At 49.6% G+C, this 115,343-nt stretch carries 87 protein-coding genes, 1 CRISPR repeat array and 1 other annotated feature (2 of these 89 cut by a window edge); of the genes, 49 read left to right on the top strand and 38 right to left on the bottom strand.

Annotation, left to right across the window (positions count from 1 at the left end; genetic code table 11):
• From csy3 to L2712_RS07065, 5 genes are all read left to right on the top strand, one after another.
• A protein-coding gene (gene csy3 / locus L2712_RS07085; protein WP_248977330.1) for a type I-F CRISPR-associated protein Csy3 crosses the window boundary here: on the top strand, positions 1-521 show its 3' portion. 508 nt of this gene lie to the left of the window's left edge; 521 of the gene's 1,029 nt are visible here — the last part of the coding sequence; the start codon falls outside the window, past its left edge; it ends in the stop codon at positions 519-521.
• Positions 522-530: 9 nt separating this feature from the next.
• A complete protein-coding gene (cas6f, locus tag L2712_RS07080) occupies positions 531-1,169 on the top strand; it encodes a type I-F CRISPR-associated endoribonuclease Cas6/Csy4 (protein ID WP_248977329.1) in 639 nt (212 codons plus the stop codon).
• A 155-nt stretch (positions 1,170-1,324) separates the two neighbouring features.
• Positions 1,325-5,189: a CRISPR direct-repeat array (repeat unit 28 nt; unit sequence GTTCACTGCCGCACAGGCAGCTTAGAAA).
• 294 nt (positions 5,190-5,483) lie between these two features.
• Positions 5,484-6,350 carry a 23S rRNA pseudouridine(2605) synthase RluB gene (gene rluB / locus L2712_RS07075; protein ID WP_088904441.1) on the top strand — a complete coding sequence of 289 codons (867 nt, stop codon included), beginning with the start codon at positions 5,484-5,486 and terminating at the stop codon, positions 6,348-6,350.
• A gap of 133 nt (positions 6,351-6,483) precedes the next feature.
• Positions 6,484-7,419 (top strand): exo-alpha-sialidase, encoded by a 936-nt coding sequence (locus L2712_RS07070; RefSeq protein ID WP_248977328.1) that lies wholly within the window; start codon positions 6,484-6,486, stop codon positions 7,417-7,419.
• Positions 7,420-8,101: 682 nt separating this feature from the next.
• Positions 8,102-10,720 (top strand): TonB-dependent receptor, encoded by a 2,619-nt coding sequence (locus L2712_RS07065; RefSeq protein ID WP_248977327.1) that lies wholly within the window; start codon positions 8,102-8,104, stop codon positions 10,718-10,720.
• Between the two features lie 116 nt (positions 10,721-10,836).
• Here L2712_RS07065 and L2712_RS07060 read toward each other — a convergent pair whose 3' ends face one another.
• Positions 10,837-11,193 carry a TraR/DksA family transcriptional regulator gene (locus tag L2712_RS07060; protein ID WP_033539217.1) on the bottom strand — a complete coding sequence of 119 codons (357 nt, stop codon included), beginning with the start codon at positions 11,191-11,193 and terminating at the stop codon, positions 10,837-10,839.
• Between the two features lie 174 nt (positions 11,194-11,367).
• A complete protein-coding gene (gene dusC, locus L2712_RS07055; protein WP_248977326.1) occupies positions 11,368-12,297 on the bottom strand; it encodes a tRNA dihydrouridine(16) synthase DusC in 930 nt (309 codons plus the stop codon).
• Between the two features lie 324 nt (positions 12,298-12,621).
• Between dusC and L2712_RS07050 the strand changes: the two genes are divergently transcribed.
• The 13 genes from L2712_RS07050 to L2712_RS06990 all read left to right on the top strand — a co-directional run bounded on the left by L2712_RS07050 (position 12,622) and on the right by L2712_RS06990 (position 27,133).
• Positions 12,622-13,062 (top strand): HvfA family oxazolone/thioamide-modified RiPP metallophore, encoded by a 441-nt coding sequence (locus tag L2712_RS07050; RefSeq protein ID WP_248977325.1) that lies wholly within the window; start codon positions 12,622-12,624, stop codon positions 13,060-13,062.
• A gap of 106 nt (positions 13,063-13,168) precedes the next feature.
• A complete protein-coding gene (locus L2712_RS07045) occupies positions 13,169-14,005 on the top strand; it encodes an HvfB family MNIO-type RiPP peptide maturase (RefSeq protein WP_248977324.1) in 837 nt (278 codons plus the stop codon).
• Complete coding sequence (locus L2712_RS07040) at positions 14,006-14,749, top strand: HvfC family RiPP maturation protein (RefSeq protein WP_248977323.1); 744 nt, start codon at positions 14,006-14,008, stop codon at positions 14,747-14,749.
• 287 nt (positions 14,750-15,036) lie between these two features.
• Positions 15,037-15,405 carry a YbaN family protein gene (locus L2712_RS07035; protein ID WP_033539222.1) on the top strand — a complete coding sequence of 123 codons (369 nt, stop codon included), beginning with the start codon at positions 15,037-15,039 and terminating at the stop codon, positions 15,403-15,405.
• 147 nt (positions 15,406-15,552) lie between these two features.
• Entirely contained in the window at positions 15,553-16,107 is a 555-nt protein-coding gene (apt, locus tag L2712_RS07030) for an adenine phosphoribosyltransferase (RefSeq protein WP_033539223.1), read from the top strand.
• 332 nt (positions 16,108-16,439) lie between these two features.
• The gene (dnaX, locus tag L2712_RS07025; protein ID WP_248977322.1) at positions 16,440-19,490 is read left to right on the top strand and encodes a DNA polymerase III subunit gamma/tau; all 3,051 of its coding nucleotides are present in this window, start codon (positions 16,440-16,442) and stop codon (positions 19,488-19,490) included.
• A 128-nt stretch (positions 19,491-19,618) separates the two neighbouring features.
• On the top strand, positions 19,619-19,948 hold the full coding sequence (locus L2712_RS07020; RefSeq protein WP_033539225.1) for a YbaB/EbfC family nucleoid-associated protein: 330 nt from the start codon (positions 19,619-19,621) through the stop codon (positions 19,946-19,948).
• 2 nt (positions 19,949-19,950) lie between these two features.
• A complete protein-coding gene (gene recR / locus L2712_RS07015; protein ID WP_248977321.1) occupies positions 19,951-20,550 on the top strand; it encodes a recombination mediator RecR in 600 nt (199 codons plus the stop codon).
• A 155-nt stretch (positions 20,551-20,705) separates the two neighbouring features.
• Positions 20,706-22,625 carry a molecular chaperone HtpG gene (gene htpG, locus L2712_RS07010; RefSeq protein ID WP_248977320.1) on the top strand — a complete coding sequence of 640 codons (1,920 nt, stop codon included), beginning with the start codon at positions 20,706-20,708 and terminating at the stop codon, positions 22,623-22,625.
• Between the two features lie 171 nt (positions 22,626-22,796).
• Positions 22,797-23,636: a co-chaperone YbbN gene (locus tag L2712_RS07005; RefSeq protein WP_248977319.1), complete on the top strand. Its 840-nt coding sequence runs from the start codon at positions 22,797-22,799 to the stop codon at positions 23,634-23,636.
• Positions 23,637-23,832: 196 nt separating this feature from the next.
• On the top strand, positions 23,833-24,477 hold the full coding sequence (adk, locus tag L2712_RS07000; protein ID WP_033539229.1) for an adenylate kinase: 645 nt from the start codon (positions 23,833-23,835) through the stop codon (positions 24,475-24,477).
• A gap of 137 nt (positions 24,478-24,614) precedes the next feature.
• Complete coding sequence (gene hemH / locus L2712_RS06995; RefSeq protein ID WP_248977318.1) at positions 24,615-25,628, top strand: ferrochelatase; 1,014 nt, start codon at positions 24,615-24,617, stop codon at positions 25,626-25,628.
• A 200-nt stretch (positions 25,629-25,828) separates the two neighbouring features.
• On the top strand, positions 25,829-27,133 hold the full coding sequence (locus tag L2712_RS06990; protein WP_248977317.1) for an inosine/guanosine kinase: 1,305 nt from the start codon (positions 25,829-25,831) through the stop codon (positions 27,131-27,133).
• Positions 27,134-27,210: 77 nt separating this feature from the next.
• On the opposite strand, the gene L2712_RS06985 is transcribed toward L2712_RS06990, so the two are convergent.
• Positions 27,211-28,530: a dicarboxylate/amino acid:cation symporter gene (locus L2712_RS06985; RefSeq protein ID WP_248977316.1), complete on the bottom strand. Its 1,320-nt coding sequence runs from the start codon at positions 28,528-28,530 to the stop codon at positions 27,211-27,213.
• A 216-nt stretch (positions 28,531-28,746) separates the two neighbouring features.
• Between L2712_RS06985 and L2712_RS06980 the strand changes: the two genes are divergently transcribed.
• On the top strand, positions 28,747-31,203 hold the full coding sequence (locus L2712_RS06980; protein ID WP_248977315.1) for an Ig-like domain-containing protein: 2,457 nt from the start codon (positions 28,747-28,749) through the stop codon (positions 31,201-31,203).
• A 156-nt stretch (positions 31,204-31,359) separates the two neighbouring features.
• Here L2712_RS06980 and astB read toward each other — a convergent pair whose 3' ends face one another.
• On the bottom strand, positions 31,360-32,697 hold the full coding sequence (gene astB / locus L2712_RS06975) for an N-succinylarginine dihydrolase (RefSeq protein WP_033539234.1): 1,338 nt from the start codon (positions 32,695-32,697) through the stop codon (positions 31,360-31,362).
• A 359-nt stretch (positions 32,698-33,056) separates the two neighbouring features.
• Between astB and topA the strand changes: the two genes are divergently transcribed.
• The 5 genes from topA (at position 33,057) to L2712_RS06950 (ending at position 38,652) form a co-directional block, all read left to right on the top strand.
• The gene (topA, locus tag L2712_RS06970; protein WP_248977314.1) at positions 33,057-35,711 is read left to right on the top strand and encodes a type I DNA topoisomerase; all 2,655 of its coding nucleotides are present in this window, start codon (positions 33,057-33,059) and stop codon (positions 35,709-35,711) included.
• A 178-nt stretch (positions 35,712-35,889) separates the two neighbouring features.
• Positions 35,890-36,465, top strand: a complete 576-nt coding sequence (locus tag L2712_RS06965) for a YceI family protein (protein ID WP_248977313.1) — start codon at positions 35,890-35,892, stop codon at positions 36,463-36,465.
• Positions 36,466-36,582: 117 nt separating this feature from the next.
• Positions 36,583-36,936, top strand: coding sequence for a DUF3802 family protein (locus L2712_RS06960; RefSeq protein ID WP_033539237.1), 354 nt, complete (start codon positions 36,583-36,585; stop codon positions 36,934-36,936).
• Positions 36,937-37,345: 409 nt separating this feature from the next.
• Positions 37,346-37,708, top strand: a complete 363-nt coding sequence (locus L2712_RS06955; protein ID WP_033539239.1) for a SpoIIAA family protein — start codon at positions 37,346-37,348, stop codon at positions 37,706-37,708.
• Positions 37,709-37,791: 83 nt separating this feature from the next.
• Positions 37,792-38,652: a putative ATP-dependent zinc protease gene (locus tag L2712_RS06950; RefSeq protein WP_418075706.1), complete on the top strand. Its 861-nt coding sequence runs from the start codon at positions 37,792-37,794 to the stop codon at positions 38,650-38,652.
• A 64-nt stretch (positions 38,653-38,716) separates the two neighbouring features.
• Here L2712_RS06950 and L2712_RS06945 read toward each other — a convergent pair whose 3' ends face one another.
• Both L2712_RS06945 and L2712_RS06940 read right to left on the bottom strand, forming a co-directional pair.
• The gene (locus tag L2712_RS06945; protein ID WP_248977311.1) at positions 38,717-41,314 is read right to left on the bottom strand and encodes a PAS domain-containing protein; all 2,598 of its coding nucleotides are present in this window, start codon (positions 41,312-41,314) and stop codon (positions 38,717-38,719) included.
• A gap of 121 nt (positions 41,315-41,435) precedes the next feature.
• Positions 41,436-42,938 carry a methyl-accepting chemotaxis protein gene (locus L2712_RS06940; protein ID WP_248977310.1) on the bottom strand — a complete coding sequence of 501 codons (1,503 nt, stop codon included), beginning with the start codon at positions 42,936-42,938 and terminating at the stop codon, positions 41,436-41,438.
• Positions 42,939-43,333: 395 nt separating this feature from the next.
• Here L2712_RS06940 and pheS point away from each other — a divergent pair, with 395 nt between their 5' ends.
• The 4 genes from pheS to lpxM all read left to right on the top strand — a co-directional run bounded on the left by pheS (position 43,334) and on the right by lpxM (position 48,109).
• On the top strand, positions 43,334-44,317 hold the full coding sequence (pheS, locus tag L2712_RS06935) for a phenylalanine--tRNA ligase subunit alpha (protein ID WP_033539243.1): 984 nt from the start codon (positions 43,334-43,336) through the stop codon (positions 44,315-44,317).
• A gap of 14 nt (positions 44,318-44,331) precedes the next feature.
• Positions 44,332-46,719, top strand: coding sequence for a phenylalanine--tRNA ligase subunit beta (gene pheT, locus L2712_RS06930; RefSeq protein ID WP_248977309.1), 2,388 nt, complete (start codon positions 44,332-44,334; stop codon positions 46,717-46,719).
• A gap of 4 nt (positions 46,720-46,723) precedes the next feature.
• Positions 46,724-47,020 (top strand): integration host factor subunit alpha, encoded by a 297-nt coding sequence (gene ihfA, locus L2712_RS06925; RefSeq protein ID WP_011866012.1) that lies wholly within the window; start codon positions 46,724-46,726, stop codon positions 47,018-47,020.
• 153 nt (positions 47,021-47,173) lie between these two features.
• Entirely contained in the window at positions 47,174-48,109 is a 936-nt protein-coding gene (gene lpxM, locus L2712_RS06920; protein WP_088904464.1) for a lauroyl-Kdo(2)-lipid IV(A) myristoyltransferase, read from the top strand.
• A 106-nt stretch (positions 48,110-48,215) separates the two neighbouring features.
• On the opposite strand, the gene L2712_RS06915 is transcribed toward lpxM, so the two are convergent.
• The 9 genes from L2712_RS06915 to hisG all read right to left on the bottom strand — a co-directional run bounded on the left by L2712_RS06915 (position 48,216) and on the right by hisG (position 56,808).
• Positions 48,216-49,322 (bottom strand): phosphoribosylaminoimidazolesuccinocarboxamide synthase, encoded by a 1,107-nt coding sequence (locus L2712_RS06915; protein WP_033539246.1) that lies wholly within the window; start codon positions 49,320-49,322, stop codon positions 48,216-48,218.
• A 253-nt stretch (positions 49,323-49,575) separates the two neighbouring features.
• Complete coding sequence (hisIE, locus tag L2712_RS06910) at positions 49,576-50,196, bottom strand: bifunctional phosphoribosyl-AMP cyclohydrolase/phosphoribosyl-ATP diphosphatase HisIE (RefSeq protein ID WP_248977308.1); 621 nt, start codon at positions 50,194-50,196, stop codon at positions 49,576-49,578.
• 27 nt (positions 50,197-50,223) lie between these two features.
• Positions 50,224-50,997 carry an imidazole glycerol phosphate synthase subunit HisF gene (hisF, locus tag L2712_RS06905; RefSeq protein WP_248977307.1) on the bottom strand — a complete coding sequence of 258 codons (774 nt, stop codon included), beginning with the start codon at positions 50,995-50,997 and terminating at the stop codon, positions 50,224-50,226.
• Positions 50,979-51,716 (bottom strand): 1-(5-phosphoribosyl)-5-[(5-phosphoribosylamino)methylideneamino]imidazole-4-carboxamide isomerase, encoded by a 738-nt coding sequence (hisA, locus tag L2712_RS06900; RefSeq protein WP_248977306.1) that lies wholly within the window; start codon positions 51,714-51,716, stop codon positions 50,979-50,981. The genes hisF and hisA overlap by 19 nt, the downstream gene beginning before the upstream one ends.
• Entirely contained in the window at positions 51,713-52,393 is a 681-nt protein-coding gene (gene hisH, locus L2712_RS06895; protein ID WP_248977305.1) for an imidazole glycerol phosphate synthase subunit HisH, read from the bottom strand. Before hisH ends, hisA begins: the two co-directional genes overlap by 4 nt.
• A 2-nt stretch (positions 52,394-52,395) precedes the next feature.
• Positions 52,396-53,463, bottom strand: a complete 1,068-nt coding sequence (gene hisB, locus L2712_RS06890) for a bifunctional histidinol-phosphatase/imidazoleglycerol-phosphate dehydratase HisB (RefSeq protein ID WP_248977304.1) — start codon at positions 53,461-53,463, stop codon at positions 52,396-52,398.
• 37 nt (positions 53,464-53,500) lie between these two features.
• A complete protein-coding gene (gene hisC / locus L2712_RS06885; protein WP_248977303.1) occupies positions 53,501-54,583 on the bottom strand; it encodes a histidinol-phosphate transaminase in 1,083 nt (360 codons plus the stop codon).
• A 1-nt stretch (position 54,584) separates the two neighbouring features.
• Complete coding sequence (hisD, locus tag L2712_RS06880; RefSeq protein ID WP_248977403.1) at positions 54,585-55,886, bottom strand: histidinol dehydrogenase; 1,302 nt, start codon at positions 55,884-55,886, stop codon at positions 54,585-54,587.
• A 22-nt stretch (positions 55,887-55,908) separates the two neighbouring features.
• Complete coding sequence (gene hisG / locus L2712_RS06875) at positions 55,909-56,808, bottom strand: ATP phosphoribosyltransferase (RefSeq protein WP_033539254.1); 900 nt, start codon at positions 56,806-56,808, stop codon at positions 55,909-55,911.
• 68 nt (positions 56,809-56,876) lie between these two features.
• Positions 56,877-56,997, bottom strand: a sequence feature (His leader region).
• Positions 56,998-57,258: 261 nt separating this feature from the next.
• Here hisG and yoaA point away from each other — a divergent pair.
• Entirely contained in the window at positions 57,259-59,184 is a 1,926-nt protein-coding gene (gene yoaA / locus L2712_RS06870; protein ID WP_248977302.1) for a DNA repair helicase YoaA, read from the top strand.
• Positions 59,185-59,218: 34 nt separating this feature from the next.
• On the opposite strand, the gene L2712_RS06865 is transcribed toward yoaA, so the two are convergent.
• Complete coding sequence (locus L2712_RS06865; RefSeq protein WP_248977301.1) at positions 59,219-60,520, bottom strand: NAD(P)/FAD-dependent oxidoreductase; 1,302 nt, start codon at positions 60,518-60,520, stop codon at positions 59,219-59,221.
• Positions 60,517-61,509, bottom strand: coding sequence for a DMT family transporter (locus L2712_RS06860; RefSeq protein ID WP_248977300.1), 993 nt, complete (start codon positions 61,507-61,509; stop codon positions 60,517-60,519). Before L2712_RS06860 ends, L2712_RS06865 begins: the two co-directional genes overlap by 4 nt.
• Before the next feature lie 437 nt (positions 61,510-61,946).
• On the opposite strand from L2712_RS06860, the gene tsaB reads away from it, so the two are divergent.
• From tsaB to rnd, 7 genes are all read left to right on the top strand, one after another.
• Positions 61,947-62,660, top strand: a complete 714-nt coding sequence (gene tsaB, locus L2712_RS06855) for a tRNA (adenosine(37)-N6)-threonylcarbamoyltransferase complex dimerization subunit type 1 TsaB (RefSeq protein ID WP_248977299.1) — start codon at positions 61,947-61,949, stop codon at positions 62,658-62,660.
• Positions 62,661-62,723: 63 nt separating this feature from the next.
• A complete protein-coding gene (locus L2712_RS06850; RefSeq protein WP_248977298.1) occupies positions 62,724-63,095 on the top strand; it encodes a hypothetical protein in 372 nt (123 codons plus the stop codon).
• Between the two features lie 93 nt (positions 63,096-63,188).
• Positions 63,189-63,890, top strand: a complete 702-nt coding sequence (locus L2712_RS06845; RefSeq protein ID WP_248977297.1) for a M50 family metallopeptidase — start codon at positions 63,189-63,191, stop codon at positions 63,888-63,890.
• 82 nt (positions 63,891-63,972) lie between these two features.
• Entirely contained in the window at positions 63,973-64,833 is an 861-nt protein-coding gene (locus L2712_RS06840) for a class I SAM-dependent methyltransferase (protein ID WP_248977296.1), read from the top strand.
• On the top strand, positions 64,833-65,720 hold the full coding sequence (locus L2712_RS06835; protein ID WP_248977295.1) for an alpha/beta fold hydrolase: 888 nt from the start codon (positions 64,833-64,835) through the stop codon (positions 65,718-65,720). The genes L2712_RS06840 and L2712_RS06835 overlap by 1 nt, the downstream gene beginning before the upstream one ends.
• A gap of 198 nt (positions 65,721-65,918) precedes the next feature.
• Positions 65,919-67,592, top strand: coding sequence for a long-chain-fatty-acid--CoA ligase FadD (gene fadD, locus L2712_RS06830; RefSeq protein ID WP_248977294.1), 1,674 nt, complete (start codon positions 65,919-65,921; stop codon positions 67,590-67,592).
• A gap of 89 nt (positions 67,593-67,681) precedes the next feature.
• On the top strand, positions 67,682-68,788 hold the full coding sequence (rnd, locus tag L2712_RS06825; RefSeq protein ID WP_248977293.1) for a ribonuclease D: 1,107 nt from the start codon (positions 67,682-67,684) through the stop codon (positions 68,786-68,788).
• Positions 68,789-68,897: 109 nt separating this feature from the next.
• Here rnd and minE read toward each other — a convergent pair whose 3' ends face one another.
• The 3 genes from minE to minC are packed head-to-tail and all read right to left on the bottom strand — an operon-like array spanning position 68,898 to position 70,657.
• Positions 68,898-69,155, bottom strand: a complete 258-nt coding sequence (gene minE, locus L2712_RS06820; protein WP_033539261.1) for a cell division topological specificity factor MinE — start codon at positions 69,153-69,155, stop codon at positions 68,898-68,900.
• Positions 69,156-69,157: 2 nt separating this feature from the next.
• Positions 69,158-69,967: a septum site-determining protein MinD gene (gene minD / locus L2712_RS06815; protein ID WP_088904487.1), complete on the bottom strand. Its 810-nt coding sequence runs from the start codon at positions 69,965-69,967 to the stop codon at positions 69,158-69,160.
• A gap of 24 nt (positions 69,968-69,991) precedes the next feature.
• Positions 69,992-70,657 carry a septum site-determining protein MinC gene (minC, locus tag L2712_RS06810; RefSeq protein ID WP_033539263.1) on the bottom strand — a complete coding sequence of 222 codons (666 nt, stop codon included), beginning with the start codon at positions 70,655-70,657 and terminating at the stop codon, positions 69,992-69,994.
• A 126-nt stretch (positions 70,658-70,783) separates the two neighbouring features.
• Here minC and L2712_RS06805 point away from each other — a divergent pair, with 126 nt between their 5' ends.
• From L2712_RS06805 to L2712_RS06785, 5 genes are all read left to right on the top strand, one after another.
• Positions 70,784-71,065, top strand: coding sequence for a YcgL domain-containing protein (locus L2712_RS06805; protein WP_033539264.1), 282 nt, complete (start codon positions 70,784-70,786; stop codon positions 71,063-71,065).
• A gap of 18 nt (positions 71,066-71,083) precedes the next feature.
• Entirely contained in the window at positions 71,084-72,067 is a 984-nt protein-coding gene (locus L2712_RS06800) for a lytic murein transglycosylase (RefSeq protein ID WP_248977292.1), read from the top strand.
• 74 nt (positions 72,068-72,141) lie between these two features.
• Positions 72,142-72,582, top strand: coding sequence for a YcgN family cysteine cluster protein (locus tag L2712_RS06795; RefSeq protein ID WP_088904489.1), 441 nt, complete (start codon positions 72,142-72,144; stop codon positions 72,580-72,582).
• A gap of 1,291 nt (positions 72,583-73,873) precedes the next feature.
• Positions 73,874-74,566: a hypothetical protein gene (locus L2712_RS06790; RefSeq protein ID WP_220061078.1), complete on the top strand. Its 693-nt coding sequence runs from the start codon at positions 73,874-73,876 to the stop codon at positions 74,564-74,566.
• 105 nt (positions 74,567-74,671) lie between these two features.
• Entirely contained in the window at positions 74,672-75,181 is a 510-nt protein-coding gene (locus L2712_RS06785; RefSeq protein ID WP_220061077.1) for a hypothetical protein, read from the top strand.
• 401 nt (positions 75,182-75,582) lie between these two features.
• On the opposite strand, the gene dsbB is transcribed toward L2712_RS06785, so the two are convergent.
• Positions 75,583-76,098: a disulfide bond formation protein DsbB gene (dsbB, locus tag L2712_RS06780; protein ID WP_248977291.1), complete on the bottom strand. Its 516-nt coding sequence runs from the start codon at positions 76,096-76,098 to the stop codon at positions 75,583-75,585.
• A gap of 87 nt (positions 76,099-76,185) precedes the next feature.
• On the bottom strand, positions 76,186-77,781 hold the full coding sequence (nhaB, locus tag L2712_RS06775) for a sodium/proton antiporter NhaB (protein WP_248977290.1): 1,596 nt from the start codon (positions 77,779-77,781) through the stop codon (positions 76,186-76,188).
• A gap of 298 nt (positions 77,782-78,079) precedes the next feature.
• Between nhaB and fadR the strand changes: the two genes are divergently transcribed.
• The gene (gene fadR, locus L2712_RS06770; RefSeq protein WP_052125478.1) at positions 78,080-78,838 is read left to right on the top strand and encodes a fatty acid metabolism transcriptional regulator FadR; all 759 of its coding nucleotides are present in this window, start codon (positions 78,080-78,082) and stop codon (positions 78,836-78,838) included.
• 110 nt (positions 78,839-78,948) lie between these two features.
• Here fadR and tamB read toward each other — a convergent pair whose 3' ends face one another.
• Both tamB and L2712_RS06760 read right to left on the bottom strand, forming a co-directional pair.
• Entirely contained in the window at positions 78,949-82,848 is a 3,900-nt protein-coding gene (gene tamB, locus L2712_RS06765) for an autotransporter assembly complex protein TamB (protein ID WP_248977289.1), read from the bottom strand.
• A complete protein-coding gene (locus L2712_RS06760) occupies positions 82,845-84,692 on the bottom strand; it encodes an autotransporter assembly complex protein TamA (protein WP_428848612.1) in 1,848 nt (615 codons plus the stop codon). Before L2712_RS06760 ends, tamB begins: the two co-directional genes overlap by 4 nt.
• Positions 84,693-84,849: 157 nt before the next feature.
• On the opposite strand from L2712_RS06760, the gene L2712_RS06755 reads away from it, so the two are divergent.
• From L2712_RS06755 to L2712_RS06745, 3 genes are all read left to right on the top strand, one after another.
• Positions 84,850-85,872: an isoaspartyl peptidase/L-asparaginase family protein gene (locus tag L2712_RS06755; RefSeq protein WP_248977401.1), complete on the top strand. Its 1,023-nt coding sequence runs from the start codon at positions 84,850-84,852 to the stop codon at positions 85,870-85,872.
• 377 nt (positions 85,873-86,249) lie between these two features.
• Positions 86,250-89,078 carry an ExeM/NucH family extracellular endonuclease gene (locus tag L2712_RS06750; protein WP_248977288.1) on the top strand — a complete coding sequence of 943 codons (2,829 nt, stop codon included), beginning with the start codon at positions 86,250-86,252 and terminating at the stop codon, positions 89,076-89,078.
• A 269-nt stretch (positions 89,079-89,347) separates the two neighbouring features.
• Positions 89,348-90,277 carry a universal stress protein gene (locus L2712_RS06745; protein ID WP_140946885.1) on the top strand — a complete coding sequence of 310 codons (930 nt, stop codon included), beginning with the start codon at positions 89,348-89,350 and terminating at the stop codon, positions 90,275-90,277.
• 35 nt (positions 90,278-90,312) lie between these two features.
• Here the strand turns inward: L2712_RS06745 and L2712_RS06740 are convergent, their stop codons facing one another.
• The 4 genes from L2712_RS06740 to L2712_RS06725 all read right to left on the bottom strand — a co-directional run bounded on the left by L2712_RS06740 (position 90,313) and on the right by L2712_RS06725 (position 95,350).
• Positions 90,313-90,633, bottom strand: coding sequence for a YdbL family probable chaperone protein (locus tag L2712_RS06740; protein WP_248977287.1), 321 nt, complete (start codon positions 90,631-90,633; stop codon positions 90,313-90,315).
• A 21-nt stretch (positions 90,634-90,654) separates the two neighbouring features.
• Complete coding sequence (locus tag L2712_RS06735) at positions 90,655-90,828, bottom strand: YnbE family lipoprotein (RefSeq protein WP_081953769.1); 174 nt, start codon at positions 90,826-90,828, stop codon at positions 90,655-90,657.
• Positions 90,829-90,947: 119 nt separating this feature from the next.
• A complete protein-coding gene (locus L2712_RS06730; RefSeq protein ID WP_248977286.1) occupies positions 90,948-94,388 on the bottom strand; it encodes an intermembrane phospholipid transport YdbH family protein in 3,441 nt (1,146 codons plus the stop codon).
• Positions 94,389-94,495: 107 nt separating this feature from the next.
• On the bottom strand, positions 94,496-95,350 hold the full coding sequence (locus tag L2712_RS06725; RefSeq protein WP_248977285.1) for a D-hexose-6-phosphate mutarotase: 855 nt from the start codon (positions 95,348-95,350) through the stop codon (positions 94,496-94,498).
• A gap of 255 nt (positions 95,351-95,605) precedes the next feature.
• Here L2712_RS06725 and L2712_RS06720 point away from each other — a divergent pair, with 255 nt between their 5' ends.
• A complete protein-coding gene (locus L2712_RS06720; protein ID WP_248977284.1) occupies positions 95,606-97,396 on the top strand; it encodes an acyl-CoA dehydrogenase C-terminal domain-containing protein in 1,791 nt (596 codons plus the stop codon).
• 170 nt (positions 97,397-97,566) lie between these two features.
• Here the strand turns inward: L2712_RS06720 and L2712_RS06715 are convergent, their stop codons facing one another.
• From L2712_RS06715 to L2712_RS06685, 7 genes are all read right to left on the bottom strand, one after another.
• Positions 97,567-98,169 carry a DUF938 domain-containing protein gene (locus L2712_RS06715; protein WP_248977283.1) on the bottom strand — a complete coding sequence of 201 codons (603 nt, stop codon included), beginning with the start codon at positions 98,167-98,169 and terminating at the stop codon, positions 97,567-97,569.
• A gap of 106 nt (positions 98,170-98,275) precedes the next feature.
• Positions 98,276-100,354 carry a bifunctional 2',3'-cyclic-nucleotide 2'-phosphodiesterase/3'-nucleotidase gene (locus L2712_RS06710; protein ID WP_248977282.1) on the bottom strand — a complete coding sequence of 693 codons (2,079 nt, stop codon included), beginning with the start codon at positions 100,352-100,354 and terminating at the stop codon, positions 98,276-98,278.
• A gap of 288 nt (positions 100,355-100,642) precedes the next feature.
• The gene (locus tag L2712_RS06705) at positions 100,643-101,104 is read right to left on the bottom strand and encodes a group I truncated hemoglobin (protein WP_248977281.1); all 462 of its coding nucleotides are present in this window, start codon (positions 101,102-101,104) and stop codon (positions 100,643-100,645) included.
• Complete coding sequence (locus tag L2712_RS06700; RefSeq protein WP_248977280.1) at positions 101,104-101,946, bottom strand: DUF3034 family protein; 843 nt, start codon at positions 101,944-101,946, stop codon at positions 101,104-101,106. Before L2712_RS06700 ends, L2712_RS06705 begins: the two co-directional genes overlap by 1 nt.
• A gap of 9 nt (positions 101,947-101,955) precedes the next feature.
• Positions 101,956-104,289, bottom strand: coding sequence for a putative bifunctional diguanylate cyclase/phosphodiesterase (locus L2712_RS06695; protein ID WP_248977400.1), 2,334 nt, complete (start codon positions 104,287-104,289; stop codon positions 101,956-101,958).
• Positions 104,290-104,299: 10 nt separating this feature from the next.
• Entirely contained in the window at positions 104,300-104,956 is a 657-nt protein-coding gene (locus L2712_RS06690; protein ID WP_248977279.1) for a methylamine utilization protein, read from the bottom strand.
• A gap of 417 nt (positions 104,957-105,373) precedes the next feature.
• Complete coding sequence (locus tag L2712_RS06685; protein ID WP_248977278.1) at positions 105,374-107,554, bottom strand: M3 family metallopeptidase; 2,181 nt, start codon at positions 107,552-107,554, stop codon at positions 105,374-105,376.
• A 266-nt stretch (positions 107,555-107,820) separates the two neighbouring features.
• Here L2712_RS06685 and L2712_RS06680 point away from each other — a divergent pair, with 266 nt between their 5' ends.
• Together L2712_RS06680 and L2712_RS06675 are read left to right on the top strand one after the other, a co-directional pair.
• On the top strand, positions 107,821-109,407 hold the full coding sequence (locus L2712_RS06680; protein ID WP_428848611.1) for a dipeptidase: 1,587 nt from the start codon (positions 107,821-107,823) through the stop codon (positions 109,405-109,407).
• Positions 109,408-109,527: 120 nt separating this feature from the next.
• The gene (locus L2712_RS06675; RefSeq protein ID WP_248977277.1) at positions 109,528-111,102 is read left to right on the top strand and encodes a methyl-accepting chemotaxis protein; all 1,575 of its coding nucleotides are present in this window, start codon (positions 109,528-109,530) and stop codon (positions 111,100-111,102) included.
• A 67-nt stretch (positions 111,103-111,169) separates the two neighbouring features.
• Here L2712_RS06675 and ggt read toward each other — a convergent pair whose 3' ends face one another.
• Positions 111,170-112,900 (bottom strand): gamma-glutamyltransferase, encoded by a 1,731-nt coding sequence (ggt, locus tag L2712_RS06670; protein ID WP_248977276.1) that lies wholly within the window; start codon positions 112,898-112,900, stop codon positions 111,170-111,172.
• A gap of 186 nt (positions 112,901-113,086) precedes the next feature.
• Between ggt and L2712_RS06665 the strand changes: the two genes are divergently transcribed.
• A complete protein-coding gene (locus L2712_RS06665) occupies positions 113,087-114,337 on the top strand; it encodes a GNAT family N-acetyltransferase (RefSeq protein WP_248977275.1) in 1,251 nt (416 codons plus the stop codon).
• A 61-nt stretch (positions 114,338-114,398) separates the two neighbouring features.
• On the opposite strand, the gene L2712_RS06660 is transcribed toward L2712_RS06665, so the two are convergent.
• Together L2712_RS06660 and hppD are read right to left on the bottom strand one after the other, a co-directional pair.
• Positions 114,399-115,016, bottom strand: a complete 618-nt coding sequence (locus L2712_RS06660; protein WP_033538038.1) for a LysE family translocator — start codon at positions 115,014-115,016, stop codon at positions 114,399-114,401.
• Between the two features lie 127 nt (positions 115,017-115,143).
• A protein-coding gene (gene hppD / locus L2712_RS06655) for a 4-hydroxyphenylpyruvate dioxygenase (protein WP_033538039.1) crosses the window boundary here: on the bottom strand, positions 115,144-115,343 show its end. It continues 841 nt past the right edge of the window; only the last 200 of its 1,041 coding nucleotides appear in the window; its start codon lies off the right edge, out of view; the stop codon is at positions 115,144-115,146.

Here is a 115,343-nt window from a genome sequence, read left to right as displayed (position 1 = left end):
GGACTTTTAATGCCAAACAATTCAGCACTCGGCACTTTGATCATATCGATTCACAGGTCAATAGTTTGGCTGACAGAATTGCTCAGGCACTAGCCAGTGAAACGGATAATTTGATGCTGCAAATTGATTGCTACGCCAAGGTCGGTAAAGCCCAAGAAGTTTACCCAAGTGAAGAGTTAGTAATGGATAAAAGCAATAGCAAATCCAAGAAAAGTAAAATCCTATATGCGGTTAATGAGCATGCTGCGATGCACTCACAAAAAATTGGTAACGCACTGCGTTCCATTGATACTTGGTACCCAGATTACGCATCTGAGGAGCAAAGTGCGGGTGCTATTGCAATAGAGGTTTATGGTGCAGTTACCAATTTAGGTAAGGCATTCCGAACACCTAAAAAAAATGACTTTTACACCTTTTTTGATAAATGGGCGCGTGGTGAAAGCTTGCCCCGTGAAGAAGATGAGCATTACGTCATGGCAGTATTGGTGCGTGGTGGTGTATTTGGCGAAAGTGACAAATAGGTGGCAGTGATGAACTACTACCAAGAGATCACTTTATTGCCAGATGCCGACATTGCCTTGGGCTTTCTTTGGCAAAACGTCTTTCAACAAGTGCACATTGCTTTGGTGGAGCACAAAGTGGCTAGCAATCAATCGCTCGTTGCGGTTGGTTTTCCTGGTTATCGTCAAGCGAAGTTTCCGCTCGGCAGTAAGTTGCGTCTCTTTGCAAAAGAGCAAGCGACACTGGAAAAGTTGGATATCCACAGTTGGCTAACTCGGCTAGAAGACTATGTGCACATCAAAGGGATCAAACCCGTACCAAACGATGTGACTTATGTAAGCTTTGTGCGCAAGCAGGTTAAATCTCCTGAACGTATAGAGCGGGATATGAAGCAAAAAGCCGCACTATGGGCAGAAAAATCCGGTAAACCGTTGGTTGAGTGCTTGGCGGATTTGCAACAAAGCAAGCCGACTGCATTGTGCTCTTTGCCGTTTATTTACTTGCATAGCCAGCAAACGAAGCAGCGATCCCCAGAAAAAAGCAGCAAGTTTCCACTGTTTATTCAGATGGAGCAACAAAGCGCTTCACAAGATGAGGGCTTCGATTGTTATGGTTTGAGTGCCAAAGCGAATGGACAGTCAACATTGGCTACCGTACCGCACTTTTAAATTAAACGAAAAAGGGTAATTTTTACCCTTTATTTTTGCTCTTTTAAAATTTATATAAAATTCAAATGGTTGCAGAAAGCGGTTTTTGACAAGGTAAAAAGACTGTTTTCATCCTAACAGCCTGTTGCAGCTTATTTTTATTGGTTTATTCTATGGTTCACTGCCGCACAGGCAGCTTAGAAAAAGCATGCTCCAGTTGTGGGTAATGCGTTTGCGTTCACTGCCGCACAGGCAGCTTAGAAAATTGCAGGGTAACGCCTTTAACTGCTCCATCTGTTCACTGCCGCACAGGCAGCTTAGAAAGTCGCATGTTGATCTCGATGACCTTAAGACCTGTTCACTGCCGCACAGGCAGCTTAGAAAGATGCGCAAACCGTAGGCCAGGATCAGGAACGGTTCACTGCCGCACAGGCAGCTTAGAAAAGACTATTACGCGAAGCAAGAACGTGCCCGATGTTCACTGCCGCACAGGCAGCTTAGAAAGGCACAGGGTTTACTTTGACCGTCCCAATCGCGTTCACTGCCGCACAGGCAGCTTAGAAATCTCGGAGGTCTTCTACATGGGTTTTGTTTTCGTTCACTGCCGCACAGGCAGCTTAGAAATTGTAAAAATTCCATGTGTAAGTTTGCTTTATGTTCACTGCCGCACAGGCAGCTTAGAAATTGAGTCCGCTAACCTCGATCACCGTGGTTGAGTTCACTGCCGCACAGGCAGCTTAGAAAACAATCACCTGGACGGTACCGTCTGATCTATCGTTCACTGCCGCACAGGCAGCTTAGAAAATGCACAAGTGCAAGTGGCAGCTGTAATTGCTGTTCACTGCCGCACAGGCAGCTTAGAAAAGATAATCGCCGATGATGACGGCAGCTTTATCGTTCACTGCCGCACAGGCAGCTTAGAAAATCACTCGGCAAGCGAAATGCAAACGAACTTTGTTCACTGCCGCACAGGCAGCTTAGAAATCAAAGCTTACCAATAGCAATACGATGCACATGTTCACTGCCGCACAGGCAGCTTAGAAAAGACAGGGGGCCGATAAACGTGTTTGCCGCCAGTTCACTGCCGCACAGGCAGCTTAGAAAGCCAAGGAACAAAGCGCCTATGGTGAGTGTTTGTTCACTGCCGCACAGGCAGCTTAGAAAGCTACGCTGATCCATCTTGCAGTTAGGGCAGTGTTCACTGCCGCACAGGCAGCTTAGAAAGCCATAAAATCACCATAAAGGGTTGACACATTGTTCACTGCCGCACAGGCAGCTTAGAAATTCAAAGGCATCGCGGCCAGCATCACCAAATTGTTCACTGCCGCACAGGCAGCTTAGAAATATGTTTATGGCTGCTCTTGTGTCACCACCATGTTCACTGCCGCACAGGCAGCTTAGAAACTCACGAGGCAGACCCACCGCCGCCGCTAAACGTTCACTGCCGCACAGGCAGCTTAGAAAATGACAAATGCCATCACAAGAGCATAAAAGCTGTTCACTGCCGCACAGGCAGCTTAGAAAATAAAACATCTATTCCTTGGCATACAACTACTGTTCACTGCCGCACAGGCAGCTTAGAAAGCCTGAGAGCTGCTGAGGATGAGCTATCCAATGTTCACTGCCGCACAGGCAGCTTAGAAATACTAGCGTGGTTATTGAATCAATCGGTCTTAGTTCACTGCCGCACAGGCAGCTTAGAAATACATAGTTGTATTTAGCCAGGGCCGCTGTAAGTTCACTGCCGCACAGGCAGCTTAGAAATTTACGTGATCGATTGCGCTCTCGACAACCTTGTTCACTGCCGCACAGGCAGCTTAGAAAGCAAGCATCCAAAGGCAGTCCCCAAGCTCTTTGTTCACTGCCGCACAGGCAGCTTAGAAAGCTTCGCGATTAAGCGTAAGTAACTTCCTCCCGTTCACTGCCGCACAGGCAGCTTAGAAAGCCCGCCCACGCGCTAACATCTGACCATGCTTGTTCACTGCCGCACAGGCAGCTTAGAAAATGAACCGTTCGCGCAACTTCAAACACCCTGTGTTCACTGCCGCACAGGCAGCTTAGAAACGTTGCAGTTGCCGAGGCTGCACTTGCGGTTTGTTCACTGCCGCACAGGCAGCTTAGAAAATCCTCAACATAGGCAATCGCCTCGGATAGTTGTTCACTGCCGCACAGGCAGCTTAGAAACGAACTCTCGGCGTGGCCACCCGCACACTGTCGTTCACTGCCGCACAGGCAGCTTAGAAATTGCACCACATGGCGCCGTTGTAGTTCAACTGGTTCACTGCCGCACAGGCAGCTTAGAAAATTCGTGAAGAGATTGATTTCATGATTGACGCGTTCACTGCCGCACAGGCAGCTTAGAAAATGTAGTAGCTACCACCCATGGCCACGCCGATGTTCACTGCCGCACAGGCAGCTTAGAAAACTTCGGCGCATCTTCCCAGGACGGCTGATCTGTTCACTGCCGCACAGGCAGCTTAGAAATCCTTAGCGTGTTCTACGTTGACACAGAAGGTGTTCACTGCCGCACAGGCAGCTTAGAAAAAATATTGGTTGATGCCTCGGTTACGTAATTCGTTCACTGCCGCACAGGCAGCTTAGAAATGGTGCGGGGCGTGTCGGCAGTTCAGATTTCAGTTCACTGCCGCACAGGCAGCTTAGAAAAAAAGCCATCGCTCCATACGTTGCCGATAATTGTTCACTGCCGCACAGGCAGCTTAGAAATCGACCTTCTAGCTTCTTATCACCCATTGTTGGTTCACTGCCGCACAGGCAGCTTAGAAAATTTACCTGAAGAGCAAGTTTTAGTTATATTTGTTCACTGCCGCACAGGCAGCTTAGAAATAACGATAGTTAGCGACAAAGGGCGCACATACGTTCACTGCCGCACGGGCAGCTTAGAAATAGCTAAGAAGGAACAGTAATATGTCAGCTATGTTCACTGCCGCACAGGCAGCTTAGAAATATCTCTTAGTAACGGCAGAAGGTCACTTATCGTTCACTGCCGCACAGGCAGCTTAGAAAAGCTTCAACGGCACTGCAAACATAACCACTTCGTTCACTGCCGCACAGGCAGCTTAGAAAAAACGGCCACTCATTAATTAGCTTGTCGTTGCGTTCACTGCCGCACAGGCAGCTTAGAAACTAAAGGCTGAGTTGGACGCGCTGATCGAAAAGTTCACTGCCGCACAGGCAGCTTAGAAATGACGAACCCAGCACCTAAAAAAGAGGGTGACGTTCACTGCCGCACAGGCAGCTTAGAAAATGCTGAGTATGTAGATACTGTTATCAGCACTGTTCACTGCCGCACAGGCAGCTTAGAAACACATGGCCAACAAAAACCTTGTTAACACGTTCACTGCCACACAGGCAGCTTAGAAAGTCTGGCGGGGTTGGCTTACCGATACCTTTGTGTTCACTGCCACACAGGCAGCTTAGAAAAGCAGCGTTGAACGCAGCAGCAACCTCCTTAGGTTCACTGCCACACAGGCAGCTTAGAAATTACGGGACGGGGTAGCAATCCTCAGAGAAGAGTTCACTGCCACACAGGCAGCTTAGAAATTCAAGAAACGATGCCAGAGGTGTTCAAAAAAGTTCACTGCCACACAGGCAGCTTAGAAAATCAAAGCTTCACATCTTACCGAAGAGCAGATGTTTACTGCCACACAGGCAGCTTAGAAATTATTGAGGCGAAAAAGGCTACAATACGGATTGTTCACTGCCACACAGGCAGCTTAGAAAGCCAAGGCCGCCGAGAAAAGCCACGCTTTAATGTTCACTGCCGCACAGGCAGCTTAGAAATTTCTCAGACAGCTTTTGCAGCTGCACCACGTGTTCACTGCCGCACAGGCAGCTTAGAAAAATAGAATGCAGCTCTTTTGCTACACTGCTTAGTTCACTGCCGCACAGGCAGCTTAGAAAACATACAGAAGAAAAGCTTGATACACTTAGTTGTTAACTGCCGCACAGGCAGCTTAGAAAATTTACGCATGATCCGAACAAGCCAAGGAACCGTTCACTGCCGCACAGGCAGCTTAGAAATTTCATCAGATAGCCCAGCGCCTTAAGCATGTGTTCACTGCTGCTGAGGCTGCTAGAAAAGGCATAGAGGGAAGCTTCGTTGGCAATAGTTGTTCACTGCCGAGTAGGCACTTTAATTTTTAAGAAGTTTATTGAAGTGTATTTTGTTGTCTCTTTGCTTGTACGCAACTTACCACGTATAATTAGGTCACTTTTGAAATTGTGTACATAGTCGTGTACACGAACACAGAATATGCAGAAATAAGACTCTTTAAGGTCTTGTTTTAAAATGCGAATCCTTTAAAGAGTCTACTAATGAGTGAAAAATTGCAGAAAGTCTTGGCCCGTGCAGGCCATGGCTCCCGTCGTGAGATGGAGGCATGGATTGCTGCAGGTCGAGTTAGTATAGACGGTGAAATTGCCAAGCTTGGCGATCGTATCGAGGCCGATGCCAAGGTGCGTATCGACGGCCGTGCTGTATCGATTAAGTCTGAGGATGATTTGGTTTGCCGTGTGATCGCCTACCATAAGCCCGAAGGGGAGATCTGTAGTCGTAAAGATCCTGAAGGGCGTCCAACAGTGTTCGATCGCTTACCTAAGACCCGTGATTCGCGCTGGGTGGCGGTTGGACGATTGGATATCAACACCTCAGGCTTGTTGCTGTTCACCTCTGATGGTGAGCTGGCGAACCGTTTGATGCACCCTTCCCATGAGGTTGAGCGTGAATATGCGGTGCGTACCTTTGGTGAGGTGACCGACGCCTGTATTCAGCGTTTACGTACCGGCGTGACCTTAGAAGATGGCCCAGCCCATTTTGATAAGGTGAAGCCTGCCGGCGGCGAGGGGATGAACAAGTGGTGGCATGTGTCGCTAGCCGAAGGGCGTAATCGTGAGGTTCGCCGCTTGTGGGAATCCCAGGAAGTGCAGGTGAGTCGTCTTATTCGTATTCGCTACGGCATGATCGATCTGCCTAAGTCACTGCCTCGTGGCGGTTGGGTAGAGCTGCCAATTGAGCAGGTGAACTATCTGCGTAAATTGGCTGGTCTAGAAGAAGAAACCCGTACTTTGCTAGGTACCGACAAGCACAGTGTGGCCCGTGCCAAGGTGAAGAGCGCTAAGATCCGCCGCGCCGTTCGTAAGCACAAGACCACGGCGGGCAAAACGCCCCGTCAACGTAGCTAAAACACTATTTAGTTCTAAAAGCCGCCTTGTGCGGCTTTTTTTATGCCTTGTTCTTAGTGTTGCTTAGGCCACAAGCTTGAGTCATCTGTCACAGTCAGCCATGATGAAGCTTATTACCTACAGGGAGAGCAAGATGAAATTATGCTCAGTCACCAAGATATGGGATAAGTCGGCTCACAATGCCTTTACCGATCTTGTGCTCTATCGCGATAAGCTCTATTGCGTATTCAGGGAAGCCAGTGCCCACGTTTCGCCTGATGGCGCATTACGTATTCTCTGTTCTGAGGATGGTGGGACACAATGGCACAGTGTGGCGCTTATTCAATTAGATTTTGCCGATCTCAGGGATGGTAAATTACTCGCTGCGCCGGATGGCCTTTATCTATTTAGCGGCGCAGCGCTCCATCCAGAGCAAGGTTCAGGTATGCGCTCATATTGTTGGCAATCGCTCGACGCCGTAGATTGGTCTGCACCTACCATGGTGGCTAAAGAGAAAGAATGGTTATGGCGGGTAACCTCTCATGAGGGGAAATTTTATGGCATTTGCTACTATCCCCACGAACATGATGGTTATGTGGCCTTGTACACGAGCCAAGGCGATACCGAGTTTCGTCCTCTCGTGCCACGTTTAAGCCAAGCTGGCTATGTGAATGAGTCTGGACTGGTTTTTGATGCCCAAAACAGAGCAATTTGCCTGCTGAGACGAGACCCATTATGGCAGACCGATGAGCGGGCTTTGCTGGGTATCTCGCATCCTCCCTATACTCAATGGCAGTGGCAAGTTACCAATTGCCGAATCGGTGGGCCGGTAAGCTTTATCTATCAGGGTCAGCATTATGCGGTCGTTCGGCTATACGATGGACGGGTACGTACTTCTGTAGTGAGTATTGATCTACAGACTGGACAGATCACTGAAAAGTTAGTCTTGCCGTCTGGCGGAGACACGAGTTATGCCGGTATTGTCTTAGTACAGGAACAACTCTGGCTCAGTTATTATTCTTCCCATGAGGGAAAATGTGCCATCTATTTTGCTAAAGTAACTTTGCAAAAAGTAACTCTGGATAAGTAACTCTGTAAAAATAGCTCTGGAAAAGTGACTCTGAAAAAGTAGCTCTGTAAAAGTGACTCTAGAAAATTAGCCGTAGAAATTAGCCCTGTAATAAACATAAATCTTTAGCCAAGTTAAACGAAACTTGGCCAAAGATTATTCACATGACCTTCTTATTTTTCCCTTTTTTTTAATCGTTCATCAGTCTATTAATTCGTCTTTTTTTGGAATTTTTCTGGCTACTGAAAGACGATCTTTAATGCGTTTTGATAAATCAGGTTGTTAAAGATGTTACCGCTTACGACTTTGTTATTCATTGCACAGATTTACATTGTTGCATTTGTGTTTTGTTTTTATATTTATTTGATCTCTTGTTAATATTTAAAACGTTTAATAAACAGGTGTATTAACTTGTAACATGTATATCAATTTGGTGGTTTATATTTTTTTACATAGGTGTCATTTATAGAAATTACATAAAATACAGATACTTGTATTTTGATTTTGCTGGTTTTTGTTTGCGGTTAAACCTGTGTTTTGTATCAATTATTATCATTGTCGTTGTTTTAATGTTAATGCCGTTGACTTGTTTCATGTTTTTTCACAATATCTTTACCGAAGGACGTACTTCTTATTTTAAAAATAAAAAATGATTCGATAATTGGGATTTAATTTCTAAGTTTCATTATTGTGAGGGAAACATATGAACTCTTTGACCTTAACAGCAAAAGCGGTTCGCGTAGGCTTATTAGCCGCCGCGACATCGAGCATTGCTTTTACCGGCGTTACTATTGCTGAAGAGCAAAGCGATAAAGTTGAACGCATCGAAGTAACTGGCTCACGTATTAAAAGAACCGACATGGAAGGTTCTTCTCCAGTTACAACAATTAGCGCGGCAGATATTGAGAAAACTGGCGAAATGTCAGTTGCTGACGTATTGCGTCGTAGTAACCTAAACACTTTTGGTTCTTTCTCTGAGTCATCAGGAAGTACTTGGCAGAGTCAGGCTAATATCTCACTTCGTGGTGCTGGTGCCGACCGTACCCTAGTGTTGCTAAACGGTAAGCGTATGCCTGGTTCACCTACCATGGGTGGTACCGCAGTAAACCTGAATACTATTCCTACTGCAGCAATTGAGCGTATCGAAGTACTTACAGATGGTGCTTCTGCCGTTTACGGTTCAGACGCTGTTGCTGGTGTGGTAAACATCATCTTGAAAAAAGGTTTTGAAGGATTAGAAGTTTCTGCCACAGGCACGAATCCTTCACAGCCGGGTGGTGATGAATGGAAAGCTCATGTTGTTGGTGGTACCACGAGCGACAAAGGTAGTTTGACATTCTCATTTGAACACCAAAATCGTGAGATTATTTATCAACGTGATCGTTGGTTCTCAAGCTCTACTAACGTGTTAGCCGATAAGTATTCGGACACCACAGGTGTTTCTGCTTATGCACGTAACTTCCTGGATATGACCACATTCCAGTTTAAGCCTATGGCTGCTTGTGATAACGAAAAGATGGTTGGTGGCGGTCATGTTTATGACTATGGTGATGGTGACTTTATCTGTGGTTATGACTATACGTCTGAAGCTGCTGACCACGCTGCTCGTAAATATACAGCCGGTTATGTTACTGCTGACTATGAGATCTCTGATGAAATTCGCTTCGAAGGTCAAGGTCTCTTCAGCCGTAACGAAACCTTTGGTCGTTACGCGCCAGCTGCAGGTTGGTTCAACGTTGATGCGGGTCAGCTAGACGTTCAGAACTATGATGCAGATGGTAACTATATCGATACCACTAAGAATGAAAACGCGGGCCGTGTCTACTACCGTTTCACCGATGTGGGTACTCGTGACTCTACCACAATCGATTACAGCACTGATATTCAAGTCGGCCTAGTGGGTGAGCACGACCAATTTGGTTGGGATTTCACTTATCACTATAACCTAGCTGAAAACAGCAACTATGGTACTGGCTATGTTCACCGTCCAACGGTAGAAGCCTTAGTGAAGAGCGGTGAGTTTAACTTCGGTCCTGAAGGTAACAGCGCTGATGTTGTAGCCTCTATTTCGCACGACACGCTAGCTCAAGATATCATGGAGTTCCATAGCGTTAACGCTGGTGTTAACTTCGAAGCCTTAGAGTTATCAGGTGGACTGATTGGTTGGTACTTTGGTACTGAATTTATGCAGTACAAGTACAACTCAAAGGTTGATGCTGAGTCTGCTGCTGGTGAAGTGATTGGTTCTTCAGGTAATGGTTCAGGCGGCGAGCGTGATGTGTTCGCGGTATTTGGTGAGTCTATTTTGCCTGTTACCGATGATTTAGAACTGAATCTTGCTTTCCGTTACGATGACTATTCTGACTTTGGTACAGCGACAACGCCTAAAGTTGCGTTACGTTACCAAGCGTTAGATAACCTAGTTGTTCGTGCTTCTTGGGGCCAGGGTTTCAGAGCACCTGCACTATCGGATCTGTACGCGGCAGACTCATTCAGTGCTGATTACGCCACAGATTACCGTTACTGTGAACTGCAAGGCACTGCGCCATCAGATTGTCGTTCGACCCAGTATGACGTGACTCGTACTGCAAACGATGATCTTGGTGCTGAGACTTCAGATTTCTACAACGTAGGTCTTATCTGGAATATCACAGACAGCTTAAGTACTAAAGTTGAGTATTACAGCTTGTCAATTGACGATGTCATCACCTTCGTATCCTTGGATTCATTGCTAAGAGAAGAAGCCAAAGTGGGTTACGGCAATCTGTCTCGAGGTGAAATCATCCGTGCAGGTGATAGCCCAGACGGTAAGATCCTTGAGGCAACGACACCACTTGTGAATGGTAACGGTTTCGATACTTCAGGTATTGATTTCAACTTGACCTTAGCGCCAATGGAAACTGCAGTCGGTGATTTTGGTACAAGCTTCGACCTTACTTATGTACTGGCTTATGAAGATGAAGAGTACTTTGACGGTCCTGTGAACAACATGGTGGGTCGCAACGGCTTACCTGACTATCGTTTCACTTGGGTGATCGATTGGAGCTATGGCGATCATGGTGTATCACTGCTGACTCAACATATTGCTGGTCAAGCTGAAACCACAGATCCTACTACGTTCGAAGAGATTGGTAGCCTACCTTCTCAAACGACCTTTGACCTGAGCTATAACTATTCTGCGCCGTGGAATGGTAAGTTCGCGGTAGGTGTTCGTAACTTAACTGACGAAGATCCAGTACTGGATTCTAACTTAGCTTATGATTCTGCGCTGTATAACCTCTACGGTCGTACTTACACAGCATCTTACACTCAGAAGTTCTAATCGTTAATCATCTCTCCCTGTGACTTAACGACAAAAGCCTCCTGAATCAGGAGGCTTTTTTTATGTCTATGAAGTTAAAAAAAACCGAAGTTTGCGGCTGCTGATGAGTTAAGTGACTAGTGGGTCAGTCTTAGCTCGTGCCTGTGCTCGTGGGCGTAATCGGCGGCGCACTGGGTACAGCGCTGCTCGAGTGGATTCGCGTTGAGTCTATCGCTTTCGATATCTGCCTCACAGTCGGCGCATAGACCGTACAGGCCAAGATCCAGCTGGCACAAGGCCGCATCGAGTTGGGTAAGTTTGATAAATAACGGTTCATCGGCCAATTTGGACGCCGTCATCTCATCGATTAGCGCGGTCAGCGAAAGATGCTGGGTGTCGACTGTTATTTGATGTAATGCCAGCAGTGCACCTAACTCTTTCCTGAGACTCGCTTCAAGCATCGACAGTTCATGTCTGATATGGGATCTGCTCACAAATCATTGCCTAGTTGATATTCTTAGTAATCAGTCTAAACCGCTTGGGCGTCTTGGCTATGACTGAGATCAAAAGTCAGTGATATTTATGCTGATTCCGATCCGGCACTTAAATGATCAGACCAGTCTCTATGCAATTTATGACAGCAATTGGCTCAGCGTTATGCTAGGTGACTAAGCCTGCTTGAGTAACGACAGTATACTGGCGGTGTCTTTAAGCACCCTAAGTTCACGAAATAGGGTTTCGCCCTCTGGGTAATGGCGGGCAATAAACCTAAGCCATTGCTTGATACGAGCGGGATAATATTTCTCTTTCTCGCTGACGATTTCAAAATCCGAGTATTGCAACAGCAGGGTTTTAACCTCTGACCAGGCCATGGGGGTTTGATTGCCTTTTACCACATGGGCCAAGTTGGGCACGGTGAGGGCACCACGTCCCAGCATTACATCATCACAACCACTGGCGCTTTGACAGTTGAGGTAATCTTCCCGTCCCCAGATCTCGCCATTGGCGATGATAGGGAGCTTAGTTGCCGCTTTGATCTGGGCGATATACTCCCAGTGGGCGGGAGGCCGGTAAGCTTCCTCTTTAGTGCGGGCATGCACCGTGAGCTCTGTGGCGCCGGCGGCTTCGATGGCCTGGGCAATCTCTGTGCAGCGGCTCTTATCGGTCCAACCAAGGCGGATCTTGGCAGAAACCGGCTTATCACTGGGTACTGCTTGTCTGACGGCTTGGGTGACACGGTAGATGGTTTCAGGCTCCTTCAGCAGGGCGGCGCCGCCTTTACTGCGATTAACCATAGGTGCGGGGCAGCCATAGTTAAGATCGACGCCGCGAGAGCCAAGCTCGACGGCGCGAACTGCATTTTCTGCCATCCAGTTGGGTTCTTGTCCAAGTAGTTGCAATCTGACCGGGGTGCCTGAGGCCGTTTGGCATTGATTTTTCAACTCGGCGCAGAGTCGGTAAAAGACCTTCTCGGGTAGCAATTGATCGACGACCCGTATAAATTCGCTGATCACCATATCATAGCCGCCAACGCTGGTTAGCAGGGCTCGCATAGGGGCGTCGGCAACGCCTTCCATTGGGGCTAGTATGACACGCATGGTTATCGGCTTCTCATCAAAAAGGGGCTAGTGCCCGTGGGTTAGGGCGGTAGGAAAGTCCAGGCCCCAAGTAAAAGGGCGCTTATTCTACGTCATGGCCTGACGAGTTACAAAATTTGTGTATGAGCGCCACTCTATAAGCCCCAGATCACGCGATGATCACTTTCTAGATGCTTGCGCTATCATATATTTTGAGTCATAAATGTGATGCCTGATAAGTTTTTTGAAATAAAAGTTCAAGGTGACGGGTCATATTATCCGAGCCAGCAGCAGATAGGTGTTGGCAAACCATTGCATATAAATAGATCAACAAAGGAAGAGATTATGAAATTTGTTAAGAATACTGCTGTTGCTGTAGCGTTAGGAACGGTTTTCGTTGGCAGCGCCTTTGCAGCGCAGGCTCAGGCTAATCCGTTTGGCTATAGTGAAATGCAAGCTGGTTACCAGATCGTCGACGGTGAAGGTAAATGCGGTGAAGGCAAGTGTGGCGAGAACATGAAGAAGAGCGCTAAAGAGGGTAAATGTGGTGCTCAGAAAAAGGCGATGAAAGAGGGCAAATGTGGCGAAGGTAAGTGTGGTGAAGGCAAATGCGGCGAAGCCATGAAGAAAGGCGCCAAAGAAGGTAAATGTGGTGAAGGTAAATGTGGCGCGCAGATGAAAGCCCAAAAAGAGGGTAAGTGTGGCGAAGAGATGAAAGCCAAAGAAGGTAAGTGTGGTGAGGGCATGAAGAAGGCCAAAGAAGGCAAATGTGGTGGTAACAAGTAATAGGTCTTGAGGCTATTATCACCAAATCAGATTAGGCCAGTGCAGACTGGCCTAATTAGTTTATCCCCCCGGGAAACGAGCGAATTTAATCACTAGAGGTGAAGTGATGATGACACAAGCTAAGGTAGGTCTTGGCCTGCGCCGCGAGATGCTAAATGAGTTTTGCCACAAGGTACCGAGTGAGATTGATTTTTTTGAGGTAGCGCCGGAAAACTGGATGACACTTGGGGGAAAGTTTGGCCGCCAGTTTAGGCAGCTAACCGAAAGGCACAATTTTTTCTGTCACGGGCTCTCTTTATCTATTGGCGGTCCTGAGCCGCTGGATATCAGTTTCGTCAAGCAAGTGAAGGCGTTTCTCGATCTTCACGGTATTGATATCTATTCGGAGCATTTAAGTTACTGTTCGGGTAAGGGTCACCTTTACGACTTGATGCCAATTCCTTTTACCTATGAGGCCGCCCTTCATGTGGCCAGGCGAGTTAAACAGGTCGAGGCGATCCTGGAGCGTCCCCTTATTCTTGAAAATGTCTCCTTTTATGCGGCGCCAGGCAGCGAGATGAGCGAGTGTGAGTTTGTTAATGCCGTGCTCGAAGAGGCCGACTGTAAGTTGCTGCTGGATGTGAATAACATCTATGTGAATTCGATTAACCATCGCTATGATGCCGAAGCTTTCTTAAAAGCCATGCCCACAGAGCGTATCGCTTATCTGCATATCGCTGGTCATTTCGATGAGGCAGAAGATCTGAAAGTGGATACCCATGGTAGTGAGGTGATCGATCCTGTGTGGCACCTATTGCAGCTCTGCTATCAAACCCATGGTGTGTTTCCGACTTTGCTTGAGCGAGATTTTAATATTCCTCCCACCTCTGAGTTGCTCGAAGAGATCAACAAGATACATGAGTATCAGACCGATATTTTGCAGCCCAGCCATCGGAGTGCCTAGATGAGTTTTACCCGTATACAAGAGTCGTTTATCGACTATATCAAGCAGCCGACCTCATCTTTGCCACCCGGGACAGACGCGAGACGCATGGGGATCTATCGAGAGCTGTTTTTTAATAATATTAAAGGCTTTGTGACCAATGGTTTTCCCGTGCTGAGCTCCTTGTATGATGAGGAGGATTGGCGAGAGCTGGTGCAGCAGTTTTTTGTTCGTCATGATTGCCAGACACCGATTTTTATCGAGATAGCCCAGGAGTTTCTGCTGTTTCTACAAGATGAATATCAGCCGGGTGATCAAGACCCGCCATTTATGCTGGAGTTGGCCCATTATGAATGGCTGGAGCTGGTGGTCGCGACGGCGCCCGATGATTTAACCCGTCAAAGTCTCAGCGCTGAACAGCTGTCAATCTCGCCTCTGGGACTAAGCCTTTCTGCCAGAGTGGCTCAATATCATTTCGAGGTGCAGCGCATTAGCGCTGAGTATCAACCCACAGCGCCAAGCGAGCAGCCTAACTTTTTTTGCCTTTATCGTGATAAACAAGATGAGGTGAGTTTTCTGCAGCTTAATCCGTTGACGGCTCAGGTACTTGCCTATATCGATCAACAGGATGGGATAAAGTTTGATGCCTTGTGTGACTGGTTGTCACAGCTTTATGCTCAAATGCCAAAGGCACAGATCATCGAAGGTTGCAGGCAACTGCTTGTCGATATGGCGCAGCGGGGCATAGTGGTTGCTGCTAGGTAAATTTTGTGCAATTAGGGCTTTCTATCATACAGGCTTGTCACTATAATGGCCGCGAAAATTGATCTAGATCAATAAAAGTTGTCAATCATGAGTGAGGAAAGTATGAGTCAGCCGTTTAAAGACCCGTTTAATTTTGTTTATTTTCTTGGTTTCTTGCTGGTACTGATGTTGCCTACGCTGCCAGCCACCCTATCATGGTTGAAGCACCTGAACCTGCTATAGCCTAAAACGCTAACTCAGGTATACTAACCACTCATTTTTGAGTGGTTTTTTTATGCGAGGAATTAATGGTTATCAAACGGGGCTTTTACTTAATCGTCGGTCTTAGCAGCCTGTTACTCGGTCTGCTGGGTATCGCCGTTCCCCTATTACCAACGGTTCCCTTTATCTTGTTGGCGGCCTTTTGTTTTGCCCGTTCCAGCGAACGTCTACATAATTGGTTGATGACCCATCCCTGGTTTGCCGATGCGCTGCAAAACTGGCATACAGAGCGCGCCATTCGCCGAGGGTTAAAACGTAAGGCCTATATCGCCACCTGTTTGAGTTTTAGTCTGAGTATATTTCTGGTGCCACTGCTATGGGTAAAGGTGATGCTGCTGGCGATGTTGAGTGGCCTGTTACTTTACCTTCGTCAAATCCCTGAATTAGATGATTGATCCGGTTCGTGCGTGGTGAGTTTGGTTAAGCTTTGTGACATTCGCTGTTGCAACCCATACCAAAGGAGCTTAAGCTTTAGCCGAAAATTCTAGTCAAAACTGGCCTTATGGCCAGTTTGTCCTTTTATAAGGGCTTAATCGAAAAAGATGGTAGTAATGAATACAGACAAGTTAGCCTTGATCAAGCAGAGCATTAAGACAATTCCAGATTATCCGAAGCCAGGGATCATGTTTCGCGATGTGACCAGTTTAATGGAAAACCCTGAAGCCTATCAGGCGACGATTGCCCTGTTTGTTGAGCGATACAAGGATCTTGGCTTTACTAAGGTGGTGGGTACCGAAGCTCGAGGCTTCCTCTTTGGTGCGCCTTTGGCGTTAGAGCTTGGGGTTGGATTTGTGCCGGTACGTAAGCCGGGCAAGTTACCGCGCGAGACTATCTCTGAAAGCTATGAGCTTGAATATGGTCATGACATGCTCGAGATCCATATCGACGCGATTAAGCCGGGTGATAAGGTGCTGGTGGTCGATGATCTGCTGGCAACGGGTGGTACCATTGAGGCGACCGTTAAACTGATCCGTCAGTTAGGTGGCGAGGTAAACCATGCAGCGTTTGTGATCTCTTTGCCAGAGCTTGGCGGTGAGCAGCGCTTAGCCGAGATGGATCTTGCCCTAATGACATTGTGCGAGTTTGAAGGCGAGTAACGCGCTTATCTTACCTTTGCCTAATAATGCCGTGGCTTAGCCGTGGCATTTTACTATCTGGGCCACGCCTATGAGCCGCGCACAAACCAATTTTTGCCTTGGTATTAAATGCCTGTGAAGATGGTAAACGATGACAAGGTTAGCCGATTTTTTAACGAAAATGACGGGTGAAAAGCCAGGATAGGTTAAAGATGCTGCAAGCTAGCATCACAAAGATAAATTTAGTCCCGCTAAGCGCTTAGCTTGCTAGCGAGATGGTCTGCACCGTGTTATTGTTTGCTGATTAATGAAGCGCGCTTCGTCATTGTTAGATGCCAACCTTGGGGAGTTCCATGTCATATCAGGTGTTAGCCAGAAAGTGGCGCCCTGCAACATTTGAGCAAGTCGTCGGCCAGTCACATGTGCTGCATGCCTTGACCAATGCCTTAACTCAAAACCGTTTACATCATGCCTATCTGTTTACCGGTACCCGAGGGGTAGGTAAAACCAGTTTGGCCAGGTTGTTTGCCAAGGGACTCAATTGTGAGCAAGGGATCACCGCATCCCCCTGTGGTCAATGCGCTAGTTGCGTTGAGATCGCTCAGGGACGTTTTGTGGATCTTATCGAGGTGGACGCGGCGTCGCGCACTAAAGTTGATGATACCCGCGAGTTACTGGACAACGTGCAGTATCGCCCCAGTCGTGGCCGCTTTAAGGTCTATCTGATCGACGAAGTGCATATGCTGTCTCGCAGCAGTTTCAATGCCCTGTTAAAGACGCTCGAAGAGCCGCCAGAGCATGTGAAATTCTTACTGGCGACTACTGATCCCCAGCGTCTGCCTGTAACGGTTCTCTCCCGCTGCCTGCAGTTTAACCTTAAGAGTCTGACGCTAGATGAGATCTGTCTGCAACTTGGTCACATCTTGGGCCAGGAGCAGGTCGCCTATGACGATGGCGCAGTGAAATTGCTCGCCAAGGCGGCAAACGGCAGTATGCGTGATGCCCTGAGTTTGACGGATCAGGCGATAGCCTTTGGCGCAGGCCAGGTGCAGCTAGGGCAGGTGCAAACCATGCTTGGCACCATAGATGAGCATCATGTGATCGTTCTGCTTAAGGCCCTTTGTGATGGCGATGTCGATAATCTGCTTAATGTGACCGCAGAAGTACTGTCTTATGGCGCCGACCCTTTCGAGGTGCTGCGTAGCCTGCTTGAGCTACTACATCAGATCACCTTGACCCAGTTCGCCCCAAGTGCTGCTCAGTTGTCTCAATATGCCGAGCAGATCAAGGCCTTTGCCAAGCAGCTAAGGCCAGAGCAGGTGCAGCTCTACTATCAGTTGCTACTCAGCGGGCGTAAAGATCTGCCCCATGCGCCGGATCCAAAATCGGGTCTTGAGATGGCGCTGCTACGTGCCGTGGCCTTTGTGCCCGAGGCGCCGGTGCAGCGTTGGCAAAATGATGCGGGTAGCGAGATCCTGCTGCCAGAGGTGAGCACTAAGGCCGTTGATAAGCCTAATCAGGCTGCACCTGCAGCGTCTGTGCCAAAACAGGTGGCGGTTAGTGGCATTGACAGTGAAAAAAAAACCGATGCAGAGAGCCTAAGCCCGACTACAGCGTCGCCCGCGACGTCAGCTCCCAACACCACACTTGAACTAACGCCTGAACTTACGCCAGAACAAGCGTCTGAACCAGCACCTGAATCAGATGTGATTCCAGCCCCTGATGTCATGCCAGTTGCTGATGCCGAATCAGCGCATGAGAGTATTGATGATGAAGAGCAGACTCAGGCCTTATTTGCTGAGCAAAATCTGATTTTAAGCCAGGCTCAGAGTCAGGGTATGGCGCTAGAGCGCGAAGCTAAGAGTAAAGCGCAGACTGAGGAACAGGCCGCTATTAAGCCTGAAGTCAGCGATGTCGATCCGGTTTCATCACCGAGCTCCCCGGTTGCAAGCGATGTTAACGCAGGCGCTATGCCCGAAGAGATGGCGGCAAGTTTCGAACCAGACTTCTTTATCGACAGCGATGATGAAGATGCGAGCGACCCTAGCGATTATGAAGCTTACCTTGCCTATCAACAGGGGGAGGTGAATGCGGCTAAGACGCCTGCTGAACATCAAGTGCAAAGCCAAGCTGGCGCACACAACCCAGAAAGCGGCCAAAGCCAAGGCGAGCGTCAGCAGCCTCAAGCAGAAAAGGCGGCGTCTTCTGAGCCAAGTGTGCTTGAAGATGATCTGCTCGATGCGGTCTTAAATGCGCGTCAGCATCTGCTAAGCGACTTAGAAGCAGAAGCGGAGGCAGATTTGGCCAAGGAGAGTGCCTCAAAAAAGCCGCTACTAGGTTCTAAAAGCCAAGCTGGCGCTCAGCCTTATGTGCCGCCAAAACGACCTAGCCAGGCTGATGCATGCGATGAAAATGCAAGCACTGATAATTCAAGCACTGAGAATGCAAGCGATGATAATGCACAGGGTGATGATCACTTGCCTGGTGATGTCGAGGGCCAAGTTGATGCGCAAGCTAGGAATAACGCCCTGGCGCAGAGCGAGGTAAATGCTCAGACCTCTGCTTCAAACGCTGCGGATATGGCACAGGCCCGAGCGCAGGGCAGTGACGCTTCAGTTCAAGATGCGCAGGTGCCAGATGAAGACAGGCCTCCCTGGGAATCGCCTGCCCAGCCAAGTCACACTGCTAATGAGCTGAGTGACTCTCATACTGGCCCTCATAGTGACTCTCATACTGGTCTTCATATTGATAAGAATGCGCCAAGCATAAAGCCGAGTCCTGAACTTAGTGCTGAGGCGCCGACTGTCGTTGAGAATGAAACTGCCGTTGAGAATGAAACCGCCGCTGAGCCGCTCAATACAGCGACGAGTGCCACAGCCTCTTCGTCTTTGAGCGCAACAGCCTCACCGCATTTGAGCGCCACTGTGCAGGGGGAGATCCAAGGGCATGACACGGATCTTAAATGGTATCGTTTGATGTCGGCGCTGGATATCGGTGGCCGGGTCAGGCAATTGGCTGTCAATGCCGTGTGTTTGCAATTTAGTGAACCACTGCCGCTGGTACTTAAACCTAACCAGAAACATCTGGCCGCCCCTGGTGCCATCGCGCAGTTGGAAGAGGCGCTGGCTAAAGCGCTGGGTGACAGTTGTCAGATTGAGTTTAGTGTTGGGGTAGAGGCAAATCGTGAGACGCCGCTTGAGATCCGTCAGCGTTTTCATCAGGAACTGTTGCAACAGGCCCAGCAGGGGTTATTGCAGGATGAAAATATTCAGTGGCTGACTCAGATGATGCAAGCGGAACTCGATCCCGATAGCCTGAGCTACCTGCCAGAGCTTTTGGGTAAAAGGGGCCAGACGATAGCCCTTATCAATAAATCGAACTTTGTGTCGTCAGATGAGTCATAACACTGAGTCGTATGGGCTGACAGGGCTAGCTAAGTCATAAGTTTTGAGATTGGTGATCAGCTTTGATTGCTTATTGGTGCTAATTCAGTAAGATTAGCCAGTTTTTTTAATATTGAAGAGAACTCGATATGTTTGGAAAAGGCGGTATGGGCAACCTGATGAAACAGGCCCAGATGATGCAAGACAAGATGGCCAAGGTGCAAGAAGAGATTGCGCGCATGGAAGTGACTGGTGAAGCCGGTGCTGGTCTTGTTAAAGTCACTATGACAGGCTCTCACAGCGTACGTAAGGTCGATATTGACCCAAGCCTGCTCGAAGATGATAAAGAGATGCTGGAAGATTTGATTGCAGCGGCCTGTAACGATGCGGCGAGACGTGTCGAAGAGAGTCAAAAAGAGAAAATGGCAGAAGTGACTGGCGGCATGCAACTGCCACCAGGCATGAAGATGCCTTTCTAACGATGAAATTCAGTCCCCTGGTTGATGAGTTGATCCAGTCGCTGCGCTGTCTGCCTGGGGTTGGCCCCAAGTCGGCACAGCGCATGGCGTTTCAGCTGTTAGAACGTGATCGTAAGGCGGGGCACAAGCTTGCCCAGTCGCTGTCGAGTGCCATGAGTGATGTGGGACACTGCAGCAGCTGCCGTACTTTCACCGAAGAGGCTCTTTGTCCCATCTGCGCCAGCAGTCGTCGTGGCAATTCAGATCTTATCTGTGTGGTGGAGACGCCTGCGGACGTACTGGCTATCGAAGCCGGTGGCCACTTTTCTGGCCGTTATTTTGTGCTGCTTGGGCATCTGTCGCCACTCGATGGTGTAGGGCCTGATGAGCTGGGGCTGAGTCTGCTTGAAACTCATTTGGCCACAGGTGAGGTAAGTGAGCTTATTTTGGCGACTAACCCAACGGTCGAAGGGGACGCCACGGCGCACTTTATCGCCGATATGGCGAAACAACATGAGATCAAAGTGAGCCGTATTGCTCATGGCGTACCGGTTGGGGGTGAGCTGGAATATGTCGACAGCACCACGCTGGCGCTCTCCTTTAATGGCCGCATTCCGTTATAAGGGTCGTTAAGCTCAGCAATAGAAATCCAGTTCCTTGTGAACTGGATTTTTTTTGAGCAAATAAACCTGATTGTCAATTTTTGGCTTGAAAAGCAAAAATACAGCCCCATCTCTTAAGCCATAAGCGTTTTTGTGAAATAGAGAAGGAAACATCCATGTCACACCAAGAAACCCATGGCTTTCAAACAGAAGTCAAACAACTACTAAATTTGATGATCCACTCTTTATACTCCAATAAAGAGATTTTCTTGCGTGAATTGGTCTCTAACGCCGCCGATGCGGCCGATAAACTTCGCTATGAGGCTCTTACCAAAGATGAGCTTTATGAAGGCGACGGCGAGCTGAGAGTCCGTGTCAGTGCCGACAGTGAAAAAGGCACTGTGACCATTGAAGATAATGGTATCGGTATGACCCGTGATGGCGTGATCGAGCATCTGGGTACCATCGCCAAGTCGGGTACGGCGGAATTTTTCAAGAACCTCTCTGGCGATGAGTCTAAAGACTCACAGCTGATTGGTCAGTTTGGTGTGGGCTTCTACTCGGCCTTCATCGTGGCTGATAAGGTTACCGTACGCACTCGCGCCGCCGGACATGCTGCCGATGAGGCTGTGCAGTGGGAGTCGGCGGGTGAAGGCGAATTCACTGTCGAAAACATTGTTAAAGAGAGCCGCGGCACAGAGATCATCTTGCATCTTCGTGAAGAAGAGAAAGAGTTTGCCAACGATTACCGTCTGCGCTCTATCATCACTAAATACTCAGATCATATCTCGGTACCGGTAGAGATGTGGCAAGAAGGTACACCTGCCCAGGAAGCGACAGAGGAGGGCGGTGAAGCCATTCCTGCTACCGAAGGTCACTGGCAGGCGATGAACAAAGCTACCGCCCTGTGGACTCGCAACAAGAGCGACATTACAGACGAAGAGTATCAGGAGTTTTATAAGCATATCTCCCATGATTTTGCTGATCCTCTGCTGTGGAGTCACAACCGCGTCGAGGGTAAGCAGGAATACACTAGCCTGTTATACATTCCTTCAAAGGCGCCTTGGGATCTGTGGAACCGTGACCGTAAACATGGGTTGAAGTTGTTCGTGCAGCGCGTATTCGTGATGGATGATGCTGAGCAGTTCATGCCGAGTTACCTGCGTTTCGTGCAGGGACTTATCGACTCAAACGATCTGCCACTTAACGTGTCACGTGAGATCTTACAAGATAACAAGATCACTACTGCGCTGCGCACCGCTGTAACTAAGCGTGTACTGGGCATGCTGGAAAAACTGGCCAAGAACGACCCTGAGAAGTATCAAAGCTTCTGGGCAGAGTTTGGTCAGGTATTAAAAGAAGGCCCGGCAGAAGATTTTGCCAACAAGGAGAAGATTGCCGGCCTGCTGCGCTTCGCCTCGACTCACACCAATGAGGCGGCTCATACAGTGTCACTAAGTGACTATGTTGAGCGTATGAAGGAAGGGCAGAGCAAGATCTACTATATCGTAGCCGACAGCCATGAGGCGGCGGTGAACAGCCCTCACCTTGAACTGCTGCGTAAGAAAGGCATCGAAGTGCTCTTAATGTCTGAGCGTATCGACGAGTGGTTAATTAACCACCTCACCGAATTCGATGGCAAGCAGTTGCACTCAGTGACCCGTGGTGACCTTGAACTTGGCGACCTCGAAGATGCTGCCGAGAAAGAGGCACAAGAGAAGTTGGAAAGCGAGTCTGAAGGCTTAGTGAAGCGCGTTAAAGAGGTGCTGGGTGATAAGGTAGCCGAGGTTAAGGTCACCAGTCGTTTGACCGATACACCAGCCTGTGTGGTTGCCGGCGCCGGTGAAATGTCATCTCAGATGATCAAGCTGATGCAGGCCGCAGGGCAAGCCGTGCCAGAAAGTAAGCCAGTATTTGAACTTAACCCTGAGCATCCTCTGGTGAAGCGTTTAGACAGTGAGCAGGATGAAGAGGTGTTTGGTCAGTGGGCCGAGTTGCTTCTACAGCAGGCGCAATTGTCTGAAAAGGGTAGCCTGGCCGATCCGTCAGCCTTCATTAAATTGATGAACAAGATGTTGTTATCGGGTGTAAAATAATCCTAAGCTAGAGTGTGTAAGAGGCAGTTTGACTGCCTCTTATGCTATCTACTTATCTATATTCACCACCAGAGACACTGTTCTCTGAGATAAAGAGTCTCTCAGATAAAGAGTCTCTTTCGGATAAAGAGATGCTCTCACATAGAGAGACACTCGCAAAAAAGAGACATTATGGATTCAGTATTGGATTTAACCAAAGAAAACATTCAGCAAGTGGTCGATGCGTCGATGCAGCAAGTCGTTGTGTTGACTTTCTGGAGTCAGCAGAGTCCTGAAAGTCAGCAACTTGTGCAAATGCTAACTCAAATCGCTGCGCAGGGGCGTTTCGTATTAGCTAAGGTGAATTGCGACCAGGAGATGGAGATTGCTAACTATTTCCAGATCCAGAGCCTACCGACAACCCTGGTATTAAAAGAGGGGAAACCTGTAGATGGATTTGCCGGCATGCAAGAGGCGCCGCAAGTTGAGGCGCTGCTTGACCAGCATCTACCAAAAGCCTGGCAAATCGCTTTAAATCAGGCCAAGGTGCAACTGGCCGAGGGCGATGCTGAAGGAGCCTTACCGCTAATAAAGCAAGCTTATCAGGAGTGCCAGACGGCTGAGGTGTCGCTGGTGTATGCCGATGCATTACTGTCGACCTCTGAAATTAACCAGGCTAAGGTGCTGCTCGATGGTATAGGCCTTGCAGATCAAGACGCTTACTATCAGAGCCTTAAGGCGAAACTCTCTTTGGCGCTGGACGCCGCCGATACTCCAGAGATCAGAAACCTGTTGGAAGACGTTGAGCAAAACCCTGCCGATTATACCAAGCTCTTGTTACTTGCTAAGGCACTGCATGGGGCGAAACGGGACGAGGAGGCGCTCGAGAAGCTCTATCAGGTATTGAAAACCGATCTGCAGGCGGAGCAAGGCGAGATCAAGCAACTTTATATGGAGATCCTTACCGCTTTAGGTCAAGGACATACGCTGGCTAATCAATATCGTCGCAAATTATACACCTTGCTCTATTAAGCAGGGATGTCATTAGGCTGATGGCGCAGTTGTTCATGCTGGCATTTAAATTTGCCGCAGTGGATTGTGTGGTATCAGCCTAAAGTCGAATTAAAACTGGCGCTACAGCCCTTCAAATGGGCGGTCTTTTATGCGAAGATCGCCGCCCAATGATAAAACTAATAATCAAATCTATGCGAAATAAGAGGACTCTCAGATGCGCATTATGCTATTAGGTGCCCCTGGTGCCGGTAAAGGTACTCAAGCCCAATTCATCATGGAAAAATACGGTGTGCCACAAATTTCTACGGGCGATATGCTCCGTGCAGCCGTTAAAGCGGGTACGCCTCTTGGATTAGAAGCAAAGAAAGTGATGGATGCAGGACAGCTGGTTTCTGATGAGCTGATTATTGGCTTGGTCAAAGAGCGCGTCGCACAAGATGATTGTGCTAAAGGTTTCCTACTCGATGGTTTCCCCCGTACTATTCCACAGGCCGATGCGATGGCGGCTAGCGGCATCGAGATCGATCATGTCATTGAAATCGATGTGCCTGACGAAGAGATCGTTAAGCGCATGAGCGGACGTCGTGTACATCCTGGTTCAGGTCGTGTTTATCATATCGTTTACAACCCACCAAAAGTGGAAGGTAAAGATGATGTGACGGGTGAAGATCTGGCTATTCGTCCTGATGACGAAGAGAGCACAGTGCGTAAGCGTCTGGGGATCTACCATGAGCAGACTAAGCCGCTGGTTGAGTATTACGGTAAAGTGGCTGCCCAGGGCAAGCTGACCTACAACAAGTTCGACGGTACTCAAAGTGTTGGTGATGTAAGTGCTGCAATCGTTAAGACGATTGGGTAATTTAAGCGCTTTAAACTTAAGCACTTTATGAACTGCTTCTCATATTTAAAAAAGCCCACCTAGGTGGGCTTTTTTTATGGTAGGCCCGATGCTAGCCTATCGCTATCCTTGCCAGACGAATATGAGCAGAGTCACTCTTGAACAACGTCGACAACTTATCTCCCGCTAAGCTTGGTGTCTTGTTGGTTAACCTCGGCACGCCCGATACACCAACCCCTAAAGATGTTAAGCAGTTCTTAAAACAGTTTCTTAGCGACCCTCGTGTGGTCGATCTGAATCCCTGGATCTGGAAACCGATACTCAATGGCATTATTCTCAATACCCGTCCCAAGGCGGTAGCTAAGCTATATGAGTCTATCTGGTGGCCTGAAGGCTCACCCTTGATGGTGATCAGCGAGCGTCAGCGTAGCGCCTTGAGTGAGCTGCTAAGCGTAAGACACGGGGTTGATATCCCAGTTGAGTTGGGCATGAGTTATGGCAATCCTTCGCTGTCAGCTGGTATTGATAACTTGCTGGCCAAGGGGGTTGAACGCCTTGTGGTATTGCCCCTGTATCCCCAATATTCCTGCTCGACGGTAGCGCCTGTGTTTGATGCGATTGCCAGCGACTACAAGGGTAGACGTAACTATCCAGAAACCCGTTTTAGTAAAGAATACTATCAACATCCCGCTTATATAACGGCGCTGGCCGATTCGGTGCGTCGTCATTGGCAAGCTAACGGGCAGGGTGATTGTCTGTTAATGTCCTTTCATGGGGTTCCGCTGCGCTACGTGACTGAGGGCGATCCCTATCAGGCGCAATGCCAGCAAACCGCCGAACTGCTAGCCGAGGCATTAGGTTTATCTGCATCCCAGTGGCGCCTCTGTTTTCAGTCTAAGTTTGGCAAGGAGGAGTGGTTGACGCCTGCCACCGATACATTGCTGGAAAGCTTGCCTGAGCAAGGTGTGAAGCGGGTTGATATTCTCTGCCCCGCGTTTGCAGTGGATTGTCTCGAAACCCTGGAAGAGATATCGATAGGGGGTAAAGAGAGCTTTATGGAGGCAGGCGGCAAGGCTTATCATTTTATCCCCTGTTTGAACGATGATAAGGCTCATATTCACCTGCTTGCGGAGTTGGTTGCCGAACAGGTGGCTGGTTGGCTTAAATCTTAAGCAGTGATGCGGAATAGAAAGGCATAAATCACTGCCCAATGCTATTTTATATGGTACGATCTGCCGCCGATTTTTAAAGGCGATGGTGCCCGCGTCAATTTGTTCAATCAACGCGGCATGGTAAGCAGTGCGCTAAGGGGGTCTAGCGTGCTGTTTATGCGAATTTGATTTTGCATGGATGCGATAAGAGTGAGTTCTGTATGAAATTTCCTGGTCAGCGTAAGTCGAAACATTACTTTCCAGTTAAGAATCGTGATCCATTAATGGCTCAGTTAACGCTGCAGCCACAGCATGTTTCCACTCACATCAGTGGGATAGACCAGACGTTGGTCGATATAGAGGCGAAGGTTGGCGATGAACTACTAAGCCGTTATGCCTTGCCTAAGGGCAATTCCACACTGATCGATGACGAGAAAGCACATCAGCTCTACAACGAGCTTAAAGCCTCTGATCTGATCAGCGATGAATTTGCTGGCGGCACCATAGGTAATACAGTGCACAACTACTCGATATTAGCAGATGACCGCTCAGTGCTGTTTGGCGTGATGAGCAATCATATAGAAGTCGGCAGCTATGCCTATCGTTATCTGTGCAACACCTCTTCTAAGGTGGATCTCAACTATCTACAACCGGTTGATGGGCCTATTGGCCGTTGTTTTACGCTGATTTCAGAGTGCGGCGAGCGCACTTTCGCTATCAGTAAGGGCTCGATGGATAAGCTCACGCCTGAATATATCGATCAAGAGATTGTGCAGTCATCGTCTGCATTGGTTTTAACCGCGTACCTGATGCGCGCCAGCGGTGGCGATAAGATCACCGATGCGGCGATGAAAGCAATTGAGTATGCCAAGGCGGCGGATGTTCCTGTGGTGTTGACCTTAGGCACACGCTTTTTGATCGAGGAAGATCCTAAGTGGTGGATAGAGTTTATCAAAGACAATGTCACCATATTGGCGATGAACGAAGATGAAGGCGAAGCCCTGACAGGTTTTAGAGACCCGCTAAGTGCTAGCAATGCGGCGCTTGAGTGGTGTGATATGGTGCTGAGTACTGCCGGACCACTGGGACTTTATACTGCAGGTTATACCGAAGATTCAGAAAAGCGTGAAACCAGCCATACACTGCTACCAGGTGCGATACCTGAATTCAATCGTTATGAGTTTTCCCGGCCTAAGTTAAAGAGTGATTGTCAGACGCCAATCAAGGTGTTTGCGCATATCTCTCCTTATATGGGCGGGCCAGAGATCATTCGCAACACTAATGGCGCTGGCGATGGTGCCTTGGCTGCCTTATTGCACGATCTTGCCTCTAATACATATCACAAGGCGAATGTACCCGGTTCGAGCAAACATAAACGTGATGGCTTGTGTTACTCCTCTTTCTCGCAAATTTGTAAGTACGCGAATCGCGTGGCTTATGAGGTGTTGGCTCAGCATAGCCCTAGGTTATCTCGCGGTCTGCCTGAGCGTGAAGATAGCCTAGAAGAAGCTTACTGGGAAAGATAAGTTAGCGTTTTAATCAGCACTGATTAAATACAAAAAAGGCGTCCAATGGACGCCTTTTTAATGGGAAATGTTCGGTTTTACTCTTTCAGTTCGGCGTTAACCTGATCGATGAAGCTACCGGCAGTTTTACCTGCTTGAGGGTCATCAAAGGTCTCTTGATTAAAGGCATTTTCCGATTTGGCAATGATAAGCGTTGCAACCGAGTCACCGGTGACGTTGACTGCGGTGCGAACCATATCCAGCAGTCGGTCGACACCCATGATAAGCGCGATACCTTCGACCGGAAGTCCAACCTGGTTAAGTACCATAGCTAGCATGATAAGGCCTACTCCAGGGACACCCGCAGTGCCGATAGAGGCGAGGGTAGCTGTCACCACGACCATAGCATAATCGGTAATAGTCAGATCGATACCAAATACCTGGGCGATAAAGACAGTCGCGACACCCTGCATAATGGCGGTACCGTCCATATTAATGGTGGCGCCCAGAGGCAAGGTGAATGAAGCCACCTTATTGTCGACCCCCAGACGATGCTCAGACGTTTCTAAGGTGACCGGCAGGGTAGCGTTAGAGCTGGCGGTGCTAAAAGCAAACAGCTGCACATCACGCATCTTGCGAATAAAGGTAAATGGGCTTAACCCTGAGAAGAGTTTTAATAGCACTGGATAGCTGATAAAGGCGTGTACTAATAAAACCGCTAGCACCACCATGAAATATTTCACTACGCTTTCAAAAGTCTCAAGACCTAAGGTTAAGGCCAGTTTACCCATAAGGGCAAATATACCGTAAGGCGCCAGTTGCATGATTAGGGTGACCACGCGCATGATCACTTCATTTAAATCGTTAAATAGTGCCGCGACGCGTTTACCGCGCTCACCAATATGGGAGATAGCGAAACCGAAAATCACCGCAAAAATGATGATCTGCAGCATATTCCCTTCAGTCATCGCCTGTATTGGGTTACGGGGAACGAGATTGATCAATACATTCGATAGGCTAGGGGCTTCTTTGACGCTGTATTGCATGTTTTCGGCGGCCAGAGAGGCATTGCCTGGATGAACTAAGAGGGCGACCAAAATGGCCATTGAGAGAGCAATCGCTGTGGTAAATAGATAAAAAGCGATGGTTTTTCCGCCTAGTCTACCTAAGGATGAGGGGTCACTGAGTGAACAGGTACCACATACCAAGGAGATAAAGACCAGAGGGACGACCAACATCTGTAAACTGGAGATAAAAATACTGCCGACCACGTTTAACAGGCCGTTAGTAATATACTCTTCGATAAACTCGCTACCGGGAAAGAAACTGCGAAGAAGCAGCCCGGTTAAAATGCCTCCACCCATACCAATGAGTATTTTTCCGGTGAGGCCAATCTTCTTGTTTTGCGTGCCAGACATAGTGCTTCCTGTATTATTTTTATGCTTTTCAATTTGCCCCTAAAGCCTAGCAAGAAACCTAAGGTGATGAAATGGGAAAATAGTTAAAGTTTTTACCGCTTTTACGTCTTTAATCGCGATTAGTGATGGAAAAGTTATGGGAAAATTGTGTAATGTTAGCCTATAAGTAATAAGCAGATGCTTTTAATGATAATCTGAGTAACAGGGAGTCTGACAATGAAGTCAGCGTTTAAAGTTTTTACCTCATATTTATTTTTACTTTTTATTGTTGCCTGTAGTGGCGGGGGAAATGTCACAGATGATGGTTCAGGAGGAACACCAACTCCACCGACTATCTCTGTAGAACTGTCTATAGACAATACGCAGATCTCAGTTGCTGAGCCAGCAACTATTACCGCAAAGGTGAAGGATTCAACAGGTGCACCGGTGAGTACCTTAGTGTCATTCAGTTTAAACAATGATTCTTACGGTACTTTCTCACCTGGTACGGGTGAGGTTGCTACCGATTCTGAAGGTATTGCACAAGTCCGTTTGGATACAGCGGCGATCAACACAGGGGCAACGGTTACAGCAACCACGACTTCTGGTGAAAGTGCATCGCTTAACGTAACCATGGTTGGTGATGGCGGTGAAGCCGGTGGTGGAGCCCAGGTTTCTGTGGCGCTCACCGATAGCGCAGGTAATCCTATTCAATCTATCAGTATTTTAGAGCCTGGCAAGATTACCGCTACGGTAACCGGTATCTCTAAGCCGACCATAGTGACCTTTGCTACCACTATTGGCGACCTGCCTATTAAGACAGCGGTAACTAATGCTGAAGGTAAGGCGAGCGTTGATATCTACGCTGGAAGCTCGCTCGGTGCGGGTGAGGTGACGGCGAGCCTTTCAACCAATGAAGTGGGTAAGACTATTGTCGTGGTTGGCGCTACCAATGTGGTGATGGGGAGCGGCGATCCTTTTGTTCAAGGACAAGCTGAAATCAGTACCAGCACTTTATCGGCAGGTGGTACCGCAACCATTTCCGTGCTCATTCAAGATGATAAAGGAAATCCTTTTACTCAGCCTGTGGATGTGAACTTCTCCTCAACCTGTGCGACCAAGAGTCCTGCTCAGGCAGAAATTAGCTCACCAGTCTCTTCTAGCAATGGTATCGCAACTTCTACCTACCGTGCGCAGGGGTGTGTTGGCGAAGATCAGATCAATGTTACCGCCAATGCCGGTGGCATCAGCTTATCTGCTACTGGCACTTTGAATATATTGCAAGCCGATGTGGGCAGTATCGTATTCGACTCTGCAACACCTCAGAATATTGCCATTCTTGGGACAGGTGGCGTCGAGTCTTCTGTAGTCAAGTTCAAGGTGCTGGACAAGAACAGCAACCCAGTTCCCAACCAAAATGTGTTGTTTTCACTCAATACTAAGGTTGGCGGTGTCGATATTTCACCTCTACAGGCGACAACCAATAATAATGGTATCGTTCAGACTGTTGTCACGACAGGTACGGTAGCGACTTCGCTGCGTGTTACCGCAACCGTTGATAATGGTGCAGTACCTGCGATTTCGAGTCAGTCGAGCCAGTTAATTGTATCGACAGGTATTCCTGATCAAGACAGTTTCTCACTGTCTGCAGAAGTACTCAACGCAGAAGGTTGGGATCAAGATGGTACTAAGGTAGTGGTGACGGCGCGTATGGCCGATGCCTTTAACAACCCGGTACCTGATGGAACAACCGTTTCATTTACCACCGAAGGTGGTGCTATTGAAGACGCTTGTCAGACGGTTAATGGTGCCTGTTCGGTGACCTGGACCAGTCAACTGCCACGTCCAGAAGGTGAGACTCTTATCTCTGGAGCTGGCGAAATGGTTCGTAATCCGAGTGCCGCTTTGATCTACTATCCGACGCTAGGTGTGTACGGTAACGTTTATGGCCAGAAATATGGCGGCCGCGCGACCATTACTGCGACAGCGATTGGTGAAGAGTCATTCCCTGATCTTAATGGTAATGGCCGCTTCGATGCGTCAGAGATGGCTGAATTTACCAATGGTAAAGATGTTACCGGTCAGTCGTTTGACCTTACCGATGCCTTTAATGACTACAACGAAGATGGTTTGTTTAACCCACAGCAGGCAGGTGGGCAAGAGGGTGGTACCCTTGAGGAGTTAATTGACTTTAACTCTAATGGTGTATTTGAAGCTAAAGATGGCAAATACAATGGGGTATTGTGCTCTGATCCTGTACATGCTGGCTGCGCCGATGGTGTGAACGATTCTAAGTCGCTATACGTACGTCGTAGTTTAGTGCTGGTAATGTCCGGAAGCACCGCGTATGCAACAGCACCTGCAGATATCCTGATCAGTGATAAAGATGGCGATCATTACGGTGGTAGCATCAATATCGTGGGTAAAGGTGCGGCGAGTGTCTCCTTCACAATTTCGGATCTGCATAACCAGCAGATGCCAGCCGGTTCTAAGGTACGCTTTAAGACGAGCGCAGGTTCGGTTGTTAGTAATGCTGAATATGTCTGGCCAAGCTCGAACTACAATGGTGGTCGCGAGTTTACAGTGACCTTGAAAGGTGAAGATGAACCTAATACAGGTGTCTTTATCGTAGAGGTTGAAACCCCGGGTGGACTTATTACGCAAGTGGTTTCAATTGGCGTGAATATCTTATAGATATCCCCAATAAAAAAGACGCCTTAAGGCGTCTTTTTTTGATCATTTTAATCCCCTAGAGTGTTTTAGCTAAGCAATGGTAGGGTAATTATTCTTATAAAGGTGACAAAAAAGCCATCTTAAAGATGGCTTTTGCTTTTGTAACTCGTATACCGTTTACTTCTGGAACTGATAGACGCTGCCTAGCTTCATGATCTGCGTCAGCTCATCCAGTGCCGTGCGTGACTCAATGATGAGCTGTGGATCGGCGAGGTCTTTGATAGCGAGCTCATCACGGTAATGCTTGTCCACCCAAAGGTTGAGCCTGTTAAACAATTCATCATTCATCAGCGTATTAGGGTTAACCGCTGCGAGTTCTGTTTCATTCATGGCGACACGTAGGCGCAGACAGGCTGGTCCGCCACCGTTTTGCATACTCTGCTTCACATCGAAATAGTGTACCTGCTTAATTGGCGTACCAAAGGTCACTAACTCGTTAAGGTAGGCATAGACGGCTTCATTTTCCTGACAGTTAGTTGGTGCAATAATTGCCATCTCACCGTTTGGTAGGGTGACGATCTGGGTGTTGAACAGATAGCTCTTCACCGCATCTTGGATGCCCACTTTGGCGGTAGGCACTTCAATGAAATGCAGCGCTTTACCGTTAAATTTATCTTGGATCTCGGCCAGCTTCTTTTGGGTGTCAACAAATGCTTGCTCATGATAGAAAAGCACATTTTGGTTACCCACGGCGATCACATCGTTATGGAACACACCTTGGTCGATGACATCAGGATTTTGCTGGATAAAGACACTGCTCTCGTCATCGAGTTGATGAAGACGAGCGATAGCTTGTGAGGCTTCTAGCGTCTGTCTTGCCGGGTATTTCTTTGGTTTGGGCGCACTTGGGTTGGTTGCTTCCTGGCCATAGACAAACAGCTCGATACCGGCATGGCCATATTCACTGCATAGACGAGTGTGGTTGGCCGCGCCTTCATCGCCGAAGCTCACGTGCTCTGGCAGGTGCTGGTGATGGTGGAAGTAGCGAGAGTTGTTAAAGGTGGCCGCTAAAATATTGCCAGTGGTAACAGGTTCGATACTGCGATGGAGCTTGTCTACTAGGTTTGCCGGCGTGAAATGAATTTTACCGTCATGGGTATCGGCGCTTGGAGATACCGTTGCGGCATTGGCGGTCCACATGCTCGATGCGCTACAACAGGCTCTAAGGAGCGCAGGCGCCTGCTTAGCGGCTTTATTGAGTACTTCGGCATCTGTGCCTGAAAAACCAATTCGACGCAAGGTGTGGAGGTCTGGGCGCTCCTGAGGCGCAAGCATTCCTTGGGCTAAGCCTAAGTCAGCTAATGCTTTAGCTTTTTTGAGTCCTTGCTTCGCGGCTGCCTTAGGGCTGGAGACAGCGGCAGCATTATTTAAAGAAGCCACATTGCCATAAGACAGTCCCGCATAATTATGTGTCGGTCCGACGAGTCCATCAAAATTTGCTTCGTAATGCTTCATTGCACATCCTTCAAGTTATTATTGCTTTAATTTTCCATCTCAACACAGCTGGAGATGGCGGAGTAATTCGTTGAATTTGTGGACCAGTATACTTGAGCTTTAGGGCTTAACAAGCTAGGGGAAATCTGCCTTATCTGTGATATCGGCTCAGAAATGCATAAGTATTGCTTGCTAGATAGGAAATAATGAAATATTAGTTTTTAATTACGCAATATTATTTTTCACATTTTTTTCAAAAACGGTTAAAAATTGGCTCGCCGTAACAAATAAAGTAGGGATTAGCTTGAAACTATTGATACAACCCTCTATATATGGAGCCAATTTACAGAATTTTGAGACTTTTTGGCGCAGATCATTCTATGGGTAAATCGCTAGTTATTGTCGAATCACCGGCCAAAGCCAAGACTATTAATAAATATCTCGGCAAAGATTACATCGTAAAATCGAGTGTAGGTCACATCCGTGATCTCCCTACATCTTCGAGCAGTGACGCGAGTTCGGCAACGAAAACGCCCGCTGAAGTGCGCAAGATGTCCCCCGAAGAAAAGGCAAAATATAAGGCAGACAAAGCGAAAAAAGCACTGGTCGCGCGCATGGGTGTCGACCCTGAGCGAGGTTGGAAGGCAAAGTATCAAACCTTGCCGGGTAAAGAAAAAGTCGTTAAAGAATTACAGTCACTTGCTGAAAATGCAGATCATATCTTTCTCGCAACCGATTTGGATAGAGAGGGGGAGGCAATTGCATGGCATCTTCAAGAAGTGATTGGTGGGGATCCAGAGCGCTATCAGCGCGTGGTCTTTAACGAGATCACTAAGAGTGCGATTCAAGAAGCCTTTAGTCATCCGTCGCAGCTTAATACCAATATGGTCAATGCGCAGCAGGCGAGGCGTTTTCTCGATCGCGTTGTGGGCTTCATGGTGTCACCGCTGCTGTGGAAAAAGGTGGCACGCGGCCTTTCAGCGGGTCGTGTGCAGTCGGTGGCGACTCGTCTGGTGGTTGAGCGTGAAGGTGAAATTAAGGCCTTTGTGCCCGAAGAGTTTTGGGATATTCATGCCCAGCTAACCACCTTAGGTAATGAACCGCTTAAGATGCAGGTGGCTAAGTTCCAAGGTGAGAGCTTTAATCCGGTTAACCAAGCCCAGGCTATGGTGGCCGTCGAGGCGTTAACTGATAGCCAGTATCAGGTGACCAGCCGTGAGGTCAAAGGGACCTCAAGCAAGCCTTCGGCACCTTTTATTACGTCGACGCTTCAGCAGGCCGCCAGTACACGTCTCGGTTTTGGTGTGAAGAAAACCATGATGATGGCGCAGCGGCTGTATGAAGCGGGTCACATCACCTATATGCGTACCGACTCGACCAACCTAAGTCAGGAAGCGCTCGATAGTGTGCGTGAGATGATAGGTAAAGAGTTTGGTGATAAGTATCTACCCGATGCGCCAATTCGATATGGTAGCAAAGAGGGCGCTCAAGAGGCTCACGAAGCGATTCGTCCTTCTAATGTGAGTGTGACCGCCAGCAGTCTGACCGATATGGAGCGTGATGCTCAGCGCCTTTATGAGCTGATTTGGCGTCAATTCGTGGCCTGTCAGATGACGCCTGCGAAATATGATGCGACACGCCTTACAGTGACGGCTGGAGATTATGAGCTTAAAGCCAGCGGACGAACGCTTAAGTTTGACGGTTGGACGCGCGTACAGACCGCGATTAAGAAGAAAAACGAAGAAGATAGCACTTTACCTCTAGTCGCAGAAGGTGATGTGTTGGCTTTGAATGAGCTTCTGCCTAAACAGCACTTTACTAAGCCGCCAGCACGTTATAGTGAAGCGTCTTTGGTCAAAGAGCTTGAAAAGCGAGGAATTGGTCGACCTTCGACCTATGCCACCATCATCTCAACGATTCAAGATCGTGGTTATGTGAAAGTGGAGAATCGTCGCTTCTATGCCGAGAAGATGGGCGAAATCGTCAGTGAAAGTCTCATTGGTAGCTTTGAAGATCTGATGAGCTACGACTTTACCGCTGGCATGGAGCAAACACTGGATAACGTTGCCCAGGGCCAGCTCGAATGGAAGAAGGTACTCGACAACTTCTATAAAGATCTCACCGCTCAGCTTGAGAAAGCCGAATTGCCGCCGGAAGAAGGTGGCATGCGTCCTAACGAGATGGTACTGACGGATATTGCTTGCCCGACTTGCGGACGTCCTATGGGGATTCGTACCGGTACCACAGGCGTATTCCTTGGGTGTTCGGGTTATGCTTTGCCGCCGAAAGAGCGTTGTAAGACAACCATGAACCTGACGCCGGGTGAAGAAGCGGTCAGTGAAAACAGCGAAGATGCCGAAACCGATGCGCTGCGTGCAAAACACAGATGTGGCGTGTGTGGCACGGCTATGGACAGTTATCTAATCGATGAAAAGCGTAAGCTGCACGTTTGTGGTAACAACCCTATGTGTGGTGGCTATGAGGTTGAGCAGGGGCAGTTTAAGATCAAAGGCTATGAAGGCCCAATTATTGAATGTGATCGTTGCGGCAATGATATGGAGCTGAAGAACGGTCGCTTTGGTAAGTATTTCGGTTGTACCAATAGTGAGTGTAAAAATACTCGCAAGCTGTTAAAAAATGGCGAAGTTGCACCACCGAAGGAAGATCCTATCCATCTACCTGAGCTCAAGTGCACCAAGTCAGACGGTTATTTCGTCTTACGTGATGGAGCGGCTGGCATCTTTATGGCAGCCAGTACTTTCCCTAAATCTCGTGAAACCCGAGCACCTCTGGTAGAGGAGTTGGTCAAATACCGAGATCTGCTTTGGCCGAAATACCAATATTTAGCCGATGCACCAGTGACCGATGATGAAGGTAACAAGGCCTTTGTGCGCTTTAGCCGCAAGACCAAGGAGCAGTATGTTGCCACTGAGGTCGATGGCAAGGCGACGGGTTGGATAGCCAAATATATTGATGGAAAGTGGGTCAGCGAGACGAAAACCAAGGCCAAGCCTAAGGCGAAGAAGAAAGCCTAATCCACAAATAAATAAAAGCCCTAACATTGTTAGGGCTTTTTTGTTGCGACTAATTTAGTGATTCATAATCTGTTGTATTAGGCTAATATAGTTAAGATCATCTTGTTAATCATTAAACTAGGTGATTTTTTATTCACGCGAGTTTCAATGGACACTTGTCAATCAGATGGAGAGAAAAATGAAGACATTAATCATGGCAGTCGGTTTGGGGATGTTAAGCTTAAATGCCTATTCGGCTAGTTGGCAGGTGAGTAATGAGGGATCACGGGTTAATTTTATTTCGATAAAGAAAGGTGATATTGCTGAAGTGCATCATTTTTCCGAAGTCTCGGGTGAGCTGAATGATGCGGGGACTTTTGACTTGTCTATTCCGCTGAGTAGTGTAGTGACCAATGTCGATATCCGCGACCAACGTATGAAAGAGATCTTATTTGAGACGGCGCAGTATCCGGCATTGAAATTGAGTGCAAAAGTTGATGCCAGCCAGATAGAGCAGGCCAGCGTGGGAAGTATAATGTCGATGACCATTGAGGCAAGCATTAGTCTGCATGGACAAAGCCAGACAATACCTGTGATGGTTAGCGTTGCCAAGTTGGCTAAGGATAAGCTGATGGTGGCCAGTGAAGCCCCTCTGGTGGTGAATGCCGCCGACTTTGGTTTTACATCCGGGGTTGAAAAGCTGAGAGAACTGGCAGGCTTATCTTCTATTAGTCTGGCCGTGCCTGTTTCATTTGTATTAACACTAAAGCGTTAAAAACGTGCACTGACAACAAGATTAGCAACAGGATTTATACCATAATGGCGGTATAAACTGGATATTGAGCATGGGCTATACCATGCTCTTAGTTAAGTCGTGTGTTTAGGGCTAAAAATGGTTACTGATAAAGACGGGTACATACATTTAATACAATATCTTACTGAGCATTTAGGACTTTTCGAAGCCTCTGAAGCGGGCGAGATGGGTGGTGAGACTGTGATGGAGTTGTTTGAAGAACAACTTGCGGCGCAGATCATCATGGTGTGTGGTCAAAATCCCTCTTTAACGTTTGCTGAACGTAATATGGTGATCAGAGAGGTCGATGCTATCGTCTATGATTTAGAAGAGATTTTAGCTAAGGTCGCTAACCATAACGCCACGACAGACCAAACTTTGTTTATCACAGAATTTTCTGGCTTGATCAAAAACTTATTCGATCAGGAAATCGCCAAGATGCAGCAAGCGTAAATTTGTAATCAGTAACAGGTGTTTACAACTCATCGCTTGAGAAGATCTCGCTTTATACCTACTGTTAGATTAAATGCCGGGTCCGGAAAATTTTGTTGATGTCAGCAACCTCAATCAGTAAACAACATTTTATTATTTACGCTATTCTCGTGCTGTTTTGGTTCGCGTTTCAACTTTTCAGTGCCAATGCGTTAGCCTTTGGCTGGGGCTTTATTCCTTTTGTTGTTTCATTGCCTTTTGTGCCCTTTATCTTGGTTTGGCTTGGGGTACAATTTATGCGTCATTACAGATATGTCAGATTAGGCCCTAATATTAGCGAGCACCTGACCCATTGCATCTGTACCAGTACTCTATTTTGTCTGTTTGTTTATCATTTTGTCTATTAGCGGCATTGAGTGGGGAGAGGACGATGATCCAATTATTATCAGGATTTGAGGACGATATCGTTGCGGTTAAAGCACAAGGAGTGCTGACTCGCGCCGATTATCAAGATAAATTGGTGCCAGCTATTGAGACTAAGTTACAAGATCACTCAAGCATTAAGCTCTGGTATGAATTTAGTGAAGCATTTGAAGGCTTTTCTGTTGAGACGCTGTGGGATGACGCCAAATTAGGATTCTTTCATTTGACGGATTTTACTCGAGTCGCCATTATCACAGATAAAGAATGGGTTGCTAATACTGCCAAAGTCATGGCCTATATGGCGCCTTGTCCTGTAAAGGTTTTTGCCCGCCAAGATGTCACAGAGGCAATGCAGTGGATAACCGATTGATTTTCAAGCTTTAGGATTACCAATTAAGCCGACGCAGAGTCGGCTTTTGTTTCATCGAATTTAGGAACTTGTATATGTTGAGAATGTTGACCTTAATTGCGCTACTCATGTTGGCGCCGGCTCATGCAGAGCAAAAAGCTGTGATTGGACAAACAGCCAAGATGACGGTTAATGAAGCCGGGCTTGTTTATCAAGCGCGGATCGACACTGGTGCAGGTAACACCTCTTTGCATGCCTATGATCTTGAGATCCAAGGCGGTAGCGCTAAGAAGATGAAAGATAATGTCGGCAAACTGATCTGGTTTACGACTGAAAATGCTGCCGGAGAGCGTAAACGCCTGAGCGCCAAGATAGTGAAAACCTCGACGGTCAGTAATTCGCAAGGCACTGAAACCCGCTATATGGTGGAGATGCATATTGGCTTTGGCGGTGATATTCGCAAGGTTAAGGTTAACCTTAGAGATCGCGGCCACATGGATTATAAACTGCTGATCGGCCGGAACTGGTTAAAAGGTAAATATGTCGTTGATGTGGCGGAGAAGCGCGTAATTGGCGCCATGGCCCCCATTAGTATTCTAGAGACGGGTTTAATCTTTGACACGCGAATCGATACTGGCGCCGTTGAAAACTCACTCCATGCGGTCGACCTTAAGGTAGAGAATGGCGTTGAGGATATGGAGCAGAATGTTGGTAAGATGCTCTATTTTACGACTGCGAATGAGAAAGGCGAGTCTAAACGAGTTCACGCTCGCATCGTTGAAACCTCGCTTATTCGTAATGCTCAAGGTAGCGAGGTGCGTTACATGGTCGAATTAAATGTGGGTGAGCCGGGCCAAGAGTATAAGGTTAAAGTAAACCTCAGGGACCGCTCTAAGATGACGAATAAGCTACTCATTGGCCGTAACTGGTTGCAGGGCCACTACCTGGTTGATGTCGCCTTGTAGGGCAATTTAATTAAGCGAAAATCCCCGATGAGTTTTATTGTCTCATCGGGGATTTTTTATTTTCCTAAAGGTGTAAGCGACAGGTGATCTCTGTGAACTGCTCAGCCTGAGCCTGTATGGTAAGGTCGCCGGAAAAGTGAGCCATCAGCCAGCGATTGATATTCACTAAGGTGCCATGCCCCTGGCCTTGATTGGTAAGGGCATGGGTTAATTTTTCAAGTTCAATGGGGCTGATACCCACACCATTGTCCCTCAAAATGAGAGTGAGCCTTCCCTCTTGGTAGCAGACACGAATAGATAACTGCTTAGGTCTTGGTATCGATTGATGCTCGGGAAAAGCATGCTGAAGGCTGTTATTGATTAATTGATGGCAAAGCACCAAAAAGTGCCAGGGTGAAATGGGCACTGTCAGATGATGGGGGCTATCGATAAGTACCTCTATCTCCAGAGACTGTAGCTGAGGCTGCAGCATGGCGATGAGATCGTGTAAGAAGAGATCGGCCACCGTTGAGCGGATATCGGTAATATCGGCGCTAATCAAAGATTGCCCGTGACGTATGATATCTATTTGGGTTGTTAACACTTCGGCAAATTGTGCTAGATGCGCTTCATCAGCGGCATTGCTATCTAATTGGCGCAGCATGATGAAGATTTGCTCGAGTGCCTGTAGCTCCTGACGCAGTAGTTGATGCAATACTCGAGGTAAGATCTTCTGCTGGGCCAACTCGATCTGTTTTAGCTGCGCTAAGTCTTGGCGCTCCAATCCTTCCGGCACTGCTGTGTGCAGTTTTGCATCTAGCGCCTGTTTCAATTGAGCATTTTGGGATGCTTGCGCCTTAATGGTATCTTCCATCTCCTGTTGTTTGGCTTTTAGGCTGCTGATGTCGACCGCCATGGCGCCCAGCGCAATGACATTACTGTCTTGATCTTTTATCGGATATTTGGTGAGTAGGAAGATGCGTTCACCCTGTACCGTTGGCATAGGTTGTTCAAAGCATTGGGCCTGATCGCTGTCTAAAATAATACGGTCATGGTTGCCGATGATAGCTGCAATATGCTGGGGGTAAAGATCGCTATCGCGGGCACCAATGACCCGGCTGCGCTCTATGCCCATCACTTCACAAAACTTATCATTGACCAGAGAGTAACAGCCGTTGGTGTCCTTGATGCAGATCAGATTTTGTGAGGCGTTGAGCAGGGAGTTGATCAACTCCTTCTTGTTTTCCAGCTCTTGCTGCGCCAGTTGTTGCATGGCCAATTGTTGCTCAAGTGCGAGATTACTGGCATCGAGACTAGCGTATGCGATCTCCAGCTGATTGCTACGGGCAATGAAGGCTTTTGCCAGTTGACTGAGCTCATCGCGACGTTTGTTGGCGTCTAGCTCCAGGCGTCCCAAATCGCCGCTTTTCAGCGCCGAAACGATCTGAAAGATGGGACGGATGAAGAGTTTGTGTTGGAAAATGAAGAGGATTAATAGCGCAAGTAGCTGCGACAGTAATAAAAATGCACCTATCTTAAGCGCGATGGCATTGGCTTGAGAAGAGAGGCTTGATAGTGGGGTGACCAAGATGATCTTCCACTGAGTTTGAGCCATGGTCAGAATAGACACCAGCACTGGCTCGTTAAACAGGGGATCGCTGTCAAGCTCCAAGGTGACGATTGGCTCCTTATTGTGATTAGCCTGTATCGCGCCATTGATCAGGGTACTCAGTCGTGTTCTTTCCTCCCTTGGGGTAAGGGCCAGTAATGTTTCCAGCTGATCGGGTCGGTAGGCCGGATTGTCCTTCATCTGCGTGGCAAAGGCTTGATCCATCTGTTCAATGCTTGTCTGTACAGCCTTTAGCTGAGGATATCGCTGCACGAGTTTGGTGAGGGGCTGTCCCAGCATGTCTCCTTGATTATCCGCACTGTCATCGAATGGATCGGCCAGGAGATTGTTATAACTGTCTAAAGCGAGAATGTAGCCCTTAGAGAGTGGATTCTGATCAGAAAAATGAAAACGTTTGTCTAAACCGCTCAAGGCGATATCCACAGTGGCGACACCGATAAAGCTATGAGCTGCTCGCATTGGCACCGAAGCTGTGAGCATGACTTCTTGGGTATAGGGATCTACGTAGGATTTTGACCAGTGGATATGTTCATCTTGAAAATATTTGGCAGGTAAGTACCAGAAGGCTTGATGGTAGCCAGGATCCTCGTCATTGTTGTAACTGTCCAGAAATTGAAATTCATTGTGTTCATTTCTCGCCCAGAAGAAGCTATTGCGCGCTTGCTCTTTGCCAAACATACCTGGTTCTGGCCAGATCCCTCCACCGGCGATCAGTTGATGACGCTGGCCAATATCCAGCAATGAGGGAACAAGCTGCCTGATGATCTCATCTTGTCCGCGGTAGGTTTCGCCGACAATGGCAATAGAGTTGGCCAGGGTCTCAATTTTCGAGGTAACTTGCTGCAGCTGTTCTATCACTGCCAGGCCATAGTTTTGACTTAAGGAGAGTTGAGTATCCATATGGTGTTTCTTCTCAGTAGAGAAGATTAACCAGATGCTGGATATGATGATCAGCGCCGCGACCACAAATTGGATGATGGTGAATTTAAAGGTAAGGCTATTTTTCCATTGGGTATTTAATGAGCTGGCCTTGTCTTTGTAATTGTCGACCATATGGTGGCGCGATCCGTTCATTAACGAGTGATAGCTCAAGATTAAATCAAAACAAGGCAGGTTTAAACTCTTGTGAGTGCTGCTTAGGGCAGATAACTACTACCCTAAGCAGTTAAGACGACTAGATTTTTAATCCAACGAGCAGTTGGTCGAGCTGTTCCGCCGTGGCGTGCAGTTCATCACAGCCAGAGACTGACTGATTCGCTGACTGCTCGACGTCGTGAGACTGGTTGCGGATCTCCATCAGATTTGTCGCTATCTCGTTGGCGACCGCCGATTGCTCTTCGGCTGAGGTGGCGATGAGTACGCTCATCTCGTAGACCCGTTCGCTGTGATGGGCGATGGCTTTAAGATCTTCTCCTGTCTCAAGTACGTGTTGTTTACCATCTTGCGCCTTTTCAACCGTGCGCTTCATCACTTGGGTAAGGGCTTGAGAACCGCTTTGCAGCGCTTCAATCATGGCTTTAATCTCGACGGTAGCGGCCTGGGTACGACCCGCTAAGGTTCTCACTTCATCGGCGACTACGGCAAAGCCACGGCCTTGCTCGCCCGCGCGGGCTGCCTCGATAGCGGCGTTGAGGGCCAAAAGGTTGGTTTGTTCAGAGATGGCATTGATGGTGGTCACCACCTCATCGATCTTGGCGGCGTTGTCGTTAAGGGTGTTGACCGCTGATGATGCCTCACCAATCTCGTTGGTGAGATCGCCAATCGCTTCTACCGTGGTGGCGATATCCTTCGAGCCCGCCTCAACCTGTTGATTGGCTTCTTGGGTCTCGCTAGAAGATTGTTCGGCGTTGCGGGCCACCTCTTTCACCGCGGCGGTCATCTCTTCCATAGCCGTGGCCAAGGAGTCCAGATGTTGACGTTGTTCGGCTGCCAGACTCTGTCCCTCTTGGGCTGTTTGCCTAAATGCCTGTACAACGGTGCGTATTTGACTGCTGGCCTGAGTCATGCGGGTCACCAGCTGGTGTTGGCGCTCGACTAAGGTATCTATGCTTACCGCTAAAATACTGAACTCGTCTTTAACCTCGAAGAAATTTAGCCGACCGGTGAGATCGCCATCGGCGGCGCGCTTTAATGCCATTACATTGGTGTACAGGGCACCACCAACAAACGTAGAGATATAATAGCTGCTGATGAGGATAACCAAGATCAGGGTTACCAGGCTGATGATTACTATGTTTTGCGCCGAGCTCAGCACCTTGTCGAGCTCGCTGACTTGAGTCTTGGCGACCAAGCCTGTGTTTGACGCTTGGCTAAAAGCTTGTATCGCCTCGCCATTTACCATGGTGCCGCCACCATTATCAACCAGGCGGGCAGCGTCTTGGCGCAGCGATTGTTTGGTTTCGGCAAAACCGGTATTTATGAGTGCCTGTTGGTAGTTGTCAGCCTGGGTTTTGGGGACATACTGCTGACTAAGGTCAATTAATGCCACCATCTTTTGGGCGTCGGCCAGGGCGCTTTGTTGATGGCTCTGTTTAAGCTGGCTGTTGAATTGGCCGTAAAGGATATAGGAAAGCCCCATGAGGGTGATGATGGGGATAATGGCAAGTATGGTGAACTTGGTTTTCAGGGTCATATGGATAAGATATTGATCTATCCATCGAAATTTCACTTCTCTCATAGCTATTCTCTGTCGCCTTAGGGATATGATCACCTTATCGGATGCTGGACAGCATTTCTGAATGACAAAATGTCGTTAAGGCGCTTGTTTGTTGTTTATTTGTACTGAGGTGTTGTCGTTATTGCTAAATAAGTTAACGCTCAAGTTTACATCCTCAACCCTGTGGCGGCGAATCAAAATTACATTTTGGGCTGGCTTTTTAATCGATATTAGATTGCCTAGCCGATGGGTGAGTCTTTTCTCACGGATTTCGTTAGAAAAATACCAAATAAGCCCTAGTCAAATCCCTTGTGGTCACGTAAAATTTGTCTCTTTTTCTATTTTCGTAAAGATAAATAGTCAGCATATAGAAAGTCTTGGCTTCCACCTTGGGAGCAGGCGTACTGGAAGAGATGATGTCAGAGTTAACAGAAATCGTAGAACAGGCCTTGCAGGCGATCGAAGGGACAGATGATCTGAAAACCCTCGATGAGCTTCGTGTCGATTACCTGGGTAAGAAGGGTAAGATCACCGACATGATGAAGATGATGGGTAAGCTTAGCGCAGAAGAGAAGCCTGCTTTTGGCCAGGCGGTTAACCAGGCTAAGCAAGCGGTACAACAAAAGCTGTCAGAGCGTATTGAGGGACTCAAAGCCCTCGAGCTGGAAGCGAAATTGAGCGCGGAAAGCATAGACGTTACTCTGCCGGGACGTCGTATCGACAATGGTGGCCTGCACCCAGTGACCCGCACCATCGAACGTATTGAAACCTTCTTTGGTGAGCTCGGATTTAGCGTAAAGCAGGGGCCAGAGATCGAGGACGATTTCCATAATTTCGATGCGCTGAATATTTCTGAGCATCACCCAGCTCGTGCCGATCACGATACTTTTTATTTTAATCCTAAGTTGATGCTGCGTACCCAGACCTCGGGCGTGCAGATCCGCACCATGGAAACGGAAAAGCCGCCGCTGCGTATCATCTCTCCGGGCCGCGTTTACCGTAATGATTATGATCAGACTCATACACCTATGTTCCACCAGGTGGAAGGGTTGTTTGTCGATGAAAATGTTAACTTCGCCGAGTTAAAAGGGATCTTGCACGATTTCCTGCGTAACTTCTTCGAAGAAGATCTACAAGTTCGCTTCCGTCCCTCTTATTTCCCGTTCACTGAGCCTTCGGCGGAAGTGGATGTGATGGGTAAAAACGGCAAGTGGTTAGAAGTATTGGGTTGCGGCATGGTTCATCCTAATGTGCTGCGCAGCGTCGGTATCGATCCTGAAAAGTATCAAGGCTTTGCCTTCGGTATGGGGGTTGAACGTCTCTCAATGCTGCGTTATGGGGTGAATGACTTGCGTTCATTCTTCGAAAACGACCTACGTTTTCTTAAGCAATTCAAATAACGGAGCGAGTAAAAATGAAATTTAGTGAATCTTGGCTTCGTGAGTGGGTCAATCCAAGTATTAGCCGTGATGAGTTATCGCATCAGATCACCATGGCGGGTTTAGAAGTCGATGGTGTTGATGCTGTCGCAGGTGAATTTTCCGGCGTCATCGTAGGTGAAGTGGTCGAGTGTGGTCAGCACCCAGATGCTGACAAATTACGAGTGACCAAAATCAATGTGGGTCAAGATGAGTTGATCGATATTGTCTGCGGTGCACCAAATTGCCGTCAAGGTCTGAAAGTGGCTGTGGCCATGGTAGGCGCCGTGTTACCGGGCGACTTTAAGATTAAGAAAGCCAAGTTACGTGGTCAGCCCTCATTTGGCATGTTGTGTTCATATGGTGAGCTGGGAATCGATATTGAGAGCGATGGCATCATTGAGCTGCCACTCGATGCACCTATTGGTCAGGATGTGCGTGAATATCTGGATCTTGATGATGCGGTGATTGACGTCGACCTGACGGCCAACCGCGCCGATTGTCTCGGCATGGTGGGCCTGGCCCGTGAAGTGGGTGTACTTAACCGTCAAACGGTTGTTGCGCCGACTTGGGATGCGGTAACGCCTAGCATTGATGCTGCTATCGAGATTGATAACCAGGCGCCAAGTGCTTGTCCACGCTACCTGGGCCGAGTCGTTAAGAATGTTAACGTCAAGGCGCAGTCACCACTTTGGATGCAGGAAAAACTGCGTCGCAGCGGTATCCGCTCAATCGATCCTATTGTCGATATTACTAACTATGTGTTGATTGAGTTTGGCCAGCCGATGCACGCCTTCGACTTGGCTAAAATTGACGGTCAAATCAAGATTCGTCTGGGTGATGGTGAGGAGAAGCTGACACTGCTTGACGGCAATGAAGTAACAGTGCCAGCAGATACCCTAGTGATCGCCGATAACAGCCAGCCATTGGCCTTAGCGGGCGTATTTGGCGGTGAATACTCAGGCGTCACCAGCGAGACACAAGATATCCTGCTAGAGTGTGCTTTCTTTGCACCTTTGGCCATTATGGGTAAATCTCGCCGTTTAGGTCTGCACACAGACTCATCACACCGTTTTGAGCGCGGCGTCGACCCTGAACTACAGCATAAGGTGATGGACAGAGCCACACGTCTTGTGCTGCAGATCTGCGGTGGTGAAGCCGGCCCCGTTGTTGAGTCAAAGTCTGATGAGCATCTGCCAAAGCCTGCTAGTATTCTGCTGCGTCGCAGCAAGCTGGATCGCGTACTTGGTCATCATATTGCTGATGCCGATGTTACCGAGATCCTGGAACGCCTGGGCTTTAGCGTATCTCGCGTCGACGATAACTGGCAGGTGACGACGGCGACTTATCGTTTCGATATGGCGATCGAAGAAGATCTAATCGAAGAAGTTGCCCGCATCTATGGTTACAACAATATTCCTAATGTAGCGCCAGTAGCAGCTCTTAGCATGCCGTTGCACAACGAGGCCGATATCGACCTTAAGCGTGTGCGCGCCATGATGGTCGCTCGCGGTTTCCAAGAGGCTGTTACTTATAGCTTTGTCGATCCTAAGCTGCAACAACTGGTTCATCCAGGCGTTGATGCCATGATATTGCCAAATCCTATCTCGGTTGAGATGTCGGCAATGCGCTTGTCTATGTTCACTGGTCTGTTGACAGCAGTCGGTTACAACCAGAGTCGTCAGCAGGGGCGTGTGCGTCTGTTTGAAACGGGTCTGCGTTTTGTACCTGATGAGAAAGCAGAATCTGGTGTGCGTCAACAAGCCATGCTAGGTGCGGTCATTTCGGGTAACCAAAATGACGAACATTGGTCGATGGAATCAAAAACGGTTGACTTTTTTGACCTTAAGGGCGATCTGGAAGCCATTATCGGCTTGACAGTTTCTGAGGATGAATTTACTTTTAAAAAAGCATCTCATCCGGCGCTTCATCCGGGGCAATGTGCTGAAATCTTAAGAAATGATCGTGTAATTGGTGTCATTGGTGCCGTTCATCCGAGCCTTGAAAAGCCCTTTGGCTTAAATGGTAAAACGATTGTGTTTGAGCTCGAATTAGACGCCTTATTGCACGCAAGTTTGCCGCAAGCCCAGACTGTGTCTAAGTTTCCAGCAAACCGACGTGACATAGCCATCTTAGTTGATGAAGATGTCTCGGCAGGAAAAGTTGTAAATTTGATAAGAAAAGTTGGCGAAAATCAGTTGGTTGGCTTAAACTTGTTCGATGTATACCAAGGTAAAGGTGTTGAACCAGGTAAAAAGAGTCTGGCGATAGCACTTACACTACAAGACAACACTCGTACACTTGAAGAGAAAGAAATTGCTGAGATGGTTGAAAAGGTAGTTTCTGAACTCAAGACCGAGTTCAACGCATTGTTGAGGGATTAAAAGTATGGCACTTACCAAAGCCGAAATGGCAGAACATCTTTTTGAAACGCTTGGTATTAACAAGCGAGTTGCTAAAGAGATGGTTGAGGCGTTTTTCGAAGAAATTCGTCAAGCTCTCGAGAACGGTGAGCAGGTCAAGTTATCTGGCTTTGGCAACTTTGACCTAAGGGACAAAAATCAAAGACCGGGTCGTAACCCTAAAACAGGCGAGGATATCCCAATTTCGGCTCGCCGCGTGGTGACTTTCCGCCCGGGACAAAAGCTAAAGAGTCGTGTTGAAGAGGCTAACGCCGGTAAGTAATCCGACTCGATAAGATTGAGAAGGCCACTCCTTGAGTGGCTTTTTCTGTTTCTTTTGAATTGATTATTTGTTGTTAAGGCCTATGTGTCGTCACAGGCACTGGATGAGTAAGAGGTTGTACTCTTGTCTAGAGAATCCATATCTAAAAAAACCATGTCTAAAAAGCCGAAGTATTTCGATCGCCGCTTTCGCGCGGAACTATTACACCCCAAGTATTGGCTAACCTGGTTTGCCATCGGCATTTTAGTGGTGTTTGGCTTAATGCCAGCTTGGCTTAGAGATCCCATCGCACGTTTGTTGGCGCGTTTGGTTAAAAAGATAGCCAAGAAGCCGTTAAAGGTGGCCAGGGCCAATCTTAACGCCTGTTTTCCGAAGATGTCTGAGGTTGAGGTTAATAAACTGCTCGATGAAAATATCGAGAATTTTGTGATGATCTTGCTCGCTCAGTCGGAACTCCTGCTGCGATCTAACGCCCATCTGCGGCGCCGCGTAGAGCTTGAGGGGTTTGAGCATGTGCAGCGCGCCCGAGATGCGGGGCAACCGGTGATTTTTATTATGCCTCATGTGTGGGGCATAGAGTATGCTGGGCTGCGTTTAAATATTGAACTTCCTATGGTTTCAATGGCCAAGGCGCATCGCAATAAGTTGTTCGATTGGTTTAACAACCGCATGCGCAGCTCTAAGGGTGGCAACATCTACATGCGTGAGGCGGGCATTCGTGCGCTGCTGTCTGAGTTGAAAAACGATAACAGCTTCTTCTACCTACCCGATGAAGACTTAGGGCCAGAAAAAAGCGTCTTCGCGCCGTTTCTCGGAACGGTTAAGGCCACTTTACCTGTCGTGGGGCGTCTAGCCTCGGCGGGAAATGCCCAAGTGATGCCGGTGAAGATTGGCTATGATCAGAATAAACGCAAGTATCTGTTAACCGTATTGCCGCCTATTTCACCCGATGAGATGCAGGGTAAGGAGAATGAGGCGTTAGCTCTTAATCGCGCCGTTGAGCAAGTGATCAACGCCTATCCAGAGCAGTACATGTGGTTCCTGAAACTGCTGCGGACCCGCCCTCCGGGTGAGCCATCTATCTATTGATTGCTATAAAGAAAGGCCACATCCTTTATGGGATGTGGCCTTTTAATCTTTCTGGTAAGTGCTAATCAAACCAAGTCGATTGACCAGCGCTCGTCACTAAATTTTATCAGTCTTGGATCAGCTGATATTCATTGCGCAGAATATCGATGATCTCCTGGCGAGGATTGTCGCTTAAGTTTAGCTTCTTACCAATAATGGTCTCGGCGATACCCACATAGGTGTTAGAGATATCCATCATCACTTCGGTCGGCAGCTTGTTATCTTTGGCCAGGGCAAAACGCTCAGGCATACGCTCTTTGTTCAGCAGGATATCGGGATCCGGGAAGTGGTTTAGCAGCCACTGTCTGAAACCTTCTTTCGATTTTTCGATGATCTTGCCGTTACGACGAGCTTCGCCGTCCCAGATGCGTGATGAGTCAGGGGTACCCACTTCATCCATGTAGATCAGTTTTTCATTGCCATCGGCGCCTTTGACATAACCAAATTCAAACTTGGTGTCGACAAAGATCTGATCTTGCTCGGCCAGAGCCTCGCTAATCACGGCAAAGCCTTCTTTTAACAGCTTTTCGTACAGGTCGATATCGTCTTTGCTGTGGAAGTTAAAGCCTTCGAGGTGACGCTCAAGATCGGCGCGAGAGACGTTCACATCATCTGCTTCGGGTACGCCTTCAAGACCTGTCAGTACGCCCTTAGTGGATGGGGTGATCAGCACTTCTTCAAGCTTCTGATCTTTCTCTAAGCCTTCAGGTAGTGTGATACCGCAAAAATCGCGCTCGCCTTTGCTGTAGGCGCGCCACATAGAGCCAGTAATATATTGTCTGGCGATCGCTTCAACCATTACAGGCTGCGCTTTTTGAACAATCCACACAAATGGATGTGGCACATCCAGGATATGGCTGTCAGCGAGACCTTTTTCCTTAAATAACTTGAACCAATGGTTTGAAATGGCATTAAGCGCCGCGCCTTTACCTGGCACGCCATTGAGGCCATTTTCACCCTGCCAGATGCAGTCAAAGGCTGAGATACGGTCACTGATCACCATGATGGCCAGTGGTGTATCGGCAGGAACATCATAACCCTTCTGCTGGATAAGACGTGCACTGTCTTCTGCGGTTAACCAATATACGCTGCGGACTTTACCTGAATGTACCGGCTTATCGGTACGGATAGGCAGGTCGTCATTAACGGCTAAAACTTTGTTTGATTGATTCATAGGGTATTATTTTTTATGTGTAATGTTAGAGGAAGAAATTACCGCGAAATTGTAGCAGAACTGCCAATGGACAACAGCTATTTCCGTTTAATTCTTTTCGTGAAAACAGAGTGTTCTCAATTATGTTGAATCCTCAAGCAGGAGATTAAGGAAAATGGCAACAAGCCATACTTTAGAACAAGTCTTAGCGTAACGAAGGCGCATTTATTGCGCCTTTTCATGGTTACTAATTAGTTATATTAAAACGCGTTGGTCATTTAACCACTGCGCTGTGGCGCTCTTGTAAATTGGCGGTGATCGCTTCAAGGCTGAGGTCTTGATCTTCCAGCAGTACCAAGAGGTGATAGAGGAGATCTGATGCCTCGTTAACCAATTCCTCTTTGTCATGGGTGGCTGCGGCCAGAGCCGTTTCCAGCCCCTCTTCGCCAACTTTTTGGGCGATGCGTTTAGTGCCGCGCTCGAACAGGTGAGCCGTGTAGCTGCTCTTGGCATCTTGCCCCTTGCGGGATTTGATGAGTTTAGCCAAGTTGTCGATAAAGGGGTGGGCTTCGCCATCTGGCCAGCAGCTTTCCCGTTCGAGGTGACAAGTGGGACCATTGGGGATCACCTGTACCAGCAGGCTGTCGTTGTCGCAGTCGCTGTCGATGGCGACCAAGTCTAAGGTGTTGCCTGAAGTCTCGCCTTTGGTCCACAGGCGCTGTTTACTGCGGCTGAAAAAGGTAACTTTGCCGCTTGCTAGGGTGTGAGCCAGCGCGGCCTTGTCCATATAACCCAGCATCAAGACTTTTCCGCTGAGGTGGTTCTGCACCACGGCGGGCACTAATCCCTGTTGCTTTTCCCAATCTAAACTGTCGAAATCTTCTACGTTTTTCATTTTTAATCCTTGAGCATGATGGCACCCCTACAGGCGCATCTGAATACCCTTATCTTGTAGATAACGCTTAAGCGCCTGAATGTCTATGATGCCTTTATGAAACACACTTGCCGCCAGGGCCGCATCGACCTTTGCCGCCGCAAACACCTCATAAAAGTGTGCCATGGTACCGGCGCCGCCCGAAGCGATAAGCGGTACGTCACAGATAGCGCGCACCATGCTGAGCTGCTTGATGTCGTAGCCTTGTCTCACACCATCTTGGTTCATCACATTGAGCACTATCTCGCCGCAGCCGCGTTTTTGTACTTCTTCCACCCAGTCCTGGGTGTACCATTGGGTATCTTTAGTGGCGGCTTCGTCACCGGTAAACTGTTTCACCTTGTAGCTGTTGGTGTCAGCATCATAGTAAGAGTCTATGCCTATCACGATACATTGGCGGCCAAACTCATCTTGTAGGCGGTCGATCAGGCTGGGATCGCTGAGCGCCGGTGAGTTGATGGAGATCTTATCGGCGCCAAAGGCCAGCTTCTCCCGCGCCTGCTCGATACTCTTGATGCCACCGGCGACGCAGAAAGGGATATCTATCTGCTCGGCGACGCGGCTGACCCAGCTTTTATCGACAACTCTGTCGTGGGCACTGGCAGTGATGTCGTAAAACACCAGCTCATCGGCGCCCTCTAAGGCGTATCTGGCGGCAAGTGGCACGATATCACCGACGACCTCATGGTTACGAAACTGCACGCCCTTAACGACCTTGCCGTCGCGAACATCCAGACAGGGGACTATGCGTTTGGCCAGCATGCGATCGCCTCCTTCACGTTAAAGTTATTGATCAGTAGCGCCTTGCCTATAATGATGCCACTGGCGCCGCTATCGCGCACTGCGGCCACATCTTCTAAGGAGGCAATGCCGCCCGAGGCCTGCCAGGCGATATCGGGGTAACGCTGGGCAATCTCTTGATATAACTCGGTATTGCTGCCCTGAAGTGTGCCGTCACGGCTGATGTCGGTCACCAGAGCATGCTTAAGACCATAGGGGGCAAAGGCAGCCACCAGAGATTCCAGCGTCTTACCGCCGCCGCTTTGCCAACCCGATACGGCCACTATCTTCTCACCGGCCTCGTTGATGTTGACATCCAGCGCCAGACAGATGGCGTCGCTGCCGTAGGTCTTGAGCCAGCCCTGTACTAACTCGGGCTGTTTCACGGCCAGAGATCCAATCACCACCCTTTTGACACCGAGCTCTAACAGCTCTTTGACCTGGACTTCGCTGCGAATACCGCCGCCAACCTGAATGTTGGCCTCCAATCCGTTCACCAGATCACCAATCAGCTGAGTCTGACGCTTATCGGGATCTTTGGCGCCGGTCAGGTCGACAATGTGTAGCCAGGTCGCGCCCTGTGCTTGATAGGATTGCAGCTGCGCCAGGGGACTGTGGTCGAAGGTAGTCTGCTGGGCATAATCGCCCTGATAGAGACGCACCACCTGGCCGTCAATAAGATCGATTGCTGGGATGATCATTGGGCCTTCTCCTTAGCAAAGGTGTTTTTGTCCATCTTCATAAAGTTCTTCAAGATAGTGGCGCCAACGGCAGCACTCTTTTCAGGGTGGAACTGCACCCCCATAAAGTTGTCTTGGGCGATGGCGGCGCTAAAAGACTCACCATAGTCACAGCTGGCGATGGTGAAGTCGCCAAGGGGCGCGCGGTAGCTGTGGACAAAATAGACATAACTACCAGCTGCAACACCCTCAAAAAGCGGGTGCTCGCTCGGGGTTATCTGATTCCAGCCCATATGAGGCAGGGGCAGTCCTTCAGCATCGAGTTGTTCGATATGGGTGTCGATCAGGCCAAGGCATCGGCAGTCTTGACGCTTATTCTCGTTACTCTTGTTGTTTCCATCTTCGGCAATATAGCCGCCGCGCTCCTGTGAGCTTAGCGTCAGCATCTGCATGCCGAGACAGACGCCCAGTACAGGTTGAGTGAGCGACACTAAGGTGTCGATCAGCTGTTTGTCGCTCAGTGCCGCCATCGCCGCCTTGGCAGTGCCGACGCCGGGCAGTACTACTCGAGTCGCCGCCTTGATCTTGTCGATATCGTCACTGACTTCCACCTCGGCGCCAATCCGCTCGAAGGCGTAGCGCACCGAGCTTAAGTTAGCGCAGCCGGTATCGACTATGATGGTCGTGTCTTGTGTCATGGTTATAACACCCCTTTACTGGATGGCAGGGCATCGCCCTCAATCTTCACCGCTTGGCGCAATGTACGCCCCAGGACCTTAAACAGACTTTCCACCTTGTGATGATCATTGTCTCCCTGCGTCGAGAGGTGCAGGGTACAGCGCAGCCCATCGGCGAAGGAGCGGAAGAAGTGTGGCACCATTTCGGTGGCCATCTCGCCTACCATCTCGCGCTCAAGTTGGCCTTCAAATTTAATGAAGGGGCGACCTGAGAGGTCCAGTAAACAACTGGCGCTGGCTTCATCCATAGGGATGCTAAAGCCAAAGCGGGCTATGCCGCACTTGTCGCCCAGCGCCTGTCTGAGGGCGTCACCTATGGCCAGCGCCGTATCTTCGACGCTGTGATGATCGTCTATCTCAAGATCGCCATCGACCTTCACATCCATCTTGAAATTACCGTGGGTAGCAATTTGATCTAACATGTGGTCGAAGAAACCTATGCCGGTATTTATGGCGCTTTTCTGCTGACTGTCGAGATCCACTGTCACCTTGATATCGGTTTCCTTGGTGGTGCGCACGACGGTCGCGATGCGGTTGCCCCCAAGCAGTTGTTCGGCAATGGCATCCCAATTCAAGGATTCGCGATTGTACTGTATACCCGTTATGCCCATGGCTTCGGCGAGGCCAAGGTCTGTCTCTCTGTCACCAATGACTGCCGATTGAGTAAAGTCGACCCGTCCCTCGGTGAGGTAGGATTTGACCAGGCCAAGTTTGGGCTTGCGGCAGCTGCAATTTTCGTCGTCGAAGTGCGGACAGATGAGCACCTCATCAAACTTTACGCCCTGACTGTTGAAGATCTGCATCATCATATTTTGCGGCGCATCGAAATCATCCTTGGGAAAGGAGGGGGTGCCCAGGCCATCTTGATTACTGACCATCACCAGTCGATAGCCTGCAGTTTGCAACTTGAGTAGCGCAGGGATCACCTGAGGTTCAAACACCAACTTGGCCAGGCTGTCTACTTGCTTGTCGGTAACCGGCTCTTCGATCAGTGTGCCATCGCGGTCGATAAAGAGGATTTTCTGTTTCATCGTTGTTCTACCTTAAATGCTATTTATTCTTTTCTGGTTACACTGCAGGCGCGAGTAGGGCGATTAGCGTGTCGGTTTGGGCGTCGCTGGTAAAGCTAAAACGGATCGCATCGGCCAGGGCCGGATCTTTGTAAGCGCGGGCCACCACGCCAGCCTGTTTCAGCCGCGCTTGTACCTCACTGACCAGAGTCTCGTTTCCTTGACCGCTGTCTTGGTCACCAAAGTAGGCCAGCACAAAATTGCCATAGGCGGGCAGGACGCGCGCGCCCGCGGCGGTTAAGGCATTAGCGAGTCGTTGACCATTGGCTTTGAGCTGCGCCACCTGGGTTTGCATCTTGGCGATCCCTTGCTCGCTTAGTGCGTCAATGGCGAGTTTGGCGACCGGCAGCGGCACTGGATAGGGGGCAATTACCCGCATCACCATCTCGATGATCTTAGGGTTTGCCAGCATAAAGCCGCAGCGGGCGCCTGCCAGAGCAAAGGCTTTTGACAGGGTGCGCAGCACCACCAGGTTGTCATACTTATCGAGCAGACTTGCCATGCTGTAGTTGGGACAAAACTCGATATAGGCCTCATCGACGACCACCAGAGTTTCGGGCAGCGCCGCTACAACAGTCTCTATCACTTGCGGGGCTATGACTGTGCCGGTTGGGTTATTGGGATTGCAGATAAACACCAGCTTGGCGTCGCCGACCTGACTGCCAAGCTCTGTTGGCAGCTGATATTCACTGTCTAAGCGCAGCGCCTTGACGCCGACGTTAAAGGTCTGGGCACTGATGGCATACATGCCATAGGTGGGGCCAAAGCAGGCGATACTGTCGCGCCCAGGGATACAAAAGGTGCGGATCAGCAACTCTATCGCTTCATCGGCGCCGCGACTGCTGAGCACCTGTTGATTACTTACGCCCGCATACTCTGCGTAGCGCTGAATAAGCTCAGGTGGCTGGCACTCCGGGTAACGATTCAAGCCCTCTATGTCGCTGTTATTAAAAGGCGACTCGTTGGCATTGATCCAAATTTGTCCCTCTCCGCCGATGCGGCGGGCCGATTGGTAGGGCTCAAGGGTCAACAGCTCGGGTCTCGCGAGGCGCTCGGCAAGAGACAGATTTTTTATACTCATCTTATTTCTCCTCGCTAGCCAGCGTCGCAAGGCGCACGGCAATGGCATTTCTGTGGGCGTCGAGCTGCTCAGCACTGGCCAGTGTCATCACACATTGGCCTAAGCCCAGTAGGCCTTCGGCGCTGAGTTCTTGCACCGTGAAGCGGCGACAAAAATCAGCTAATGACAAACTTGAGACGGCGCGGCTGTAGCCATAGGTCGGCAGCACATGGTTGGTACCGCTGGCGTAATCGCCAACAGACTCTGGCGTGTAGGCGCCGAGAAACACAGAGCCGGCGGCGCGAATATTGTTAAGTATCTGCCGTGGGGCCTGGGTTTGAATGATCAAGTGTTCAGGGCCATAGAGGTTGGAAACCTCGGCGGCCTGGGCCATATCCTTAACCAGCAGAGTGCGACTGGCGCTGAGGGCCTGGGTGGCAATATCAACCCTTGGTAACTTGGCCAGCTGCTCAACAAGGCTTAGGTTGACGGCGTCTGCCAATGCCTGGCTGTCGGTCACCAGCATCACCTGAGAATCTGGGCCGTGCTCGGCCTGGGAGAGTAGATCGGCGGCGATAAAGTCGGGGTTCGCGGCGCTGTCTGTGATCACCAACACCTCTGAGGGGCCGGCGGGCATGTCGATGCTGACCACGGTGCGACTGTCCTGGGCCACCAGGCGTTTAGCTTCGGTGACATAACGATTACCGGGACCGAAGATCTTATCTACGGCAGGCACTGATTCTGTGCCAAGCGCAAGAGCAGCGATCGCCTGTGCACCACCAATTTGATAGATGTCAGTAATGCCACAGGTTTTGGCGGCGTAGACGATGACATCATCGATTGGCGGCGGGCTGACCAATACCCGCTGCTGACAACCAGCTATCTTGGCGGGCAGGGCTAACATGAGCACGGTAGAGATCAGCGGCGCGCTGCCACCAGGAATATAGAGGCCGACCTTTTCAATAGGTTCGCTTCGCAGCTCACAGCGGACCCCGCCTTGGGTCTCAAGATCGATGGCTTTAAACGCCTGGGCCTGGTGAAAGGTTTCTATGTTCGCCTTGGCCTGTTCGATGGCAGCTTTTATCTGCTCATCGACTTTAGCGGCAGCGGCTTCAATCGCCTCATCGCTAAGGCGCAGGGTGTCGAGGGTCACCTTGTCGAACTGCTCAGAGAAAGCTTTTAGCGCAGCGTCGCCCTGACTTGCCACCTGATCGATGATCCCCTTGACCTGCTGCTCTAGATTGGTATCGCCAATCAGTGGCGAGCGGGACAGAGCTTGGCGTTTGGCGTCGTTATCGAGTGCCTGCCAGTCGAGGCACTGCATTACTGTTTGTGTCGTCATAAGATCAACCCATCATCTTTTCGATTGGCATCACCAGAATCGAGCTGGCTCCCAGTTGTGTTAAGGCCTCCATGGTATCCCAGAAGAGGTCTTCACTGCTGACGGCGTGAATCGCTACGCGGTTGGTGTCATCGTTCAGTGGCAGTACGGTTGGGTTCTCGGCGCCGGGCAGTAGGGCGACTATTTGATCCAGTGTTTCGGTCGGGGCGTGTAGCAGGATATATTTGCTCTCCTTGGCACGTACCACACCGTTGATGCGAGAGAGAATTTTGTCGATGAGCGCCTGTTTGGCCTCGCTCTGCTCCTGAGTCGATTGGATGATGCAGGCCATAGAGCGATAGATCACTTCGGTTTCATACAGACCATTGGCTTCCAGTGTTGCGCCGGTGGAGACCAGATCGCAGATGCCGTCAGCCAGACCCGCACGAGGCGCGACTTCGACCGATCCTTTGAGCATACAGTCACGATAGCTGATCCCTTTCTCCTGCATGTAACGGCGCAGCAGGTTAGGGTAGGAGGTGGCGATGCGCAGTCCCTCGAGTGAACCTGCGTCCTGGTAAGCAAATTCGGTCGGTACGGCCAGTGACAGACGGCAGGCACCGAAGTCCAGCTGGCGTAGCTTGAGGCACTCGCTGGGTTTGTTCAGGGTTTGACGCTCGATCTGCTCCTCTTCGAGCACGTTCTCGCCTATGATGCCAAGGTCAACTACGCCGTCCATCACCAGGCCAGGAATGTCGTCGTCACGGACCCTTAAAAGGTCGATAGGCATGTTGTCAGAGTGGGCGATGAGGCGCTGTTCGTTGACGTTAAACTTGATACCGCAGCTCTTGAGTAGCTTCTGCGATTCTTTTGACAGGCGGCCGGATTTTTGAATGGCGATGCGTAATCGGTTTGACTCTGACATTGGATGATTCCTCATTTGTTGATTCAGTAAAATTGTTTAAATCTTTTTAAAACAAAATCTTAAGCTAGAAACTAAAAACCCCCGGAATTCCTTCCAGGGGTTTTAGATCGCTATTGAATCAACCGCCAGAAGGAAATAGTCCTCCGGCAGTAAGCATCCGAAGGCTACCGCATATGATGGTGATGATGGATAGTATTCAAACGCTGTGTCATGTTCTGTCTTCTCTCGCTGTGTGCGTATCTGCTTGGCAGCTTGTCTGCCCTAAGTTGTATTTAAACTAATCAAGTTTGCCTGGGTATGCAAGTGCTAATTTGTGTGGGTTGAAAATTATTCAACTAAGCCTATGCCGTCGCACTGAGAATCTCTGGTAATGGCTAAACATTTTGTGGCTTGTGCTGGTGACGAAAATACGCATAATGCCTGAATGAATTTACAAAGCGTATCCCTTCGTTGAACAAGCAACTGACCCAGGACGTACAGCAGGTATTTGCCCAAGATGGCAGCCTAAGCCGTCATATCGGCGGCTACAGTTGTCGTGCCCAACAGCAAACGATGGCCACTCAGGTCAGCGAGGCGCTGTTAAAGGGAGAGAACCTGGTGGTCGAGGCTGGCACAGGGGTGGGTAAGACCTATGCCTATCTGGTGCCGGCGCTGCTCAGTGGCAAGCAGGTCATCGTCAGTACCGGCAGTAAAAACCTGCAGGAGCAGCTGTTTTTTAAAGATCTGCCCGCATTGCTTAATATCCTGGGGATTCGTCCTAAGGTGGCGCTGCTTAAGGGGCGCAGTAACTATCTTTGTCAGCACTTGATGGAGAAGCAGCTGGGTGGTGTCGAGGTCAACGACGGTAAGATCCTCGACGATCTGTTGCGTATCAATCAGTGGGCCGGGCAAACCGTCGATGGTGATATCGGCAGTCTCTATTCGGTGACCGAAAATTCCCCAGCCATTCCTTTGGTGGTGAGCAGTAAAGAATCATGTATTGGCAAGGCCTGCAGCTATTATGAGGCTTGCTTTACCCGCAAGGCCCGCGCCAAGGCGTTGGATGCCAAGATCATAGTGGTAAACCATCACCTGTTTTTTGCCGACCGTATCTTAAAAGAGACAGGCTTTGCCGAGCTGTTGCCCGACAGCGATGTCGTTGTCTTCGATGAGGCGCATCTCTTACCCGATATTGCGGTGACCTACTTTGGTCAGCAGCTGAGCTGCAAGAGTCTGATGAAGTTGCTGGAGCGCTTTGGCGACTCGTATCGCACCGAGATGGCTGACTCGCCGCAGATCGGCGTTATGAGTAGTCGTTGCCAGGCGATGCTATCGAGTTGGCAGCAGCAGATGTTTGCCAGCGAGCAGAGTGACTGGCGCATGCTACTCGGTGACAAAGCCTTGATGCAGTCCTCCTGGGCCTTAGTGGCTGAGCTAAGCGCCTATCGCACTTTGCTGCTGGGCTATCTTGGCCGTAACGAGGCCTTTGACGATGGCGTCGAAAAATTCGATGCGCTGCTCAACAAGTTAACCGTGTTTATTGAATGCGATAACCCTAATAGTGCCTATAGCGTCGATTATGGCTATCAGCACCTGACGCTGCGGATCTCACCTATTAACGTCGCTAAAGAGTGCCAGTCACTGTTCAGCCCTGATGTCAGCTGGATCTTTACCTCGGCCACCTTGCAGATCAACCGTGATCTATCACTGTTTACAAACTCCCTGGGATTGGGGTCGGCTAAGACCGCGATCCTCGACAGTCCGTTCGATTATGCCCATCAGTCGCTGTTTTGTGTGCCGCGCCATCTGGCGGCGGTGGCCAGCCAGGAGCGGGCGGCTAAGCAGCTGGTAGAGGTAGCCGTTAAGGCGATTAACGCGGCCAAGGGGCGCACCTTTATGCTGTTTACCAGCCACCGTATGCTTAATCTGGTGGCAAGCATGTTAAGTACCAGAGTCGACTATCCCTTGTTGGTGCAAGGGCAGGCGGGCAAGCAAACACTGCTGAAAAAATACCGCCAACTGGGCAATGCAGTGCTACTCGGCACTGGTGCCTTCTGGGAGGGCGTAGATGTGCGCGGTAAGCTATTGAGCTGCGTTATCATCGACAAGCTGCCCTTCGTGTCGCCGGACGACAACCTCTATAAGGCCAGAGCCGATGGGGTGCAGCGTGAAGGTAAAGATCCCTTTATGGCTTTGTCGCTGCCCAAGGCGGTGATTTCGCTCAATCAGGGCGTTGGCCGCCTCATTCGCGATGAGAAAGACAGGGGCGTGTTGATTTTGTGCGACAACCGCATCGTCAATCGCCCCTATGGTCAGGCCTTTATCAACTCCTTGCCGCCCATGCATCGCACCCGGGATCTCGACCGGGCGGTGAACTTTCTTCAAACGATTGACTAGCCGAAGGCTAGCCATAGATTAGCGCCAAGTCTGTTTAGTGCAGCTTCATGCGTGGGCGCACCACCCGCATCATTTTCTCTACCAACCAGAGCGCCATGGTTTTAGGCAGACCGTGAATGGCCTTTTGATGCATGCGATAGAGGGAGATATACATGAAGCGGGCAATTTTACCCTCGACAAACATGCTGTCTTTGGTGAGGTTGCCCATCAGGCTGCCGACGGTACTAAAACGTGACAGATTGACCAGGGAGCCGTGGTCGACATACTCGTAATCGCTAAGGGGGAGCCCTTTGAACCGATTGAGGATATTGCGCTCGACACACTGAGCCATCTGATGGGCGGATTGTGCCCTAGGTGGCACGAAGCTGCCGTCGGCCTGCTCACAGGCGCAGCAATCACCGATAACAAAGAGATCCTCATGCCCTTGGGCCTGCAAGGTCGGGCGGACCAGCACCTGATTGGCGCGGTTGAGGTTAAGTCCATCTATTTGCTTGATAAAATCAGGCGCCTTCACGCCAGCGGCCCACAGCATCAAGTTAGCCTCGATAAGCTCACCCTCTGAGGTGACAAATCCCTTTGCATTGGCCTGTTCGATACGAGTATTTTGCCGCACAGACACACCAAGTTTGGTCAGTTCCCGTGTCGCCGAGGCGGCGATTCGCTCCGGCAGGGCTGGCAAGATACGAGGGCCAGCCTCAATCAAGGTGATGGCCAGCCTATCGGCGGTCATCTTATTCAGACCATAGGTTTTAAGCAGATCCGTGACATGGTAGAGCTCTGCCGAGAGTTCCACGCCGGTTGCGCCGCCGCCAACGATGGCGATATTGAGCTTTTGCTGCTCTTCGGATTGATGCATGCGGGTGAAGCTGTCGAGCAGGGCATTATGAAAACGATTTGCCTGATTGTGGGAGTCGAGAAAGAAGCAGTGCTCTTTGACGCCCGGTGTACCAAAGTCGTTGCTGACGCTGCCCACGGCCAAGACCAGGGTGTCATAACTGAGCTGGCGCGCCGGTAGCAAGGCTTCTCCCTTATCATTAGTGATGGCGCTCAGCATCAACTGTTTGTTGTCGAGATCCAAATCTGTCAGTTCGCCCAGTTGAAATTGGTATCCATGTTTTACCGCATGGGCAGAGTAGACCACACCGTCAAGATCGGCATCGAGTGAACCTGTGGCGACTTCATGGAGCAGCGGCTTCCAGATATGAGTGCGGTTTTTATCGATCAGCAGGATCTCGGCTTTCTGCTTCTTGCCCAGCTTTTGCCCAAGTTGGGTGGCCAGACCGAGTCCGCCGGCGCCGCCGCCGACTATCACTATCCTAGGTATTGGGGTACTCATTTTGCTGTCCTTTTAAATGAAGTGAGTTGGGTTGGCCTCTGCCGAGTCTGGAGCAGACCTGCGATTATGATGAGGCCGCAACCGATTAATTGGCTCATTGATAGATGCTCGGCAAACAGGCTCCAGCCTAATATGACCACAGTGACGGGCTCGATATAAGCCAAGGTGCCAAAAGTGGCTGCCGGCAGAAGTCTGAGCGCCTTGACGGCGAATAAGATGGCGAGAAATCCGGGGAAGATACCGATAAGCGCGAGCCAAAACCACTGGTTAGCGGTCGGCACTACAGCCTGATGCAGGGCGAAGGGCAGTAGACAGAGGGCACCAAAGATCAATTGAATCAGCGTGCTCTGGTAAGGGCTTGCGCTGGCAGGGCGGCGGTTAATCAGCATAAAACCGCTGTAACTCAGCAGGGCCAGCAGGGCAAAACCATATCCCTTGAGCTCTTCTGGCTGACCCGAAAGACTGTCGATACTTGGCAAGATCGCCATCACGCCGATAAGAGCCAGGCCAATAGCCAACAAAGCTTGTTGATGCAGATGTTCGTGAAAGTAAAAGTGGGCGCCGATGGCGCTGACTAAGGGGGCGAGGTAGATCACCATCACCGCATTGGCCATATTGATATAGCCGATTGATTGGACATAGAACACCATGAAACCGGCCAATAGGGCGCCGTTTAAAAGATGTCGCTTGCTTGGTTTGTGCCATATTTGCCCGCCTTTACCTGTAACAAGCATATAAAGCAGCAGGCAGAGGGCGCCAATTAAGAGGCGATAAAAGGTGATGACGCTGGCATCGAGGGCCGTCTGTCTCGCTAGCGCGCCAATGGTGCCCATTAAGATGGCCGAGCCAAGGGCCATCATAATCGCTTGAGATGGTGACTGGCTCGCGGGCTGGCTTGTCGAATGTGTCCGTGCCTGAGTGTGCAAATCAAAGATCCTTGGGTTAGGTGCCATCGCCTGTAGGTTATTAAGTAAAGCGGCCTTAAGCACTAGCACTCCTTAAGCACTAGACCTGTTAAGCACCAGCGCCCGCGAAACATTGCCATCTGTTTGAAAGGCGGCCTAAAAATTGCCTTGAAATTAGGCTCGGCAACTGGCTCAGAATGAGCCCTATGGTATAGGGTTTAGTTAAAAGAGAAAACGGCTTTTTCAGTTAATGGGCGATTGACTGATTGAGGTGTAAGTCGACTGTTTAGAGGCTGGCTTAGTGGCTTGCTTACTGGTTTGCTTAGTGGTTAGAGCAGCCGAGTCACCCCAGAAAAATTCGCTGGAATATCCGCTCATTGGCCGGGAATTAAGGCTATACCTTAGTGGGTTTTACGCTATAATCGGCGCCATTCATCTTATATATTTGTTGGCTTAGCCCGTGATCTTGTTTTTTAACGATCATGCTGGTCTCCTGCCACTATTGATTTGGTTAGATTTGCATGCCTGAAATTAACGATATTTCCGCCCCCATGAGCATACTTGCCCTGGATACCTGCACCGAGTCTTGTTCGGTTGCGCTTGCGTATCAGGGAAGCATCTTTGCCCGTCAGGCCGACGCGCCCCGGGAGCATAGCCAGCGTTTGCTGCCTATGGTGCAAGAGGTGCTGGAAGAAGCGGGTATAGGTTTGAGCGAGGTGGATCTGATCGCCTATGGTTGTGGTCCAGGCAGCTTTACCGGTATTCGTATCTGTACCTCCATGACCCAAGGTTTGGCCCTAGGACAAGACCTGCCAGTGGTGGGGATCTCGACCTTGGCAGCCATGGCTCAAGCTGCTATCGAAGTGAAAGGGGCTACGCAAGTCGCCACCGCTATCGATGCGCGCATGGGGGAGATCTATTGGGGCGAATATCAGGCGGTAGATGGTCTGGCATGCTTGGTGGGTGAAGAGCGCGTTTGCCCGCCAACTGAGCTTGAGAGTCAGTTAGATCTGAGCTTGTCGGTGTCGGCCTGTGGCACAGGTTTTGATGCGTATCCTGAACTGCTTAAGCAAGAGATGACCTTTGTTGAGGAAGCTAAGTTTCCAATCGCACGCTACATGTTGCCACTGGCTGAAGCCGCGGTGAAAGCCGGACAGGCGACAGATGTCGATCAGCTGCAACCTGTTTATCTGCGCGATACCGTAACCTGGAAAAAACTTCCCGGCCGCGAGTGATCTGGTATAGGCTAAATAAGAAGATGTGTGCGCTGATCCTATGAGGCTAAAGGGAGATAATTGATGCAACTGCCGCCAGCTAGTCTGTTACCCGGGCTCTCTTCGAGCGCGTCAGCCATTAGCGATGCCATCGCGGCGCAAACTCGTGTGGGCTCAACCCGACCCAGCGCAGATGTCATTGATGTTACACCTATTCAGTCAAGTCAGTCATCAGCCTCACAAGCTGGCCAGCGGGCAAACCTTGTCGATGATGCAACAGAGCGTAGCAGTAGCGCTCTGATGGCCAACGAGTTAAGCGACCGGCTCAGCGCCAAGCTTGAATATGATCAAAACACCCAGACCAGCCGCGGCGCCATAGGTCAATATCTTATGCACCAGCACGCCGCGCAGCGTGACGCCATCTCTCAGATGGTGGGTATCGATACCTACGTATGATCTGTGAGCTTGGCGGAGATCGCCAGGCGCTGTTTCTCGCCGCGTCGCAGAGTGACGTGACACGCGACCAACTAAAAGGACGGGTTATCCACTATGGGTTTTTCTATTAGCTCCCCAGCATCCAAGGCCGGAGTGCCCAGCCGTAGTCTGTTTATGATTGAGCTGTTGCTCGCATTGGCGTTGACGCGAATTCCCTATTTGAGTGTGCCTTTTAAATGGCTCGAGAGCTATTTTCATGAGGCGTCCCATGCACTGGCTACGCTTTTGTCTGGTGGCTTGGTGAGTCATATTGAGCTCTACCCCAATGGCGCGGGCTTATGTGTCAGCCAAGGGGGGTGGCCGGTGCTGATCGGCTTTGCCGGTTATTTCGGCGCCTCGCTTTGGGGCTTGCTTATATTTCATCTGGCGACCTGGGCCCGTGGCATACGTCTCAGCTTTAGTTTTCTCGGTTTAATGGTGGCGCTCAGCATACTCTTTTGGGGGCGAGATCTGTTAACCATCTCTATATTGTTTGTGCTGTCACTACTGTTTTTCTTGCCACTCAAACTGAGCCAAAGTCCGATTCTCACCTTTAGCTTACGTGTGATGGCCTTGATGATCATGCTCAACGCTTTGGCCAGCCCCACCGTCTTGCTGGGTATGCCGGGTCGCGGCGATGCGGCCATGTTGGCCCAGCAAACCTGGATCCCCGCTTGGATCTGGGTGGGGATCTGGATGCTATCGAGTTTGGTTATGTTGTGGATCTGTTGGCGCCGAGTCGAACAGGCTAATGCTAAGCGCGAACAAAAAGTGTAACTGACTGTATATTAGGTTTTATTTTAGTGGCTTGGCTGATAGCTTAGGTGCTTTAGCCTTACCTTATTCAGGAAGAGAGAAGATGAAAACCTTTACCTTAGCCGTATCTATCGCCTTAGCCATAGGCCTGCCTGCAACCAGCCTGGCGCACACAGAACAGCCGCAGCAATCACAGCCTATTCAGTCTCATCTGGTGAATCAGCAGATCACCGATGCCCTGAGTAATCCGCTACGAGAGCCCGCAAATCTTGAGCGTGACAAGTATCGTCACCCAGCAGAGACCTTAAGTTTCTTTGGCATTAAGCCGACTGATACTGTGGTTGAGCTTTGGCCCGGCGGACGCTGGTATGCCGAGATCTTGGCACCTTATCTTGCCAAAGAGGGGCATTATGTTGCCGCCAATTTTGATGCGAACCCGCCTGCCGAGGTTGAAAGCCCCGCCTATCGTATTCGTCTTGGCAAAGCCCTGGATGCCTGGCTGCAAACTCACAGTGACACTTTGGGCAAGGCGTCAAGCCTGAGCTTTGAACCGCCGCGTTTAAGCGAGTTGGGTGCCGCTAATAGCGCCGATGCCGTGTTGACCTTCAGAAACCTGCATAACTGGGCCAAGGCTGGCGTGCTGGAACAGGTGTTCGATTCGGCCTACCAGGTCTTGAAGCCTGGTGGTACCTTTGGCGTGGTGGAGCACAGAGCGAACCCTGGTATGGATTTAAGTTCTGGGTACATGGTGCAGGATGAGGTGATCGCACTCGCCGAAAAGGCAGGCTTTACCCTGGTGGCCGCGAGTGAAATCAATGCCAATGCCAAGGACACCAAAGATCATCCTAAGGGCGTCTGGACCCTGCCGCCGAGTCTACGTCTGGGCGAGCAGGATAAAGATAAATATTTGGCGATGGGCGAGAGCGATCGCATGACGCTGAAATTTATTAAAAAGCCAAAATAATGAATGATAGCTTAGCCGCGTTGTGCAGACCCTGTGGTCAGGGCAATGAGGTGAGTCTTCAGCTGCCCCATATTCGCCTGGGTGGGCGATTATGGGGCGAGCCAGACGAACCCTTGTTGTTGGCCCTTCATGGCTGGCTTGATAACGCCAACAGCTTCGTGCCCTTAGCCGAGAAGCTGAGCGAGTATCGCTTGCTGGCAATCGATTGGCCCGGGCATGGAACCTCGCAGCACAGACCCGGCGGCTATCCGCTGCACTGGATAGATTACCTTTATGATCTCGAGCAGCTTATCGACGCTATTAGTCGTCATCAGCCTCTGCATGGGGTGATAGGGCACTCCTTGGGGGGCATAGTGGCGTCGGCCTATAGCGCTGCTTTCGGTGAGAAGGCGGCACATTGGGTATTTATTGAGGCCCTGGCACCCCTTTATGAAAGTTCAGATAAAAGCCGTTTACGCTTAAGGCGCAGCTTTGCGGCCCATCAAAGAGCATCGACCATAGCCTCTGCGCCTAAACCCGTTATTTTTGAGGCGGCCGTTAGGGCCAGAGAGAAATTAACCGGGCTTGATTCGTCTTGGTGCCAGCTGATCCTTGAGCGCAACTTACAAAGCCTAGGGGGCAAGTATTTTTGGCGTAGCGATCCCAGGTTAAAACTTGATTCCCCCATGCGGCTCAATTTCGATCATGTCAGCGGTTTGATGCAAGGGCATAACGCTAAGGCACTGGCGATACGCGCCAGTAAAGGCTATCCCCTGGGGGATGGCGTGGCTGAAGCGGCTCATTCTTGGTATCAAAATCTCACTCTGGTGGAACTCGAAGGTGACCACCATCTCCATATGGGCAACAGCACAGAGGTTGCAGCCGAAATTAAGGCATTTTTAGGGTGACAGCCCCTTAGCAATAGATGGTAAAATTACACTAGGATTTTTACTCTAATTGTGTGATGATGTTCAAAATTAAAACGCCCGTATGATTTTTTGGGCGTACCAACAATATTTATAAGTCAGTGTTTAGTTTCTATATTTGAAACCTTAGGTGAATGAATTCATTCACCCTAACTCTGCCTGGGGATTTAGGAGAGACTCGTGGAACAGCTTTGGACGAAAAATTTACCCGATGATGTGCCCGCCATTATAGATGCGCAGCAATATAGCTCGCTTATCGACCTGTTTGAGCGCTCGGTCGCTCAGTATGCCGATCAGCCCGCCTTTGTGAACATGGGAGCAACGCTGACCTATCGTAAACTTGAAGAACGTAGCCGCGCCTTTGCCGCCTATCTGCAAAATGAACTTAAGCTGGAGAAGGGCGATCGCGTGGCGATCATGATGCCTAATCTGCTGCAGTACCCCATCGCACTGTTTGGTGTGTTGCGTGCAGGCTTGGTGGTGGTTAACGTAAACCCTCTTTATACCCCGCGTGAGCTAAAGCATCAGTTGAATGACTCGGGTGCCAAGGCCATCGTTGTGGTTTCTAATTTTGCCAATACCCTTGAGCAGGTGGTAGACCAAACGCCGGTGAAGAGCGTTATTTTGACCGGTCTTGGGGATCTCTTGAGCGCGCCAAAACGCACCTTGGTGAACTTTGTGGTGAAGTACATCAAGAAGATGGTACCTAAATATCATCTGCCCCATGCTATCTCTATGCGTCAGTCACTCTCTAAAGGACGCCGTTTGCAGTATGTCAAACCGACCACTAAGAGTGATGATGTTGCATTTTTACAATACACAGGCGGTACCACAGGTGTCTCTAAGGGAGCCATGTTGACCCACGGCAATATTGTCAGCAACCTGCTTCAGGCCGATGCGTCCTATTCGCCTTTGCTGGAAAACGGCAAAGAGTTTGTGGTGACTGCGCTGCCGCTCTATCACATCTTCGCCTTGACGGTGAACTGTTTGCTCTTCCTTCATAAAGGTGCCAACAACCTGCTGATCACTAACCCAAGGGATATCCCAGCGTTTGTGTCTGAGCTGAAGAAACATCCTTTTACTGCACTGACAGGGGTTAATACCCTGTTTAACGCCCTGGTGAGTTCGGAAGAGTTTAAGACTCTGGATTTCTCCAATCTGAAATTGTCTATCGGTGGTGGCATGGCGGTGCAGCGCGCCGTAGCCGATAAGTGGCAAGGGATCACTAAGACGCGTCTGCTGGAAGGTTATGGCCTGACTGAGGCGTCGCCGCTGCTGACCTGCTGCCCTTATAACCTGGAAGGCTATAACGGTTCAATCGGCTTCCCGGTAGCCAACACAGATATGCAGGTTCGCGACGAGGAGGGCAATGTGCTGCCTCAAGGCGAAACTGGCGAGCTCTTTGCCAAGGGGCCGCAGGTGATGAAAGGTTACTGGCAGCGCCCTGAAGAGACCGCCAAGGTGATCGACAAGGATGGCTACCTGGCTACTGGCGATATTGGCTATATGGATGAGCAGGGCTTTTTCTTTATTGTCGATCGCAAGAAAGATATGATCTTGGTGTCGGGCTTTAACGTCTTCCCTAATGAGGTTGAAGAGGTTGTCGCCCTGCATCCCAAGGTGGTCGAAGTGGCTGCTGTGGGTGTGCCTCACGAGGTCAGCGGTGAGTTGGTGAAGGTATTTGTGGTTGCTAACGATAAATCTTTGACCGAAGAGCAGGTGATCAAGCACTGTCGTCATCATTTGACGGGATATAAAATTCCTAAGCTGGTAGAATTTAGGGATGAGCTACCTAAGAGTAATGTGGGTAAGATCTTGCGCCGCGAGTTACGCGACGAAGCAAAATCCGCGTAAGTTATTAGGTAATACCCCGCGTAGGGTGACTCAAAGCCGGCATTATGCCGGCTTTTGTGTTCACCGAGACACCGCATTGGAGATGAGATTTGACGTTTCAATATGTAGAGGATGATGCCAGCCTAAGTGAGCTGGTGGCTAAGTATCGTCAGGCCAAGGTCCTGATGTTAGATACCGAATTTGTACGGACCCGTACCTATTATGCCAAGCTCGGCCTGATCCAAGTATATGATGGGCAAACCCTGGCCTTGATCGATCCGGTAGCAGTCAGCGATCTCTCTGCATTTTGGGCCCTGCTTGAGCGAGACGATATGGTGACCGTATTGCACTCATGCAGCGAAGATCTCGAGGTGCTGGCCCGTTATGGGCGTTGTCAGCCTAAGCGCTTATTTGATAGTCAGATTGCTGCGGCGCTGTGCGGCTTTGGTCATGGCATGGGCTATGCCAAATTGGTGGAGCACTGCCTGGGTGTGCAGCTGGATAAAGGCGAGTCGCGCACCGACTGGATGAAGCGTCCGCTGAGTGATGCCCAGCTACATTATGCGGCCAATGATGTGGATTACCTGTATCAGCTCTATCCTCAGCTGTTAGAAAAACTCGAGCAGAGCGGCCGTCTCGAATGGCTATTTGAGGAGGGCGAGCGCATGACCCAGGGGCGTTTGGATACCCCAGATGGTGACACTGCCTATCTTAAGGTAAAAAATGCCTTCCAGTTAACGCCAAAACAACTGGCTTACCTTAAGGTTATTGCCAAGTGGCGCCTGCAAAAGGCCCTCGACAGAGACTTAGCCCTGGGCTTTGTGATTAAAGATCATGCCTTGCTGGCACTGGCAAAGAAACAGCCAAAGAGTAGCGGCGAGATCTTCAGAATGACCGAGCTGACCGAGCAGGAAAAGCGTATGCACGCCAAGGCGATAGTTGCCGAGTTGGCAAAAGCGGATCTGGATAACCTGCCCGAAGCGATAGATGTGATCGCCGTTAAGCCTGGTTATAAATCGGCATTTAAGGCGGTTAAGAATGCGTTGACGCAAGTGGCTGAAAGCAATGAAGTACCAATGGAGCTGGTGGGGTCGAAGCGACACATTCATGAATATCTGCAATGGCGCTGGAATGACGGCCAGGGTGACCTACCACTGGTGCTTCAGGGATGGCGCGGCGCGCTGACACAAGACGTGCTCAGCCAAGTAGATTGCTAAACCAGCTAAGCTAAACCGACTAAGCTAAACCAGCCAAGCTAAACCAGCTAAGCTAAACAAAAAGCCCTCATTAAGAGGGCTTTTTACTGTGTGCTTAAGCGTGTAAGACCTACTTTTCTGGCAGGGTGACGTTTAACTCAAGCACCGACAGATTGTCATCGTTCTGATCTATCTGTACCGATACCTGATCGCTGTCTATCTGCACATACTTGCGGATCACCTCGATGATCTCCTGCTTCATTGCAGGAAAATAATCAGGCGCATCGCGCTCGCCACGCTGGTGGGCGACGATGATCTGCAATCTTTCCTTGGCGGTCACCGCAGTTGTTGGCTCTTTTTTCGCTCTGAAGTAATCGAGTAAAGACATAATTAGCTACCAAATATCCTTTTTAAGAATCCTTTTTTCTCTTCGGTGACAAAACGCATCTCAACGTCTTCACCCGTTAAACGTGCTACGGCATCACTGTAGGCCTTACCGGCGTCGCTTTCTTGGTCGATGATCACAGGTACACCTGAGTTAGAGGCTTTTAGCACGGCTTGAGACTCAGGTATCACCCCAAGTAACGGAATGGCCAGGATCTCTTCTACGTCGGCAACGCTAAGCATCTCACCAGTAGCGACACGGGTAGGGGAGTAGCGCGTCAGCAGTAGTAACTCCTTGACCGGCTCAAGTCCCTCTTCGGCGCGCTTAGACTTACTCTGAAGCATGCCTAAGATACGGTCAGAGTCGCGTACCGAGCTGACCTCCGGGTTGGTGGTGACAATTGCGGTATCGGCAAAGTAGAGCGCCATCATGGCGCCAGTTTCAATCCCTGCCGGTGAGTCGCAGATGATATATTCAAAGTCCTGCTTAAGATCCTCGAGTACCCGTCCAACGCCCTCTTTGGTCAGCGCGTCTTTGTCTCGGGTTTGGGAAGCGGGTAGCACAAAGAGGTTGCTGGTACGCTTATCTTTGATCAAAGCCTGATTCAGATTGGCTTCGCCGTTAATCACGTTAACAAAATCGTAGACGACGCGGCGCTCGCATCCCATGATGAGATCCAAGTTACGCAGACCGATATCGAAATCGACCACGACTGTCTTATGTCCCTTCAGCGCCAAACCTGTGGCGATGGCCGCACTCGAAGTGGTTTTGCCCACTCCACCTTTTCCTGAGGTGACAACAATAATTTGTGCCATGTTTGTTTCTGTCCTTTTCAATTTTTATAGCGATAGGGCTTCGACGGTAAGGCTGTCACCGTCTAACCGAATACAACCGCTTTTAATCGAGGCATGTGCCTGAAGATTCTCGGTTAACCAATATTGCCCTGCAATGGAGACAAGCTCTGCATCTAAGGTTTGGGCAATGATCACGGCATTCTTATCACCACTGGCACCCGCCATGGCCTTGCCTCTAAGACTACCGTATATGTGTATGCTGCCATCTGCAATCACTTCTGCACCATTGCCCACAGCGCCGATGATGATGAGATCGCCATTTTTTGCGTAAACCTGCTGACCCGAGCGAATATTTTGCTTCACAATTTTGGTGGTTTTAGGCAATTGCGGCTGAGTCTGGCTCTGCTTGCCCGATTTGATCAGGGCTAAACCAAGGGCTTTGGCTTGGTTGGCAATGGCCGTAGGCGCGCCCGTAATGCCAACAATCACCAGTTGCCTGGAGATCAGCAGATCTTTAAGGCCCGCTAGGTTGTACTCGGGATTGGAAATGGCGCTGAGGTTGACCACCAAAGGAGCACCGATAAAAAATTGCGGTGCAATGGCCAGTTTGCCGTCGAGTTCGCTGGCGACTCGGTCGAGATCTGCATCATTAATATGCAGTACCGATAGCGTAAATGAAGAGCCTTTTAATTCGAGGCTAGGTTTCTGCATTCCTAAACTTGCTCTTGATAAAATTAACCGGCATACGCCGGTTAGATATTATTATAATCCTTGCGCACCATGTTATAGTGTGCGCAATTTGCTGGCAAGTTGAATAGACTGGAAATTTCACCCTATATGATCTGTGCTGTATATAAGAGTCGCATAAAAGCTGATTGCTATCTTTTTGTGGAAAAACGCAACGATTTCGAGCGCGTTCCTGAGCCGTTAATGAAAATGTTCGGCACCCCAGAATTGGTCATGATACTGCCTTTGAACAAGCGTTCGCAGTTGGCCCTTGCCGACATTGAGAAAGTAAAAGTTGAACTCGCCGACAAGGGGTATTATCTTCAATTACCACCACCGCCGGTTAACCTACTCGAAGAGTACAAAAAAGAGATAGGTTATAGCAGAGATTAGTCGCCTATAGGAAAGTGCATGTTTTTAAAGAATGTTTTGCTAAGTTCTATACTTGCAAGTGGCCTGATATTGTTCAGTCCTTTGCAGGCAGAAGAAGCGCCGCTCAGTTATGATGCCTATCTTTCTGAGTTAAAGCAGCAAGCAGTCGAGCAGGGTATATCCCAAAGCACCATAGACAAGGTCTTTGAGCAGATTAAGCTGTTTAAGAAGGCCGTCGTTAATGAGAGCGCGGACACGCCACCACAGAATTTAGATGCCTATCTGCCAAGCCGGGTAAGCGAAACGCTGGTCGAGCAGGCAAGAGGCCTGTATCGCGACAACAAAGCCTTATTCGATCGCCTCGGTAAAGAGTTTGAAGTTCAGCCTAGATTTGTGCTGGCCTATTGGGGCATCACGTCGGCGTTCGATGCCAGCGATTATCCGGCTCTGACGGTGATCGCGTCGAACACTTATCATCAGGAGATGAGTGACGGTGATCAGATCTTTATTGCCGCACTTAAACTGATGGAGCGTGACGGTCTGAATTTTGACGACCTCAAGAGCGACGCCTCAGGTTTGATGGGGTATCCCCATTTTACGCCAGCGCAGCTCAAGCAATATGGTCGTGACGGCAATGGTGATGGCAAGGTGGATATCTGGCACGATCTTGCCGACGCCTTTGCTACTACTGCAAACTACCTTAAACAGTTGGGTTGGGACTATGATGGCACCTGGGGCCGTCAGGTCAGGGCGCCAGAAGCCTTACCGCAAGATCTGGTCGGGTTCGAGGTACACAAGGGCTTTGCCCAATGGCAAGCGCTTGGGGTAAGACGATTTGATGGCTCAGATTTGCCATCGAGAAAGGATATGCAAGTGTCGCTGATTATGCCCGACGGTGTGGGTGGACGCAGTTATCTGGTCTACGACAACTACCGAGTGCTCAGAAAGACTCAGGCATCCGACCGTCTCACGCTAGCTGTGACCTATCTGTCAGAAAGAATTAAATACCCTGAGATAAAATAGTCTCTCAGCGGCGCCTCAGTATCGTGGCGCCGAGCACCTTTGCCAAGCAATTGGCCATTGAAAGAATTGTTATCATGTCATTTTGGAAAGAGAAAACCCTCGCACAGATGGATGCCCGGGAGTGGGAATCGCTGTGCGATGGCTGCGGTAAGTGTTGCCTTAATAAGATCATCGATGATGAAACCGATGAGCTCTATTACACCAACGCCGCTTGTAAGCTGCTCGATGATAAAGAGTGCCATTGCATGCACTACGAGCAGCGATTTAATTTTGTCCCCAGCTGCACTAAGGTCACCCTGGAAAATATTGCCGAGCTTACCTGGCTACCGGACAGCTGCGCCTATCGCCGCCTGTATCAGGGCCGGGATCTCCCCAGCTGGCACCCGCTGGTCACAGGTGACAAGCAGCAGATGCACGAGCTGGGGATGTCGACCCGCGACAAGGTAGTGAATGAGAACAAGGTCAGGTACCTTGAGGACCATATTGTGTTATGGCCGCTGAAGGACTGCGACTAGTTCTTCACTCAACTAGTGAAAAGTGGTTTTAGTCTTCTTTGATTGCAATCACTTTGCTGTAGCGTTAGCCATTAATGTTACTTATTGCCTGCGGCAGGCTCTTCGTGCAGATACGCTTGTGAGATTGCTCTGCTACGGTGCCTGTTGGGCTTGATTGTTTGCTAAAGTATCTAACACCATAACTTCATGGTTATCTAACGCCTGCCGGCGGGGGATGTACACGGAAGTACCAATGTCGTGATCACATGGATGTGAAGGAACGACGTATGTGCAAGCACTCTTTTGGCACGCCGACTTTTTGTCAAAGAGAGTCATCCCTGGAGGCTTCACGGCGGCGTCCATGCCGCCGAGAGCCAAAAGCGTGCTTACACCCGTTTTTATCATCTCTTCGATCTAGCCTTTCTGATTACTAGTTGATGTTTGGGCTGGAGCGTCTAGCGACGTTTTGTATTTGGAAGGGCACCTAGAATCATCACTTCATGGTGGATCAATTGCCTGCGGCAGGCTCATGTGCAGATACGTTTGTGAGATAACTCTGCTACTGTGCCTGTTGGGCTTGGTTGTTTGCTAAAGTATCTAAAACCATAATTTCATTGTTATCTAACGCCTGCCCGGCGGGGGAAATGTGGTTGTAGCGTCTACAAGTTTGGGTATTTGATGGGATTTTGAAGGTCATACCTTCATGGCAATCTAACGCCTGCCCGGCGAGGGTTGTGCAGATACCCTTGTGAGACGCCGCAAGTACGCTCCCTGTAGGCTCTACCGTGACATCCCTGTCACGGAAGCTCACCAGCGTATCTACACTGGGTATCTATCGTTTCTTCGATTTAGCATTGTTTGAAAGCTTTCCAGACTTATTGATTGAGTTTTTCTGGATATCAATGTTTGCAAGTCGTTTTATATAGCTAAATAATCAATGTGTTAACTCGATACACCTTGATAAAATAGGTTTGGAAAGCGTTCATACTTATTCTTTCGCATGGCGTATTTGATGAAAAGCTGATAACTTCCTTTTATTACAGTTAGTTAAACAAGAGTATTTTACTGATTTTAAAAGATTAACACGCATGCGCACTAGTAAAATGTTCTTGACCTGCACTAGACGATTTTTAGCAAGAAAGAAGTGATGTTTCCTTCACGACGCAGGGTGGCCTCAAAGTAGCCCCAAGGGCATGGAATATTAACTCACGAATTGGGAGATGTCCTCTCTCCTAATTAAAGTACAATCTGTTCCACGAGACCTGTGGCTCGTGAGCATCGGTCGTTATATTTATCGAGGTAATTGCGAATCATGATGCATCAAATTAATATTGGTAATAAGCATATTCAAATCAATGAGTTTGTATCATCATGCCCAGAATGTGGCTCTCAAATTGAGCCAATAGACACGGGTTTAGTTAATTGGATTAAAAGTCGTAAACACATGATGGAAACTGAGTTTGAATGGGTACTTAAGTGTCCTGCTCAAAAGTGTAAGCGACTAATAATTGCCCGGTACGAGATGAAATCAGAAAAAGAAGGTTACATTAATGGATTCTACAGCCTTTCTGATGTTGTGCCTGCTGGCTTAAAAGCAGTCGCCCAACATGAAGAAGTAGTAAGGATTTCCCCTTTGTTTGTAGAAATATTTAGCCAAGCTAATCATGCTGAGAAACTAGGGCTAAACCAAGTTTGTGGTGTCGGTTATAGGAAAGCCTTAGAGCACTTGCTCAAAGACTACTGTATTCATGAAAACCCTGAAAAACGAGAGTCAATTCAAAAGATACCGCTCATGAATTGTGTTACGTCATTCGTAAACGATGGCAATATCTTGGCTTGTGCAAAAAGGGCTGTATGGCTAGGAAATGACGAAACTCATTATGTTCGCAAATGGGATTTGCAAGACATTACCGATTTAAAGGTTCTGATTAGACTCGTGAGTAACTGGATAATCAATGACGTACTAACAAAACAATATATAGAAATCATGCCAGAAAAAACTTAAAAAGGTATTTAAGAGAGATTCCTTACGTTTTCCGGTTTCGCTTCATTAACAGTATGGCAAGTGTGCGTCACCTAATACACGGAGTTAGGTTTCAAGGAGGTATTTATGTATTTAATAGAGTTATTTGCTGAAAAATCAGACCAAGTAAGGTTGGTTACTTTTCTACTATCAGCTCTTCTCGCCGTCTCTGTGCTTTTGATTAACCAATACATTAATACCAAGAGAAATAAACGAGACTTACTTCTATCCAAAATTGAAGATTTATATAAGACATCGATTCAATATACGAATCTTTGTACCGAAATTCTTGATGATGTTCAGCACCAGAAAGTCGACTATCCATCAGTAAACAAAGAACATAGAAGGGAAATTCAGAATATTCTCCGAAAAATGGAAATGCTATGCGGCTTATATTTTCCTGATTCTGGTTTTGATACCAATGATTATCGACTATGGAATATGGAAATTCTCGAATATCTTGAAAAAGGTAAACATGCAGAGGAAGGCCAAATACATTGTTTGTGGGAGGATGCTCGACAGCACATAGTTAATTCCGATGCAAAATTAGCAGTAATATGCTCCAGTTTAATGAAGTTACATGGCTACAAAACATAACAAGTGATAGTGGCGTTTAGCCTATTTATCTCAGTTTTTGCACATCGTAGCTCCTCATTCTTAAGCAGGAGCTTGTAGCTCGAATCCCTGTCTTATCCTCTTTTCATTACCAATTCCGCCAAATCGAAGAGACGTTAGATACTCAGTGTAAACACGATTTTGGCCCTCGGCGACAGGACGTCGCCGTGGAGCGTATAGGGACATATTCATAGCGTGCCAAAATTGTGTTTGCACATCCCCCGCCGGGCAGGCGTTAGGTTGCAGTGAAGGTACGCTTCAAGACCCCCTTAATAAATGACTTTGTTGGTCGTCGTTACTCAAGCAAATTAAAGGGCCCATTGCAGGGCCATAAAAAACGCCCGTTAGGGGCGTTTTTCAAAAAGCGATACCTTGAGCGCACATCAAGCCTTCTTCGTTGGCATCAATGCCGGAATAATAAACACCACCAAGGCAATCAGGTAAGTGCTGAAGGCGACCACCATCCATTGTGACATGGTGATGCCAAACATCTCCCACGGAATGTCGGTACACATGCCGGTTGGCAGGAAGACTGAAGGTAACCATTCGTGTAGCGGCATCCAGGTCGGGAACTCGGGAAGGAATGAGCAGGTCGAGAAGGGCGACGGATTGGTCTGCATCTCCACTAATTCAAGCGCCAGTTTTAATCCCCATGCACTGCTAATGCCCCAAATTAGCACCCCGATAAAGCGAATTAAACGGTATTGATGGCCGATAACCCCAAGCAGTCCGGCAAGCAGTAATCCTAGGACGGCAACGCGTTGGTAGATACACATGACACAGGGGTCAAGTTTCATCACATATTGGAAAAAGAGGGCACAGCATTCAAGAATAAGTGCCGTAACAAGCAAGGTGCTCCATGCTAATCGTGATTGTGCAAAACGGGTCAGGGCGCTCAACGAAATTCTCCTATAAAAAAACGCCCCTAACTGCTAGAGGCGTTTTTAAGACTTTACGAAACTAAATAAGTTCAGTCAATCAACAAATTAGTGCCCAGAGACGGCGCCTTTAACCGCTTCGGCTGCCGAATGATGGATCAACATATGAGAATCGTAGAAGTATTGGGTCATCTCCGTGAGGAACCCTGTCTCAATGGTAAGAATCCCTACGATTGACAGTACGATGGTGTAAGGTAGCGCCATCATAACCATGCGGCCATAGGAGAGCCTAATCAAAGGTGCGATGGCCGATGTCAGTAGGAAGAGGAACGCCGCCTGACCATTAGGTGTCGCAACCGATGGTAGGTTGGTACCCGTGTTGATAGCCACCGCCAGCAGATCGAACTGATCGCGGGTGATCTGACCATCCAGTAGCGCCGCCTTGACCTCGTTGATATAGACAGTGCCCACAAATACGTTGTCACTCACCATAGAGAGCAGGCCGTTGGCGATGTAGAAGATCACCAGCTGAGTGTTACCTTCGTAACTTAGTGCCCACTGGATCACTGGGGCAAACAGTTGTTGATCGATAATTACGCCAACGATAGCAAAGAATACCGCCAGTAGCGCGGTGAAAGGCAGGGCCTCTTCGAAGGCTTTACCCAGCGCATGTTCGTTGGTGACGCCGTTAAAGGCGGTCGTTAGGATGATCACTGACAGACCAATTAGGCCAACTGACGCCAGGTGGAACGCCAGGCCAACGATGAGCCAAACACCCACAAAGGCCTGGACCACAAGCTTAATTTTGTCATGCTTTGTGCGGCGGGCATCTTCATATGAGGCATAGTCAGAGAGTATCTTATGTACGGCTTCTGGCAGTTGCTGGCCATAGCCAAACCATTTAAATTTCTCCACCAGGAAACAGGTGGCGATACCGGCAAAGAATACTGGAATTGTTACAGGGCCCATACGCAGGGCAAATTCACCAAACTGCCAGTTGGCCTGGGCGGCAATGATCAGGTTTTGTGGTTCACCGACCATGGTACAAACGCCACCCAGTGCAGTACCGACACCAGCATGCATCAGCAGGTTACGCAAGAACCCACGAAACGCCTCGAGTTCATTTTCACACAGTGAATGGCCTTCACCGTGCTGATCTGAGGTGTGATCGTGATCGTCGGAAAAGTTCTTACCTGAAGCGACCTTGTGGTAAATCGAGTAGAAGCCCACGGCGACGGCGATAATAACCGCGATCACGGTTAAGGCGTCGAGGAAGGCCGACAGGAAGGCCGAGGCGATACAGAACATCAAGGAGACCACTACTTTAGAGCGGATCTTGGTGATCATCTTGGTAAACACGAACAGCAGCAGCTGTTTCATGAAGTAGATGCCTGCCACCATAAAGATCAGCAGTAACAAGACTTCAAGGTTGGCCTCAATTTCATGGAGCACCTGGCTAGGTGAGGTCATGCCAATGATCACCGCCTCGATAGCCAGCAAACCACCTGGTTGTAGGGGGTAGCATTTGAGCGCCATCGCTAGGGTGAAAATAAACTCTATTACCAATAACCATCCGGCAACGAATGGATTGAGATAGAAGATTATTGGGTTGATCACTAAAAACGATAAAATTGCGATTTTGAACCACTTAGGAGAATTTCCTAAGAAATTGTCAATAAACGCCTGACTCATGGTCACAGGCATGGCATCCTCTCATCTATATAATTATTTTTTGACAGAAACTTTACATACAGTCTGCTTTTCACATCAGTGTAGCCTAATGATATGTAGAATTTAATACTTTTATGACCGCCATGGGCTAAAAACAGACATTAACTGCAATCTACATCACAAGCTTGTTGATATAGTGTGTATTTTACTCAGTAATGAGATCTCTGTCCTTGATCTTATCCAGTATTGTTACGGATTAGGTTTCCATTTTTCCTCGCTCTGGTATGATCAGTTACCAAAATAACTTTCATTGAATTGGAATAGCGGCCTGATGACAACTGTCCCCAAAGCACCTGTAACGCCCAAAGACAAAGATATTATTGAAGCGAAAGGTCCTGCCAGCTTTGCCGAAAAGTATATTGTTCGTTCTATTTGGGAGGGAAAGTTTCCACCCGGCTCCATCTTACCTGCAGAACGTGAATTATCCGAGCTAATTGGTGTGACTCGCACCACATTGCGTGAAGTGCTACAGCGTCTGGCACGCGATGGCTGGTTAACGATTCAACACGGTAAACCGACACGTGTAAATGATATCTGGGAAACCTCAGGTCTGAATGTGTTGGAAACCATTGCCGACTTGAATCCTGCCGGTGAACCTGTACTGCTGGAGCAACTCTTGTCTGCCCGCACTAACATCAGCGCCATCTACTTCAAGGGCGCTGTGCGTTATAACCCTGATAAGGTGCTTGAAGCGTTAGCGCCGCTGGCGACCCTGAAGGATGAGGCCAAGGCATTTATTGAGTTTGATTATAATCTGCATCATACCCTGGCCTATCACTCTGGTAACCCGCTCTACGTTCTGATCCTTAATGGCTTTAAAGGTCTCTATAGCCGCGTGGGTGAAGAGTATTTTGCTATTGAAAAGGCGAGGGAGTTGGCTCTCGATTTCTATCAGGCACTCGAAGCCTTAGCGAAAGAGCATAACCACCACGATGTACCTGTGCTGATGCGCAGTTACGGTATCAATAGCGGTAAGGTTTGGCAGCGACACAAGAGTAGCCTGCTGCAATCTGCCGAGGCAAACGTCTAATCGTCTGCCATTTGGTGATGCCGTTGTAGTGCTGACATCGAGTTCCCATAGGTGATGAACTAAAGAAAAGCCGCTGAAAACAGCGGCTTTTTTGTGTCAGGCCAATAGCATTAATCGATATCGAAGCTGTAGTAGATATCTAAAGTCTTAGAGATGGTGCCTGAGACGCTTTCCAGATAGAGCTGAGACATCAGGTAGTAGCGCACAGTCATCTCATAACCTGGGTTGAATACGCCCACGCCGTATTTAACCATAAGGTCATCGCCGATATAGCCGCTTATGGCAACTTTACCGTCATCGTTGGCATCGAGTTGAACGTTAGAGATCCCCAGCTTTTCTATCACACTACTTGCAGAGCTACCCACATTGGAAAAGGCATTATCGCCGAGCTGATTGCCCAGAGTCAGGGCGGCGCCCATCATTAAGGCATTGTTTTGATCTGAATCTGAGTTATTCAGCCCAGTTCCCTTGATGATGTAAGAGAGGATCTCAGCTTGCTCTTTGGCAGGGTTTGAAAAGAGGGTGACCACAGGTTTCGCCGGTGTGCCGGTGATGCGCACGCCCGCGATAACATCATCTTCTTTGATCTCCCGTGTCGCTTCAATATTCAGGTTCGGCACGGCCATAGGGCCAATAAACTGTACTTCACCGGCATTGATCGACAGGGTCTGGCCCATGAATTTATAGGTGCCATTGACCACTCTGATGTCACCGTAGAGCAGAGGAGGTTTAAAGGCCGCCTGGCGCAGTTCCAGAGTACCCTGTAGCATGCCCCGCAGTCCCATGCCGTCAATGTTGAGCTTGTCACCGACATTGACCATGATTTGACTGGTAATGGCGATAGGATTTTTTTCCTGCACCTGTGTCGACAGACTGTCGTTAAAGATCACATCATCCGATTGCGCCACACCACCTTCGGGCAACTGTACTATCTTGATATGGCCTGAAGGGATATCTACATTCCCTTGGATATCTAAGTGCTTGTTGCTAAAGCCTATGGTGAGGTCAGGTGAGACATCTAAGATAGCCAGCGGCGGTTGAATAATGGCAAGTTTATCGCCTTTGAACTGAAAATCTCCTTGTAAACCCTCTTGCCAGTTCAGATCCCCTTCAAGTTCTGCCTTGCCTTCGCCCATGGTCCACTGGCTAGTGAGTTTAGCCCCTTGGCCCACGAGTGAGAGTGTTAGCGCTATGTTGTCCAGTAGTGTCGGGTTAGCCGCCGCGGCTAATTGCCCGTCGATGAGGTCAACTGAGCCGGTCAGCTGCGGGCTCTCTAGGGTGCCGCCAAGTGTAATGGCACTGCTCACCCGGCCGTCGAGTACCTCAAGCTGTGGAGTAAAGTCTGCCAGCGCATGGAGGTTGATATCTTTCAGGTCGATTTGGCCGCTGAGACGATGCTCGGGATCTGTGCTGATTTCTACCCCGGCGTTCAGCTTAGCGAAACGTTCAGACTCGAACTTGGCATCGGCGGTAAAACGCTCAGGGGAGAGCTGTGCGCTCAGCTGCAGATACTTATATTGCGCGTTAATCTGGCGTCTGTTGGTGGTTAAGTCAAACTGGCCGGGTGCCATCGCCAGTTCAATCTCGCCTGTAGGTTTCTCTCCTTTGGCCCAATGAAATAGAGCGTCGAGCTGGGTCGGTCCCCGCCAGGTCAGACGATCGGGTAAGATGGGCGAAAGCAGCGCGCCAAGATCACCGCTAAACTGCAGCTGGGTATCGCCCTTGTCGCCAAGTTCTGCAATGTCGGTCAGGCAAAGGCTGGCGGCTTCATGTTGCCAACAGAAAGGCGCGACCTCACCATAGCCTTGTTGCTGATCCCAATAGAGTGCTATGGGCTTGTCCAGTGCCATGTCGCCTAGGCGAGATTTAAGGTTAATACGATTGACGCTGGCATCGAACCTTTGGGCTTTATCATCAAAGCTGGATGCGATGGAGGTTTGCAGCTGGATATCGCCATAGGTCTGCAGCCCCAATTTTTGTTTATTGAGATCGCCTTTAAACCCTAAGGTGAGGGTACTCAAGCTAACGTTTTGCCGTTTGATATCGGATGATTTTAACGACAGGGCAAATTGATGCTCATCCTGGGGACGATAGAAGGCGATCAGTTTTGCCTTCTCGACTTGTATATCGGCGTATTGCAGCTCCACACTATCGGCATTGATGGCAATTTCCGGGTGCTCGTCGTCACCTGAGACATTGATAACCGCCTCGATAGCACCACTTGCCTTGGGGTCCCACAGGCTAAGCGCCGGCACACTCAGATGACCATCGAGAGACCAGTTGTCATCGACACGTCCCGACAAGGTAAGCTCTGACTCTAAGGCATTGAGCTGTAGCTGCTTGGCATTAAGCTGGAATTTGTCATTGATGGCAATATCGCCTTGAAGCCGCAGCGGATAGTTTGCAACGTGACCTTGAAGATCGGCATCGCTGACGCCAATCGCCCACTGTTTGTCACTATAGTCCCCTTGGCTGTGCAAGCTGCCGTTAATTTCTGTCTCGGGCAGGGGCTGCTCAGTGGTGATATTGAGCTGGCTCAGATCCAGTGTCTGGGCGTCGAGCTGCAGATCCCAGTGGAGTTTGTCGCCATAAGCCAGTTGTCCTGCGAGTTTGGCCTTGCCCATCTCACTGTCGACATCCAGCTTAGCGAACGAGAGTTGCTTAGTTTGGTGTTCAAACTCGGCATCGAGCGTAAGCCAAGGATGATAAGGGGTCTTCAGGTCGCCGCTTAGGGTGACACTTTGTTTCTGAAGGTTACCTTGACTATTGAGTGTGAGGATTTTGGTTTCATATTCAGGCTCGGCAAGCGGCCACATCAGATGGGGGCTGGTTAGCGCCACACGATAGGGCAGTAAAGGGGTGTCCAGGTTGATTTCGCCATCCAGGTTGAGATCTAAATGACCTTTGCCTCTTAGTGTTACCGCGAGCCCGGCAAAGCCACCGTTTATTTCCGCTTCTAGCTGCTGGCGTTTCAACTGTGGCAGCTCGGTGAGCTGCTGACTGGCGAGATCGGCCTGCAGGTTCAGCGCCATAGGGTAATCTTGCTCTAGGCTCATATGGCCATCTAGGTGGGCCTTACCATAGTCATGCTGCACATCTAGGCTGTCTAAGGTGATCTTGTAGCCCACATAACTGCCTTGCAGGGCGAAGGCTTGGAAATGATCGATTCTTTGCCCCAGCCTTAGCTCGCTGTTGGTGAGTTCGGCGGTATCGACAAAGATAGGCATGGGAATGGCTACCTCTGGCAACTGAGTGAGTGGCCAGCTATCGGCATCAGCTTGGTCGCTATCAGCAGCCTTATCCGTTTCTGCAGACAGTGGAATATCGATATAGAGACCTTGGCTGGCCAGTTGGTTTACCCTGAGCCCTGTTTCTAACCAGCTGGCCTTGGCTGTGAGGGCGTCGGCATTAAACTGCATCTGGTTGACCCGAACCTTGACCAGTTTCAGATCGCCTTGATTGAGCACTATGCCAAAGGGAAGTACCAGCTGCTGATCATCGGCCTCTGCTACCTCCTCTTTGATGGGCTCTGATCCTTCAGGGTTAGGTGACTCTGTCGCTAGGTCTGGGTTGTCATCTTCACCTTTAAGCTCATCTGTATCTATGTCGACGTGCACCGCCGAGGCACTTAAGGTATCGACACAAAGTTGGCGCTGCAGCAGACATAGCGGACGCCAGTTGAGGGTCAGATCTTGAGTATCAACCACTATGCCCGCCATCTGCCAGTGGGCATGATCTAGGGTTAATTGGCCATTGAGCCGGCCCGCGCTGTAGCTGAGCGATAAATTGGGCACTAAGGCATCGGCCAAGATGACTGACAGGCGCGTACCTAGGGGAGTGCCGATCATTAAGGCCAGCATGATCAGCAGAGCTAAGGGCAGATAGAAAACCAGGCGGATCAGGTTGCGCAGCCAGCGAAGCAGTCGCTTAAAGGGGCTTAGGGGTTTAACCGGCGCCGCGCCCTGGTCATCGGTTTGTGCCAGATCTAGCTCATTGGGCTGGTCAATCATATCTCAGCCCCCATGGTGAAGTGGATACGCCAGCTACGGTCTACGGTTTCGGTTTCGTTAAGGCCGACACCGAGATCCAATTTTATCGGCCCTATGGGCGATATCCAGTGTACGCCGCCACCGACTGAGACAATAGGGTCAAACTGGGTGTCATCAAAGGCATTACCGGCATCGATGAAGGTCCCCAGACGCCAGGTCGGTGTCAGATAGTATTGGTATTCCAGGCTGCCCACTAAAAGATACTGGCCCCCGACAACCATACGGGCCAGTTGCTCTTCAGTATCGATATAGTCGATATAGGGCCCCAATTCCTGATAGCTGTAACCGCGTATGCTTTGATCGCCGCCGGCAAAATAGCGCAGAGAAGGCGGTACCAGCGGCAGATCTTCCTTTTTAACCAGGTTGGCACCGAGATCCAAACGTGACACAAACCTGTGTTTACCAAAGAAGGTATCTATCCATTTAAACTTGGCCTGAATTCGACCCAGGCGCAGATCAGAGCCAAGTTCAGGTTCCGCGTATTCCATGCTGTAAGACTGATAATAGCCAGACTTAGGATCCAGGCTGTTATCTCCCCTGATGGTTTGTGACAGGCTGGTTCCAAACAGAAAGAGATCGGGTTTGTAGTCGATATCCGACTGAGTATATCGTTCGTTGATGGCATCGAGAGAGTAAGTAAAGATCCATTGATTGCCGAACTGTTTCTGTCTGACAACACCAATGAGCTTTTTCACTGACTCGAGTTCGCCCGTGTTGCGATATTCTCGCTTGTCGGGGTCATAGACTTGAGTGACACCATATTTGTCCCTGAGCAGCCCAATTCTTAGCTTGAGTTGGTCATCCAGCGGATGACTCATGGGAATGGTGTAGGTCGTCAGAAACTTTGGCGTGTCGGGTGACCATTCGATACTGGTTTCCTGAGAATGCCCATAGCGGTTAATCTGCGGCATGCGCCAGGTGGCCCTTATTCTGGGGTCTACCTTGTTATCAATAGAATTACCTATGTCGGCACCGACACCCAGCTCGATAGAGTGGGTGGGTCTGGGGCTTAGCTCGACGCGGATGGGGACTCTGTCATCTGCTATCTTGTCGAGTTGTGGTAAAACCTTAATATTGTTGAAGTAACCTGTATCCACTAGCTCTCGGTTGAGGGCGCCCAATTTGCCAGTACTGTACCGCGAGTTCGCTTCGAAAGGGATTAACTGGTCCAGAAAACCTGGCACCAGATCATGGCCGTTAAAGTGAACCTCGCCGATACGATAGCGCGGCCCAGAGTCGTAATGCAGGCTGATCTGTGCACTGTTGAGATCTCGGTTGACCACTATCTGGTTGGTGACATATTTCCCTTCAAAATAGCCGCGGGCAAGGGCATAGGTCAGTAGCTGAGATTTTATCGACTCATAGTCGCCATGGTTGAGCTGATCACCGGGCTTAATGGTGATCTGTTTCAGCCATCGGTCGATCACTTCGTCATCGAGGATCTCGCCCGAGAGGCGAATATCTATCCACTGAATCAGCGTTGGCTCGCCGGGCGTGATGGCCAGGCGTAAGGTCCAGGGCGCATTTTCTGGACTATCGAGCTGAGGTTCAATCTTTGCCTTGTAGTAGCCCATCGAATGCAGCGCGGCTTCTATGTTGTCTTCGGCATTGAAGATGAAGGCGCGGCGTTGTACCTCTGAGTTGGGGATAGTGCCCAGGTGGGCCGTGATATTACGCGTTAGCGCCTCATCGGCGCCGCTAATCTCTACCTTAAGCCATTTATCGGCCCAGGCAGTAGAGGTACCCAAACTCAAACTGAGTAGGGTTAGGAGTAGTAGCCGGGATAAAGAAGATGAGATCCGCAAGAAAAAGGCTCTATCTAGTTGAGAATTTTATTGTTGTTTATTGTCGCAGATTATAGAGGGCAAGCAAGATGGTGATTGTAATTAATGATTAAAATCGGTACAAAGAAGGCAAACAATAACGAGGAAGCCTAACGTGAGAAGCACTATTACCCCCCTAATGTTATCTGGCCTGATGGGTCTATTGATGAGCGCCAATGTGATGGCGCAGACACCGCCTTTTTCTATCGCTATTCATGGCGGCGCGGGAACCATCTCTAAAGCCAATCTGACAGATGAACAGCAACAAGCCTATCGCGACAAGCTTAAACAGGCGGTGGATGCCGGGTATAAGGTGTTGGAGCATGGCGGTGACAGTCTCACTGCCGTCACTACGGCAATCAATATTCTTGAAGACAGCCCGCTCTTTAATGCCGGTAAAGGTGCCGTGTATACCTATGATGGTGGCCACGAGATGGACGCCTCTATTATGGATGGCCGCACCCTGAATGCGGGCGCCGTGGCTGGGGTTAAACATATTAAAAACCCTATCGATCTGGCCCGGGCCGTGATGGATAAATCGCCCCATGTCATGTTGTCAGGTGAAGGGGCTGAAGAGTTTGCCTTGACTCAAGGCTTTGACTTTGTGCCCGTCATCTATTTTGATAGCGATGCTCGCTATCAGCAGTTACTCGATGCCAAGGCCAAATTAAAACAGGCTGAGAGCAATCAAGAGGGCAAGGCTGATTATCAGGCGTCGCTTAACTATTTAGATCTCGATTATAAGTTCGGTACTGTGGGCGCTGTGGCACTGGATAAGCAGGGCAATCTTGCGGCGGGTACCTCAACTGGCGGCATGACGGTAAAACGTTTCGGCCGTATCGGCGACTCGCCAGTGATTGGCGCGGGCACCTATGCGGAAAACCAGGTTTGCGCCGTATCGGCCACCGGCCATGGTGAGTATTTTATTCGCTACCATGTGGCGGGTGATATCTGCGCCAAGGTCAAATATCAGCAAAAATCGATACTGCAGGCCGCCGATGAAGTGATCAATCAACGCCTGATCACCGCAGGCGGCACTGGCGGGGTGATCGCTATCGATCAGCGCGGTAATATCGCGACTCCATTTAATACCGAAGGCATGTACCGTGCGACCCGCAAGCAAGGTGAGCAGGCCAAGGTGATGATCTGGCAGGACAACTAATCACCTACTAGGTCTGCACTGATTGTTTTAGTGCAGGCCGCCCAGAACATCAGATTCGCAATCACGGGCGATTAAGATAAACCTTAGCCCGTGATTGCTTGATTAACTCTTTGGCAATAACCCCTGTTGTTCTTGCTTGTTAAAGCCTGGCTCGTCAAATAAATCCCTGTTCTTTTTCTATCGATTTCACTGCCAAGCGACAATTCTGCTTGTGAGTCGCGTTTGTAACCTCTTTGTCAACAAGCTGATCTATAGTCTGGCCTGTTCTAAGGATCAGCACTGCAGCAATTTGGGCGATAAGACTCAAATGCTGCCGACTCAAACACTAGCCGAACACTAGCCGAACACTAGGTTAATGGATAAATTTAGGGGTTAATATGTTTACCAAAGCAAGTGCGCTTGCCTTGGCCATTGGTGGTGCCTCCACCTTTGCTCAGGCCGCAGACGATTTGATTATTTCAGAATATGTAGAAGGCAGCAGTAACAACAAAGCGGTCGAACTCTACAATCCTACCGATGCCAGCATAGAGTTAAGTCAATACCAGCTCGAGTTTTACTTCAACGGCAGCAGCAGTGCCGGGTCTAACATCGCACTGAGCGGTAGCCTGGGGGCAGGTGAAACCTATGTTATTGCCGATAATGATGCCGGTGGTGAGATATTAGCGGTTGCGGATCAGCTTAGCAGCGCGAGCTTTTTCAATGGCGATGACACCTTGGTGCTGCGCAAACAGGGCGAGGTGATCGATAGCCTAGGTCAGTTGGGGACAGATCCTGGCTCAGAGTGGGGCAGCGGCGAACGCTCTACCCAAAATAACACCTTAAGACGCAACCCCGAGCAGTTGATTGCCGATACTGTGCTCGATGACGCCGTTACCCTGGCGACTTGGACCGGGCATGCTCAGGATGATGTTAGCGATCTTGGTCAGTTTGCCTATCAGGGACCAACAGAGCCAACTGATCCAGTTGAGCCGCCGCAATCTCTGGTGTGTCATGATCCGGCGACCTCAATCTCCGCCATTCAGGGCAGCGGTGATCTCAGTCCTGTCAACGGTCAGAGCGTGACGGTAGAGGCGATAGTGACCAGCAATCAGGAAGCGGGCCTGAAGGGACTCTTCCTGCAGATGGCCGATAGTGAAACTGATACTGATGCGACCACCTCTGAAGGGGTGTTTGTCTATTCAGGCGGTCAGCTGGGTTATCAGGCGGGCGATCGTATTCGACTGACCGCTTTGGTTAAGGAGTATAACGGTCTGACTGAGCTGACTAATGTCAGTGAGCATACCTTGTGTGAAACCGCACAGCCGTTGCCGACAGCCGCCTCGATAACTCTGCCTCTCACGCAAAGCGGTGATTTAGAAGCCGTTGAGGGGATGCGGGTGAGTTTCTCACAAAATCTGGTGGTCAATGAGGTCTATAATCTGGGCCGTTATGGTGAGATCTTACTGGGAAGTCGCCGTCATTTCATCGGCACTCAAGTGGCCGAGCCCGGCAGTGACGCGCTGGCGGTCAGTCAGGCCAATGCACTGGACTCTGTGCTGCTTGACGACGGATTGACCGCGCAAAATCCAGATCCTGTTCGCTATCCCGCCCCTGGGCTGAGCAGCGATAACACTGTGCGGGTGGGCGATGCTGTTACCCATTTGAGCGGTGTAATGCACTATGGCTTTGGTCAGTATCGCCTGATGCCAACCGATACGGTGAACTTTGTGGCCACCAACCCAAGAACCGTTGAACCTGTGCTCGCGGCGGGGGGAAACCTTAAGGTAGCCAGCTTTAATGTACTGAACTACTTTAACGGCGACGGACTCGGCGGTGGTTTCCCAACGGCTCGCGGCGCCGATACGCCAAGCGAGTTTGCCCGTCAGCGCGCAAAGATCATCAGCGCCATGACAGCTATCGATGCCGATATTTTCGGCCTGATGGAGATAGAAAATGATGGCTTTGGCAGTGAATCTGCCATTAGTGATCTGGTCAGCGGCCTGAATCAGGCAGTAGGCGAGAGCAGATATCAATTTGTTTCTGTCTCAACGCCGACCATAGGCACAGATGCCATCACAGTGGGCATGTTGTATCGCAGCGATCGTGTTATGCCTGTGGGTGAGGCTAAGGTGCTCTCCAGTGCCAATTCGCCGCTCGATGAGCAAGGAAACACGCTGTTTAACGACGCCAAAAGCCGCCCGACCTTAACCCAGGCATTTGAGGTCCTTGGTGAGGCTAAGCAGCTTGTGGTGGCGGTTAATCACCTTAAGTCTAAGGGCAGTGATTGTGTTAGCCTGGGAGATCCGGATCAAAACGATGGTCAAGGAAACTGTAATCTGACGCGCACCCGCGCTGCAACCGCCCTAGGTGCTTGGCTAGCCAGTGAGTATGGCGAGCTGCCGACCCTGGTGATCGGTGACATGAATGCCTATGCCAAGGAAGATCCTATCGATGCCCTGCAAAGCGCCGGTTATGTCGAGCTGTTCGATCACTTAGGTAAGTCAGGCGCATACTCGTATGTATTCTCCGGTGAAAGCGGGCAGTTAGATCACGCTCTGGCCAATGCTCTGCTGGCGGATCAGGTGGTGGATGTGACCGAGTGGCATATCAACACAGATGAGCCTAGATTGCTTGACTACAACGAGGAGTTTAAGTCGTCAGCTCAGATTGAGTCGCTTTACAGCTCAGATGCCTATCGCTCGTCGGATCACGACCCGGTCGTTATCTCTCTATTGCTTGAGCGTGACACCCTAGCGCCGGTGGCGAGTTTTAGCCAAACGCTGAAAGGGCGCAGCGTGAGCCTAATTAGCACGTCACAGGATGAGGATGGCGAGATAGTCTCTTATCAGTGGGATTTTGGCAACGGTGACAGTGCCACGGGAGAGCAGGTGAGTTATCAGTTTGCCAAGGCGGGTGAATATCCCATAACCCTGACAGTGACAGATAATGATGGCCTGAGCCATAGCGTCACCCAAGTGGTCAAGGTACAGGTCAAGCGTAAAAAGCCTGTCGCCGTGATAGAGCATCTTGATCTTTGGTTTATGGATCTCTTTATCTCTCTAAGCTACGACACTGACGGTGAGCTGGTGTCGCAATCTTGGAAATTTAACGATGGTAGTAAGCAAAAGGGGCCTGTGGCCGTCAGTTTTGGCCATAGCGCCAGTAAGGTCAAATTAACGGTTAAGGATAACCATGGCTTAAAAGGTCAGGCAAAGTTGGCTTTCTAATAGCAGCTGTTTTAAACGGCCACCTTAGGGTGGCCTATTTTTTGGCGTAAAATTTTATAATAAACTGATTTTATTCGATATCTAATTCACTTGCTGATTGCTAATAGCTAAAGGTTTCCATAGGCCCTGTGTTAGGTAAAAATGTTCTTAACAATAATCATTTCTATTATCATAAGCTTGGCGGTAAGCCTCGTCATTACTGGGCTGGCGCCACTTTTCTGGCCAACGGGTGGGCTAAACTTAATGTCGAATCCGAGGAGAGTAAGCTTATGGATAGCTATCAGAGATTATTAGTGGTTGTAGATGAACACGATTTTAGCCTAAAGGCCGTATCTCGGGCTGTATACCTGGCCAGTAAAACCCATGCGGTCATCATTGTGATGATGTTAGAGCACAGCCATTTTGTTAACCGACTGGTGGATACCTTCGAATCTGAAAATAACGGTGAGCAGTTTCAGCCACAAACCAAGGAGCGCAAACAGAGTTGTCTCACAGCCTTTATTCGCCAGGCGGCGCAATCAGGCCTGAATATTTCTAAAGCATCGATCGCCTGTCATTCCAGCGATGATGTGCTGCAGTTTTGCGAAGACTACAGGGTGGATGCGGTGATCTTGGCGGCGTCACGGCATAAGCTGTGGAACTGGCTCACCATCAAACCTTTGGATGTGCGTTTGATCCGCGAATCTTCACGTCCTGTGGTTGTGGTTAAAGATCACATCTGGCATCCGGGAGGCCATATCCTGTCATTGGTAGAGCCCTGTGCCGATGATCTGATGCACAAAGAGTTAAATGAAGCCGTGCTGCAGACCTCTGAGCATTTCTCTGAGTTACTATGTGGCGATTGCCACCTCATTGATTGCTACTATGGTGATACACCCAGTATCTCATTTCATCAGACGGTATCGCCTGCTAACGATGAGCACTTCCATCTGCAGCAGATGTCTCAATATTCGAGCCGTTATCATCTCCAGCCTGAAAATACGCCCAGTAACAAGCATATTCACCTGACTAAATCTTTGCCGGAAGATGCTATTGAGTCGTTGGCGAAAGAGGTGGATTCTGAGTTGGTGATCGTTGGCGATACAGGTAAGACTGACCTGTTTTCAAGCCTCTGTGGTAACGTGGGGGAGCAAGTGATCGATAGGATCCAGTGCGATCTTCTGGTGGTGAAGGCAAGAGGTATCGGCGCCATGCAGTGAGTTAGGCCAGCGACAGCGTGTCGCTGGCTAACCTATTACTTTTTAATCCATTTGCCTTGCGGTGTTTGGATGTAGTGTCCCTTATCGGCAGCCGCTATCGCTTTTTCTGCGGCTAGTTTGGCAACATCATCGACGCTTATCTGGTTCTTAAGAGCGATCTTTTCATAGTGGGCCTTGCGTTTGGCATTGACCGACTTGGCCAGCGCACTGGCTTCGCCGCTATTAACCACCACACCTAAGTAGCCATTTATCTGCTCACCCACTAACCCCTGCGCCTTAGCGTCTTGTAGTGAGATTGCAAAGGCATTGAGGCTAAGAAGAAGTCCGGCCATCAAGACAAGTATTTTGCTTTTCATTTGAATCACCTTATACCTTGATTAGAAGAGTTCATCGTTGTTAATCAGCTCATCGAGCTCTTTATCAACCTTAATCTTGATCTCATGTTCAATCTTAACATTAAGGTTGATGACGATAGGCTTCTCTGGTGGCTCTATCTTCACCGTTGGCGTGCAGCCACCAAGGAGCAGCAGGCCGGTTAGCCCTAGGGTCATGGTTGGCAAGGTTAGCAATTTTTTCACTGTGCTTCCTTAATCTGGTTGATGGTGAGCTTAGGCTTATGAAATTAGAATACGCTGGGCAATATGACCATAAGCTGAACGTTTACTTGAGGTTAGTTTGCCATCGCGCGTTCAATTTCAGTCTGCAGTCTATCACCTATTTGTAAACTCTTGAGTAACTGCAACATATTTTCTTCCTGAGCGTAGTTCAAATGTATGGGGCGTTCAATATCCTTGGCCCGACCCTTGACCTGTACTTTTAGTTGGGCATCGCCGTTGGGTGCCATGTCGAAGCTACTCGACAGCTGGGTATAGTGCAGCTCCTCCAGTGCCGAGAAGGCGAAATCCAGGTAGGGCTGCGACACGCGCATCTGTACTACGGCGGGATTATCGTCAACCTTGATCAAGCCGCCGGGCGCTCGGGCCGCCAACTGGCCATTGTTAACGCTAACCTTGCCCTGTTCGAGACTGACTGGCAGTACGCCATCGAAGATGCCGTCGGCGTAAATCCCGGTTTGCGGCTGCGCGGCGAGCAGCTGTGCAAGATCCATCCCCTGCAATACCAGGTAGGCTGAGGAGGGGGCGCCAAGATTCAGGTTGAAGATGGGCAGCAAGATCTCACCGCCCAGCGTTTTGGCGGTGCCATTAAGTTTCACATCCGCGCCGTTAAGGCCTATGCTGGCGTCCAGCCCTTTGCCAATATCGAGTTTAAAATTGGCATTAGCATTAAGATCCGTGAGTAACACTCCGGGATTAAAAGCGGCGACCTTAAGGTTTATCTGCTGACAGTTTACCGCCGCATTGAGCCCATTTACCTTGTTATCATTGCCTGTTAGCTCACACTGGGCTGTGAATTGGGCTTGCTCAAATGGCAGTGCCTGAAAGCTGCCCTCGCTTATCTGCATGCTTGGTGTTAACGCCATAGTGAAATCCAGGCTATCTTGTTGCCAGGTTAGATTATGAGTGCCTTGTAGCTGGGCATCTCCAATCAAGAGTAGCTTGGATGGCATCCCCCTGAGACGAGAGAGGCGCGCCACGATAGCGTTGGCGTCATTGAGCATATTGAGCTGCCCGGTGAGCTGCTGTGGCTGTAGTGCCTGAGAGAACAGCATCTGGTGCTGACTCTCAAAAGGCAGCTTGTCTAACAGCCAGGATTCTTTGGTTTCTAGTCGGTAACTTGGCTGCTCATTTGGATTTTCGATCAAATTATTTGATTGCTCAGAGGTCAGCCCCCGCCATTGAATCGCTTGATTGAGACTCGCTTCAGGCAGGGAGTATAAGGTCTTTCTGCGCAATTTATTGAGGCGCATGCCCTGCTGCTTGAGGGTTAATTGGGTCAGCTTATAATCAAGCTCACTCTGCCAGGGCGTATTAAGTAATGTCTCTAACGTCAACAGACGGATTAGGTTTTCGCCTTGCTCGTCTGCCGATCTGTTGTCTCCTGCCTTGAGGTCAATCGCTTTTGTCTCAAGGGTCAGATGCTCAAGCTGCAGTTGATTACTCAGTGCCTGGCCCTTGGCATCTAGCGTTTCCTGACTGGCTCCCAGGGAATTAATGGCAAGCGTTAGGGGAGCAACATGCACTTGTTTTTGGCTCAGGGTTAATCCCTGCTGGGCGCTAAAACTCAGGCAGCCGGCATTTAGCTTTGCAGCTTGCCCTGGCTCGTTAAGTTGTGGTGATAGGGTGAGAATATCCAGCTTTGATAACTCAGCGGTTTGCAGCGCGCCATGACGCAACTTGATGTGGCCAGCGCCAAGGGTCGTGCTTGTCTGCGAGCTGATCAGGCTCGCCATGGCGGCGGGCTCAATGGGCGCTGCGCCCTGGCGGGATGAGTGCGTTGACGGCCAGCGAAGCCGATGCTTAGCCGTTTTGATATTCACCGCTTGCCAAGTCAGCTCAAGTTCTGGGTCTGCACCGGTTTGAAGTTCGAGCTTAAGGGGCGAGGGGAGCTCTGCGTCGATACCGCTTGCGCCTACCTCTAGCTGTCGATGATTAAAGCCGGGCTCGGATAGACTCGCGCTGCCACTTACGCTCAAGACGATATGTTGATTTTGGTGGGCTGTGTCTTGCTCACCACTAATACTGCCCGCCAAGGATATTTGAGCCTTTGCTAGCGATAGACGGTTCATGCTGGCGCCTGCGCAGTGGCCATCGACTGGATTGTCGGGGGGCAGTGCGATGCAAAGCGCTTGGTTAACTTCGCCTGATACTTGCCAATCTGCGCCTAAGCGCCAGTGAGTGGCAGGCGCAGATGTTGGCGCTGCGCCTGTCGCTGTTTGCATCAGTTTGCTCAACTCAAGGTCGCTCAGCTTGGCCGTGAGCTTATTTTCACCAAGGGTTAGGCTTGCCGTCATTGCGGTAAGATTCAGGCGCTGGTGGGCAAGGTTGTAATCGAATGCTACTTTTCCAGTCTCTGTCTCTGCTTGGCCCAAGTCGAGTGTTAGTCTTATCTGAGGCTCAGTTGGTTGAGAGCCATTCCCTAAGAAATCAGCGCCTTGTGGCGTCAGCTGAGTTAATAGACCATTGAGCATGGGGGAGTGACTGCTGGCAAGTGGCTGAAATTGTTCGGGGCTCAGCGCCAGCTCTAATTGCGTCGGTGCAAGCGATAGCTGCAGATCGGTTAAGGGGCCTTTCAGATCAAGCGTTATCCCCCTGCGCATGTTAGTCACATCTGTGATTTCCAGCTTGAGCGGATGCTTAAGCGGCTGGCCGCCAAGCCTGGCAAGCGCTAGCTCAAGGTCGCTGAGTTGGTGGCTAGAGGTCAAGCTCCCCTGGGCAAGATCAAGCTGCATCTCTGAGTCGAACTTGCCCCTTAGGAACATCTCCTCGGTTAATATCCTTTTCAGCTGGTGCAGGGCGATGACTGACGCGCTGCTTTGGGTGTTGAGGGGCGATAAACTGGAAAGCTCTGTAACAAGCTTAGAGAGGTTATCAAGATCCATTTGGCTGGAGAGCTGCCAGCGGGTCTTTTCAAGCGTCGCATTGAGGGTGAGTAGCGGCGATTGATAGAAACTCAGTGCGCTTGTTAATCGCCCCTTATCATCAAGATTGAGGTAATCAAGGCTCAGCCCCAAAGGCCTTGCTATTGCTCCACTGCTTAGCGCCTGCGTCTTGAACGTCACTCGGCCTATGGCTATCTGAGGCAGCTTGCTGAGTTCCAGTGCGCCGGTGGCCGAGTCATCTTGTTGCGCGCCCATGCGTTCAAAAAAGTCTGTGGCGAGGTCTACCTCGATTTGGCGAATCGCCAGTGAGTCGAGACCTTGTAGCCCCATAGGGCCATCTAACCAGTTTGGCGTCAGTTGAAGCTGCAGATCATGCAGTGTGACCAGGCTGTTGTGGACCCTAAGTTGCAGCAGGGGGAGGCGAAGATGAACCAAATCACTGGGAGTGAGGTGCAGAGAGACAATCTGCACGCCAGCATCTTTCAGATATGGGTTGAGCAGGCGCTGAGTGAGGCTGGCCAGTTGTGATGCCGCTATGCCCAACAGGAGTACGAGCATCAAGGCGATACCAAGAAGCAAGGTTTTGCTGGGTCTAAAAAGGCGTCGCCACATCTGTCCTTGTCTCGAGGGTGGTTAGTTACTGCTTGAGTTTATCATTGATTAGCGCCGCGAGGACAGAGACTGCGGCGCTTCTTAAGCGTAATCCTAAGGCGTTATCCTTAGGCGCTTGGTTGCCAGCGGATATGGGTGGCCAGGGTGTGAGACTCACCAGGGGCCAGCGTGACCTTGTCGTCCAACACATTTGCGGCCTCAAGACAGACCATGGTCAGATAGTCCTTGTCATTAAAACGAGATAATCGTTTCGACTTATCTATCCAGGGATTCCACAAGATGGCCGAGTGACTGTTTTCACGGCGTACTTCTATGGTGCCGTTTGGCGTATGTAGCAGTTGGCAATCCCCCAGTTGGCTGTAGACTCTGTCCGTTTCCCGGTCAAAGCGTACCTCATCGCCATCCTGAGTGTAGGGGCCTTCACCAAATTCGATATAGTTCGCGCCACTAAAGCCACTGGCTTTGAGCTGATGAATATCCTCGATGGGAAAGTAAGTGTGCAGTGCTTGCGTCAAACTAAAAGGCGTCTCGCCAAGGTTGGTGTTAACCAGTTTAACGCTCAAGCTGTCGCTTAAGTTGAAGATGAGTTCAACGCGGCTCTGGTGAGGCCAATACTGCTTATCTGCATCATCGACGGTGAGACTGAATTTAAGTTCTACCGCTTGGTCTTGCATCTGTACTGCATCGAGTTGCCATAAGCGAGTGCGGGCAAATCCATGTTGTGGCCATTGGGGATTTTCATGCATGCCGAACCAGGGCCAACAGACGGGGATACCGCCACGAATGCCACTGCCGGGCTGGAAATCGTCGGCGCTGGAGACCCAGAGTAAAGGTGCTTGGCCTTTTGGCTGAAAGCGCTCTATCTGTGCGCCCTGCATAAAGATACGTGCTTGACAGAGATCGGTATCGACCTCGACATATTCGAGTCCTTGGGGATGTTTTTTAATGGTCACTGAACCCATATTGGCTCCTCATGGTTTAAGGCTTGGGCAGGAAAAGTCTATAACGACTTAGCTTACAGAGTTTTGTGCTTCAGGATAAGTATGACCTTGATTGTTTTTACGGTTTTGCTGTTTTGTACTGAAAACAGCGTGCCGATAGGGCTGTTTTTTTAAGCCGATTTGGGTAAAGTGGTCGGAGCACTATTGTTGAGTGAGCGCTAAACTGCTCAACTGTACCTGTTCGTTTTGGAATTCGACAAATAGAAGGAAAATGGAATGCCAATCTATCAAGCTCCACTGCGTGACTATCAGTTTATTCTCTCTGAACTCCTTAATGTGTATCAGCGTGATGATCTTCAGGGATTTGACGACATCGATGCCGAACTTGGCGACGCCATCTTACAAGGCGTCGCCGACTTTACCACAGAGATCATGCTGCCCCTTAACAGCGTGGGCGACCTTGAAGGCTGCCAACTGGTCGACGGCGAGGTAAAAACCCCAGCAGGGTTTAAAGATGCCTATCGTCAATATATCGATAATGGCTGGGCGACGCTGACTAGTAACCCTGAGTATGGCGGTCAAGGGCTGCCTGAATGTATCGGGGTGTTTGCCACCGAGATGAAGACGGCGACCAATATGGCCTTTGCCATGTATCCGGGGTTGACCCATGGGGCCTACGCCGCGATCCATGCTCACGGCAGCGAAGCGTTAAAGGCTAAATACCTTGAGAAGCTAGTGTCGGGTGAGTGGACCGGCACAATGAACCTTACCGAGGCTCACGCCGGCACTGATCTGGCGCTACTGCGCACTAAGGCCAAGCCTGTTGGGGAAGATACCTACGCGATTACGGGGGAGAAGATCTTTATCTCTTCGGGCGATCATGATCTGGCCGATAACATAGTTCACCTGGTGCTGGCGCGCTTACCCGATGCGCCCGCGGGGGTGAAGGGGATCTCCCTGTTTGCCGTGCCTAAGTATCTGATTAATGACGATGGCACCTTAGGTTGCCGCAATGGCGTCGAGGTGAGTGGCCTAGAGCATAAGATGGGGATCCATGGCAACTCTACCTGCGTCATGGTGTTTGACGGGGCAATCGGTGAGCTGGTGGGCGAGCCACATCAAGGCCTAAGAGCCATGTTCACCATGATGAATGAGGCCAGACTCGGGGTGGGGGTGCAAGGCTTGGGTGTGTCTGAGATCGCCTATCAAAATGCCTTAAGCTACGCCAGGGATCGCCTGCAAGGCCGTGCATTAAGTGGCGTGAAGGCTAGCGAGTCTCCCGCGGACCCGATTTTGGTACATGGCGATGTCAGGCGCATGTTGATGGCGCAAAAGGCCTTTAATCAGGGGGCTAGGGCACTCATGGGCCAGCAGGCGCTTTGGCTCGATGAGTCTCATCGCCACCAGGATAAGACCCAGGCGGCCAAGGCGGCGAAACTGGCAGCGCTGTTTACCCCAGTGGTGAAAGGCTTCGTTACCGATCAAGGCTTTAAAGCCTGTGTCGATGCCCAGCAGGTTTACGGCGGTCATGGCTATATTCATGAGTGGGGCATGGAGCAGTTTGTGCGCGACAGCCGCATCGCCATGATCTACGAGGGAACCAATGGGGTTCAGGCCTTGGATCTGGTGGGGCGTAAGTTATTGGGTGATAGAGGGGAAGCGCTCGGCATTTGGTCTGAGATGGTGAAGCCATTTGTGGCCGAGCATCTCTCAGATGAGACGTTGAAACCCTACCTGCTGCCGTTGATGGAGGCCAGCACAGATCTTGAAAAGGCGACCCACTTTATCGTCGAAAACGGCGCCAAACAGCCCGACATTATCGGTGCAGCGTCCATGCCCTATATGCAGATCTTAGGGATTGTAGCCCTGGGCTGGATGTGGGCCCGCATGGCGGTAATGGCTCAGCAGGCACTTGAGCGTGGTGAGGATCAAGCCTTTTATGCCAATAAGCTGGTGACGGCGACATTCTACATGAACTACTGGGCACCTCAGACCTTGAGTCTGCGCCGCCAGATAGAGCGCAGTAGCCAGCAGTTATCTGAGTTGGTCGATAGCGACTTTGATTAACAGTAAAAAGGGCCGAGAGGCCCTTTTTTATGGCTAGCGTTTTGTTCAAAGCTTAAGGTCTAAGCTTAACTTGCCTGGCACTAGCGGCTAAAACATTAGCGGTTAAAATATTAGCCTCTGAAACCTTAACCTCTGAAACCTTAACCTTTGAAGCCATAGCCGCTCAAACCTTAGCGGCGGAAATGGAGCAGGCGATTGTTGGCCGGCATCGGATGATCGGCGATCAGGCTCAGACCCGCCTCATTGGCCAGTGTGGTGATCCATTCAATGTCGCGAATACCACTGTGAATATTGCGGTGTTTTAGCCAGATATCGAATTGGCGATTACTCTCGCTGGTATATTGATTGTCATAGTTAAAAGGCCCATAGACACAGAGTGAGCCCTTATCGCTTAAGTGACGATCGACGCCTTTAAAGAAGTCGACAACCATGGCCTGACTCATGATGTGCAGGGTGTTTGCGCTGAAGATGCCGTCGATCTCTGCCTGTTCAAGTGGCCAGGGGGCGGTAACATCCAGTGCCATCGGAGGATGGATATTCTTACCGCCTTGCAAGGCGATGCGCTCGCTTAAGGGACCTAGATACTCTGCTTGATCACTGGGATACCAGGTAAGATGCGGCAGGTGCTGGGCAAAAAATACCGCGTGCTGACCTGTACCACTGCCTATTTCAAGTACCTGACGGGTTTGGTTAAAGCTCTGTTTGAGCACGGCCAGGATAGGATCTTTGTTGTTTTCGCAAGATTGGGAGTAGGGAAGTTGACTGAGCGACATGATGCAAATGATTGGTGAACTGTGATTGCCAATCTACGCTATTTTGCGTTCTGTTCGCAAGCCAATAAAAAAGCGCCCAAAGGCGCTTTTTTTTAGGTAGGAACCGTTACTTGGCAACAGGCTCTGTGGTCAAGTCGATACGATAGACGGCAAAGCCTAGCGAATCAGGCTCAGCAAGTTTCTCCATCTTACGTAGTTGGTTTTCGCTGATGAACTTGTCGGCTTTGTCGCTGTTTTGCGTTTCGAAACGAATGTCCAGCGCAACTTGGGTATTGATGGTCTTAAAGTCCCAGTTGTAGTCGGCACGTGGGTCAACCATGTCATCATAGCCGCCCTGATCGTTTGGCTTAGACTGCGCCGTGATATAAGCCGCTAACGCCTCGCGGTTGGTGTCAGGCAGTTCCATCACAACATAATCAGAACCCGTACCGGCAAATTTACCGCCAAAGGCGCGGTAGTTATTAGATGCCACGATAAATTCCTGACTGTTTAGCGCTTCACCTGTGATCACCTCACCGTCAGGTGTGGTGTAGGCAAGATCGACGATGCGATTCGCATTTTCGTTGCCAGCAACGATTGCGCAGTCGCGGTCAAACTTACTCGGCTGGGTGACATCAATCTTATAGGTTACGCCATCGATCACATCGAAGTTGTATGTTGGATGGCCATTCCAGTTGATCAATGATTGTGGCGCACTCGACGCTGGGTCAATCTGGTTGAACTGGTTGGCACTACATTCTAGCCAGTCTTTCAGTTCGACACCTGTGAGCTTCACCGCCACCATAGTGTTAGGGTAGAGGTAGAGATCGGCTGCGTTCTTAAAGGTTAGATCGCCAGCATCAACCTGAACAAATTGCGAAGCATCGGCCTCGGTCGCATGGCGACCACCTGCTTTAAAGGGGGCTGCGGCTGACAGTACAGGGATCCCTTTTAAGGATGTTGGTAGCTTGGCCGTGACCTGTGCAATTTGCGCGTCGGACACTATCTGCACCGTTGGATCATCCTGCACTAAGGTTAGGAAGCTGTACATCTCGGCGGCGGCGACACCAATAGGTTCATCGACAAAGGCCAAGGTGCCCTGGTGTTCCAGCTCAACCGCATCGTGAATGTCTTTATCTGCCTGAACTAACTCGACTTTGTTGGCACCGTCATAGATAGGGCGTGCTTCGGTTTGTGCATCGGTTACCGACCAAGCGCCATCTTTGAGGGTGAGTTTAAGGTCAACCACCCCTAAGTTATCGCCCCAACGGCCAGGCATGACGGCTGCTACGCCGTTGAGCAAACCTTTTTCCACGTCGGTATTAGGCAGATCGGCATAGTTGGCATGAGGGAAGATCGAGTGGCTGTGACCAAACATGATGGCATCGATGCCTTCAACATTGGTGAGTGCGAACGTGGCATTCTCAGCCATAGGATCGCCAGGGTTTTCTGATGAACCTATACCTGAGTGAGGAATGGCGATGATCACATCGGCACCTTCAGCCTTCATTTTTGGCACGAAAAGCTTGGCGGTTTCGATGATATCTTTGGCTTCAACCCTGTCCGTCAGGTGCTGCTTATCCCACAGCATGATTTGCGGCGGTACAAAGCCGATATAGCCAATCTTGATTGTGTGTTCGCGGCCTTCGGTATCAATAACCACTTTTTCTTTGATCAAATAAGGCTTAAATAGGTTTTCGCCGTTTTTGACATCATTCCAGCAATCATCTGCCGCGCAGTAGACGTTAGCGTTGATATAAGGAAATTCTGCACCACTTATCGCCTTTTCAAGGAAATCCAGGCCATAGTTAAACTCGTGGTTACCAATATTGCCAACATCATAGTCTAAGGTATTCATTGCCTTATAGGCAGGGTGCACGTCACCCTCTTGTAGACCGACTTTGGCCATGTAGTCGCCCATTGGACTGCCTTGTAAAAGGTCGCCATTGTCGACTAATACAAAGTTGGGGACTTCTTTACGGGCTTCATGGATCAGGCTGGCGGTACGAGCCAGACCAATCGTTGGATCCACTTTTGATTGATAGTAATCAAAGTCCATGATGTTGGTATGCAGATCTGTGGTTTCCAGAATTCTCAGATCGACACTTGCCGTGGTGATTTTGTCATCATCGTCATCATTCCAGCTACAGGCGCCAAGTCCGACTGTCGATGCGATAACAACTGCTAATAGTTTTTTATTAAACATAACCATCAATCTCTATTATTATTTTTGACCCCGAAGCCAACCTAGTTAGCTTCATGTGTGAACTTAATCACATCAGCTCTTTATGATTAGAGCTTTTGCTTCAAGTTCGGGCTCAATTATAGATAGATGATATGTAAAAACTATGACATCTAACGTCCTTTAGGTATCAATTTGTATCGAACTGCTGCTTGTTTGTTCGGTTAGCTTGCGATGTGTTATTCCATTGTTAATTAAAGGTATTTTGTAGGTGTTTTATTCGGTTTGTAAGTTAATGCTAAAAAAGCTGCATCAGTGGTAGGTAATGTCGCTATACATAGGAGCCAACTTTGCGAGTAGGGCATTTCTTGTTGAGATCGGAATATTTTGCTGCTTCATTGCAGCGATCAGATGGCCAACAATAGCATCGAAGTCAGCTTGGGTAATATTGAGTCCTTGGTGGGAATTAAACATTGTTTCACCTTGATAGTTGCAGTCCCCGCCGGTAACGACACATAGATGCTCAATAAATCGCTGCCTAAAAATCGCAATGTCAGTTTGTTCAAAGTGGTGACGAATGAGTTTATCGTTGGCAATATTGGTTAAAAAGTTATCGGCGATAAGGGTGATCCCTTCTGTTTTTCCCAATTGCTCGTACACAGTGGTGTTACTGCTAGCACAAGCTGTGAATATCAATACTAAGCTAACTAGCATGACCATAAAGGGAAAGCGGTGTGGTTTACTGTGCTGGTTTATATGTCTAATTAGGTTCATCACAAGGCTCCTTCAATCGAGATATACCAGCCTTGCTGATTTTCATAGCCAGCAATGCTACCAAGGTCCGTATAGGCCGTGACGACCGAAAGGTGCTTATTCACAAACCAAGCGAGAAAGATATCCTGCCAGTCGTTTTCGGTAGCGAAGCTGAGTTGATCTGGCTTTTGCCGATACTCGTAACCGATAGCCAAGTTATCGGTGAGCAAGAGTGCGGCTGAACCTTCAAATACCCACTGATAACTGTCGTCTTTAGTGTTGCCAAAGCCCAAGAGGCCTATTTGGTTGGCTTTTGTGGCTCTAACGGTCGCGTTGAGTAACAGGTTTCTTCCTGCGATGGCATCGAAAAAAAGTTTGCTGGCCGCTACATAGGCATCTAATCCTGAATCATCTTGGGCGCCTACAGCCTGTGGGATGGTAAAATCATCGACCCGTTTATATTGCAGCCCAAGGGTCAGTTGAGGTATTGCGCTATATAATAACTCGCCAGCCAATTTGTATTTTACGCCAACAATATCTTGTCCCAGCTCACCACCTAAACTGTCTAAATCGAAGGTTTGTTTGGCAATACTGAATTCAAATCGATTATCGATAGCTAAAGATGCACCCACCACGCGTAAACTAAAATCATCGACCGATACCGAGGTCAGCATTGCGGTCGCGGACCATTCGCCGCTACTGGCATAACCATTAATCACCGCCCAAGGAACGATACCGCCCCCCGCGCTGCCCTCTATGGTACTCGCGCCCCCTGTTGCGATGACTTTACTTGTCTTTGCCAGTGCGCCGCCACTTAATAGGATGAGCAGTATTAACGAGGAGGCAGTTCTTAATTTCCACATAGAGGCACCCTATTCATGTTCGGCTGGCTTAGTCATTGATTCGACTGGTTTCGTCACTGAGTTGAATTTCTGCACCCATTGTCTGAAATCAAGGGCTTTTAGCGGTTTGGCGTATACATATCCTTGTATGCTGTCGCATTGGAGCTTGCGTAAAATATCGATACCCGCGATGGACTCAACCCCTTCGGCGACAACTGACAGATTGAGCCCTTTAATGAGTTGAATACTTGTTTGCACTATCATCAGATCCGTGTCATTGAGGTGGATATCTTTGATGAAGCTGCGATCGATCTTAACTTCATCTACTGGCAACATTTTTAGGTAGGCGAGTGATGAGTGCCCCGTTCCAAAGTCATCAATTGAGACGTGGATCCCGAGGTCCTTAAATTGCGTCAATACATCAATGGCGGCTTGAGTGTCAGTCATGACTGCGCCTTCAGTCACTTCAATGGCCAATGAAGAGAGGGGGAGCCCATGCGCCGTTAATTGCGCGCAAATCCTCGCTGGCAAACTTTCATCGATTAAATCGTGTGCCGACAGATTGATTGCCACGGATAAATCCAGCCCTTCAGCGTGCCATTTGACCAGCTGAGACACAGCTTCTGATATTACCCATTCACTCACAATCGAGATGTTACCCGAGTTTTCAGCGAGTTGAATAAACTCATCTGGTGGAATAAAACCAAGAGTAGGGTGTTGCCAACGGATTAAGGCTTCGGCGCCATAACAAATACCCTGTTGAATATTGATTTTAGGCTGATAAACCAGATGCAGTTGTCTATCTGACAAGGCTTCGGGTAGCTCTCTGACGAGTGCAAGTTCACGCTGATATTTTTCATCGGTTCCCACCTGATATTCAGCAACGCTGAGGTTCGACAAGCAAGCATGGTTGAGTGCGATTTCACCATGGCGTAGCAAGGTGTCGATATTATGGTATTGATTAACCAAATTAATCATTCCCGCTCTTACCGTTAGGCTGATTTTCGAACCTTCAATGGTAAAGGGAACTGCCAATTTTAGTAGGAATTGTTCGATCGTTTTTTCGGTTAATGGCTCATCGAAAAGCAGTAAAAATGAGTCACCATCTAAGCGTGCTATAAGCTTGATATCGTCGCTGAGCGTCGCTAAGCGCTGAGAGAACAACAACAATAACTTGTCGGCATTGGCAAAGCCGATAATGTCATTGATATGCCGAAAATGCTTAATATCGAGTAGGACTAGGCAGCCATTAAGCATACCTATTTTTTCCGTTAACAATTGTTTTGCCGCGAAGCGATTATAAAGTCCTGTGAGCGCGTCATGTTGTGATTGGTAAAGCAGCGCATTTTCACGAGTTTCAATGTTGCCTCGCATGATTGAAAGGGTATCGGCCAGTACTTGCAACTCGGCCGGTGCGCCATCAATCTTGTCGGGGTTTTCACCCTGACCAACCCGCCGAGCGAAGTTGACTAGCGAATATATTGGCCGCGTTAACCCACGAGCAAACCAAGTGGCGATCGCAAATGCAAGCAGGGATGTAATGGCAAAAATCAACAGCATATTATTGCGAAGTGACAGGTAGTTTTGCTGCCATTTATCCACGGATTGATGCAATATCGCCCACTGATTTAACCCGTGTTTATCAAGTTGTTGTACCACGGAAAGATAATCTAGGGGTAAGTTGTCTTGTACTGTGCTGTCGACATTTTCAACGGCTTGAAGTTGTTTCAGGACACTTTGTTGTTGTGCGGGCGGCAAGGTTGATACCATCTCTATGCGGTCACCCGATTGATTGACAAAGCTGATATCGATCCCCGTGATCCGTTTGGCCTGGTTTGCGACTGACGCATCGAGCAGAAACCCCATTCCGACCCATGCGATCAGCGTAGGGGCTTTTACGGGTTGCAGTACAAATTGATAGCTAGCATGGTCGAAATTGAGAACAGCAAAGTCACTATTGGCACTTTGAGTCAACTTAAACAGTGAGTCTATGTCACGCTGCTGGAGCTGTGCGAGACTTGATGAAAGGAGTCTTCCATCAGGAGAGAGTAAAATCGCTGCCGCAGCACCAATACGCATGCCATGGTTACTCAATACTGATTCGATCGTATCTTGTTCTTTGGTCGCAACGGCTCGCTTAAAGCCAAAATCAGCGCTGAGCACTGATAAGCTTTGATTAAGCTGTATGCTTCGATTCAATAACATTTCAGCAAATACGTTGGTACCGATCACTAAACTCTGTTTTTGCTGTTGCCGATTATCCTTTAGGGTCGCGCTTAAGACGAAGGCGGCGGTAGCGAGCTGCACTAATGTCAGCAAAAACAGAAAAACGATGATAAGTCGGTTACGGAAGCTATTTTGTATCATCACTGACTTATTCGGTTACGAGCTGGCTAAAACCAGCTGGGGGCGAAGAGGGTTTTGGTTGGTGCTTGATTTGTAACTCTAGCGAAAGTGACTGAGGCTCATCAAATACCGTCAGCGGGAGCCGTTCTGAAACGCTTAGTTGCCACGGATGCCAGAGTTTGACTTGGTAATTGCCTTTGGGAATATCGTTTAACACTAAATGGCCACTGTCGTCAGTAACGCCGACATAGGGGCCTTTAGCCACATAGATAAAGGCTTGCATATAGTCATGAATATTACAGCCGATGGCAACTAACCCTGGCTTATCGAATAACACAGGTGCTTCCGCTTTCCCCACATATAGCTTTAATTCAAAAGGCTTGGCCTCTGAAAATGAGTACACGTGATGGCGTGTTTTATCTAGATTCGGAAAATCGACTTTAGCGCCCTGGGGAATAGCCAGTACAAATGGATTGAAGGTTCGATTCTGCTGCTTTATCTCATAATGTTCAGTCTCTATTGGGGTTGGCACTGCTAGCGTCTCTTGCGCCGGGATCAGTTCAACTACTGCGTCGGCAATGGGGCGGGCCTGACTATCAGAAATATCGATCTTAATGCTTGCGCTGTGGATCTGAGCGGAAAACATCAATCCGAAAAGTGTGGGTAACATTAATTGTTTTAGCATCAATTTTTCTCAGTTCATCAGTCAAAACCGAACATGGGTCAGTGTCTGTTAAACAATTGTTAATATCAATGTTTTACCATAATAATAAGAGTCTGTTAAACCTTGCTGCTTAATATTCATCTTTAATAACGCGGTAGCGCATTATAAGCTTAGCGCTATTTTGCCTGTGGTGGGCGTTCAGCCATTTTATTAGGGCCGCCGATAGGGTTATCTATTAGGTTTTAGTGTTTAAGCTAGGTTGTAGAATAAAAATGATGCTCAGAAATATGAGCATCAATACAGATAAGAAAGTGACCGACTCAGCGAGGGTTTTTGCGCTTTCGATATGGTATTAATCAAGGTAAAGCAAGAATAATCACATTCTTGCTTTACCAGCGTTAACGATCGTTGAGCGATCATCTTTATATTGATAACAGATTATTTTGACAATAGTCCTCGGCTGCGAAGCAGGGGTTCTATACCTGCTTCTTTACCACGGAACTGCTTGTAAAGTTGCATAGGATCTTCACTGCCACCTTGAGACAAGACGTTGTTTCTGAACGCGTCAGCAGTGGCTTTATCGAAGATGCCATTCTCTTTAAAGGCCTCGAAGGCATCGGCGCCTAATATGTCAGACCAGAGATAGCTGTAATAGCCGGCTGAGTAGCCACCGGAGAAGATGTGCGAGAAGTAGGTGCTGCGATAACGCGGCGCGATCTCCTCAATCAGTCCCATCTTACTCAGTGAATCGGCTTCAAATTTGGCCGCATCTTTGGGCTCGAAGTCGCTGAGAGTGTGCCAGTCGAGATCCAGCTTAGTCGCTGCCATATATTCGACAGTCGCAAAGCCTTGGTTAAACTTGCTGGCTGCGCGGATCTTCTCAACTAACGACTGAGGGATCACTTCACCTGTCTTGTAGTGTTTGGCAAATTGCGCCAAGACTTCAGGCTGGGTCATCCAGTTTTCCATCACTTGAGACGGAAATTCCACATAATCGCGCGGCACAGAGGTGCCTGATTGTGAGCGATACTCGACATCTGACAGCATGCCATGCAGCGCGTGACCAAATTCATGGAACAGTGTGCTGGCTTCATCAAAGGTCAGTAGCGCAGGTTCGTCTCCCACAGGGCGTGGATAGTTGAGGACATTGACTATGATAGGCTTAGACTCCACATCGTGCATCTTATACTGCTTGCGATAAGAGTTAGCCCATGCGCCGCCACGTTTGCTGTCGCGCACATAATAGTCACCCATAAAGATCGCCATTAGCGAACCGTCTTTGTCATACACTTCCCAGGTACGCACCTCGTCATTGTACTTGGGCAGATCGGTGCGCTCCTTGACCGTAATGCCAAACAGGCGATTAGCTGTGTAGAACACGCCTTTAAGGGTGTTTTCCAGCGAGAAGTAAGGGCGGGTTTCCTGTTCGTTAAAGCTGTATTTGGCGACACGGATCTTGTCGGCATAGTACCACCAGTCCCAGGCTGCCAGCTTGAAGTTGCCACCCTCGGCGTCGATTAGCTTTTGCATCTCTGCCACTTCGGCTTTGGCTTGAGCCAGTGCTGCTGGCCAGACTTTGTCGAGCAGGCCATAGACGTTTTCAGGGGTCTTAGCGGTTCGCTCTTCGAGCACGAAGTGGGCGTGGCTCTTATAACCCATCAGCTGAGCGCGCTCGGCACGCAGGGCCGCCATTTCTGCCAAGATTTTCTTGTTGTCATGGGCGTTGTTATTGTTACCGCGCTCTACATAACCCTTGTAGATCTTCTCACGCAATTCGCGATTGTCGGCGTAGGTGAGGAAAGGGGTGATAGAAGGACGTTGAGTAGTGAATACCCATTTGCCAGGGTGACCTTTCTTTTCGGCGGTTTGCGCCGCAGTGTTGACTGCATCCTGTGGCAGACCGGCCAGATCGGCCGGATTGTCGATCACCAGCTCGAAGGCGTTTGTTTCTGCCAGCAGATTGTCGCCAAACTCCAGGCTGAGTTTACCTATCTTCTCATTCAAGGCTCTGAGCTTAACCTTGTCTGCTTCGCTTAAGTTGGCGCCGCCACGGGTAAATGCCTTATAGGTATCTTCCAGCAGTTTTTGCTGAGCCGTGTTTAGAGATAAGCTATCGCGTTGTTGATAAACGGCTTTCACACGCTGAAACAGCTTGTCGTTTAGTAAAATATCGTCACCGGCCGCCGACAGCATAGGTGAGACTTCTTTGGAGATAGCCTGTAACTGGGCATTAGTGTCTGCGCTGGTCAGGTTATAGAAGACGCTTGCCACCTTAGTGGTTAGCTTGCCTGAATACTCCATGGCTTCGATGGTGTTGGCGAAGGTTGGCGCGTTTGGATTATCGATAATCGCCTGGATCTCAGCCTTCTGCTGGGCGACACCCGCCTTGAAGGCTGGTAGATAATGTTCTGGTTTGATCTTGTCGAAATCAGGAATGCCCATAAAAGTGTCATAGGGCTTAAAGAAGGGGTTGCTGGCATTGTTATCTATGATGCGCTGAGCGACCACTTTGGGTGCTACTTCGGCTTCCTGGCTAGCTCCTTGCTGAGCACTACAACCACCTAGTGCTATGGCAAGGGCCATAGCTGATACGATTGGCTTGAGGGTTAATCCCTTCATATTTTTATTCCCCGATAATTGGCTTGTTTGATGGCCGTGATCTAGCGTCACGACTCTTGGCGTAGCCGATTAGGCCGTTAAATTTGCCAACTAAAAATGTAATGTTAGCTGGCACGAAACTGTTCATTATCATGGTTCTGAAAGGTAAATCTATCGCTTTTGTGTTTTGTTTGTAACAAATGTTTTGAATTGGCTGTTTCTGCATCCTAAATGCACACAAATGTGGCAAAATGCTTCATCTTTAAATTAACAATCATAAGAATAAGATGAAGTCTATTGCCCCTTTAGCAACAGGTTTGACCGCCTTAGCCCTACTGCTGACAACTTCTATGCCTCAGGCTCATACCCCAAATGATGCGGTAAAGATCTCGCCTTTGGCCGATGAGGTCGCGAACTATGCCATGCACACCTACGGTGAGCAGACAGTTAGCGCACTATCGAGTCTTATTCCTTTTAAGACGGTGGCCACTGAGGGGCACACGCCCTTGACTCACCCAGAGTTCATAGGCTTCAAGGCGCAGTTAAAACAGCTGAGTGAAGGTCTGGGGCTGGACTATAGTGACCGGGGCTATGTAGTGCTCATCGGCCTTGGGCAGCAGTCTGATAAGTTAGGGGTGATCACCCATGGTGATGTTCAGCCGGCAGATCCCCGCTTTTGGCAACAAGATCCTTTTACGCTCGACACTCAGTCTCAGCCTGGTTATCTGATTGGCCGTGGCACTGAGGATGACAAGGGACCGATAGTCACCGCCATGTACGCCATGAAGGCCATAAAAGATAAGGGATTAGCACTCAATCGACGCATCGAATTGATGGTCTATCTGGCTGAAGAGTCAGACTGGGAACCTTTGAGGGCGTTTCTCACCGAATTTACGCCGGCTGAGATTAACATCACCATAGATGCCGAATATCCAGTGGTCACCGCCGAGAAGGGCTGGTCCGAGATTCGTTTTACTATTCCTAAGATGGAAACAGCAATCGAAACGTCAGAGATTGTGCCAAGAATGACTGAGTTTAGCGGCGGCGCCTTTGCCAGTCAGGTACCCCAGCAGGCTAAGGCGCAGCTGGATAATATCAGCGATGCTATCTTTGCCAGTCTTAAGCGCAAAGCGACAGAGCAGGCAGGTATGCATTATGATTTTTGCCGCCAAGGGGATAGGCTAACCATAACGGCTGAGGGTAAATCGACCCACTCCTCAACCCCTGAAGATGGGGTGAATGCCGTGACACATCTGGCGGCCTTGCTCAGTGATATCGACTTTTCTGTCAGTGAACCGGCGTTGACGGTTAAATTTATCAACCAGATGGTGGGGCTTGGCCTCTATGGCGAGCAGTTTGGCGATATCGCCTATCGCGATGAGTTTATGGGGCCCATGACCCTAGCCGCGACCTTAGTAAAGCCTGGCGAGTCCGGCACTGAGATCGTACTGAATTTACGTCGGCCCTTAGGCAAATCTCCAAAGCAACTTGACGCCGAGACCCAACAGGCCTTAGCTCAATGGCAGCGAGAGCAAGGCGTTCAGCTACAAGCCATCCAGACCTACTGGGGCGAACCTAAATTAATGGACAAGGCGCCTCATCTGCAGACCTTGCTGTCTGTATTTGGGCACTTTACCGATACACCATCACCCAAGCCTGTGGCCATTGGGGGCTCAACCAATAGTAAGCTCTTTCCTAATGCTTTGAGTTTTGGTCCTGCTATGCCAGGCGTGGAATATACCGGCCACAGTGAACATGAATTTATCACCAAGGCGCAGTTTATGCTGAATCTACAGATGTATACCGCCGCCTTTGTAGAGCTGGCTGTGGCGGGCGAGCAGGCCAAGCCTCTTGAGTCGGCTACGGCCGATTAAGCCTGGATAACGGCTCAATTGTTTTCAGGTGAGCTGTAGTTTTTATTGATAATTATCAATGACTTTATCATGACGTTGACACAATATGGTTAACGTCTTTGTACCCAGAAGAACAAGAATATGAAAAATAACCAACCTGTCACACAAAAAGAGAAGGTGTTTGCCGACGACACTATCTTGTTGTCGACCACAGATCTTAAGGGCAAGATCAAATATACCAATCCCGGATTTAACCAAGTTTCTGAATTTACTCAAGAGGAGCTGTATCGTCAGCCCCACAACATAGTGCGTCACCCGGATATGCCCGCCGCGGCGTTTGAGTCTATGTGGTCGCGACTCAAGCAGGGTAAGCCTTGGGTTGGGATAGTCAAAAATCGTACTAAGTCAGGCGATCATTATTGGGTGAATGCTTATGTGGCACCGGTATTTGAAGCGGGTCATGTGCATGAGTATCAATCGGTACGCAGAAAAGCGACCCGGGCGCAGATTGATAACGCTCAGGCCATCTATGGCGTGCTTAACGCGGGCAAACAGCCCAAGGCGATGAAGACGGCCCGGTTAGGGTTTGCCCAGCGTCTCGCTCTGCTGTTGCTGATCAGCTTGATAATAGGTGTCGTGCTGACGAGCTATTCGCCGATACTGGCGTTACTTGTTGCCGCATCTTTCGGGCTGGCGGGGCTCTATGTCGCCCTTAAGCCATTCAATACCCTGGTCGAGCAGGCAAAAGGCATTGTCGACGATCCCCTTGCGACGGCGGTGTACAGTGGGCGCCAGGATGAGCTGGGTAAGCTGAGTTTCGCTTTGCAGTATCTGCTCACGGAAACCGGCGGCGCAGTTGGACGCATGGCAGATTCTGCCGAGTCGATTCAGCATTTGAGCACAAGTTTGAATGAGACCATCAACCACACCCGGGAACGTGCCGACAGTCAGAGCCAGCAAACCAGTCAGGCGGCCACAGCGGTGGAAGAGATGAGTGCCAGCTTTAACGAGGTCAGTCAGAATATTCAGCAGGCAGCCCAGGAGATGTCGATGAGCCATCAGGCCGCCGAAAAGGGACATGAGCTACTCGAAGAGGTGATTGTGGCCATTAAAGGCCTGCATCAGGAGGTGAGTAATTTCTCCGCCGTCGTTGCCTCTATCGAGCAAGATAGCCAGGAGATCAACGGGGTGCTTGAGGTGATCCGTGGTATTGCTGAGCAGACAAACCTACTGGCTCTTAATGCGGCTATTGAAGCGGCCAGAGCCGGTGAGTCAGGCCGTGGCTTTGCTGTGGTGGCCGATGAGGTGCGCCAGTTATCGAGTCGTACCAGCGAATCCACCAGTCATATTGAGGCGATTGTCAGTAAGTTCAGGGACAGTACCCTAAAGGCGAGTCAAACCATGCAAGCGGGACAAAGTCAGGCTGAGCGTTCTGTCGGACTGGCGCAGCAGGTCGATGCCTCATTTGAAGATCTTCGCGCCGCGATCACCAATATCAACCAGATGAGTGATGCTAATGCGGCCGCAATGCGCCAGCAGACGGCGGTGGCTAACGAGATCAGCCAATCGATTCAGTTGATCAATGAGTTGGCGCTGGCGAGTCTGAGTCAGACTCAGGATGCGGCCGAGCGAGGTGAACAGGTCGCCAGGCTATCGGCCAAGACCCAACACCTGTCGCAGCAGTTCTGGCGACAAAGCCTTGCCAAGGCCAAATGAGTCTTACGTGAAATCCAGTAAAACAAAAGGGAAGCTTAGCTTCCCTTTTTTTATGTGCGAATCTGGCTTAGTAGCCTGACGTTGCACTACCGGCACGGCGGGGATCTGAGGCGCCAAATAAGCCATGGTCAGTGACCATTATCGATTGGGTGGAGCCAATCGCATTTTTCACATTGACCTTGTGACCTTTGGCTTCGAGCAGTGAGATGGTGTCACGATTAAGGCTCTTTTCTACTCGCAGTTCATCGGGCAGCCATTGGTGATGCACCCGGCTGGAATAGGTGGCTTCGGCAATATTGTGGCCGTGATCGACAACATTCATGATGATCTGCAAGGTGGTGTTTATGATGCGTGAGCCACCTGGGCTGCCTGTGACAATAAAGGGCTTACCTTCTTTCATCACTATGGTTGGGCTCATTGAGCTGAGGGGGCGCTTACGGCCCTCGACGGCATTGGCATCACCACCAATCAGGCCATAGCCATTGGGCACACCAGGTTTGGCCGAGAAGTCATCCATTTCGTTGTTCAGCAAAATGCCTGTGCCTTCGGCCACCAATCCTGAGCCATAGCTGAAGTTGAGGGTATAGGTGTTAGCCACCGCGTTGCCCCACTTATCGACCACTGAGTAGTGAGTGGTTTGTGGACTCTCATAGCCTGTAACTTTGCCGGGAGAGATCTCGCTACTTGGTGTGTAGCGGTTAATGGCGATCCCTTTGGCACGCTCTTTTGCATAGGCCTTGCTGGTAAGCGTCTCTACCGGCACCTCAACAAAATCTGGGTCTCCCAGGTATTCACTGCGGTCGGCATAGGCGCGTTTCATCACTTCGGCCATCAGGTGTAGCGTATCTGCTGTGTTGTGACCCAGCTTGGCGATGGGATAAGGCTCAAGCATGTTGAGCATCTCGATAATATGGATGCCGCCAGAAGAGGGAGGCGGCATTGAAATCACCTTGTAGCCACGGTATTCGCCCTCGACGGGTTGGCGCTCAATGACCTGGTACTGTTTGAGATCCTCAAGGGTCATAATACCGCCGGCTTGAGTGACGCTGGCAACGATCTGTTTTGCGGTTTCGCCCTCATAGAAGCCCTTGCTGCCATGGTGTTTGATGAGTGTTAGCGAATGGGCCAGTTCTTTCTGGGTGAGGGTGTCGCCTATCTCGAAATTACTGCCATCGGGCCGATAAAAGATCGCCTTAGAGCTTGGCCACTGGGCGATGCGGCGCTTGAGTCCGGCAAGGGAGCTGGCAAGATCCGGAGTAACCTTAATGCCTTGCTGAGCCAGTTTAATCGCCGGGTCAATCACCTGCGCCATGGTCATGGTGCCATACTTGTTCAGCGCGAGCTCCATCCCCATTACCGTGCCAGGGACTCCCACGGCAAGGCCATGTTCGCGGCTCAGCTTGGCGACGGCATCGCCTTGTTCATTGAGAAAGATATCCTTATGGGCGCGCTCGGGGGCGACTTCACGGTAGTCGATTGCAATTGTCTTGTTGTCTTTTGCAAGATGCACCAACATAAAGCCTCCGCCGCCTATGTTGCCGGCTCTTGGCAGGGTAACGGCTAGGGCAAAGCCGACCGCTACTGCCGCATCGACCGCATTGCCGCCTTGTTTAAGAATGTCGACGCCGACTTGAGTGGCGACAGCCTCTTGGCTGGCGACCATGCCGTGTTTGGCCCAAACAGGCTGCACAGTGGCGCTGTGGCTATAGATAGAGGTTTCGGTAGCATGGGCAAATTGCCCGGCAACGAGGGGGAGGCTGAGGCTAATGGCAAAGAGTAAGGTTTTTATTGGACGCACACGGGTTCCTTAATGTTTAAAATAATATGAGTGTTTCAAGTAATAAGAGTGTTCAACTAATACGCGCGTTAAGAGTAAGAAGAGTGATAAGAAGATTCAGCGTGTTAAGCTACTGAGTCAGTTCTCTTGGTTTCAATGTGCCGATTATCACAGCTGAAATCAAGCCATCTTTTTAAGGAGCACGCCTTGGCGGCATCATATTCGATTCAGTGTGTTAGTCAAATCGCCACCCTGGGGGCGCCTCTATGGAATGCCCTGATGGGAGGCGCCAACTTAGGCGAGGCTAACCCTTTTTGTCGTTATGAGTATCTAAATGCCCTTGAGCAGAGTGGCTGTGTGGGAGAGCAGACAGGTTGGCGCCCCATGCACCTGGTGGTCAGCGAGGCCGGGCAAGAGAAGGCTAGTCATCAGGCTAGTGTTAAAGGCGATGACCAACAGATTACACCCACTAAGGTGCTCGCCGTGATGCCCCTCTATCTTAAGGGGCACTCCTATGGCGAGTATGTGTTCGACTGGGCCTGGGCCCAGGCCTATGAGCGACATGGTTTGGACTATTACCCTAAGCTGGTCAATGCCATCCCCTTTACTCCGGCGACCGGCCCGCGTATCGGTCTAAAGAAGAGTTTGTCCGAGGTTGAAACAGAGCAGGTGATCACCGCGATAGGTGAGTTTCTCGATGAGCTGTTGCAGGCTGGTGCGGCATCGGGTTGGCATAGCCTGTTTTTGCAGGAGCCCCAGCGAGTCAGTTTGATGAAACAGGGGCATTTGCAGCGCCTCGGCACTCAGTTTCACTGGTTTAACAGGGGCTATCGCCAGTTTGAAGATTTTCTTTCTGCTTTGACCAGTCGCAAACGTAAATCGATCGTCAAGGAGCGCCGCCAAGTTGTACAGGCCGGGCTGAGCTTTCGTTTTGTCAACGGCTCGGAGATATCAGCGGATGAGCTGAGTCACTTTGTGCGCTGTTATCAGCGCACCTATTACAAACGCTCTGGCCATCAGGGATATCTGAATCAGGCTTTCTTTAAGCAGCTTGTTGACTCCATGAGCGATAGCCTTCGGCTGCTGATCGTCGAGCGCTCAGGTGATGAAAATTCCTGTCAGCCTATTGCTGCCGCCCTCTATTTTTTAGGTGCCGACTGCCTCTACGGGCGCTATTGGGGCACGCTACAGGAGATAGAAGGGCTGCATTTTGAGGCCTGTTATTATCAGGGCATAGAGTATGCCATTGCCAAAGGTTTGCAAAAATTTGATGCGGGCGCGCAGGGGGAACACAAGGTGCTGCGCGGCTTTGAGCCGATAGCCACCTATTCGGTGCATGAGATAGGGCGTAGTGAGTTTCGCCGCGCCATCGCCGATTTTCTTATCGAAGAGGAAACGGCGGTAAAGACCTATATGGGTGAGCTAACGGGGATATTGCCCTATAAGGAAAAGACCTAGTTCAGCGCTACCGCTAAGTTTAAACAAGCGTGCTTGGCCATTAGGCTAAAATCATCGAGCCTTAGCCCAGGGCTAACCAGATCCCTACGCCTATCATGAGCGAACCGGCAATGCGGTTGAGCCATTTAATGTTATCGCCCTTAGCCAGAAACAACTTGAGTGACTTGCCGCCACTGGCGTAGACCAGCATGCTGACAAATTCTGTCATCATGATGATAGCCAATAACAGACTCAGCTGGGGGGCCACAGCGCGCTCAACATCGATAAAAGGGGGCAGCAGGGAGATCATAAAGGCCCAGCCCTTAGGATTAGCTATTGCCGTAACAAAGCCTTGGGATATCAGCGCTTGTTTGCTTATCTCCATCTGTTGGGTGTCCAGGCTGGCCATCTTGCCCTTGGCACGCCACATCTGAATGCCGATATAGCCAAGATAGGCGCCGCCGAGCCACTTAAGCATCTCGAAGATCTGTGGATAGTTGAGCATCATGGTGGCAACGCCCATCACAGCGGCAATCGCTACCAGGGCGACCCCTACCAGTTCACCTATCATCATCCACAGGGTGCGACGCACGCCTATGCTCATGCCCAGCGTCATTGCCAATGTCATACACATACCAGGGGTGATAGAGACAAAGAAGAAGGTGGGCAGAAAAACGGCAATAAGAATATGTTCTGACATCTCAGGCGCTGCATTGGGAGTGACTAGGCAGGCTAGTGTAGTGATTTCTGACGCCGCTGCAAACAAAAAAACCAGCCTGGACGGCTGGTTTTTCAATTGTAATTTACCTTACTTAAATAAGCAGGGCTTAGAGCACGCCGCGGCGCACCTGATCGCGTTCAATTGATTCAAACAGCGCCTTGAAGTTACCTTCACCGAAACCTAAGTTATTCTTGCGCTGGATGATCTCGATAAAAATGGGACCAAACAGGTTTTTGGTGAAGATTTGCAGCAGGTAGCCATTCTCATCGCCATCCACCAGGATCTGGTGATGCTTGATACGTTCTC

The sequence above is a fragment of the Shewanella marisflavi genome (assembly GCF_023283925.1).
GTDB classification, from domain to species: domain Bacteria; phylum Pseudomonadota; class Gammaproteobacteria; order Enterobacterales; family Shewanellaceae; genus Shewanella; species Shewanella marisflavi.
Note: the sequence above shows the minus strand (reverse complement) of the source record. Positions and strands in the feature narration are given on the sequence as shown.

What these genes read in the sequence shown, in the direction of transcription:
- dnaX (WP_248977322.1), top strand. Translation starts at nt 16,440, where the DNA reads ATGTCATATCAGGTGTTAGCCAGAAAGTGGCGCCCTGCAACATTTGAG.
- L2712_RS06950 (WP_418075706.1), top strand. Translation starts at nt 37,792, where the DNA reads ATGTTGACCTTAATTGCGCTACTCATGTTGGCGCCGGCTCATGCAGAG.
- L2712_RS06705 (WP_248977281.1), bottom strand. Translation starts at nt 101,104, where the DNA reads ATGAACCTAATTAGACATATAAACCAGCACAGTAAACCACACCGCTTT.
- astB (WP_033539234.1), bottom strand. Translation starts at nt 32,697, where the DNA reads ATGAAGCATTACGAAGCAAATTTTGATGGACTCGTCGGACCGACACAT.
- L2712_RS07045 (WP_248977324.1), top strand. Translation starts at nt 13,169, where the DNA reads ATGATGACACAAGCTAAGGTAGGTCTTGGCCTGCGCCGCGAGATGCTA.
- recR (WP_248977321.1), top strand. Translation starts at nt 19,951, where the DNA reads ATGAAATTCAGTCCCCTGGTTGATGAGTTGATCCAGTCGCTGCGCTGT.
- pheT (WP_248977309.1), top strand. Translation starts at nt 44,332, where the DNA reads ATGAAATTTAGTGAATCTTGGCTTCGTGAGTGGGTCAATCCAAGTATT.
- adk (WP_033539229.1), top strand. Translation starts at nt 23,833, where the DNA reads ATGCGCATTATGCTATTAGGTGCCCCTGGTGCCGGTAAAGGTACTCAA.
- L2712_RS06795 (WP_088904489.1), top strand. Translation starts at nt 72,142, where the DNA reads ATGTCATTTTGGAAAGAGAAAACCCTCGCACAGATGGATGCCCGGGAG.
- L2712_RS06965 (WP_248977313.1), top strand. Translation starts at nt 35,890, where the DNA reads ATGAAGACATTAATCATGGCAGTCGGTTTGGGGATGTTAAGCTTAAAT.
- L2712_RS06710 (WP_248977282.1), bottom strand. Translation starts at nt 100,354, where the DNA reads ATGTTTAATAAAAAACTATTAGCAGTTGTTATCGCATCGACAGTCGGA.
- L2712_RS06680 (WP_428848611.1), top strand. Translation starts at nt 107,821, where the DNA reads ATGAAGTCTATTGCCCCTTTAGCAACAGGTTTGACCGCCTTAGCCCTA.
- L2712_RS06675 (WP_248977277.1), top strand. Translation starts at nt 109,528, where the DNA reads ATGAAAAATAACCAACCTGTCACACAAAAAGAGAAGGTGTTTGCCGAC.
- L2712_RS06915 (WP_033539246.1), bottom strand. Translation starts at nt 49,322, where the DNA reads ATGAATCAATCAAACAAAGTTTTAGCCGTTAATGACGACCTGCCTATC.
- L2712_RS06840 (WP_248977296.1), top strand. Translation starts at nt 63,973, where the DNA reads ATGAAAACCTTTACCTTAGCCGTATCTATCGCCTTAGCCATAGGCCTG.
- hisD (WP_248977403.1), bottom strand. Translation starts at nt 55,886, where the DNA reads ATGCAGTGCCTCGACTGGCAGGCACTCGATAACGACGCCAAACGCCAA.
- pheS (WP_033539243.1), top strand. Translation starts at nt 43,334, where the DNA reads ATGTCAGAGTTAACAGAAATCGTAGAACAGGCCTTGCAGGCGATCGAA.
- hisF (WP_248977307.1), bottom strand. Translation starts at nt 50,997, where the DNA reads ATGCTGGCCAAACGCATAGTCCCCTGTCTGGATGTTCGCGACGGCAAG.
- L2712_RS06865 (WP_248977301.1), bottom strand. Translation starts at nt 60,520, where the DNA reads ATGAGTACCCCAATACCTAGGATAGTGATAGTCGGCGGCGGCGCCGGC.
- L2712_RS06800 (WP_248977292.1), top strand. Translation starts at nt 71,084, where the DNA reads ATGTTTTTAAAGAATGTTTTGCTAAGTTCTATACTTGCAAGTGGCCTG.
- L2712_RS06980 (WP_248977315.1), top strand. Translation starts at nt 28,747, where the DNA reads ATGAAGTCAGCGTTTAAAGTTTTTACCTCATATTTATTTTTACTTTTT.
- L2712_RS07040 (WP_248977323.1), top strand. Translation starts at nt 14,006, where the DNA reads ATGAGTTTTACCCGTATACAAGAGTCGTTTATCGACTATATCAAGCAG.
- L2712_RS06805 (WP_033539264.1), top strand. Translation starts at nt 70,784, where the DNA reads ATGATCTGTGCTGTATATAAGAGTCGCATAAAAGCTGATTGCTATCTT.
- hisC (WP_248977303.1), bottom strand. Translation starts at nt 54,583, where the DNA reads ATGAGTATAAAAAATCTGTCTCTTGCCGAGCGCCTCGCGAGACCCGAG.
- nhaB (WP_248977290.1), bottom strand. Translation starts at nt 77,781, where the DNA reads ATGCCTGTGACCATGAGTCAGGCGTTTATTGACAATTTCTTAGGAAAT.
- L2712_RS06735 (WP_081953769.1), bottom strand. Translation starts at nt 90,828, where the DNA reads ATGACCCTAGGGCTAACCGGCCTGCTGCTCCTTGGTGGCTGCACGCCA.
- L2712_RS06785 (WP_220061077.1), top strand. Translation starts at nt 74,672, where the DNA reads ATGTATTTAATAGAGTTATTTGCTGAAAAATCAGACCAAGTAAGGTTG.
- L2712_RS06985 (WP_248977316.1), bottom strand. Translation starts at nt 28,530, where the DNA reads ATGTCTGGCACGCAAAACAAGAAGATTGGCCTCACCGGAAAAATACTC.
- L2712_RS06835 (WP_248977295.1), top strand. Translation starts at nt 64,833, where the DNA reads ATGAATGATAGCTTAGCCGCGTTGTGCAGACCCTGTGGTCAGGGCAAT.
- L2712_RS06790 (WP_220061078.1), top strand. Translation starts at nt 73,874, where the DNA reads ATGATGCATCAAATTAATATTGGTAATAAGCATATTCAAATCAATGAG.
- hisG (WP_033539254.1), bottom strand. Translation starts at nt 56,808, where the DNA reads ATGTCAGAGTCAAACCGATTACGCATCGCCATTCAAAAATCCGGCCGC.
- htpG (WP_248977320.1), top strand. Translation starts at nt 20,706, where the DNA reads ATGTCACACCAAGAAACCCATGGCTTTCAAACAGAAGTCAAACAACTA.
- L2712_RS06730 (WP_248977286.1), bottom strand. Translation starts at nt 94,388, where the DNA reads ATGTGGCGACGCCTTTTTAGACCCAGCAAAACCTTGCTTCTTGGTATC.
- L2712_RS06685 (WP_248977278.1), bottom strand. Translation starts at nt 107,554, where the DNA reads ATGAAGGGATTAACCCTCAAGCCAATCGTATCAGCTATGGCCCTTGCC.
- L2712_RS06940 (WP_248977310.1), bottom strand. Translation starts at nt 42,938, where the DNA reads ATGAGAGAAGTGAAATTTCGATGGATAGATCAATATCTTATCCATATG.
- L2712_RS06955 (WP_033539239.1), top strand. Translation starts at nt 37,346, where the DNA reads ATGATCCAATTATTATCAGGATTTGAGGACGATATCGTTGCGGTTAAA.
- topA (WP_248977314.1), top strand. Translation starts at nt 33,057, where the DNA reads ATGGGTAAATCGCTAGTTATTGTCGAATCACCGGCCAAAGCCAAGACT.
- L2712_RS06990 (WP_248977317.1), top strand. Translation starts at nt 25,829, where the DNA reads ATGAAATTTCCTGGTCAGCGTAAGTCGAAACATTACTTTCCAGTTAAG.
- L2712_RS06715 (WP_248977283.1), bottom strand. Translation starts at nt 98,169, where the DNA reads ATGTCGCTCAGTCAACTTCCCTACTCCCAATCTTGCGAAAACAACAAA.
- hisIE (WP_248977308.1), bottom strand. Translation starts at nt 50,196, where the DNA reads ATGAAAAACGTAGAAGATTTCGACAGTTTAGATTGGGAAAAGCAACAG.
- L2712_RS07035 (WP_033539222.1), top strand. Translation starts at nt 15,037, where the DNA reads ATGGTTATCAAACGGGGCTTTTACTTAATCGTCGGTCTTAGCAGCCTG.
- L2712_RS06945 (WP_248977311.1), bottom strand. Translation starts at nt 41,314, where the DNA reads ATGGTCGACAATTACAAAGACAAGGCCAGCTCATTAAATACCCAATGG.
- L2712_RS06960 (WP_033539237.1), top strand. Translation starts at nt 36,583, where the DNA reads ATGGTTACTGATAAAGACGGGTACATACATTTAATACAATATCTTACT.
- tsaB (WP_248977299.1), top strand. Translation starts at nt 61,947, where the DNA reads ATGCCTGAAATTAACGATATTTCCGCCCCCATGAGCATACTTGCCCTG.
- L2712_RS07005 (WP_248977319.1), top strand. Translation starts at nt 22,797, where the DNA reads ATGGATTCAGTATTGGATTTAACCAAAGAAAACATTCAGCAAGTGGTC.
- rluB (WP_088904441.1), top strand. Translation starts at nt 5,484, where the DNA reads ATGAGTGAAAAATTGCAGAAAGTCTTGGCCCGTGCAGGCCATGGCTCC.
- lpxM (WP_088904464.1), top strand. Translation starts at nt 47,174, where the DNA reads ATGTCTAAAAAGCCGAAGTATTTCGATCGCCGCTTTCGCGCGGAACTA.
- hisA (WP_248977306.1), bottom strand. Translation starts at nt 51,716, where the DNA reads ATGATCATCCCAGCAATCGATCTTATTGACGGCCAGGTGGTGCGTCTC.
- hisB (WP_248977304.1), bottom strand. Translation starts at nt 53,463, where the DNA reads ATGAAACAGAAAATCCTCTTTATCGACCGCGATGGCACACTGATCGAA.
- L2712_RS06845 (WP_248977297.1), top strand. Translation starts at nt 63,189, where the DNA reads ATGGGTTTTTCTATTAGCTCCCCAGCATCCAAGGCCGGAGTGCCCAGC.
- L2712_RS06660 (WP_033538038.1), bottom strand. Translation starts at nt 115,016, where the DNA reads ATGTCAGAACATATTCTTATTGCCGTTTTTCTGCCCACCTTCTTCTTT.
- L2712_RS06850 (WP_248977298.1), top strand. Translation starts at nt 62,724, where the DNA reads ATGCAACTGCCGCCAGCTAGTCTGTTACCCGGGCTCTCTTCGAGCGCG.
- ihfA (WP_011866012.1), top strand. Translation starts at nt 46,724, where the DNA reads ATGGCACTTACCAAAGCCGAAATGGCAGAACATCTTTTTGAAACGCTT.
- L2712_RS06720 (WP_248977284.1), top strand. Translation starts at nt 95,606, where the DNA reads ATGCCAATCTATCAAGCTCCACTGCGTGACTATCAGTTTATTCTCTCT.
- L2712_RS07050 (WP_248977325.1), top strand. Translation starts at nt 12,622, where the DNA reads ATGAAATTTGTTAAGAATACTGCTGTTGCTGTAGCGTTAGGAACGGTT.
- hisH (WP_248977305.1), bottom strand. Translation starts at nt 52,393, where the DNA reads ATGACACAAGACACGACCATCATAGTCGATACCGGCTGCGCTAACTTA.
- L2712_RS07070 (WP_248977328.1), top strand. Translation starts at nt 6,484, where the DNA reads ATGAAATTATGCTCAGTCACCAAGATATGGGATAAGTCGGCTCACAAT.
- apt (WP_033539223.1), top strand. Translation starts at nt 15,553, where the DNA reads ATGGTAGTAATGAATACAGACAAGTTAGCCTTGATCAAGCAGAGCATT.
- L2712_RS06745 (WP_140946885.1), top strand. Translation starts at nt 89,348, where the DNA reads ATGGATAGCTATCAGAGATTATTAGTGGTTGTAGATGAACACGATTTT.
- L2712_RS06740 (WP_248977287.1), bottom strand. Translation starts at nt 90,633, where the DNA reads ATGAAAAGCAAAATACTTGTCTTGATGGCCGGACTTCTTCTTAGCCTC.
- dusC (WP_248977326.1), bottom strand. Translation starts at nt 12,297, where the DNA reads ATGCGTGTCATACTAGCCCCAATGGAAGGCGTTGCCGACGCCCCTATG.
- minC (WP_033539263.1), bottom strand. Translation starts at nt 70,657, where the DNA reads ATGCAGAAACCTAGCCTCGAATTAAAAGGCTCTTCATTTACGCTATCG.
- L2712_RS07020 (WP_033539225.1), top strand. Translation starts at nt 19,619, where the DNA reads ATGTTTGGAAAAGGCGGTATGGGCAACCTGATGAAACAGGCCCAGATG.
- minD (WP_088904487.1), bottom strand. Translation starts at nt 69,967, where the DNA reads ATGGCACAAATTATTGTTGTCACCTCAGGAAAAGGTGGAGTGGGCAAA.
- L2712_RS06750 (WP_248977288.1), top strand. Translation starts at nt 86,250, where the DNA reads ATGTTTACCAAAGCAAGTGCGCTTGCCTTGGCCATTGGTGGTGCCTCC.
- cas6f (WP_248977329.1), top strand. Translation starts at nt 531, where the DNA reads ATGAACTACTACCAAGAGATCACTTTATTGCCAGATGCCGACATTGCC.
- L2712_RS06755 (WP_248977401.1), top strand. Translation starts at nt 84,850, where the DNA reads ATGTTATCTGGCCTGATGGGTCTATTGATGAGCGCCAATGTGATGGCG.
- L2712_RS07065 (WP_248977327.1), top strand. Translation starts at nt 8,102, where the DNA reads ATGAACTCTTTGACCTTAACAGCAAAAGCGGTTCGCGTAGGCTTATTA.
- minE (WP_033539261.1), bottom strand. Translation starts at nt 69,155, where the DNA reads ATGTCTTTACTCGATTACTTCAGAGCGAAAAAAGAGCCAACAACTGCG.
- L2712_RS06690 (WP_248977279.1), bottom strand. Translation starts at nt 104,956, where the DNA reads ATGCTAAAACAATTAATGTTACCCACACTTTTCGGATTGATGTTTTCC.
- tamB (WP_248977289.1), bottom strand. Translation starts at nt 82,848, where the DNA reads ATGATTGACCAGCCCAATGAGCTAGATCTGGCACAAACCGATGACCAG.
- L2712_RS06700 (WP_248977280.1), bottom strand. Translation starts at nt 101,946, where the DNA reads ATGTGGAAATTAAGAACTGCCTCCTCGTTAATACTGCTCATCCTATTA.
- fadR (WP_052125478.1), top strand. Translation starts at nt 78,080, where the DNA reads ATGACAACTGTCCCCAAAGCACCTGTAACGCCCAAAGACAAAGATATT.
- L2712_RS06725 (WP_248977285.1), bottom strand. Translation starts at nt 95,350, where the DNA reads ATGGGTTCAGTGACCATTAAAAAACATCCCCAAGGACTCGAATATGTC.